Raw genomic sequence first — 112899 nt, forward strand, 5'->3', positions numbered from 1 at the left:
CTGGTCAAGCAGGAACGCTCCGGGACGTCACTGCTCTATTCGATTGAGATGAAGAACGTGCAGCACATGTTCGATTTCCTGCTCGTGGATTGCTGTCGCGGCCGACCCGATCTTTGCGTGCCCTTGGCGAAAGGACGCGAGCCCATGGCCGACCGAAAGTTCAATGTGTTGTTCATTTGCGTGGGTAATTCTGCCCGGTCGATCTTTGCCGAATCCCTTTTGCGGGATATCGGCGGGGATCGGTTCAATGTGTATTCGGCCGGCATACGACCGTTTTCCGAACTCAACCCGTTTGCAATTCGGGTTCTGCAAGACAAGGGGCACGATACTTCGGCGCTCCGCTCAAAGAATGTATCCGAGTTCTCGGGGTCGGGCGCGCCTGAAATGGATTTCGTTTTTACGGTCTGCAATCAGGCTGCAAACGAAGAATGTCCCGCCTGGGAAGGCCAGCCGATCAGCGGTCACTGGGGCATGGCGGATCCAGTCAAGACAGAAGGCTCCGATGCCGAGAAAAGCCTGGCCTTTCAAAACGCGTACGGCGCGCTGAAGCGTCGGATTCAAGCCTTTACATCGCTGCCGGTTGAAAGCCTGGACCGGATCGCACTGCAATCCGCCGTTGATGAAATCGCGCGATCGCCACTTGAGGATGCACCATGACGACTTACGCTTTGAACGGCCTTGGCCGAATGGGGAAACTGGCCCTGAAGCCACTCTTGGAACAGGGGGCAAAGATTGCCTGGATCAACGATGCCGTCGGCGACCCCCAGATGCACGCGCATCTGTTGGAGTTCGACACCGTGCATGGGCGATGGGATGCAGAATTCAGCTTTGATGCCGACAGCATCACTGTGAATGGAACCCACCTGCCGTTCATCGGCACGAAAGACCAGAACACCCTACCGCTGGACGGCGTCGACGTCGTGATCGACTGTACGGGCGTGTTCAAGACCGAGGCCAAGCTGGCCCCGTATTTTGATGCCGGGGTGAAGAAGGTCGTCGTCTCGGCCCCGGTCAAAGACGGCCCGACGGCCAATATCGTTGCCGGTGTGAATGACGGCACATACGACCCCGCGACCCATAAAATTGTGACAGCGGCCTCTTGCACAACGAATTGCCTGGCGCCGGTGGTCAAGGTGATCCACGAGAATCTGGGTATCCGCCATGGGTCGATGACCACGATCCATGACGTGACCAACACGCAAACGATCGTTGATCGGCCCGCAAAAGACTTGCGGCGCGCACGGTCGGCCCTCAACTCACTGATCCCGACCACGACCGGCTCGGCCACGGCCATCACTCTGATCTATCCCGAACTCAAGGGGCGTCTGAATGGTCACGCCGTCAGGGTGCCGCTTTTGAACGCCTCGCTGACCGATTGCGTATTCGAAGTTGAGCGGTCCACCACGGTTGATGAGGTCAACGCCCTCTTCAAAGCCGCGGCTGAGGGTGATCTGAAGGGTATTCTGGGTTATGAGACCCGCCCACTGGTATCCACCGATTACACCAATGACAAACGCTCCTCGATTGTCGATGCGCCTTCGACCATGGTGATAAACGGGACGCAGGTGAAAATCTATGCGTGGTACGACAATGAGATGGGCTATGCGCACCGCTTGGTGGATGTGGCGCTGATGGTTGGGTCCTCGCTGTGACCCAGCGGCCCGAAGGACTGTCGGCTTATATCGCGGTCACGGCGGCCTATTGGGCCTTCATGCTGACCGACGGGGCGCTCAGGATGCTGGTGCTGCTGCACTTTCACACCATGGGATTCTCACCTGTTCAGCTGGCCTATCTGTTTGTGCTTTACGAGATTGCTGGGATCGTCACCAACCTGGCCGCAGGCTGGATTGCCGCCCGGTTCGGGTTGACGTCCACCCTTTATGCAGGATTGGGGCTGCAGGTGGTGGCGTTGCTTGCCATGACGCAGCTTGATCCGCACTGGACCGTTACCGCCTCAGTCAGCTTTGTGATGATGGTGCAGGGGGCAAGCGGAGTGGCCAAGGATCTGGCCAAGATGTCGTCGAAATCATCAGTCAAATTACTGGCCCCGGCCGAGGGCGGAGGGCTGTTTCGGTGGGTCGCGGTGCTGACCGGATCAAAAAACGCCGTCAAAGGGCTGGGTTTCCTGTTGGGCGCGGCCATGCTGGCCAAGTTGGGATTCATGGCGGCAATCCTGGTCATGGCGGCGGTTTTGGCACTGATCCTGTTTGCAGTTATCCTATTCATGCCAGCTGGCCTGCCGAAGGGGCGAAAAGGGGCAAAGTTCTCGGAAGTATTGTCTAAATCCGCCAATGTGAACTGGTTATCCGCAGCGCGCGTCTTTCTGTTCGGTGCGCGCGATGTCTGGTTCGTGGTCGGCATTCCGATCTATTTCTACACCGTCCTGTCGGATGGCACCGACGACGGCAACCGTGCCGCGTTCTTCATGATCGGAACATTCATGGCGCTGTGGGTCATCCTCTATGGCGCAGTGCAGGCCTACGCGCCAAAGATCCTTCGTGCGGCGGATCGAATCGAAGGCGATTTGATCCGCGCGGCACGTAATTGGGCGATTGCCCTTTTCTGCGTTCCTGCGGCTCTAACATTGGCCGTATCGCTGTCAAATGGGCCTGAAACCTGGCTGACCAAAACGCTTGTGGTTGGGCTGCTGATCTTCGGAGCAATATTTGCGGTGAATTCATCGCTGCATTCCTATCTGATCCTGGCTTTCACCCGGTCCGAACGTGTGACAATGGATGTCGGATTTTATTACATGGCAAATGCAACAGGCCGGCTGATCGGCACGGTTCTGTCCGGCCTGACTTATCAGATCGGAGGATTGCCAATGGTCCTCGGCACCGCGTCCGTGATGTTGGCCCTTGCTGCGCTGACTTCAGGCCAACTGACGGACCAAACCTCCGACGCACTGATGTGACCGTTTTTGAACGATACCTCATTGACTGAATCGCCCTCGCCATGATTGGTGGCGATCTGATCGGCGGGGCTGCGCAAGGTTATAGAAAATCGAATGGCGCGAATTTTACATGTTTCGGCATATGCCTTCGCAATGTTCAGTAAACCGTGACGACACCGCTGGCCGCTGAATCCCGGTATCCGATATATTATCCTGTATTTTTGGTGACCCCGGCAGGATTCGAACCTGCAACCTGCCCCTTAGGAGGGATGCGTTCATAGCGCTATTCCTTTTGTGATTTCTTACTGTTGGGTGCTTGTACAGTGTCATCCTGTACGTGGTTTGTACGAAAACGGGCCCTAATGTCGGCCTCATCGGTCTCTGCGTGGGCATAAATCCGCATGGGCAAATTGGGGTCTGACCAACGTCCAGCCTTGGCTGCTGTGACGGGATCGACGCCCTGACGGACAACAAGCTCCGTGAAAAACCCGTGCCGCCCTGCCGGGTGGGCTGAAAGGTACGAGATGCCCGCGCGTTTGCAGATCGTCTTCCAGCGCGTGTTGTAACCGGTGGAGCTCCCATAGCCGAAGATGCGCGCCTTCATGAGCTTGCCGGTCTTGCGGTTCTTGGGACGTTTGGGAGGCAGTGCGAGTAGCTCGTCCATCATCTGAGGCGAAACGGTGATCCAGCTTTCCGGATGCCCCTTCTGAGCTTTCACGCGGACTTTGTTTTCGTGCGGCCTTAGGTCATCGGGCTCCAAGGACACGGCTTGATCAATCCTTGCAGCCGTCTCAAACATAAAACGCACCAGTGCGGCATTGTATGGGTCGGCGGCACGACAAAATGCCTCGATCCATTCCTTATCAGCTGGTGTGCGCTCGACGCGGCTGAGCTTCCCTCGCCGCTTGTCCTGAGCGATCCGCTCGAACTTGTCGTAGGGTTTCACGCGGATCAGCGGCGTGCCTTCCAGCTCATGCGCGTTGTTGATCACCGCACTCGCGGGCGTCACGATCTCGCGCCACCAGGTATCCGTCGACGCTTTGGGTTTCAGCTTCGGCCCAAGGCTTTTCAGTAACGCGCCAGATATCGCACCTAACGACAGGTCGCCGATCACTTCGACAATCGGGATCAACTGCTTCGCCGCCTTCGGGGACGCGTTGTAGAGCATGATTGCATCAGAGAACGTCTTGCTCGGTTCGTCGCCCACGACATAGCGACGGATCTGACGTTCGGTCTCATGGTTTATCCAGTCCCGTGCGCCCTCTTCTGTAGATGCCTTAGTGCTTCGCCGGTATGGGCCGGCGATTGGCCTGCCGTTGTATTCGATCCACCCCTTGGCCCAGTAGACACGGCCCCTCTTGTAAATTTGGAGCGGCATGACTGGCCTCCTTCAAAAATCGTATCAATCTGCGCGGGCGTGATCAGCATGGTTCGCCCAAGGCGATAAAATGCGCCCGTCTCATTGGCGCGTTCACGCAACGTGCGTTCTGAAATATCGATCCCCATCCCGGCCATAACTTCGACCCACTGCGCGGGTGTTTTCCCGAGCCCCAGGATCTGCGAGCTGTCTGAATAGTTGGTCTCTGCCATTTCAGTCGTCCTTGTCCGCATAAGTTGAATCAGCGACACGCATGGAATCGCTTGTTCTGCACCTTCTGACGTGGTCAGATGTGATTAACTGTAAATGTTCGTCATTTTTTGCAAAGCTCGCGAATTTCGACGAAGTAGTCAATTGGAAAATTCAGATGCCGCAGAAACATGCTGATCTTTTTGCTGCAATGGGTGCTCGTCTCACCATTGCTCGCAATGAAATCGGCTTCTCACAAGCGGCCATGGCGGAAGCTATCGGTGTCTCACCGCGCGCGTATCACAGCTACGAAAAGGGCCAGCGCGGAATGCCCGTAGAAGCCTTAGTCGCGATGGGTGAGCGGTTCGAGGTAGACGTACCCTGGCTACTTCTGGGCACCAAATCCATTCGGGCAGGACATGATTTCGAAGCCCTCAAACACATCGAAAGCTCGCTGGATAAGCACCTCACCGATGAGGGCATAAAAATCAAAAGTGAAAAGCGCGGGGCCATTGTCGCCCGTTGGTATCAATCGCATGTCGAAGGCCGCGAAGTGACGGATGATGACGTGCACACATGGATCGAGTTGGTAAGGGAGTAATCTGGTGAACAAGGCAAGCAAACGCTGGAACATGTTGCGGCATTCGGTCTTGGAGCGCACTCGCCGCGAGGTGATTGAACCCTTTGGGCCGCTTTACCTGATCTTCCTGGGAACCAGCGTGTTCTACTTGATTGGCTTGGGTCGACTATCATTGGCACAACAGTCTGCCGAATACTCGGTTTTGGCCGCCATCTTGATTCTTGCCATCGCCGCAGCTGGCTTGGCACTTCCATTTTTGACAGGTGCGGTGCTGACACTTCGCGCGGCCGATCGAAAACTGGAACGCCTGCAACGCGGGTGATCCGATGGCCTTCGGTATTTTCATCCATCGCAGCGACTCGATCTACGACGATATTCCCTCGGAGCGGTATCAGTTTCCCAAACAATACCTCTCGCGTGCCCAACAGTGCGAAGGGGATTGGATCGTCTACCTCGAGCCAAGCAAGGTCAAAGAGACCAAAGGCTATTTTGCTGTCGCTAAGGTCCAGGAGATCATTCCGGATCCTAGGAAACCGGAAATGTTCTTGGCGGTGATTGAGCCGGGGACCTATCTTGATTTCGGCGACCCTGTTTCATTCCGAGACGAGAATTCAGTCATCGAAAGCGGATTGCTGAACGATCAAGGCAAGATATCTGGACGCGCGCAAGCTGCGGTAAGAACCCTTTCAGCTGAAGACTTTGCCCGAATTGTCGAACGTGGTCTTGGACGGGACGAGGACATCCTGCCTCGCGTTGGTGACTCGATGCAGCTGCCAGGTTTTCAAGACGCGCAAACACCTTTCCGACACATGCCCGCACGGGAACGCGTCAACCAACTGACCAACCGGGCGGTTCGCGATCGTAATTTCAGAAAGAACGTCCTGCGCGCCTACGGCGAGCGCTGCGCCATCACTGGATTACGTCTGATAAATGGCGGTGGCCGAGCTGAAGTGGAAGCCGCTCATATCAGACCTGTAGAGCATGACGGACCCGACATCGTCAGCAACGGGCTCGCCCTGTCCGGAACTGCACATTGGATGTTTGATCGCGGTCTCGTTGGTTTAGCTGACGACCTGACTATTCTGGTTTCCCGTCAGAGCAACGACATCGAAGCCGTGACATCGATGATCAACGCGTCCGGCAAGATCTTGGTGCCGGACCGCCTCGCCAACCGGCCAAGGACCGAGTTTGTAACCTGGCACAGAGAGAACTGTTTCAAGCATTAACATACTCAGTGCGGACCTTGGTGCAAAACGCAGCTAACGGCCGGAAAGAGCCCGAAGCGGTCTTGGGCAGTGCGCGCGGAAGCCGTCGCAAAGGGCGTTAAGCGGCCGTTCCTTGAGGCTTTCGCCAGGTTCCAAGGTGCAAACACTACAGTCGCAATTTCTTGCAGCCAGAATGTCCGGTTGCCTTGGCAAATTAAGTTTTCTCGCTGCTCAAGTCGCGATTAGATTTTCGGAAATCCGTTGGTGTCAAACCATTCGCTCGGCGAAAGGCGCGGGTGAAGTTCGCCGGGTCCGAGAAGCCCAGCGAGGAGGCAATGTCCGCAATTGATCGTTCCGTGGCAGTAAGAGCTTCGCGCGCGTATTCCTGACGGACAACGTCGATCTCGCGGGTGATATCGGACCCAAACGCGGCCAAGCGCCGTTTCAGTTTCTGCTGGCTCATCGATGCGAGCTCAGCACATTCGGATGCCGTCAAGCCACCCCTTCCCATGTGGGCGCGCAACATCTGGCGAAAAGAGCGGACGAATTCCGGCGCATCCTTGTCCTTTTCCGCGTATTGAGCATCGTCGAAACTCGCGTTTTCGAAGGGCGCCGCCAGCCAGGAGGAGGGAAAACGGAGCCGAAAACCCATGCGGTCGCCCTTTATCGGCCGCATCAGGTCGAACTCGGGCGGGAGAGCTTTGGGATCGCTGACGATAACGGTCATCTGAGAGGGATCGAGGTGATTGTGCAATGCGCGACGCAAAATGGCCAAGCCGAGTCCGACCATGAAGGCGTCGTTTTGTGCCGGCACGACGGTCGGTTCGAAGGCGCGCCGCTCCCCCAAGGTTACAGTCGCGCCGTCGAGATGAAGAAATTCTTCGGCCGAGGAAGCAATTCTGTTCGCTGTTGCAACAAAGATCGACAGATAATCGCCAACGGTCGCGGCACGGGCCTCCGCATCCGCAAGCGTTGGCCAACCGTCAAGCTTTAGATGAGAAGCCACACGAGCGGCCAAATAGCAGTCCTGTGCCACTTCTGCTGCGTTCTCGACAAATTGCGTGATGACCATGACATGAACCGATGCCTCGGGATCAAGCGACATCTCCTCGCTCAATCCGACATTTTCGAACGCCGACGCAGGGTCAACACCACGCTTGCGAAGTTCCGACGCGAATGGCCGGAGAACGCTCAGTTTGACGAGTGGTAGGTCCTGTGGCATTGATTCTGTCTCCGGTCTATCGACGCTCTGAAGCGTACCCGCTGTCAGAAGCCTGGGCAGGAAAAAATGCCTAAATCAATCTCCATAGGTCAAAAAACTGGCTTGGGTGATCCGCCGGGACAGGTCCGCATCCGAGCCGTTCGCTATACTGCCTTCCCATACGAGCCCCTTTTCTGGTGCTGCGTCCAATGGGAGAATGAAATGCCACAACTCTTGAACTCGATTGCCGGCTTGGCGCTCGCGACAGCCATTGCCGGTTCGGTATACGCGCAGGAGAATGGGCCACCGCCCATACTGTTCACCAATGTTAATGTGTTTGACGGGTTCAGCCCGGACCTGATTATGGACGCGAATGTTCTGGTCGAGGGCAATGTCATCACACAGGTCTCGACCGACCCGATTGAGGTTGAAGGGGCTTTCGAAGTGGATGCGACCGGCAAAACGATGACTCCCGGGCTGATCGACATGCACCAGCACGTGATGCTGAATGCACCAGAGGGCACTGCCGCCTATCAAACGCGGTGGGACGAGGCGGCCGGCGGGGCCATCGCACAGCATCACCTGGTCAACAACATCCTGATGAAAGGCATTACGTCGGTTAGAGATATTGCCGGTGATCCTCTGGACATTGCAAAAGCCATTGACATGGGCCTGTTACCTGGTCCGCGTATTATCTCCTCTGGTGGCGCGATTTCCCAAACCGGCGGTCATGGTGACTTTGCCGGGCGAAACATCCCGCCTGGGGATCTTGCCGACCACGCTGACGTCGCGCAGGCCAGTCAGAACACCTGGGTCGTCGATGGCCCGGATGAGGTCACGAAAGCCGTGCGCCTGAACCTGCGGCGCGGCGCGGGGTTCATCAAGGTCATGGGAGGCGGCGGAGTCGCCAGCGAGTTCGATCCGCTCGATATCCTGGGTCTGTCCGAAGAAGAGGTCGCCAAGGCTGTCGAGATCGCGGCCGACAACGGCACTTACGTTGCGGTCCACGCCTATCACGACGAAAGCTATGATCGGCACCTGCGCCTTGGCACGCGCTCCTTCGAGCATGGTTTCCTCATATCCGAAGATATGGTCAAACGTATGGTGGCCAAATACGAAGAGTCTCAGGACATCGTCTGGAGCTTCCAGTGCTACATGAGCGTCAAATCGTTCGGCAGCTACGAGTCCATGCCTGCCTTCTTCACCCACGAACAGAAACTCAAGGGTGTCAGGGTCGGTGAAGGCGTTCGCGCGATGTCCAAGTGGATGAACGAATACGGGATGTTTATCGTTGGCGGCTCAGACATGTTCAGCCCGGGTCTTGTCGAGAAGATCAAGGAAGACATCACCTGTAATGTGGATGCGGGCTTTACACCCGCCCAAGCGCTAAAGCACTGGACCGGAAATGCCGGTATCGTGATGGGGTGGTCTGGTCCGAAGAATCCTTATCCGACTTACCACCTTGGCCGGATCGCGCCCGATAGCTATGCGGACATCCTGCTGTGGGACGGTAACCCGCTGGAGGACATCAACCTGATCCTAGACGAAAGCAAGCTGCAGTTTGTGATGAAGGACGGGCGGGCCTACAAGAACACGTTGGTCGATAGTGACAGCATCATGTACCGGCCAGCGGTTTCAGAACCGAAAGTTTATCCCTGATCCTATGATCTAGGCTCCGTCACTTAGCGGTGACACAGCGGGGCGGTTTCTTTACCTCGGCCGCCCTGCATCCATTCGAAATGAAGCTCAAGAAAACACAGGAAAACAACATGCAACGCATATTTTCTTTTGGTCTGATACTCGGCGCGCTAATGGCCGCGACGGCAACCTTTGCACAGGTGTCGGATGCCTCCAAGCTGGGCGCGAATGCGGGCGCCATGGAGTATTGCCGCGACAACTTCATGACGGATGACGACAACGGTCGGTACGCGCTTCTTGTCGCCGCCACGACCAAAGATTTTGCATCGCTCGATGGCGACAAAGCCAAGGCACTGGTGATGAAGAAGGCCGCTGAAGATGGCGAATATCTTGGAGACAAGCTGGACGCTGGTCGATGCGAGAGTATCCGGAAAATCCTTTTGACCCAATACGCTATCAAATGATTGGTAGCGAACCGACCAATTTTGAGCCATAGGCGGGGTTGTTTGTTCCCTCGGCCGCCCCGCACCTGCATCCACCAAGAGGCTGTTCGATGAATCTCATCCCTATCGTTCTGGCAACTCTGTCTCTGACCGTTGGAGCGTTCGGATGCACGGCTGCCGTCCTAGCACAAACGCTTCCCACCAGCGATGGCCCTGCCCCTTACACGCATGACCGGTTCGACAGCGACCCCGGCAAGTTCACCTTTGCGATTCATGCGGACCTGACCGGCGGCGAGCGTACCGGCGTGTTCGACGTGGCCATGGCGCAACTGGAACTGTTGCGCCCGGACTTCGTGATCAGTGTCGGCGATCTTATCGAAGGAGGCGAGATCGAACCGGCCGAGTTCGAGGCGGAATGGGATGTCTATGATGCGAAAGTGAACAACATTCCCGCGCCCGTCTTTTACGTCGGCGGCAACCACGACCTGTCCACCGACCTTTCCCGGCAGATCTGGGCAAAACGCTATGGCCCGACTTACTATCATTTCCGTTACAAGGACGTGCTGTTCCTGGTGCTTGACACCGAGGATACCCCGCCAGGCGACCGGGCAAACATAGCGCGTCTGCGGGCAGAGGCGGTGGAGACTTACAAATCCGACGGACGCGAAGCGTTTTCGAAAACGGCCTACGCGTCTCATCCCCATCGCAGCGCGGGGACGATCAGCGAAGCGCAGGTCGCGTATGTCCTGAAGGCGATATCCGACAACACCAATGTGCGCTGGACATTCCTGTTCACCCACAAGCCTGCCTGGAAGCTGGACGGAGACACTCCGTTTGCGCGGATCGAAGCCGCGCTGTCGGATCGCCCGTACACTGTTTTCAATGGCCATGTTCAGGCGATGGCATACGAGCACCGGAACGGGCGCGACTACATCCAGCTTGCGACGACGGGCGGGGAGCAGTTTCCGGATCTGGGTCTTTCCGAGGATCACATTGTTCTGGTCACCATGACGAAGGGTAAGCCTGCCATTGCCACGCTGATGATGCACGGCATCCGGGACATGACAGGAAACTTGCCGGGTGCTGGCAACACGCTGTGTTTCTCGACCAAGGACTGCGGAGAGACGAAATGAAGACTGCCTTGTGGACTCTCGCCGTCTGGTCCCTGACCGTGTTCTGTGGACCCGCCGCATATGCTCAGAGCAGTGGCCTTTCCGGCCCGTCTTCCACTGCCGCCGATCTGGAGCAAGGCGATGGTCTGACCGATCCGCAGTTCCGCAGCACCTTTCCCCGCAACATTGCCCCGGGCTGGTTTGCTTGGAAGGACCGGCTGGCCAAGCAAGGGTTCCGGTTCAACATCGACTATCTTACCCTCGGACAGAATTCCAGCTCGGACATCGGCGAGGGCGAAGCGGGCGGCGGCATTGCGCGTTTTTATGGATCATGGCAGGCCACGGAACTTGGTTCGCTGACCTTCAAGGTCGAGCATCGCCATGCCTACGGAGCGGTTGCTCCTCAGTTCTTGGGATTGGATGGCGGTGCTTTGTCGATCACCGGCACGGCGTTCAACGATAATGGTACCATGCTGACCAACCTGTTCTGGACCCAGCGCAGCGCAAACGGCAATTGGACTCTGCAGGTCGGCCAGATCGACGTGACCGATTTCGTCGATGTGTACGGTCTGGTCAGCCCCTATACCGGGTTTCAGAACCTGGCATTCAATACCAATCCGACGATCAATGCGCCCAATGCGGGCCTTGGCATTGCCGGTGGGCTGAGGCTGGGCTCGAACTTTTACGCGGTTGCAAGTGTCGCCGATGCCAATGCGGATCCGGCACAACCGGATTTTGATGTGTTCGACCACGGCAACCTCTTCAAAAGCCTTGAGATTGGTTACACCTCGGGCTTTGACCGGATTCACTTCGACAATGTTCACCTCACGCTCTGGCACGCGGATGCCGCCGATGATGGCAGCAGGGCCGAGGACTACGGTGCAGCCTTCTCCGCAGCCTGGTTCATCGACAACCATTGGATGCCTTTTGTTCGGGCGGGCTGGTCCAAGGGCACGGCGGCGCTTTACGAGAAATCCGTGTCTGCCGGGATCGGCTATTATGGCCGCAATACCGACCTTGCGGGGATCGGGCTGAACTGGGCCGAAGCGAACGGCATCCCCGGCAGCCAGACGACGCTGGAAGCCTTCTATCGCTTCTCGATTTCCCCGGGCTTACAGATCACCCCGTCAATCCAGTTCATCAACAATCCGCTACTCAATCCGGGGCAGTCCAGCATTACGCTCTTGGGTCTGCGTGCACGGGTTGTGTTCTGAGCGCCCAGGCGAAGAACAAGGAGATAGCGGACATTTGCACAGACTGTCACAACGTCGCTAGTGGAGATTGAACATCCAATCGTCACAATTTAGGTCAAAGTCGGTTCAGGGCCGTTCAGTGCCGTTTGATCCAAAGGATCTAATATCCGGAAGGTCCGCGTTGCAGACCTTGATGTGGCGTGCGGCGAAGGTCCGCTGAGCGGACATAGTGTGAATTCGCTGCGTTTGAACAGGATGCTACTTTCGTGCGCTTTGCGGACTTTCGTCTGCAATTGCACACGAGTTGCACAGTTCGAGAGGTTATGGCTTTGATCCAATGGGAGAGTCTGTCCCTTCCTCCATAAGTCGCGAAGCGTTCGACTCGCGGTCAATGGCTAATAGCCATCTCCGGAAGAGATGCAGGGTGAGTAGTATTGGCAAGGACAACGATTAAAAGTGTGGGGCGTTTGCCGCCCCGCACAATGTTTTTCACTATGCGTGATGTTTCGGCATTTTCTGAAACACCACATAAAGGCCCGCCAGAACCAGAGCCGTTCCGACGACGCCGGCATTCCAGGCGGTCATAGGTTCAGTGAATCCGAACAGCCAAGGCGCCGCTACCAAAATCAAACCGTAAGAAACTCCCAGGTAGGTCTGGACAAGGTAATGTTTGTTGTGGCCGTAACCCGCTACGGTCAATGCCAAAAGCCCCGAGAGAATGAGCAGTCCTGCATCACCAATGACGGCATTGCTAAGAGCTGATTGGCCACCAAGAAGTAAAAATGGCGACAAGATCAACCAGAGCCCTGACGCTGTGAAGGTCCATCTGAACAAATCACGATTTTGCATGGCGCATACTCCAAACTTTGGTTTCAGGCATCGGTTTCGGGATCCGCGAGGTTGCCAAGCTCGACGGCGATAGCCATTTCCTCGTCGTCGACGAGTCCATCACCATTTGTGTCGATGTCGCCGAACACTTCCTCGGAGAGTTCAGGATATGAAACCTGAAGTTCAGCGAAGGATGCCATGCCGTCGCCGTCAGTATCAATTTCGGCGGACATTGCATGGGCGGAGAATGCGACGGATGTCATGAGGGCAGCTACGAGAATTTCATTTTTCACGTTTTTTCCAATCAAGATAGGGCAATCCATCATAGATTGCGGTTCAGGTCCCGGCGCACTACATTCTGCATTTGCGCAAACTGGCCTGCTTTTTCACGCGGCCGTTATTTTTTACGCAAGGGCTTTCCTGGCAGCGTCGAGTTCGTATTTCGTCTTGATGTCGTCATTCGCTTTGTGCGCGGTCTCAGCAGCGTTGTAATGTCTCCAGGCCTGCGTTCTTTTTTCACCGAAGGGTGCGCCTCCACAGCTGGCTTTAACGGACTTCATCTTTTCCGAGATGGTATTGGGGTTGAGTTTCATTGTTGTGTCCTTTCCTAGGCACTTCGAGAAAGAGCGGCGCGCGAAAGAAGAATTTCTTTTTTAGGGAACTGCAACTTTCGCGCCGCTTTAAAACTCGAAAACACACTTCCTGCTGAATTTTCAGCGGGCATATTCTAGCTAGCTTACATTCCAGTTTTCGACGCTGACACAGATCAGCTTGGAGCGATTTAATGTCAGAAAGCGGAGCCTTCAGACATGGTCTACTTAGGGGGCAGAGCGACTATAAAAAGCCGGGTCGCTGGTGCGAGCCGTCTTCAGGAATATGCTGCTCGCGGCTCATAAAGATTGGTTCCAAGGCCGCGAGCAAAAGTTCGCTTCTACATCATGCCTTCCATACCCTCCATGTCGGGTATGCCGTGGCGGTTCGGCTTGGCGGGTTTGTCCGCCACCATCGCTTCAGTGGTGACCAGCAGGCCGGCAACCGATGCGGCATATTCCAGCGCGATCCGAACGACCTTTGTCGGATCAATGACACCGGCCTTCAACATATCGCCGTACCGGTCGAGCTGCGCATCATAGCCGAACGTCTTGCTGGCGTTCTCAAGTACTTTTCCAGCAACGACTGAGCCATCAACACCGGCGTTTTCCGCAATCTGGCGCAACGGTGCCTGAAGTGCTTTGCGGATGATCTTGATACCGGCATCTTGATCCGCGTTGTCTCCTTTTAGCCCTTCCAGAACCTTGCCGGCATGGACAAGTGCGACGCCTCCGCCTGGTACGACGCCCTCTTGGACCGCCGCACGAGTTGCGTTCAAGGCGTCATCAACCCGATCCTTGCGCTCTTTCACTTCGATCTCGGTCGCACCACCAACTTTTATCACCGCAACACCGCCCACCAGTTTGGCCAGCCGCTCCTGCAGCTTTTCCTTGTCGTAGTCAGAGGTGGTCTCTTCGATCTGGGCGCGGATTTGAGTGACACGCGAAGCGATAGCCTCTTTGTCGCCTGCGCCGTCGATCACAGTTGTCGTGTCCTTGGTGATTGTGATCTTTTTGGCATCGCCAAGCATGTCCATCGTGACATTTTCGAGCTTGATACCCATTTCCTCGGAGATCACCTGTCCACCGGTCAGGATGGCAAGATCCTCCAGCATCGCTTTGCGGCGATCCCCAAAACCAGGCGCTTTGACACCGGCCACTTTCAGGCCACCGCGCAGCTTGTTCACCACAAGGGTTGCGAGCGCTTCGCCGTCAATGTCTTCGGCCATCACCAAGAGCTGCTTGTTCGCCTGCATGACGGCTTCAAGCAAGGGCACCATAGGGGCCAGAGACGTCAGTTTCTTCTCGTGCAGGAGGATGACGCAGTCTTCCAGGGTCGCCGTCATCTTGGCGGTATCTGTGATGAAATACGGGCTGAGATAGCCACGATCAAACTGCATGCCCTCGACCACTTCGGTCTCGGTCTCCAACCCTTTGTTCTCTTCGACGGTGATGACACCTTCGTTGCCGACCTTGGCCATCGCGTCCGCGATCTGTTGACCGATAGCAGCTTCACCGTTTGCCGAAATGGTTCCGACCTTGGCGATCTCAGCCTTATCGCCCACTGGCCGCGACATTGCCTTGACCTCGGCAACAACGGCGGTGACCGCTTTGTCTATACCGCGTTTCAGGTCCATCGGGTTCATGCCCGCTGCGACTGATTTCATACCTTCCTTGACGATGGCTTGGGCCAGAACCGTGGCGGTGGTCGTGCCGTCCCCAGCCTCGTCATTTGTGCGCGATGCAACATCTTTGACGAGTTGTGCGCCCATTTTTTCGAACGCATCCGAGAGTTCGATTTCCTTGGCGACCGTAACACCGTCCTTGGTGATGCGCGGCGCGCCATAGGATTTGTCGAGGACCACGTTGCGGCCCTTGGGACCCAGCGTGACCTTGACGGCGTTGGCGAGCGTATTGATGCCCTTGAGCATGCGATCACGGGAGTCCGTGCCGAATTTGACGTCTTTTGCAGACATGACGGTATTCCTTAAAAAAATGGGTGAGGGTTCAGCGTTGTTCAGGCCATAGTGCCTAGGATGTCGCTCTCCTTCATGATCATCAGCTCTTCACTGTCGATCTTAATTTCAGTGTCCGACCATTTGTAGAACAGAATTTTGTCGCCGGCTTTGACGTCCATTGCGATACGTGCGCCTGCGTTGTCTTTTGCACCCGCGCCAACGGAAACGACTTCGCCTTCCTGCGGTTTTTCTTTTGCATTGTCAGGGATGATCAGGCCGCCCGAGGTCTTTTCATCGCCTTCAATACGGCGGACCAAGACACGGTCATGTAATGGGGTAAACTTCATGGAAATGCTCCTTTTCGAGATTTCCGGGTAGGGATGGCATGCGTAGGGACACATTGGCACTCGCCACACCTGAGTGCCAATTTATGAAAAATGGCTATCGCGGCAGATCTCTACAATAGGCTGTTGAACTATATTTCGCTCAAACCTGCTTTTCAGGAATCGCGCCCTGAACGGCTGTCTTGCTTTACCTTTCTCCCACCAATCGCCAGCGCAGGCCTTCCTGCGACGCAGTTGGCTGTGGCAGAGACCTTCGGCTTTTCTTGATTGGGTTTCTTGGGCGCAGGCGAATGATAGAGCTGCCCTTGTGATAGAGCCGTCTGCGTTTCCTGTGACGGTGGGGAAGTTCCCAGCCCCCTTCGCCCCATAAGACATCGGTCGGCGTGATGCGAGCGATGTCTAGACAGGCCGAATTGACGGGTCCAGTACGGTATTGGGAAGACGGCGCGGGCACCGATGGAAATCAGCGGCGGCGAGATGCACCCGGGCTGACGGCAACGGCGTTTCGCCAGGCTTTCAACCCCTTGCAGCGCCGACATATCCGTTCTCCAAAGCCCTCGCTCCAGAAGACAACATCGCATCTCAGGCAAGGGCGTTTTCGAGGTATGTCGCCCAAGGCCCTATCGGGCGCGATGTCCGGCGCTGCCACCTCGGCCATGGCCTTGTTCGCCGTCATATCTGTTCTGCTACGAGGCATGTCCGCGAGGGCGGCGACGTTTCCGGTCGCGAGGGCATGCCTTCGTTCTCGGCAGCCTGGATTGGCGCAATTTCGCGTGCTCCTTGGTACGCCGGCTTCGGGTCCAGCACATCCCTGTCAGACTGGGGCGTTCGGTGCCCAGAATAGAGATGTCGCAGATGCGCCTCGGAGACTCCGTCAGCCTTCATCACGAGGCGCACCATTGGATCTGCCAGCATTTCCTCGAGGAAGAAGTCAGATAGCGCCTTACCCGTAAGCTTATCTCTGGCGCGTGCGTGGTCGAGGTCGGTAAGAGAAACGGTCAGGGTTCGCGCAAGCCCGGGATACGATGTCCGCGGATGAAGCTTCACCAGGACGGTGGCCTTCCAGGCTGCGGGATCCTCTTGATCCGGGGGTGAAACCGACTCCGTTTCGATCTCGTACTCTCCTTCCGGGAGCGTCTCGTTGAAGCCGGGTAAAGTGAACGGTCGGGCGAACACCGCGACGGTCTTGCTCGTCAGATCTTCCATCGTCGTGATCCTCCATGTTGCTGCTGCGGGTGGCCCGCGCCCCCTTTGAGAATGGGGCGCGTGGCCTTTGCACGTCTCAAGATGTCTTGGATTTCGCTGGCACTTCCTTGACGACGGCCTTGGGCTCGTTCGCCTTGGCTGGTGCCTTTGCTGTTTCGGCAGGCTTCGGCTTCATTGCGGCCGCAGCCCTGGCGGTCAGGTCCTTGAAGGACATGTCATCGATCCTTTGATTGGCCGATGCTAAATTCCTCGTCCGTGCCGGACCGGGATACTTTGCATCGGTATTACCTATATGGGGACTGGCTACCCGATTTACGATGGTGCACCGCGAAGGAAACAAGGTCAGTCAGGCCAATTCATCGGTCCAGACATTGAATTCCGTCAAAGTGTTGTCGCCGAATGTCTGGGTCAAAGGCACATCGGCGGCATCGCGGCCGCGCGCGATCAGAATTCTCGCAATCCTCGGCTTGTTGTTGCGCGGGTCGAACATGTGCCATTCACCAGCGAGAAAGACCTCCATCCATGCGGCGAAGTCGCCAGGCGGATGCGGGAGAGGCTCACCAATGTCGCTCAGATATCCGGTGCAGTAACGTGCCGGAATATTCATGCAGCGACACAGCGCGATGGCGAGATGGGCAAAGTCGCGGCATACACCCTGTCGCTCGGCGAGGGTCTGCGTTGCGGTGCGCGTCGCCTTTGCCTGCATGTAGTCGAACGCCACGTGATTGTGCACGAAATCACAGATCGCCTGAACGCGGGACCAACCGGGTTCCGTGTTCTCGAAAAGTCGCCAGGCTTCCTCCGAGAGAAGATCGGTATCGCAATACCGGCTCCCCTGCAGGAACACGAGTGTCTCGAACGGCAGATCCTGAACCGCGTGCTGCTGCGCATCAGGAAAGACGGGATCGGGCTGGCCGGTATCGCGGAAGATGCCGTCTGTCGACAGGGTAAAGTCGCCCTCCGGAGCCAGCATGCGCGTACACCAGTTGCCGAAGCCATCCCGGTAGCTTTCGAGCGGCACGCTGGGGGAGGTCACGAGATAGTCCGCGCGCTCCAGGTCGCCGAAGCGCGAGTAGTGGACGTTCAGCATCGCGATCATGGGCGTCTGCTGTGGAATGCGGTAGCGCAGACGGCACCCGATGCTCACTCGCATGCCGGACGCACCGCGACGAGACACATCCGCATCACCGTGCAAGGATGCACGCCCCGTCGGAGAGCCGGAAGCCTCGGTTGCAGCTCCACCGGTTTCCGGGTTGGTCGAGATAGGCGTTCTCCGGCAAATTGATGGCGATGCAACCGTCACCATAGCTGGGCGGCTGAGCATCCTGCGGTATCTGCCCCGTGCCATCCTGCGCAAGCACAGGGAAGGCGAGAGACGCTATCACACCGGCTATAACTGCCATCCTCGCGATCAGCCTCGCAAGGGGATGTCTGATCGCCGCTTGCTCTTTGGCGGACCAGATTCCGCCGGTTGCTGCGGGTGTCTTCGATAGCCCAAGTGTGAGCGTTCCGGTCAGCCGTCGGGTGCGTGCAACCGGTGTTAAGGAGGCCTTTGAGTTCGGTATCGATGGCATGCCTTCGTTCTCGGCCACCTGGATCGAGAAGTCCCGTGGAACTGTCGGATGAGTGCTACCGGTCATCGGGGCGACAACTTGTGCAGGGCCGCAGCGGCAAGAGCATGTTCCTTCTGGTAGTAGTCGCCGCGGAACTTGCCATCGACCCGCACCTCCCAGATGCCGTTTCTTTCGTGTACCTGAACCCCGCCTCGCTGCTTTGGCCGGTTCATGGAAGACTCCTGTGCTCCTTTGCGTCTTGGCGGCTCGGGCTGCTTGTCGGACACATCCTGCTCCTTCGCGTTGCGCGCGCGCACTTCTCCGAGGAGCATCACCGCGCGAATGAACTCTTCTGCGTAGTCATCGGTTTCGCGGTGATCGTGTTCACGCCGCGCCATGCTCATCGGTTCGACGAACCGTGATTTCAAATGATCGATGAACCGCGGCTCCGTGCGGGCCATGTAGGCGATCAAGGCCTGCAGGATCCGCTCATGGGCCAGAACACGCCGTTCAAGATCGGTCGCTTGTGGTTTAATCTTTGAAAGACTACCGGCTGGTGCCATGGCTCTACCCTTTAAGTTGTTGGATTGCCCCTGGAGCGACCCGCGCTCGCGTCCGAACATGCAGGCATCATCGGTTCGTCGAGATGCCTGTCTTCGCATCTTCCTACCATCCGAGCGGATCGATTGTGCTGACGCAGGTTAGCTTGGGTGCAACCGTGCAGCCTGCTGACCGATTGCCCAGATAATTACGAGCGCGGAAATCGATAACAGAAGAATTGCCGCTGCTTCGATCAGGATGTTTACCGGCTCCATTTCCTTGCCCTGTAAGACCACCAGACGACCAACTGCGGTGATTGCAATGAATTTTGGATACGCGAACACGGAATTGCGTTTGGCTTAATACACCGCAACCATTCCGATCACTTCAAGGTAGAGAAACATCAGCAGAATATCGGCCAGCAGGATTGTACCAAGGCGAAAGATAGCCACGATTTCAAAGGTGACGGCGAGGAGCGTCATGGCCACGATCACAACCAGCAACAGACGCTCGATGAAATGGACCAAGCCCAGGGCAAACAGCCTTTCAGCGCCCCCCGCGTCATCGCCTTCTTGTGGGGGCACCGCCCTGTCGGCCGCTGCCGCTTCCGCTTGATGCACTCTATTCATGATTGCGTCCTTTGGCCACGAAACTATCGGCCCACGCCGACATCTGAGCGTGTCACGATCGGCGTCGCAAGGTCTTGCGCTGGTCAGTCCCTGCCGTTTGACGCCACGCCACCATCGCCCGGGTCGCTACCGGGGTCGCGGATTGGGTCTGCCTCGCCCTGCATACCGCGCAGGAACTGGAACAGATCGCTGTCCGTCGTCAGGACAAGCGTCGTGTCGTCGGAGATCATGTCGCCGTAGGCCTGCATTGTTCGGGTGAAATCGTAGAATTCCACAGAAACGGCATCGACATTGTAGGCGCCCGCATAGATTGCTGCTGCTGCGGCATCGGCGGCACCGCGGATTTCCTCGACGGCGCGATAGGCTTCGGACTGTATCTTGTTCAGATCCCGCACCCTGTTGCCTTGAATACGGGCCGCTTCGCCGTTGCCTTCAGACAGGAAGCGTTCGGCGATCTGCCGGCGCTCCGAGATCATGCGGTCATAGATCTTGGGTCGCACGCTTTCGTTGTAGTTTATGCGCTTGAAACGAATGTCGAGAAGCTCGATCCCGAAGACGCGCACCTTCTCTGCCGCCGCCTCGAAGATCTGCTGCTCGACCAGCGCCCGCCCCTTCGTGATGGGAACGAGAGCGCCAATGTCCTGCGCAAGCTCCTGGTCCGTCAGAAGCGTGTCCCGAAGCGGTGTCCGGCCCCTGGTCGTGCGCACAATCTCGATAAGTTCGTGCTTGGCGACGGCGTTCCGCGTCTCGCTACCGAGGATATCATCGAGGCGCGACTGGGCGCTGCGTTCGTCGCGCAGGCGCAAAAAGTACTGCAGAGGATCGGTGATCTTCCAGCGCGCGAAGAGATCGACCGAGATATAGAGCTTGTCTTTGGTGGGCATGTCCGATGGCGAGCCGTCCCACTCCAGAACCCGGCTGTCGATCCGGTTAACCTCCTGAACGAAGGGGAGTTTCAACTTGAGACCAGCCTCGGTGATCGGCGCGCCGACCGGCTTGCCGAACTGGGTGATGATGGCCTGTTCGACCTCGCCGACCGTGTAGACGGCGGATGACGCAGCGACGACCCCGGCAACCGCGATCCCCGAGGCAATAAGCGAAAGGGTCTTCATCGTTGCTCTCCTGTCTGTCGATCAAGGTTCAAAAGCGGGAGGATGCTTGCCGTGGACCCGTCAACGATGATCTTGGAACCAATTCCCGGCAGAACATCCTGAAGGGTTTCGATGTAGATCCGGCGCCTGGTCACTTCGGGCGCCAGACGGTATTCCGTCAGGAGGGCCGTGAATCGGGCCGCGTCGCCCTCGGCTTCGTTGATCCGCCTCAGGCGATAGCCATCGGCTTCGCGGATGCGCTGGTCCTTTTCGCCCTCGGCCAGAGGTATGACGCGGTTGTATTCGCGGCGGGCCTCGTTGATGATCCGCTCCTTCTCTTGTTGTGCCTGGTTGACCTCGTTGAACGAGGCTTGAACCGGCTGGGGCGGATTGATGTTTTTCAGCTGTACCTGATCGATGCTGATGCCCATCGCGTATTTGGTCGCGAGCGCCTGCATCTTCAGCAGGGCTTCGCTTTCGATTTCCTGGCGCCCGACGGTGATCACCTCGTCGACTGTGCGGTCTCCCACGACTTCGCGCATGACGGACTCCGAGACGTAACGCAGGGTCGCGCTTGGCTCGCGCACTTCAAACAAGAACTTCCGGGGTTCGGAAATCCGGTACTGCACCACCCACTCCACGAGCGCGGCGTTGAGATCGCCAGTCACCATCTCGGTCTCGCGGCGACCGTCCGTCGGGCTCTGATAGGGATCGGAGGCACCCGGAGTCGTGAACCCGAACTCCTGTTTCAGCTGGCGCTTGACCGGGACCAACGTGGTCACGTCGATCCCGAACGGGATCTTGAAGTGCAGCCCCGGAGGGACCTCGGCCGCGTACTTCCCGAACCTTTGGACAATCGCAACGGAGTCGCTCGGCACCGTGTAATATGAGGACCACGCCCCAAACGCCACAAGCGCAATGGCGGCCCCGATTGCAAGACGCTTCACCGGTGGCAGACCGTCCGGCAGGATGCCGTGCAGCCGATCCCGCCCCCGCCTGAGTATTGCGTCAACCTCAGGGGGAACGCTGGTCTGCTTGTTTTTCCAAGGTCCGCGATCTTCCGGTCCATTGTCATCAGAAGGCATCGCAAGCTCCTATTTCGGTTTTGGCACTCGGTGCGATGCCTGGCTCGCGCGTTTGACGGTGCGATCCGTTTTGCGTCATCACATCGTCGGCTCTGAACAGCATGACCTCAGAGTTCCAGTTCCTTCAGGCAGGCTTGCGCAATGTCTCGGTCTGGGGCATCGGTTCCTGGCATCGTCGCCCAGCCGGCTGTCATGAGAGCGTCGCGCCTCTGGTAGGTTGAGGCTGCCCGGATTGTTGCAAGCTTGTCTGCCCGCGCCGGGTCGGATCGCGCCATGTCGAGGCAGACCGGTACCATGGAGGCAACGACGTCGTCACGGGACATCGCCATCGCCCGGTCATTCGAAGTGCCGCCGGTTACCCAGCCGCCCCATGTGAATCCGACGACACCGACGAAGACCGCGCCGATCAGCGCGCCATAAATGCCGGGTTTGAGCCATTCGGGAGTTTTCATTTCAAGTCCTCCTACGGGGAAAGCGCCGCATCGCTGTGATTGTTCGTTTCGGTTGTGGCCGCATCCCGGCTCAGCGCCTCTTTCAGGTCTTTTTCAGAAATGGCCCTCAACTCGGAGCGTCCCGCATGACTGCCCCTGCCGCGCACTGTCAGGTACGTCGCCGTCCGTCGGTAAGCCTCGAAGCTCAGCCCATGGAGAAGCTCCTCTTCGACGAGAACTTCGTAGTCGCCCGGGGGTAAATCGCCCGGGTATCCCGGCAAGGTGAATGGGTTCGAAAACGTCACCGTCGATCTGGTCGACCGCATGGTCATCTCTGATCTCCGCGGTGTTGGCAGATTCGTCGCTCATCACTGTCGACGGCCCCTTTGAGTCCGGGACGGAACAGTCGAACGATTTAGTGTCTTGTACCTCAGGATCGTCCGACTGGCACTGACGCATGTTAGTCCCGGGCACCAAACCGGCTGCGACCTACCCGGGGGCAGTCGCGCGCACTGACCTGTGTAAGGGCGGGGAGACCGACCCACGCGTATCCTTTGGGAAACAGGGGCGATCTGCGTTCCTGCAACCAAGGAATGGAATGACAATGGCCGACCCCAATGTACTCAACCCGCACCCACCCGAGTTCGAGCGATTTCTCTATGCGTCCGTTGGCGAGGATCGAAACGGATATGTCGTGACGGTCCTCTCCACGCTCGCGCGGCTCGGCCTCGATCCATGGAAAGAAACCGCTGAGCTGGTCGCTCTGGGGCGCGATGCCGCGGGATCACGCTTGGGAAAGCTACTTGCTCGATTTCCGGATGTTCCCACGCTCGAAAGCGATCACGTCAGGATCGCACGAGACTTGAGCCAACTGCTCCCGGATGGCCCGACGCCAGGTACCCTGAAGCGAGCTTCCTCGACCGTTGCGGATGGCCGCCCGGGTACAAGCGGCGCGATCTGGGCCGTGCTCGCGATCATCTTTGTGCTGTTTCAAGTGCTGACGTTTGGCGGGTCTGGGTCAGGCGAATGACCATTTCCACTCAGACCACCAAGACAAAAGGTCATTCCGCGCACAAGGCCGGGACGCTATCGCCTGGCGAACAAGGCGTACTATGGGATATGGAGGAACACTTTTGGACCAGTGGCGCTGACAATGCGCGGGCGACGACAGCAACCAACGCTGTCATGATTTTCCCCTATCCTCCCGGCATCCTGCAGGGTGACCAGATCTGGACCCATCTAAAGCAGAGCACCGGCTGGCGCTCCGTCGTCATGGCCGAACGGCGCGTGATGCGGTGTCACGACATCGCCATTCTCACCTACCGGGTCTCGGCAGAGAAAGCCGACGTGTCGATCTACAAGGCACTCTGCGCCTCAACGTACCTCGACGATGACGGCACCTGGCTGAGGATCTCCCACCAGCAGACCATGGTGGCCTGAGTGCCGCGGTGTCATTCGACCTGTCGCACGCCGGGACTAACCTGCGTCAGTGCGGGCGACCTCTGGCAAGGCTAGGTCAGGCATGTCCGCCGAATATTTGGTGGCAGAGAAGATTTCCGAGTACCCGAGTTGCGCGTCGGCGTGCCGATCCCAAAAGGGTCGGCATGTCGGCACGCTTCATATTCTCGGAGCGTCCAGGAAAGGACAATTCCAATGACTCCCGAACAGAACAAGACTGCCGACAAGATGAAATCCGTCAAGGCCACGTGGGACAAGGCGCCCGCTGGTCCGAAGAAGGACGCCGCTCTGAAGCATTACCAGGCGGCCGAGAAGGCGCACACGGCGAAGAACGACGCCGAGACCAACAAGGAACTCGATGCGGCGACCCACGCCCTCGCGTGACCTCCGGCGTTTGACGTGATCACCGGGGCCGCCTGCCAAACAAGGGAGGGCGGCCCTCTTACTTTAGGAGCGGTCCGGTCTGGTCCAGATAGGCTGCATCAAACTCAGCCAGTTCCACCAATCCAGCATGGTCTTCAAAGGACACGCGACCGTCTCGAAAGGTCACCAGCCCTCTTTCGCGCAGCTGTCGCAGGACGCGATTCACATGAATGGCACTTAACCCCAGCACATCGGCCAAGTGATACTGGGTGAGTGGGCAGTCGTATCCTTCTCTGGATCCCATACCGACCAGTGCCAGCCTTGATCCCAGTTCCAACAGAAAATGTGCCATCCGGGCGTCCGCGTCGCGCCTGCCGATCCCTACAAGGTGTTCGACCACCATTGCCTCGTCCCGCGATGCCGCCCAAAGAATGGCTGTCGCAAGCCGCGGCGTATCCGAGAAGGCCGCCAGAAGGTCGCTCTTCAACACTTTGGCGGCCTCGATGTCCACGATGGGTTCGAAACTGTGGTCCGAGGTGCGCAACAGCACGCTGCGCAAGCCGAGGAAATCCCCGGGCACCTGAAAATCGACAATCTGGCGTGTCCCGTCAGGCTGGAGCTTGTAGGAACAGACCCAACCCGCGGACAGAATATAGGCGGCTTGATCGGATTGCCCCTGATGGACCATATCGCGCCCAGCGACGAAGGAGCGGCGGCGCTGGTGCAGGCGCTCGAGCACATCCAACTCCGCCTTTGACAAAGCGACAAAGGCCGAAAGCTTGCGGGTGAGCGGGCTGGTCACGAATGGTGTCATAGCTTCTCCCTGACAGGTCCGTCAGCCGCGTGGAAATCGTTTCTTCGACTGCTCTCGATCAGTCCAGCATAGCTCATTTCGTGCGAGAAGTACGGATAGGTCCGGCGCGAATTCGGGCCAGATCGCGAAACGAGATGGGAAACCCTAAGATGTCTACGTTGAACGAGTACTCAGGACAGGCCGCCCTTTCAATATGCGAGGCACTTCTGCTTGCCTTGAACGATGGCGGACTGCTGCCGGAGCACGAGATCGTAGGTGTTCTTCGCGACGCCGCAGCAACCCATGAGAACGCCAAGGGATCGGAGGCCGAAACGGAAACGCACCGATCTATTGCGGCCCTCATCAACCAGATCATCGCTGGTGGCAACTCCGTTCGGAGGCCGCAACTGTAAACACTCAATCACACAGGATTTCCATTGCCGATGAAGCTTTCGTCCTATTCAACCAACAGTCGTCGCCAAGAGCGAGATCGAGAAGAGATACCGGATCAAACCACCAACCGAGTCCGTAAAGCTCAGCCTCTGAGCGCGCCGCAGCCCCCAGTACAAGCGCGGGCCTCGTCCATTGCGGGTAAGGAGCCGGGCCCGCGAAATGCTGCCGGTCAGACTGATCTGATGCGGGAAGAGCCAAAATTGGCTCCGTCAGACTGGTCGCGGGCGATGGCGAAATACCGACAGCCAATCCATTCCCGCAGCATCTTCGAGCTGACTGTGACAGTGGCCCCGTTCGTGGCAATATGGGCGGTCGCCTGGTGGATGCTGTCGATCAGTACTGCGCTGGCAATGGCCCTGGCACTGGTGAATGCGGCGTTCCTCGTCCGACTGTTCATGATCCAGCACGATTGCGGTCACGGGTCCCTGTTTCGCAGTCGGCGCCTATGCGACTGGATCGGTCGCGTTATCGGCGTGATCACGCTGACGCCCTATGACGTCTGGCGCAAAACGCACGCAATCCATCATGCCACGACCGGAAACCTCGACCGGCGGGGTGTCGGAGATATGCCGATCCTCACAGTCACGGAGTACCGAGAAAAGGGGTGGCTCGGCCGGGCGCTCTATCGGCTTATCCGCAATCCAGTTTTCCTGTTCGGAGTGGTGCCGTTCTATACGTTCTTTTTGCAGAACCGACTGCCCGTTCACTTGATGCGGTCGGGCTGGCGATACTGGCTGAGCGCAATGGGAACAAACGCTGCCATTGGTTCGGCGCTGACCTTGATTGTCTGGCTGGGTGAATGGGACGTTGTTCTTTTCGTCTTCCTGCCAACCATGTTCTTGGGTGCAGTCGCCGGCATGTGGTTCTTCTATGTCCAGCATCAGTTCGAAGAAACCAGTTGGCAGCACGAAGAAAATTGGAACATCCACGAAGCAGCACTTTACGGAAGCTCACATTACGAGCTTCCGGGCGTTCTACGCTGGATCACTGGCAATATCGGTGTCCACCATGTTCATCATTTGGCCAGTCGAATTCCGTTTTATCGCCTGCCCGAGGTGATCGAGGATCACGAGATTCTGGCACAGACCAAACGCATCACGCTTCAGCAAAGCCTCCGCTGCGCGCACCTCCACCTCTGGGATGAGCATCGCCGCAGACTTGTGTCGTTCGCCGAGGCACGCGCTCCGTCTGACTGAGCCTTGCATGTATGATCTCTGGGACAAAGAGACGCGCGAAGGTGCCTACTGAGCTTTGAAGTGCGGGCAGCGCACCTTCCAATTGGAAATGGTATGCTCATCCCATGATCGACAATCCCCAGACTCTGCCCCACGAGGCCGCCGACAGAATAACAAAGCCATTTGCGCGCTTTTTGAAAATCGAAGCGGCGGCAGGCGGGCTCCTTCTTCTGGCGGTTCTACTGGCCTTGGTGCTGGCAAATTCACCTTGGCAAGAGGCCTTTCTGGGCTTTTGGGAGACGCCCATTGGCCTGACGTTCGGCTCGTTGGATTTCACCCGCTCGCTGCGACACTGGATCAATGACGGTTTAATGACGCTCTTCTTCTTTGTGCTTTCGTTGGAGCTCAAGCGGGAGATCGTGCTGGGCGAATTGCGAAACCCTCGACAGGCCGCCCTGCCGTTTGCAGGCGCAGTGGGTGGCATGGTTGTACCGGTCTCCCTGTTTCTTGCGATGATGTACGGGCAACCCGGGATGCACGGCTGGGGAACCGTGATGGCGACAGATACGGCGTTCGTGATCGGGTGCCTGGCCCTTTTCGGAAACCGGATCCCGCCCACCTTGCGTCTGTTCCTGCTTTCCCTCGCTATCTTTGATGATGTCGGTGCGATACTCGTGGTCGCCCTTGGATACGGGGAGGCGTTGACTTGGTCGGCGCTCGGGTTGGGCCTGCTGGGAATTGGTGTTGTAGCAACCGCTTCGCGCCTCGGGATCAGAAGCGTCCCGGTCTATTTCTTCATGGGGGCGGCAGTCTGGCTGTGCTTCGATGCCTCTGGCGTTCACGCGACCATAGCCGGTGTCATTCTGGGCCTCATGACGCCTACCCGAATTTGGGTGAGCGATATTCGCCTGCGTGCGATCCTCGGGCGCGTACTCGCCGCTCGGAACGGCGATCATCGGCAAGGGGATGTTGCAGGCCATCATGACCTTCGTCAGGCGGGCCGAGCGCTCACCGAATCGCTCTCGCCGGTCGAACGTCTTGAGATGATGCTGCACCCTTGGGTCGGCTTTGCAATCATGCCGATCTTCGCACTGGCAAATGCTGGCATCACGATTGGCGGTGCCGATTTCGGACAACCGGTCTCCGTGGCGATCATTGTCGGCCTGGTGCTGGGAAAACCGATTGGCGTCCTCGGGTTCAGCTGGCTTGCGGTCCGCTCAGGCCTCGCTGTGCTCGCGCCTGGGCTGTCGTGGCCATTCATCATCGCCGGCTCGTTTCTCACGGGAATCGGTTTCACGATGTCGCTGTTCATTGCGGGCCTCGCATTCGACTGGTCCGTCCTGAATGCGGCGAAGCTGGGCATTCTCAGCGGATCAGCGCTCTCCGCGATACTCGGAATCACACTGCTGATCTGGCTGACACTGCGAAGGACGTGACAACAACTCATCGCATTGCCACTACGTGCCGCAGGTCGCAACGGGCATGAGTATCGAGTTCGAGGGCATAGCATCGGTCTGATTCAAGGAGCTCAGTCCCCTGCTCCCGATCCGTGTCAGTGCAAGGAACAGCACGAAAAGGACAAATCCCGTCGCGACCAAGAGGTACATTCAGCCAACATCTGTCGCTGTCGCATGGAGGACTGCACGCTCGATCGCCGCAGGCGTGATCGCAGCGGCGAGCACGAAGATGGCAACGACCGCCACCGACACGGGAAAACGCCGACCTTCGTCTCACCATCTCTTTGATGGGCTCTACAAGGGACAAATGACTACGTGCCGTTGCAGAGTTGATGAGATCTCTAGGCCGTTCCAGGTCCAATGCGCTTCAATTGAATCTAATCCACACAACCGCCAAACGCCCGACAGAGTGCGCCAGAACGCGATTTCTTGTTGCACACACAGTGTACACAGAACAAATTAAGATATTGATTTTACTAACAAACCAGTCCAATCCATCACTGGACGGCCGCTAAGCGCGTCTTCTAATGCCCGCTTTTCGTGGGTTTTCAGCCATTGGTGCATTCTGCAGCATCAAACACTTTGGGCTCTTTCGAGCTCTTCGCTGCATTCTACATGAAGTTCCGGTTTATCCGCTACGCACCCAGCAAAGAAATCGCAGACGTGTGGTGAATTGCTGCAGAACGAATCTAAGATTCCCACTGCAGACCCTCGAACCACGCCAACATTTGCAGTTAGATCAAAGCGAATGTCCGGCGCTGCGGTGGCTATCTCTCGCGTCTAACTCTCTTTCAGTCGCTTCTCGGCGTCTTTCGCTAGTTTCCAGCTGGTCTCTAACCCCGCCTGCAGCGTCGCGTAATTCTGCTCCTCGCGCAGCAAGTCGGCCAATGTGGTGACGGACGTGAGATGTGATTTCATCAATAGCGCCACGCAATGCGCCAAGCCATTCACCTTGCTTTCGATCCTGCTGGTCGAGCGCTTCTCCAAGGCGTGCAATTCCTTGGCTGAACTCTTGCAGGCCGTCACCAACCGCTCGACGGATGCGAGCAATTCGCGTTCCAATGCTGTCAGGGTCTGTGTCATCTAGGGTTCCTTGATCTCGATACAGATGACCGGCGTCCCGGCCATGGTGCAGGTCATCAATTCGGTCCGGTCGGGGTCCAGCGTCACCCATGTCTGCCCAGCCTGTTCGATCCGTGTCAGGCCAAGCCTCGTCATCTCCGAGCGCGTGATCAAGCCCGCCCAAAACCAACTCGCGATCAGCACTGTCGCGATCCAGGATGAGACCATCACCACGATCACCCAGGGTGAGATCGTCAACCAGCGCCTGATCGTCTCGCTCCGCCTCTCCAACTCGCTCCTGCTGTCGCTCAGAAAGAACCTGATATCGGTCTCGATTGTATGCAGCGCGCTGGTCGCAATGCTGCTGAAATCGCTCCTGAAGCTCTCCAGTTGAGATGCCATCAAGGCGGCGTGGTCGCTGCGTACTGTCTCCAGGTCCGCGTTCAATTTCTCGGCGAGGCGGTTCGGCTTGCCAGTCGTCATGGAAAATCTCTCCTTTCAAACGCCAGCGCTCGCCGGTGTCGGGGTCTTTGGCGGTGATGTAATTCTTGCTGGCACGGGGGATATCAAAGCCTGCATCGGCCAAAGCATCGATCATGCTGGCGCGGTCGGTGATGGTGCCGACGCTGATCTGATCGAGGATCCAATCGTGCAGCGCTTCGCGACCTTGCGCGCGCGTCGGCGCTTCAATCGTCGCCCTCACTTCGCGAGCGCGATCTGGCTCCAAAGGGTCTGCCCAACCGTGCGTCTTGTTCATCAAATCACGCAGGCTGGAAAAGGCGTTTTCATGGCCTGGCGGTGCGATGTTCAACGTCTTGCCCGTGCTCAGCTCAAGGCGTGGCGTGCAGAAGTGCAGCTCGACATTGCCTTCATGCGAGTGGCGCACCCAGAGACAATCGTATTGATCCCTGTCCAGCCCAGCAAAGGCCAGAGCCTCAAATAGCTCAATGGCCTCTTGCTGGGCGGCGGGACTGGGATCGTCGCTGTCGGCAAAGCTGATCACACCTGCCGTGTAGCTCCATTTGTTGGGGCTCGCATCGATAAGGTCGCGGGTCTGATCAGGATTGCCGTGCAGCACCTCGGGCAGCGGGTCGCGGATCTTGGTTTGCGGCTGGCCGTTATCATCACGGATCAGATTGCGGTTCTCGTCATAGGCCAGAACTTCGCGCGCGGTCAGGTAGTCGATGGGGGCTGCACCGCCTCCCGTACCGGTGGAGAAGAACGACATGATCATTCGCCACCGCCCGTGTGTGCCGCCACGATCTGCGCCAATTGCCGCTCGATGGCCACAAGCTGCGTCGTGACCTTGAGCGCATCGATCTGGCTCGCGCAGCCGGATTTGACCGCGCCGTTGATCCAGCGGGAGAGCTGATTGAGGTTGCCGCCGACGCGGGCAATCGCAAAGGTCAGCTTCGGGTCAACTCGGGGGACGGGCTTGCGCCGACGTGCCTCGGTCAGCCCCAATGCCTCGCGCATCAGCGTGGCATTGGGCAGGCCAGCGGCGCGCGCCTTGGCCACAAGCGCGGCCTTTTCCGACGGGGTGCATCGAAAGATCACGCTCTCGGAAAGGCCCTCTTTGACGCCGCTTGCGTGCGTTTGGTTGGGGTTTGAAGGGGAGGCTGGCCGCCCCTCACAAGTCCCGCCGATGTAATCGGTGGGTAACCTTGCTCTCTGCTCTTTGTGGAGATCGATCGCACTCATGCGCTAAGCCCCGCCGCTTCGATTTCAGCTGAGCTGACTAGGTTCGCGGCTAGCAAAGCGGTCACTTGGCCGGGTGTTATGTGGCGGCAAAGGGGATGCTTGTCCGTGACCCAATCGGCCAAACCTTTCAGCAATTCAGCCTCTTTGGCTTTGCCCGCTTCTCGCGCCTCCTCAACCTCCTGAAGGTATTTCAACCAACGGCCAGAGGAGAACCAATTGTCGGAGAAGCACACCTTGGAGCGGGTGAAGCCTTCGCTCTCGGTCGCATAGGTCCGCACGGCGTCCTCGAGGTCTTTGGCGTCCACTCCGTCGGCCAGCGCTTGGCGGATTTGCGAGTTACAAACCGCTTTGCCGCGAACGCGATCCTCGGGGTAGGCGGACAAAATCTTTTCTGAAATCTCATCCTCCACCGCTACCTTCGCGTGCGAAGGATTTGGTTTTTGATATGGTTTATATCTGTTCTTATAGGATTTGCCCTCAGGGGCAGATGGCTTGCCCTCAGGGGCAAATGCATCATTTTCCCTTTCGGTCAGATCGATTTGCCCATTTGGGCAAATGGAGTTGCCCAAGGCATACCAACAGGTCCGATCATAACGATCATCGCTGAAATTGCCCTTGATGATCAGCTCTGCGCTGACCAGCTTTTCGAGCGCTGTTCGGATCTGCTTTTCGCTCAGATAGGGGAACAACTCACTAAAGGCCGAGATCGAATTGTAAGTCCAATACCGCCCGTCTCGAAGGTTGCGGCGATTGGCTTGGTTCTTCTCGATCCAGAAGGTGATGTTCTGGAAAATCACCGCCGCGTTCAGGCCAACACGTCCCGCGATTTCGGGATCAAAGCTATGGCGGCTCATGATTGGCCCCCGAAATACGCACAAACGTGCGAATTTTGTACAGGTCTTGTACGAGAAATCGGCCGTTTCAGTCGATTACGGCCCGAAAGCTGACGGGACTTTTTGCAGTCTTCCGCACAACGTCCTGTAAATAAGCCATATTTTTCAGGTGGTTTTGGCGACCCCGGCAGGATTCGAACCTGCAACCTGCCCCTTAGGAGGGGGCTGCTCTATCCAGTTGAGCCACGGGGCCGTGCCAGGCTCTCTGTAACCGGGATTTTCCGGGTTGTCATCGCCTTTGCACAATTGTTGTACACGCCGACCTGATCACGCTACCATCGGACAAAATAACAACGCAGGTGCCTCCCGTGAACAGTGAAACCAAACGCCCGCTTACCCTTCGTGATGTGTCCGAGGCTTCCGGAGTATCCGAGATGACGGTAAGCCGGGTTCTGCGTAACCGGGGGGATGTGTCTGACGCCACCCGCACCCGCGTTCTGGCCGCCGCCAAAGAGCTTGGCTATGTCCCCAACAAGATCGCGGGCGCATTGGCGTCCAGCCGGGTTAATCTGATCGCGGTGATCATCCCTTCACTTTCGAACATGGTCTTCCCCGAGGTGATGACAGGCATCAACCAGGTGTTGGAAGACACCGAATTGCAACCCGTGGTCGGGGTAACCGATTATCTGCCCGAGAAAGAGGAAAAAGTGCTGTACGAGATGCTCTCGTGGCGGCCCTCTGGCGTGATCATTGCGGGGCTTGAACATACCGAAGCCGCGCGCGCCATGCTGGATTCGGCGGGTATTCCGGTGGTCGAGATCATGGACACGGATGGCAAGCCGGTGGATGCGATGGTGGGGATTTCACACCGCCGCGCGGGGCGCGAGATGGCGCAGGCAATCCTGAAGGCCGGATATCAGCATATCGGTTTCATGGGCACCAAGATGCCACTGGATCACCGCGCACGGAAGCGGTTCGAAGGCTTTACCGAAGTTCTTGGCAAGCACGGGATCGAGATCGAGGATCGCGAGTTCTATTCCGGTGGATCAGCCCTGGCCAAAGGGCGCGAAATGACCCAGGCCATGCTGGAACGCTCGCCCGAGCTGGATTTTCTGTATTACTCGAACGATATGATCGGGGCCGGTGGTCTGCTGTACCTGTTGGAACAGGGTATCGATATTCCGGGACAGATTGGCCTAGCAGGCTTTAACAATGTCGAGCTTTTGCAGGGCCTGCCCCGAAAACTCGCTACGATGGATGCCTGTCGTCTGGAAATCGGCCGTCAAGCTGCCCAGATCATCGCCGAACGTCTGGAAAATCCTGATACCGAGATCGAGACACGCGTTACTCTGACCCCCACGATCAGTTATGGTGACACGCTGAAACGGCGATGAACACATCCCTGAAAAGGCTCGACAACCGGACGGCACGGGCCACCTTCATGGACCGACACGCGTTGGGTGAACAACCCTCGGGCTCGGCCAAAGGTTCCGCGCTTCTGGACCTGATCCACCGGCTTGGGTTCGTTCAGCTTGACAGCATCAACACCGTTGCCCGTGCCCATGACATGATCCTGTTCTCTCGCCGGCCCGCCTATCGCAGCGCCAATCTTAAAAGGCTCTATGAAAGGGACAATGCGCTATTCGAGCACTGGACGCATGACGCGGCGGTCATTCCGATGGAGTTCTATCAGCATTGGCATCTGCGCTTTCAGCGGGATGCGGATATGTTGAAGGCGCGGTGGAAGAACTGGCGGCGGGATGGGTTCGAACAGCAGTTTGACACAGTGCTGCAACACATCCGCGACCATGGGGCGGTGTCGTCCTCGGATGTTGGCAAGGATGAAAAGAAGGGCTCGGGCGGGTGGTGGGACTGGCACCCATCGAAAACCGCGTTGGAGTATCTGTGGCGCTCGGGTGCCCTCACTGTCGTCGGTCGGGATGGGTTCCAGAAACGCTATGATCTGACAGAGCGCGTGATTGAAACACATCTCTGCCCCGGCAACACGCCCTGTGATGCCGAAGCGACCGTGGATTGGCTGTGCAACGCCGCATTGGACCGGCTGGGATTTGCAACATCCGGAGAGTTGGCGGCTTTCTGGGACACCGTCAGCGCGGCTGAGGCAAAAGACTGGTGCGCAGCGGCACTGGAAAGTGGCGACATTGAAGAAATCGAGGTTACCTGTGCCGATGGGCGCTTGCGCAAGACATTCGCACGCCCAGATCTGACGACCGAAGTACCGCAGCCACCAGGCCGCATTCGCGTGCTCAGCCCGTTTGACCCCATGCTGCGCGACCGCAGCCGGGCCGAGCGGCTGTTCGGCTTTCACTACCGCATCGAGGTTTTCGTCCCCGAGGCCAAAAGAACTTATGGATACTACGTTTTTCCGCTGCTCGAAGGCGACCGTATGATTGGCCGTATCGATATGAAGGCCCACCGCGATCGTGATCTGCTGCACGTCAAAGCGCTCTGGCCCGAGCGCGGGTTGCGCTGGTCAGATGCCCGTACCCGACGCCTGACCGCCGAGCTGGACCGGGTGCGGCGACTGGCCGGTGTGGAACATGTGACGTTCGCCAAGGGCTGGCTGAAAGAGCCTATTTAGGGCCTATTCTGCGTCTGACAGGGTCAACTTGACCGGCTCCAGCCCATCAATCTTACCTGTCAGAACATCCCCCGCAACGACCGGACCAACACCAGCCGGTGTACCGGTCAGAATCAGGTCACCGGGGCGCAGGTGGTAAAAGCCGGACAGGTGCATGACAATCTCGTCGATCTTCCAGATCAGCTCCTCGAGGGTCGCGTTCTGGCGCAACTCTCCGTTTACGCTTAGCTGAATGCGTTTGTCATCCTCCGGGATCCAGTCGGCAGCTGGCGTCAACGGGGCAAAGACCGCTCCGTTTTCGACGTCCTTTCCCAGATCCCAGGGCCGCTGCTTGTTGCGCTCGCGGATTTGCAGATCACGACGCGTCATATCCAGGGCGCAGCCATAGGCATAAACGGCTTCCCACGCCTGCGCACTGGTGGCGCGAAACACGGGCTTTCCAATGGCCAATGCCAATTCCATCTCATGATGGTAATTTTCGGTCCCGGCAGGATAAGGAACCGTCGCACCCGAGAGTACGGAGTTCGGGGCGGATTTGGTGAAGTAGAAAGGTGCCTCGCGATCCACCTCATTCCCCATTTCGGCGGCATGGGCTGCATAGTTTCGACCGACGCAGAAAATCCGTCCAATGGGATATCCGGCCGCTGCGCCGACAACGGGGATGGTGATCGGGTCCGGAAGCGAAAACAGGCTGTTTGGCATGATAGTCCCTGAAGGTTGCGTAGCTGCCATATTACGTCTGCCAGACCCGCCAGCAAGACCGGAAAACACGCTGTATTTCGCCAATCTCGAAGTGGTGTTTCAGCGTGAAACGGCTCAATTCTGACCTGATTGACTGACGCCGTGTCAAAAATTGGTTTCATCAGTTTTTATGGTCTCACCAGTACACGAACAGGTCGAAACAACTCTTGGCTCAGCCAAAAGCCGGGCAAAATCCTCAGGTAGTCAGGCCCGCGCCGATTTCGGTGCGGTGTCAAAATTCAAAACAGCAGCTTTGGTAAAGCATTTCACCAAAGTGACGTCGGCAAACCATACGCTGACCCATTTACCGGTCGGCAACTGCCTAAACCAGTTTCGGAGAGTATAGGTGCAAGGCCCCTCCCCCAAGGGCCAAAAGACCCTGTTCAGAGCCACATCACAGGCTTTTCAGATACTCCGAAGCACAGGCCGGACCGTCAGGTTTGACGTAACCGGTCTTAGGCCAGGCACCAACGACCAGTCCGGGTCTGGCCGCCCCGTCGGAGACTCCCCCTACAGTTTCCGGCGGGGTCACTGCCGACGACACCGGATGCAGTGAGAATAATCAAGATTCGAGGTCCTTCAACTCGTTCAGCAGATCCAGCAGTAACTCATGCTTGTCCGGTCCAAGCTGAGATCGAATACGTTCCGCCTGGGCTGTGCTTGCAGCCAGATTGGCACGAATGATCTGAACCCCTTTTGAGCTGATCTCAACAACCTGGCGCCGTCGGTCTGCCGGATGGCTGCGCCGCGTGATCAGTCCGCGGTTCTCCAGCTTTTGCAGAATGCGCGTCAGGCTTGGCAGCAACAGGCAGGCGCGATCGGCGATGTGGGTCGGCTCTTGCGGGCCTTCTTCATTCAACACCCGCAACACCCGCCACTGCTGTTCCGTGACACCAGCGTCAGCCAGCATTGCTCGAATGGGTCCCATAACCTTTTCCCGCGCCCGCAAAAGCGCAATGGGCAAAGATCGCGACGTCAGAGGGAGATCGTCGGTCATAAGAAAATTATCACCGAAATCCGGGATATAAGCAAGCAACCCGACACGCAGCAGCAGCGCCCACTCCCGTATTCGCACGTTATGCGGGCCGATTTCAGGCTGGACAATTAGGAACGACCGTTGATGATGCGACCGAGGTCCATTTCATGTCCTTCTCACCTGCTCCGGCTCAAATATGAGGTTTCAGCATGTCAGCCCCAAAGAATATGTTCAAACAGGCTCTAATAAAGGGCGAACAGCAGATTGGTTGCTGGATGAGCTTTGCTGAATCCGTCACCGCCGAGATCATGGGAACCGCGGGTTTCGATTGGCTGGTGATCGATGGTGAACATGCGCCAAATGAGATCCGCTCGATCCGGGATCAACTGACAGCTTTGGCCGGTAGCGCATCTCATCCCGTTGTTCGGGTCCCTGTTGGAGAGACCTGGCTGATCAAGATGGTTCTGGATGCTGGTGCCCAAACAGTACTGGTTCCGATTGTCGAAAGCGCCGCGCAGGCGCAGGATCTGGTCCGTGCCTGCCGCTATCCACCGGACGGGGTGCGGGGTGTTGGCGCAGCGGCATCGCGCGCCACGATGTATGGGTCGACAAGCGACTATATCCAGACCGCAGATCAGGAAATCTGCCTGTTGTTGCAGGTAGAAACCCGCGCCGGAGTGGCCGCGTTGGATGACATTCTTCAAATCGAAGGTGTGGATGGCGTTTTCATTGGCCCCGCTGATCTGTCAACCGACATGGGGTACAAGGGCAACAGCGCCGCACCCGAGGTGCGTGCGGTCATCGCGGACGCCCTGGCCCGGATCAAGGCCGCAGGCAAAGCGCCGGGCATCCTTGCCACCAATGACGAAGCGCGTCAGGCCTATCTGGACATGGGCGCCCAATTTCTGGCGGTCGGTATAGATGTGATGCTGCTGGCACAGGCGGCACGCGCGCTGGCCGCGCAATGGAAACCTTCCTAGACACTCAAGTGCGCATGGCCGCAGCGGCCTGCGCATAGCCGCCCGAGGCTCCATCAACAAAATGCACATGGTCATCCCGTGTGGCCGAGGGGACGATACATGTCATCATCGCCTCGTCCTGTGCGTGCAAACCGTATCTGATTTTCCCACGGCGACGCGCCTCTTCAAGCAGGTGTTCGATTTGGCGCAATGTGTCCGGATCGCAGTCGAGCGTCATTTTCAGCCCGTCATCAAACTTTCGGTAATCGGCATTACTACTGACCATATGTCTGTAATGGTCCGGCTCAAAGCGTCCCATCCGCAGGCCAGTTTTGAACAATACCGCGATCAACAGGTTTTGAACCAGCAGGACGAGCTTGTGCAAAATCACATGACGCCCGTTGCGCGACACATGTGCGTCGATGTCAAGGCCGGGTGGAGGCCATGTCATGGGCGGACCCTTTTCCGACACCGGATGGCCAGCACGCTCAAGCGCTTCCGACGCGGACAAGACGGATTGCGCAAGATCGGCAAAGTCCCGTTCGGTTGCTGACGGTGTGGGCTGTACGACCAATGAAACGATTTGACCGTGACGGGCCGGGCTGTTGGACCACCTGCAAGAAAGGCCTGTCAGATCCGGCTGCGCACCTGGCCCTGCGGGTGTGACCATATTTTGCCCGGCTTTCATCCCGGCCTCGGCCCAGGCCAGACCACCGCCGGAAAACATGGCGTAGTCCACTCCGGTAGAGGGTGCATAGCGAGCAACGCGCAGATCCTTACCCGCTTTGCGAATATCAGCCACCGACACCAGCGCCGCCCGTAATGGCATGGAGAACTCTTCATCTGCCCAGCGCCGCAAATCCGCCAGCGTAGTCCGGGCGGTTTCAGCTTTTCCGGGCGGGACAGCAAATCCCGCCCCATCGCCGCCAAAGACATATGGAAACAGCGCACCGTCCATTGCATTGATCATGGCCGAAATTACCGCAGCGCCCACAGTATTGACTGTCTTGTACCGGCCCCGCGCGATTTCGCCTGTTGAATCGACAATGTCAGCAACACCCAGAACCCAATCATCGGGCAGTTTTGAAAACTGTGCGGGGTCTGCCAGGCGGGTAAAATCGCGCTGCAAGGGAAGGTTTTCGTAAAATGTGAACTGGAGGTCTTTCATGCTCCCCCTCGAAGTCAATGTTTTGACAAAGATAGCCGGAAGGCGAGCCATGTCCTGACTTTGAAACATAATACACAGGCTTGTGCGTTGCATCACGGCGTGCCAAGCATTTTCCTCGGACGAGCAGGAAAGGGCTGAAGATGCAGGCAGGTTTGGTGGTTTTATGCCTGGGCTATGTGCTCAGCCAATTTTTCCGCGCTTTCCTTGCGGTTCTCAGCCTGGATCTGGAACGTGACATAAGTGCCATGCCCGAAGATTTGGCCTTTGCTTCCGGTCTTTGGTTTATTGTATTCGCCGTCTTGCAGATCCCGGTCGGATGGGCGCTGGACAGGATTGGCCCACGCCTCACGTCCGCCGCGCTGCTTCTGGTCGGCGGGGCAGGTGGAGCGGCGGTTTTTGCAGCCGCAACAACGCCCCTGCACATCAGCATAGCCATGGGCCTGATCGGTGTCGGGTGCTCTCCGGTCCTAATGGCCTCCTACTATATCTTTGCGCGTGAATACCCCCCGGCGCGGTTTGCCACATTGGCCGCCGTGATGTTGGGCGCAGGGTCCGTTGGAAATCTGGTGGCTTCTTATCCAACCGCGCTTGCCGTGGAATGGATGGGGTGGCGTGCAACGATGGTCGGGTTGGCCACAGTGTCCGCCGCAATCGCATTGGGCCTGTGGCTGACTGTTCACGACCCGGCGAAGGTCGAAACAGAACACAAGGGATCCCTGCTGGATCTGCTGAAGGAGCCTGCCCTGTGGCTGATCCTGCCCCTGATGCTGGTTGCCTACGCCCCCTCTGCTGCGCTGCGAGGGCTTTGGGCCGGGCCGTACCTGAACGACGTCTTTGGCTTAAGTGCCACTCAGATCGGCACTGCAACGCTGATCATGGGTGCGGCTATGATTGCGGGCACTTTTGTTTACGGACCGCTGGACCGCGTTTTTGGTACCCGGAAATGGGTGGTTTTCGCTGGCAACGCACTGGGCGCAGCTGCGTTGGGCTTGCTCTGCTTGTGGATCGAGGATGCAACATGGCTGTCTGTCCTGCTGATGGCCGTGATCGGCTTTACCGGTGCCAGCTTTCCGGTCATCATGGCTCATGGCCGTGCCTTCGTGCCTCCGCATCTGGTGGGGCGTGGTGTGACATTGCTGAATCTTTTCGGCATCGGCGGCGTTGGCATTTCTCAATTCGTCACCGGACGTATTCACGCAGCCACAGTGCAAGACGGATCAACGGCACCCTACACCGCAATATTCGGGTTTTTTGCAGTCACCCTTGCCATTGGTTGCGTGATCTATCTATTCAGCCGGGATAGTGTGGATTGACGCAGCCATCAGGAGAGTCCGTTGAAAGACCCCGTTGTCATAGCCCCAAATCTAAAACGCAGACTTTCGGGCGTAACAGCGACCATCGCAAGGCTGGTTCCTCTGCAGGCGCAATGGATCGACATCGCCGCCACTGGACCGGGTCTGCCCGCCGACACGCCGCACATCCCGCTGGGTCGACTGCCCTTCCTGTCGCGTCGTAAAAGGCGGGTCTGGCACGCACGCCGCAACACCGAGATGTTGCTGGGGCTTATCCTGCGCGATGTGTTCCGGTTAAAGCTCAAAATGCTGTTCACAAGCGCGTCCCAAAGGCCGCACACAGGCTATACCAAATGGCTGATCGGAAAGATGGATGCGGTCGTTGCAACCTCGCGCAAAACCGCAGGGTATCTTGAGCGAGACTCGCAGGTGGTGATGCATGGCATCAACGTAGAAGACTTCGTTCCGCCTTCAGACAAGGCCGCCGTCCGTGCTCGGCTGGGGCTGCCGGATGGGGTACTGTTAGGGTGTTACGGCCGTATTCGACACCAAAAAGGCACGGATGCCTTTGTCGACGCCATGATTGACGTGTGCGGGCGGTTCGACACAGTGTCAGGCATCGTCATGGGCCGGGCAACCGAGAAACACACCGCATTTCTGGCCGAACTGAAGGATAAGGTCGCAAAGGCTGGCTTGTCGGATCGCATCCTTTTCAAGCCCGAGGTGACCGTAGATCAGATTGCTGAATGGTATCAGGTTCTGGACCTGTTTGTTGCGCCACAAAGGTGGGAGGGATTTGGTTTGACCCCACTCGAAGCAATGGCCTGCGGTGTTCCGGTTGTAGCCACAGATGTCGGTGCGTTCTCCGAGATCATAACTGATCTATCCTCTGGCAAGGTGGTGGCCCCCGATGATGTTCCCGCCTTGGTCGAGGCGATTGCCCAGATGTTGAAATGCAATGATTCCCTGTCACAAGCGGGTCAGGCATCCCGCACCCATGTCGAGCAGAATTTTGACATTCAGGGCGAAGCAAAGACGCTGGTTGCGCTATATGAACGACTTTTGAACGATTGAACCGCTTGAATTCAGCATCAGTCGTTGAAAACCCCGCTGATAGCCCTTTTTTCTTCGCCGCAACGCGGCTATGAACGCGCGTCCTTAACTTTGGAGACATGAAATGGGCTATCGCGTCGTAGTCGTCGGCGCCACGGGCAACGTGGGCCGCGAAATGCTGAACATTCTGGCTGAACGCCAGTTCCCGGTTGATGAACTTGCCGCCCTGGCAAGCCGTCGCTCGCTGGGTACCGAAGTAAGCTTTGGCGACAAGACCCTTACGACCAAAGATCTGGACACGTTCGATTTCACCGGCTGGGACATGGCGCTGTTTGCCGTGGGTTCCGAGGCGACCAAAGTCTACGCCCCCAAGGCAGCTGCGGCGGGTTGTGTGGTGATCGACAACTCGTCGCTCTATCGCTATGACCCGGACATTCCGCTGATCGTGCCGGAATGTAACCCGCAGGCGATCCACGACTACAAGAACAAGAACATCATCGCCAACCCCAACTGCTCGACAGCGCAGATGGTTGTCGCGCTGAAGCCGCTGCATGACCGCGCCAAGATCAAGCGCGTTGTTGTGTCGACATATCAGTCAGTTTCGGGTGCCGGCAAAGAGGGCATGGATGAGCTTTGGGATCAGACCAAGGCCGTCTACAACCCTACCACCGAGGTCGCCCCGAAGAAGTTCCAGAAGCAGATCGCCTTCAACGTCATTCCGCAGATCGACGTCTTCATGGAAGACGGCTCGACCAAGGAAGAGTGGAAGATGGTTGTCGAGACCAAGAAGATCGTCGATCCGTCGATCAAGGTCACTGCAACCTGCGTCCGCGTGCCGGTGTTTGTCGGCCATTCCGAAGCCGTGAATATCGAGTTCGAAGAGTTTCTGGACGAAGACGAAGCCCGCGATATCCTGCGCGAAGCGCCGGGCATCATGGTGATCGACAAGCGCGAAGCGGGTGGCTACGTCTCGCCCATCGAATGCGCAGGCGACTTTGCCACATTCATCAGCCGCATCCGCCAGGATTCGACTATCGAAAACGGTCTGAACCTGTGGTGCGTCAGCGACAACCTGCGCAAGGGTGCCGCCCTGAACGCGGTTCAGATCGCCGAACTGCTGGGCCGTGAGGTCCTGAAAAAGGGCTGAGGGCTTTCAACGCTGAAAACCCCTAAGGGTCGCCCTTTGCAGGCGGCCCTTTTTTGTGCTTGCAGTCGACCATCCGGGCTGCAACCCTTGCGGGAAGATAGCCCCTGATTTCCGTGAGTGATTATGAGACCCCTGATTTACCTTCTGGCCCTTGCGCCCACTGTCCTGAATGCTGAAACATTTTTGATCGACACCAAAGTCAGTGAGGTCACGGTTTACCCCAGAGGAGCCGACATTATCCGCACAGGGGCCTACGATATTCCTGCTGGCAACCATCGTTTGATCTTGCAGGGCATTCCCGCACGTGACGAAAATCAGTTGTTTTCAATTCAGGTTCTGACCGAAGGTCTGACACAAACCGCGTTGCTGCGGCGCTTTGAAAACCTTCCGGTACAGGACCGCAAAAGCGAAGCTGTAATGCAGGCCGAGGACCGGATCGAAGCCATCGAAGATCAGATCACTGCTGTCACTGACAAGGCAAAAGCCACCCGTTTACGCGCCGAGGCTGCACGCCAATCCTTATTGTTTCTTGGTCAATTGGGACAGAATGAAGGCCTGCCTGCCGACCCAAACACGCTGCGTGAGATCACCCGCATGATCGCCGAGGAATCTCTGCGCGCCGAGCAAGAAGCCCAATCGGCGGAAATCGAAGCCCGAGGTGTCGAGCGGCAACTGGAACAGCTGGAAGAAGATTTGTTGATTGCTCAGGCTGATCTGGCAGCACTGATCCCCGAAGCTGATGACCATGTATTCGTTGCCATCGACGTGACCTCCGACACGGCAACAAAGGGTGCTCTGACCGTGTCCTACATCGACTCCTATGCCGCAGAATGGTCTCCGGGATACGAGTTTCATTTGGCAACCGGCGATGCGCCCACAGTTCGGATCGACCGCAACATCCTGATCACGCAGGACACAGGTGAAAACTGGCGCGATGTTACGATGCATGTGTCGACTATTGCCCCCACAGGGCAGAGCGCTGCATCATGGCTGCCTTCAGTGCGACATTGGATACGCGAAACACCGCCACCGCAACCAGAACAGGGAAATTTCGGGAAATTGGCAGAAGCGGTTGTCGAGGCACCTGTTATAGTGGAAGAGACATCCATAGGCACGATGTTGACCTCGTCAGTAGAAGGCACCGGTATCACATATACTTTGCCAAATCTCATCTCGGTTTCCACTGGTTATGAGATTACCGAGGTCGCATTGGACTCAATCACCCAATCTGCCGAGGTTTTTGCGCTTGGCGTGCCCTGGCGCGATGACACAGCGTATCGGACCGCGCGGTTCACAAACCCAATGGATCAGAGGCTTCTGGAGTCGGCTGCCGCGCGGTGTTTGTAGACGATATTCTTGTTGCTGCCGGAGGGTCGCAGGAAATTGGCCCTCGGGAAGAAATCGAGATGGGATTTGGTCCCATCCATGGTCTGACACTTTCGCGACAGATCCTGAACCGCAGCAGCGGTGACACCGGGATCATTTCGCGGTCCAATCAACGGATCGAACAGGCTGAAATCAGCATTGAAAACCTGACGGACCAAACCTGGCCGCTGCGCCTTTTGGACCGGGTTCCATATTCCGAGCAGGACGATCTGGAAATCACGTGGAACGCCAATCCGCGCCCAAATGAAGAAAATGTGGACAACCAACGCGGAATTCTAGCTTGGGAAATGGATATTGCCCCCGATCAAAAGGCAAACATCACCTTGAACCTTGAACTGAACTGGCCCGAGGGGATGGACCTGAGGTAGCTTCCAAAGACGCTCGGATTTTGCCGTCTATTTCATCAGCCGCACCCATCAAGGCACCGACCGGACCCCAAGCATCGGCAGAGCGCTGACGGCAATCCAAATTGCCGACCAGTTGACAAATTCAGGCGTGCTTGCCAGCTAATCACCGACCTGAACGCGATGGATGGGACAGAACAGACAACAGGTGGTGCCCTGCACAGGGCATCAGGGGCAGAGCATGGGAAATTCGACCAAACGCAGAATTGGAAGATACCTGATCTTAGGATGTACAGGCATTCTGGTTGGGCTTATCCTCATCGGGTTTACCGGGCAGTTCCTGGCGGTCGGAGATTCCTTTGCGCTTTTCCGCCCACAAGCCGGCGTTCTGCTTTTGCCGTGTGCGGCGATCCTGCTGTATATGCGCGCCAGATACCTTGCTTTGGTCACCCTGGCCATTGCCGCTGTTGCAGTGGGATCAATCGCAACCAGTTTCGCCGCCCCGCCCAAGGACTGCAACGGTCCGTGTCTGACCCTGTATCAAAAGAACCTCATGAGCCGGGCGTGGCCCCGGTATTCGCTGGCCGACGACATCATTGCATCCGATGCTCAGATCGTGACGTTGCAGGAAGTCTCGAGTCACAACCGCGAATACATGAGCAACCTGTTCGAGCATTACCCCGAAAAGGTGATCTGTGAGTTTCGTCCCGAACAAAACGTTGCCATCCTGACAACTTTGCCGATTGTCGAAGGGTCCGGGCTCTGCCTGAAAGGTCATGGTCTTGTCGGAATACAAGTCGAAGCCCCGGACGGGTCTTTGGTCTGGATCGTATCGATCCACCTGAACTGGCCTTTTCCTTATGACCAATCAACCCAAAGCCGGATCATTGCGGAACGCATTGCGGATCTGGATGGCCCGGTTCTGATAGCCGGGGATTTCAACATGGTTCCTTGGGGTGCAAGCGTCCGGCGGATCGCGGCGGCAGCAGACAACCAGAGTTTTGGGGCCGTCCTGAACACTCATGATCTTGGCAGATGGCACCTACCGTTGCCAATCGACAACCTTTTGTTCCCGAAGGGAACAACCGGAACAGTCGAACTGCGCCCGTTCATGGGATCCGACCATTTCGGCAAATTCGCGCGGTTTCGCTTGGACTAATCCGCGAGGTCTCCGCCGCCTTGGTGGGCATACCAGAGCGCATGTTGCGATCTCAAGAAGGGTCTAGGTGTTATCTTCGATCAGCACTTTCAGATTATTCAACCCGCGCTCGTAATCGCCGCCAACCCATTTATCCATCATCAACTCCATCCAGCGGGACATGGGGTTGAGCCCTAGATCGGATTCAAACGTCATGTGTGGAGCATACGAAGTAACGGCTCTGAAACAGAGCCGTATTCCGCATCATTTTTTCACTATGAACTGTCGTCAGACCGGAACGAATTTCTTCTGTATGGGGTCGAAACTCTCTAACCCGCCAGCGCCGATATCGGTCCACAACCCGTGCAGGCTCAGGGTGCCCTGTTCGACCGCTGACGAGATGAACGGGAACGTCATCAGGTTTTCAAGCGACGCAACAACCGACTGGCGTTCCAGCTGCCGGGCTTGTTCGAGGCTGTCTTTGATATCAGCGACAAGTTCGAATTTTGGTTTCAGAATGTCCATCCAGCGACCGACAAAGCTTTCCTTTGCGTCCAGTTGCGGCGCCTGACCCTTGCACATGTCGATACAGCCCTGAACACCACCGCATTGCGAATGGCCAAGAACCATCAGATGCGCAACCTTGAGAGAAGTGACGGCGTACTCGATTGCTGCGCTGGTACCGTGATGATCGCCGTCCGGCGCATAGGGTGGCACCAGATTGGCGATATTGCGGTGGATAAAGAAATCGCCCTGATCGGCACCGAACATCGAGGTCACATGGACCCGGCTGTCGCAGCAGGAAATCACCATCGCCCGGGGCCGCTGCCCTTCATCTGCCAGCCGCTTGAACCAGACCTGGTTTTCCGAATACGTGGTCGCTTTCCAGCCGTGATACCGCGTGACCAGATAGCTCGGCAAAGGTTTGGCAAATTCCATTACGGTGTCCCCGTTCTTGTCGCTGACCGATCCTCTAAACCGAATTCTAGGAAAATTCGAGCAATTATCCGATTTCTCTGCAAGGTTTTGCAAAGGAATTTGTCACCAGTATCAAACCTGCGCCGTGGGGGCGTCAGAAATAGGGTGAATGTGGTGGAAAAAATAATCACGCTTGAACACAAGGAATCCGTCCGTCTGGATTCGGATCAACTAAGTGGCCTTTACCGTCAACTGGGCGACAAGAACGCGCTGGATGTGCTGTGCCGCACCATCGAAGAACTGGCAGTGCGCCTGTCGAACTGCGAACGCTTTTGGCGTCAGCGCGAATGGGCCGACCTGCGCAAATGCGCAAGGTCCCTGGTTGCGATTTCCGAACAGGTCGGGATGACGGTTCTGGCCAGGGTTGCAGGTGACGTGGCGCAGGCCGTCGATGTCGGTGACGCGGTAGCCGCAGGCGCGACGCTGGGACGTCTGATCCGCGTTGGTGAGCGGTCATTGACAGCCGTCTGGGATCAACAGGACCTTTCCGTCTGACAGGGGTTGCGGGCAGAATATGCGCGGCTAGTCTGTGCACAGAAACAATCTGTCGAGGCGCCCATGACACTGTCCTTCGCCCCATCCTCTGACCCTTCCGTACCGCTTCATGTGATCGCGCAGCCGGATTTGGACGGCTGGCTTCTGGATCAGCCCGAGCGCGTGCAGTCCTGGGTCGCAGCAAACGGGTTTTCCGGTGCGCTGGGGCAGGTCCTGCTTGTGCCAGCCACGAACGGCGCAATTGAATTCGCGCTGGCCGGTTACGGAACCGAAGAAAAACGTGTGCGCAAACGGTTCCCCCTTGCCGCGGCGGCCATGGCCCTGCCGGAACGCACCTACGGCATTGCTTCGGGCATTCCTGCGGATTTATTGGAGATGGAGTGTCTTGGCTGGCTGATGACCGGCTATGCTTTTGATCGATATGCGTCCCAGACCGGAGGGTCAGCGGCATTGATTGCACCTGACGGCATCAACGCCGCCCGTATCGAAGCCATGGCAAATGCCGAGGCTCTGACGCGCGATCTGGTCAACACGCCCACTTCGGACATGGGACCGGATCAGTTGCAGCAAGCGGTCGAGGTTCTGGCGGATGAATTCGGCGCGTCTTGCAACGTGATCACCGGCCATGCGCTGCTGGACCAGAATTTTCCCATGATTCACACAGTAGGGCGGGCCGCGGAACAGGCCCCCAGGCTGATCGAGCTGAACTGGGGCACTAGTGGCCCCAGACTGACACTGGTGGGCAAAGGTGTATGTTTCGATACCGGCGGGCTGAATTTGAAACCGGGCGCATCCATGGGCCTGATGAAAAAAGACATGGGTGGCGCGGCCAATGTGTTGGGACTGGCACGGATGATCATGGCGCTGGACCTTCCCCTGCAACTGCAGGTTCTGATCCCGGCCGTTGAAAACGCGGTATCAGGCAATGCCTTCCGCCCCGGTGATATCCTGACCTCACGCAAGGGTCTGACCGTCGAAATCAACAACACCGACGCCGAAGGGCGTCTGGTTCTGGCTGATGCGCTGACTTTGGCGGATGAAGGGAATCCCGATCTGGTGATCTCGATGGCAACGCTGACCGGTGCGGCGCGCGTGGCCGTGGGCCCTGATCTGGCACCGTTTTACACCGACGACGAAAGCTGCGCCGTGGCCTTGGCACAAGCGGCCAAAACGTCCGCTGATCCGGTCTGGAGAATGCCCTTTCACACACCCTACGAGGCGATGATCGAACCCGGCATTGCCGATCTGGACAATGCCCCCTCGGGCGGGTTTGCCGGGTCTATCACCGCCGCGCTGTTTCTGCGCCGGTTCGTAGGGTCCAGCCGCTATATCCATTTTGACATCTACGCGTGGCAACCCAGCAATGAACCCGGCCGCACAAAAGGCGGTCTGGGTCAGGGCTCACGCGCAGTGCTGTCGGCATTACCGGAGGTATTGGGATTATGACCAAGCGCCGCGTATCCAAACCGGTCGTCGACCTGCTGCGTGCCCCTGACGGGCCGCGTGACCGGCAATTGCTGCTGGGGGACGCGGTTCATGTCAAAGAAAACCACGGCGGGTGGAGCAGGATCGTCGCGGAAAAAGACGGATATGCTGGTTGGCTGGAAACAGACCACCTGTCCGAGGATATGCCTGCAACTCATTGGATCAATGCGCCTGCAACACATGCCTACGCGGCCCGCGATATAAAAAGCTGCGATCTCTTGTCTCTGAGTTTCGGAAGTAAAATCCATGCGACTGCCGAAACGGATCGGTTTGTGCAGACCGAGTTTGGTTTTGTCCCAAAGGTTCACACGGCCCCAATTGCAGAAAAACCGCGTGATCCGGTTGCCGTGGCCGAGTTGTTCCTGGGCACGCCCTATCTGTGGGGCGGCAACAGCCGGTTCGGCATCGATTGTTCAGGGCTTGTTCAAGCCGCGCTGCTGGCCTGCGGTATTCCCTGCCCCGGCAACAGCGGCGATCAGGAACAAGCCTTGGGCGCTGTCCTGTCAGCTGAATCACCTGCGCAGCGTGGGGATTTGCTGTTCTGGAAAGGGCACGTGGCCTGGGTTTCGGGCGACAACATGATTTTACATGCGAACGCCAGCCATATGGCGGTTGTGTACGAGCCAATGGACCGGGCGATTCAGCGCATTCAGGATCAGGGCGACGGACCTGTTACAGCGCGAAAAAGGCTCTAATCCGGGTTTACGGCCCGGATGAGCTTGCGTTCCAGCACCCGCAGTACCGCGCGCAGATCATGGCCGCGTTTCAGGATACGGCCATCCATACCTATGACTGAGTACATACCCTGCCGGGACTTCAGGCGCGGGTGCTTTTCGACGCGGTAGATCGGGTGCTCAGCGGTGCGCCGGAAGATCGAGAATACCGCCATGTCGCGCAGGTTTGAGATGCCATAGTCTCGCCACTCTCCGGCGGCGACCATCCGTCCATAAACGGACAGGATTTGCGACATCTCATGCCGGTCAAAGGCCACGGGCATCTGCGCTGCGTTTGCCGAAAACCGGTTGGGAGGCTGCATGTTCATACCACCAGCCTTGCCGGAAATCATGTTTGAATCAAGCCTGATGCGCTGTTGCTCAGCTTTTACAACACAAGTGTTACCGCCGACCAACCTGACGGCAGATCAGGATTACCGGCAGCAGGCCGACCGCCAGAATGACCAGCGACGGCACGGCGGCGCCCTCAAGCCTCTCATCCGAGGCAAGCCTGTACGCCTGTACGGCCAGTGTGTCGAAGTTGAACGGGCGCATGATCAGGGTGGCAGGCAATTCCTTCATCACGTCCACAAAGACGATCAACAGCGCGGTCAGCAGCGACGGCGTTAAAATGGGCAGGTGAACGCGCCGCAATGTCCCCAGCGGAGTTTGCCCCAACGACCGGGCCGCGGCATCCATATTGGCATGAACCGTGCTTTGACCCCCCTCATATGCGCTGAGCGCAGCGGCAAGGAATCGCACCATATAAGCGGCGACCAGCAGCCAGATTGAACCGGTAACCAACAACCCCGTGGACACATCGAATGTCTGCCGCATCCAGGCATCCAGCGCGTTGTCAAAGCTGGCGAAAGGTACAATCAAGCCGACTGCGATGACGCCACCGGGCACGGCATATCCCAGCCGCGCCATGTAGGCCGTCGCCGACGACGCGCGCCCGGGTCTCAGACGTTGAAAGAACCCGACACAGATCGCCGCAAAGACAGTGACGACCGCGGCCGTGCCAGCAAGGATCAGCGAGTTCTGGATGAAACCGATATAGCGCCGCGACAGCAGGTTCTGTTCCGATTCCAAACCCATCTCGACCAGTATGATAACGGGCAACAGAAACCCGAAGATAACGGGTATCGTACATAACAGGAATGCCGCGACAGCGCGAAGACCGGTCAGGTGTTCCGCCGGTTGGGAAGCATGTTTCTTTCCGGCCTGATAGTATTTTGCCTTACCGCGCTGGGTGCGTTCGGCCACAGCCATGATCAGTGCAAAGACAAGCAGGCACCAGGCCAGCTGCGCCGCCGCCGCACGGTCGGCCATTGAAAACCAGCTGGTGTAAATCCCGGTCGCAAAGGTCTGCACACCGAAATAAGACACGGTTCCGAAATCGGCGATGGTTTCCATGATGGCCAGTAGCACACCACCGGCGATTGCCGGGCGCGCCATCGGCAGCGAGACGCGCCGAAACGCAAGCCATGGATTGTTGCCTAGCGCCCGAGCAGCCAGAAACGCCGAAGCACTTTGTTGCAGGAACGCAGCCCTCGCCAGCAGGTAGACATAAGGGTACAGCACCAGAATCAGCATCACCGCAGCGCCCCCGGTCGAACGGATTTCAGGGAACCAATAGTCGCGCGGCCCCCAACCCGTTACATCCCGCAAAGTGCTTTGAACGATACCCGGATGATCCAGAATAAAGGTGTACGCATAGGCAAGCACATATGCCGGAAAAGCCAAGGGCAAGACCAGCGCGATCTCAAGGATCCTGACACCGGGAAAGCGGGTCATCGTCACCAGCCAGGCAGCGCCCGTGCCGATACTGAACGTACCCGCCGCGACCAGCACCACAAGGATCAGGGTCGTCACAGTATAGCTGGGCAGCACCGTGTCCATCAGGTGCGAGATCGTATCTGTCCCGCCCGTCACTGCCGCCAGAACCACGGCCACCATGGGCAACAGGCATGCGGCAGCCACAAGATAAGCAACTGCGGCCAACAGCCGTGTGCCGCGTACACCGCGATTGCGTGATCCGTTTTCTGAATAGTCGATCTGGGCCATTATCCCGGCTTTTGATTGGCAAAGGCTTAGGGTACGCCTTTAATCGACCAAAATGCTCGGAAACACCAGTGCGTCGGTCAACAAATCTGCGGCACAAACTGCCGCAGACCTGTTGTTCACCACTATTCGTAGACGCGCTGATCCTCGATCACCAACCCGTCTTTGGGCAGCGAGCCGGGGGCCACGACTTCGATTGCGCCTTTCAGTTTCAGCACTTCGGCCACCGATCTGGCATATGCCGTATCATCCCCGCCTGTGCTTTCGATCTGGACAGTCATCGAATCCATCTCGCCCTGGCGGGTGGCGATGACACGAGCCTTGACGATTTCCTCATGCTTGTCGACCAAAGCGGCAACCTGTTCCGGACGCACGAACATACCTTTGATCTTGGTCGTCTGATCTGCACGCCCCATCCAACCTTTGATCCGGGTGTTCGTGCGACCGCAGGGGGAAATCCCCGGCATCACGGCGGACAGGTCGCCTGTCGCAAAGCGGATCAGCGGGTAATCGGGGTTGAGAGAGGTCACCACGACCTCACCCACCTCACCCGGTGCCACCGGAGTTCCGGTTCCAGGTGTCACAATCTCGACAATCACGTGCTCGTCGATGATCATCCCGTCGATCGCGGCGCTTTCATAAGCAATATTGCCCAGATCCGCTGTCGCGTAACATTGAAGGCACGAGATACCCCGGTCGGCATAGTCCTGTCGCAGAGACGGGAACAAGGCACCACCGCCAACGGCGGCTTTCGAGAAATGCAGTGAAACGCCCATCTCGTCGGCTTTGTCCAGAATGACCTTCAGGTAATCCGGCGTGCCTGCATAGGCCGTACAGCCAACGTCGCGGGCGGCAGTCACCTGCAACTCGGTTTGTCCGGTTCCTGCGGGCAGAACAGCCGCGCCGACAGCCCTTGCGCCATTTTCAAAGATCATACCGGCTGGGGTTAGGTGATACCCAAAACAGTTCTGGACAATGTCCCCTGCGCCAACACCCGCGGCATTCAGGAAACGGCCCATGCGCCACCAGTCGTGATCAGTGCTGCCCGGCTCATAGATCGGTCCCGGCGACTGGAACACATGATGGAAATGCCGCGCCGGTTTCACTGTAAATCCACCAAACGGGGGGCGTTTGGCCTGTGCTCTGGTCAGGTCCGATTTCCGCAGAACCGGCAATGTCGGCAAATCTTCAACTGATTTTACCTTATTAGTGTCTGATTCTGACAGATGCGACGCAAATCCAGGGGCCGACATCGCGCGTTTGATCTGCTCCACTAGTGCCCTGGCCTGGTCCGAGGCGCGTTCGTCTGCCGAGCGTGTTTCGAGTGCGTCGAAATAGGTCATAGCCATATCCTCCATCCGCTCACAGCCACCTTTTGCGACGACGATAGGACCGCACATCGCGAAAGCTTTTGCGGCCTTCGTCGGACATGCCCAGGTAAAACTCTTTCACATCCGGGTTTTCGCGCAGGTCGGCTGCCGGGCCATCCATCACGACACGCCCGGATTCAAGAATGTAACCGTAATGTGCAAAGCGCAGGGCGACGTTGGTGTTCTGCTCTGCCAGCAGAAAGGACACGCCCTCTTTTTCGTTGAGGTCCTTCACGATACTGAAAATCTCTTCGACCAGCTGCGGAGCAAGACCCATTGAGGGTTCGTCCAGCAAAATCGTCTCGGGCCGCGACATCAAGGCCCGCCCCATGGCAACCATCTGTTGTTCCCCACCCGAAGTATAGCCTGCCTGCGACCGGCGGCGTTCCTTGAGCCGGGGAAAATATGCGTAAACCATCTCAAGATCCCGCTGGACCGCAGCCGCCCCGTCTTTGCGGGTGTAGGCGCCGGTCAGCAAGTTTTCTTCGACGGTCAGGTGCTCGAAACAGTGGCGGCCTTCCATCACCTGAATGACACCCTTTTCAACCAGATCGGCCGGATCGCTTTCATGCACGTTCTGACCGCGATACTTGATCGAACCTTTGGTGACTTCTCCGCGTTCGGAATGCAGCAGGTTCGATACGGCCTTGAGCGTGGTTGTCTTGCCCGCGCCATTGCCGCCCAGCAACGCTGTGATGCCGCCCTTTGGAACGCTCAGGCTGACGCCTTTCAACACGAGGATCACGTGGTTGTAGATCACCTCGATATTATTGACCTCAAGCAGGGTTTCCGCCTGCACGTCTGTGGTTTGTGCCGCATCCAGCATCAGCGCGTTTCCTCATGCCTGCCCGTTCCGGGGCTATTCGTGAGGAGCGGCAGGTGACCCGCCGCTCCGGTTGTCTGAACGCCCCGGATCACATCCGTGGCGCAACATGCCTTACTCGCAACGTGGCGAGATGCTGTTTTCGGTTGCGTAGGCACCGGAATCTTCTTCGATCAACGCTCCGATAACTTCGGCATCTGTCGGTTTGAAGTCCTGTACCGGGTTCCAGGCGCCAGTCGCCGCATCCCACTGCACAACACCGACAAGGCCGGGGCCGCCGTGGTTTTCGCAGGAGACCGAGAATTCAGGGCCGAACCCGGACATGCCAAGCGCTTCCATCTTGGCGTTGGTCATTTCCAGTGCTTCCATGCCGTCGCGCATCATCGACGCGTCGATATCAGCGGTTCCGTGCATCGCCTGCGCCGTTTTTACAGCCTCGGCTGCCAGCATGGCGGCGTAAAGACCACGGTTGTACTGAACTGTACCCAGCTGATCGCCGGCACCCGCAGCCTTGCCCGAGTCAACGACGTACTTTTTCAGGTCGTCATAGACAGGATAGTCCATGCCAAGGCCGGTAAAGGTCAGCGCCTTGTAACCGGTCGCTTTTTCACCAGCAGGCTGAACGTCGAATTCCGCGCCAGACCACCAGACACCGATGAAGTTTTCCATCGGGAAACGGATGTTGGCCGCTTCCTGAACCGCAACCTGGTTCATGACGCCCCAGCCCCACATGATAACATAGTCAGGCTTTTCGCGGCGAATTTGCAGCCATTGCGACTTCTGCTCCTGGCCTGGGTGATCTACCGGCAGCAAGGACAGCTCATACCCATGCTTTTCAGCCAGAGTTTCCAGCGTCCGGATCGGTTCCTTGCCATAGGCCGAGTTGTGATAGACCAGCGCAATCTTCTTGCCGCTCAGGTCACCGCCATTTTCATCCAGCAGATAGTTGATCGCACCGGACGCACCGTTCCAGTAGTTGGCCGGATAGTTGAACACGTGGCTGAACACTTTGCCGTTCGCAGCCGAGGTCCGGCCATACCCCATCGTGTGCAGAGGAATGCCGTCGGCGGTCACTTTGGGGATCAGCTGATAGGTGATACCGGTCGACAGCGGCTGATACACCAGCGCGCCTTCACCTTTGGTGGATTCATAGCATTCCACGCCTTTTTCGGTGTTATACCCAGTTTCGCATTCGATCACGTTTGCTGGTACACCGCCAATGCCACCGTCCCGCTCGTTCAGAAGCGTGAAATAGTCGGCGTAACCGTCCGCGAATGGAATACCACCAGCCGCATAGGGCCCGGTTCGATAGCTGAGCGACGGGAACACAAGATCCGCCATCGCAGGTCCTGCCGCCATCAGGGCGCTCAGCGCCACGGTTGCCAGTTTCTTGTTCATCGGGTGTCTCCTCCCTTGATTGATCCGATATTGAGTTCGGGCTTGATCACCCGTCTTTATGATTGGGCCAGCCCTCAGTGCGGGAACGGCCAGAGTCTGAGTTTCTCTTTCGCCACGCGCCACAACTGTGCAAGACCGTGGGGTTCCAGGATCAGGAACATGATGATCAGCGCGCCTACGATCACCAGCTGAAGATGGGCAACGATATCGGTCGGCCAACCCAGAAGATCGACGCCAACCAGTTTGAGCAGAACCGGCAGCAGCACGAGGAAGGCCGCCCCGGCAAAAGACCCGAAAATCGAGCCTAATCCGCCGATAATCACCATGAACAGCACCAGGAATGACTTCTGAATGCCGAATGCTTCGCCCACCTCGACCGCGCCGAGATAGACGGCAAAGAACAAGGCCCCTGCGATGCCCACAAAGAACGAGCTGACAGCGAAAGCGCTGATCTTGGCTTTCAACGGGTTCACCCCGATGATTTCGGCGGCGATATCCATGTCGCGGATCGCCATCCATGTCCGCCCGGTCGTGCCGCGGGTCAGGTTGCGCGCAATAATCGCGCTGAAGGTCAGGAAGATCAGGCAGAACAGGTAGGTCGCCCAGGCCGGGGCGTTCGGGCCCGAGATGATGATGCCGAACACGTCACGCTCGGGCGCGTTGATCTGACCCGAGGCCGAGTAGTTGTAAAACCACGGCACCCGGTTGAAGAGCCAGACCAGAAAGAACTGTGCCGCAAGCGTGGCCACCGCCAGATAGAACCCCTTGATCCGCAGGGAAGGCAGGCCGAACAAGACGCCTACAATCGCTGTGATACCACCAGCCAACAGGACATGAATGAACATGCTGACATCTGGAAATGCGGTCATCAACTTGTAGCAGGCATAAGCACCCACTGCCATGAAACCGCCTGTACCAAGGCTGACCTGCCCGCAATAGCCCACGAGTATGTTCAATCCGATCGCCGCGATGGCATAGATCAGAAAGGGCAGCAGCAGGGCGTTTGCCCAATAGTCGTTGATGATGAACGGAATGATCCCGAACGCCACCGCCAGAACGACATAGTACCGGTACCGGTCGAACTTGATCGGGAAAGTCTGGCTGTCATCCACGTAGGAGGTTTTGAAATCTCCGGCCTCACGATAGAACATCTGTTACTTTCCCCATTCTTCCTGCGCCCGGTTACGGGTCGCGGCGTCCAGCTGGCTGGACCCTTTGGCATATCCGCTCGCCTCAGAGGCGCGCACCAGTTTCAGGTAGGCCAGAACGCCCATGATCAGACCGGCAAAGGCCAGGATCGCGGCAATCGTCAGCTGGCTGTCAGTCAGGTCATTCGAGGTCAGCGCGATATAGCCAAAGGCCCAGAACCCCGCCCATGCGATCACGTTGATGATGGCGATCAGCTTGGTCATGCGTTACACCCTCTCGATGATCTTCTCGCCGAACAGACCCTGCGGTCTAAACACCAGGAAGATCAGCGCCAGCACATAGGCAAACCAGTTCTCGGTCGCGCCGCCGACCAGCGGGCCAACCGAGAATTCGAACAGCTTCTCGCCCACACCGATGATCAGACCGCCGACGATGGCACCGGGGATCGAGGTGAACCCGCCCAGCATCAGCACCGGCAGCGCCTTGAGTGCGATCAACGACAGCGAGAACTGCACGCCCGATTTGGTGCCCCACATGATTCCCGCGACCAGCGCTACGAACCCGGCCACCGACCAGACCATGACCCAGATGAAGTTAAGCGAGATCCCGACCGAAAGTGCCGCCTGATGGTCATCCGCCACAGCACGCATGGCCCGCCCCTGCTTTGTGTACTGGCTGAAGGCCACCAACGCCGCCACCAGAAGCGCCGCAATCACCGTTGCCACGATGTCGAGGTTGTCGATGAAGAAGCCATAGCCAAAGATGTTAAAGGTGACCTCGTCGATCCACAGGTTGATGCCCTGCGGCAGACCCACATCCAGCGTCTTGATCTCGGAGCCCCACATCAGGTCGGCCACGCCTTCAAGGAAATAGGCCAGACCGATCGTGGCCATGAACAGGATGATCGGCTCCTGCCCAACCAGATGCCGCATGACAAAGCGCTGCACACACCAGGCCAGCAGAACCATCACGCCCATTGTCAGGATGATCGCCAGCAGGGCGGGGATGTTCCAACCGAAGTTATAGACATGAGTACCGAAGGTCGCGTTGATCAAATGCGCGAAGGGCACCTGCCCGTTCATGATCCCGACCAATGTCATCGCCGCAAACAGGGCCATAACCCCTTGCGCGTAATTGAAAATTCCCGAGGCCTTGTAGATCAGCACAAAGCCCAGCGCGACCAGCGCATAAAGCACCCCGGCCATCAGACCGTTAAGGATGACCTCCGTGGCAAAGATTAACTGCTCAGGCATATGTGCCTCCCCGGATATCTGCTTTGGTCTCAGTCATGGCTGACCCCCAGATAGGCGTCGATGACTTCCTGATTGTTGCGCACCTCGTCGGGTGTACCGTCACCAATCTTCTTGCCGTAATCCATCACGACCACGCGGTCGCTCAGGTCCATCACCACGCCCATATCGTGTTCGATCAGGGCGATGGTGGTGCCGAATTCGTCATTCACATCGAGGATAAAGCGGCTCATGTCCTCTTTCTCTTCGACGTTCATGCCCGCCATCGGTTCATCCAGCAGCAAGAGCTTTGGTTCTGCTGCCAGTGCGCGGGCCAGTTCGACGCGTTTTTTCAGGCCATAAGGCAGGCGCGCTACGGGCGTCTTGCGGATATGCTGGATTTCAAGGAAATCGATGATCTTCTCGACCGCCTCACGGTTTTCAACCTCTTCCGCCTCGGCCTTTCCCTTCCACCAGGACTGCTGGAAGATGTTGGTCTGCATGAAATTCAAACGTCCGGTCATGACGTTGTCCAACACGCTCATCCCTTCGAACAGGGCGATGTTCTGGAACGTCCGCGCGATGCCCTGCTGCGCCACCTCAAAGGGCCGCATCGCTGGGCGTTTTGCTCCGTGGAACCAGACCTCGCCTTCCTGCGGGACATAGAACCCCGAGATAACGTTCAGCATGGATGATTTTCCGGCCCCGTTCGGCCCGATGATGGCGCGAATTTCGCCTTCGCGAATATCGAACGAGATGTCCTTGATCGCCACGACGCCGCCAAAGCGCAGGGTGATGTTCTTCATCTCCATCACCACGCCGCCGATCTTGCGACCGTCTTCGGTGACATATCCTTCGGCGTTATCCAGCATCAGTCACTCCCTGACTTGCGCAAAAACGGGATGGCGGGCGTGGCGATGGACGCAGGTCGCGCGTTGCTATGGCGGCCCTCATTCCGCTGCCACCTTGTGCTGCGCAACCGGTACAACCGGCGCATCCACGATTTTCAGCGTCGCGCTGATCGATCCCTTGCGCCCATCTTCATAGGTCACTTCGGTCGTGGTCGACACGCTTTCGGACCCGTCATAAAGCGCCGCAATGATGTCGTGGAACTTCTCTTCGACAAACCCGCGCCGCACTTTTCGGGTGCGCGTCATCTCACCATCATCAGCGTCCAGTTCCTTGTGCAGAACGACAAAGCGATGCACCTGGCAACCGGACAGCATTTCATCAGCTGCTACCGATTTGTTGACCTCTTCCACATGCGCCCTGATCGTCTCTAACACACGCGGATGGCCTGCCAGTTCCTGATAGGAGGCATAGGCCACGTTGTTGCGTTCCGCCCAGTTGCCGACCGCTGTCAGGTCGATATTGATGAAGGCCACGCAGCGATCCTTGCCGTTTCCGAACAGAACGACCTCGAGAATATCGGGATAGAATTTCAGTTTGTTCTCGACATATTTCGGCGCAAACATGGACCCGTCGGCCATTTTGCCCACGTCCTTGGCGCGGTCGATGATCCGCAGATGGCCGCTGCTTTCCTCGATGAACCCGGCATCACCCGTTGCCACCCAGCCTTCGGCATCTTTGGTCGATGCCGTGGAATCCGGGTTGTTGTAATATTCGACAAACACGCCGGGTGAGCGGTAATGGATCTCGCCCTTGTCGTCGATCTTGAGCTCGACATCCGGCGCGGGCACGCCAACCGTGTCGGCCCGAACCTCGCCATCCGGCTGTACGGTGATGAACACGGTTGCTTCGGTCTGGCCATAAAGCTGTTTCAGGTTGATGCCCAAAGATCTATAGAAATCAAAGATTTCCGGTCCGATCGCTTCACCCGCGGTATAGCCAACCCGGAACCGGCCATAGCCCAGGGTATCCTTGAGCGGCCCGTAGACCAGCAGGTTACCCAGCGCGTATTTCATCCGGTCGCCAAAGCCGACGGGTTTGCCATCCAGCAACTTGCCACCCACCTTTTTGGCATGCGCCATGAAGTGATGGAACATGCGCTGCTTCAGCTTGCTCGCATCCTCCATCCGGATCATTACATTGGTCAGCTGGCTTTCAAACACGCGCGGCGGGGCGAAGAAATAGGTCGGCCCGATTTCGCGCAGGTCGGTCATCATCGTGTCGGCGCTTTCCGGGCAGTTCACGCAGAACCCGCACCAATAGGCCTGACCGATGGAAAAGATGAAATCACCGACCCATGCCATCGGAAGATAGGAAAGGATATCTTCATCGCGGGTCAAATGGTCGAAAATCGCTGAATTCTTGGCGCTTTCGATCACGTTGCGGTTCGACAGAACCACCCCCTTGGGCTTGCCTGTTGTGCCCGAGGTATAAAGCATGACGCAGGTGTCGTTATAGGTGATCTCAGAGATGCGCTTGTCCAGCTCTGCATCAAACCGCTGATGTCCTGCCTGACCTTCGGCCATGAGGTCTTCCAGCGCGTTCATCTGGCTGTGGTCGTATTTCCGCATCCCCCGCTTGTCGGTGTAGAGGATGTGCTTGATCTGGTGCACTTTTTCCTGAATCTCGATGACCTTGTCGACCTGTTCCTGATCGCCGCAGACGACATATTTCGCGCCGCAATGTTCCATCACATAGGTCATCTCTTCGGCGACTGCGTCCTGATACAGAGGCACCGGAATTGCACCGACCATCTGTGCCGCGACCATGGTCCAGTAATGTGCTGGCCGGTTGCGTCCGATCACGGCAATGTGGTCACCGCGCTCAACGCCAATTTCAAGAAATCCAAGAGCGAGCGCACGAATCTCCTTGGCCGCTTCAGCCCAGGTCCAGCATTGCCAGATCCCAAATTCTTTTTCCCGATAGGCCGGGGCATCCCCGAACTGGGTCGCGTTGCGGTGTAGAAGCGCCGGAAGGGAATGCAACCCTTCGGCGCCCGACTGCGTCTGAGCCAATCTTTCTCTCCTCCCCATCCGGCCTCCTCAAAGCCGGAAATGGCGGATCCGGGAAAGCCCCCGGATGCCAGTGCCCCCGATTTGGGACACCCGCACGATCAGCGTCAACTTTTTCCTGATGTTTTCTCAATTCTTACGAATTGTAACAGGTGCGGAGGGGTGATGTTACGTTTTGTACAAGATGTACAAATGCAGACTGTCACGAGGAACCCGATAGTCCCAAGCTATTGCCGCACCAAACAGGTCCTGTGTGCAGCAAGAACGCCGGACCGGCAAACAGAATTCGACTTTCGGCAGGTTGGCGCGGCTACTGATACTTAGCTTTTAATGCTGCTTTTTTAAAACGACCAACAGATGTTGAGCGCAACGTGTACAGCAACCCCAAAAGTTTCGTGTTCAAGGGCATTGTCTTATCGCGGTAAATGAGGCTTGCCTCATAGGGCTTGTTGGCGTCGCAAAGTTCAATGATTTCGCCTGCGGCCAAAAGCATCTCTTCTATCAGGGCTTCGGCGGCTTCCGCCTTGCTAGCCTCATCCTCTGAAATTGTTTTGTCTCTTTGGGACTTTCGGCGGAAATCCACAATGGCAGCGGGCACGTATTCTGTGACCCGATTTCTGAACCGCGTCATGTCAGAGCCATTGGCCTGAGTGCCGTCCGATTTGGTGTAGGAGTTGTAATCACCGTATAGGGCCAGGATCGTACTTGTCTGGTGAAACAAAAGATCCTGCCGCGCAAAATCGAGTTCAACGTAGCGGTCAATACGGGCCTGTTCTTCGATCATGACCGTTATCGAAGCCTTCGCATCATCTGCTTTGGCACTATGAACCGCCAAAACAACAAAGGCGAAAATCAAAACAATACTGGACCCCCAAAGCTTTGCAACTCGACTTGCAATCATAACGAGGTACTCCTTCACCATTGAGAAAGCACTCGAACACTACCACAAATCGGCAAACAAATCCGCCAAGCTGAAATTCTGGCGCTGGCGCCCGGCGCCCCTTGAGCCCTTACAACCAATCCCGCAGGATCGGGATCAGGGGCACATCCGCGGCGGGCATGGGGTAGTTGCGCAGGTCATTTGCGCGGACCCATTTCAGCGCCTGCCCCTCTTTCGACTGCGGGATGCCCTGCCATTTGCGGCAGGCGAACAGCGGCATCAGCAGGTGGAAATCATCATAGCTGTGGCTGGCAAAGGTCAGAGGGGCGAGGCACGAGGCCCATGTGTCGATGCCCAGTTCCTCGTTCAATTCGCGGATCAGGGCGGCCTCGGGGGTTTCGCCGGGTTCGATCTTGCCGCCGGGAAATTCCCAAAGCCCGGCCATGGATTTACCCTCGGGGCGTTGGGCCAGCAGCACCCGGCCCTCGATGTCGATCAGGGCGACTGCAGAGACCAGCACGGTTTTCACGAGCGGTAATCCGCGTTGATCTCGATATATCCGTGGGTCAGATCGCAGGTCCAGACGGTGGATTTGCCCGCGCCCAGACCCAGATCTACGGCGATGACCAGATCGTGACCTTTCATATAAGCGGCGGCTGCGTCTTCGCTGTAATCGGGGCTGACCCAGCCTTTTTCGGCCACAAGAATGTCGCCGAACGAAATGCTCAGCAGGTCGCGATCCGCCGCAGCACCGGATTTACCGATGGCCATGACGATACGGCCCCAGTTCGGGTCTTCGCCCGCGATGGCGGTTTTGACCAGCGGAGAGTTGGCGATGGCAAGGCCGTGGATCTTGGCGTCAGCGTCTGTTGCGGCCCCTGTCACGCGGATCTCGACGAATTTCGTGGCACCTTCGCCATCGCGCACCACTTGCTGGGCCAGATCCAGCATCACAGCCTCCAGCGCCTCGGCGAAGGCCGCGTTGCCGGTGGCGTCCACACCCGAAGCGCCGGTGGCGCACAGCAGCAGGCTGTCCGAGGTGGATGTATCGCTGTCCACGGTGATGCAGTTGAACGTCCGGTCTGTCTGCGCGCCCAGCATCGCCTGCAACGCCGATTGTTCGATCCGGGCGTCGGTAAAGATATAGACCAGCATGGTCGCCATATCGGGCGCAATCATGCCGGAACCCTTAGAAATCCCCGCAATAGAGACTGTTTTGCCATCAATTTCGACCTGCGCCACGGCCCCTTTCGGGAAGGTGTCCGTGGTCATGATCGCGCGTGCGGCGTCTTCGATCGCGTGACGGCTGAGACCCGCCTTCAGCGTTTCAAGCTTGGCAATGATGCGGTCATGAGCCAGCGGTTCACCAATCACGCCGGTTGAGGAGGTAAAGACCCGCTCGACCGGAACACCTGTCGCCTTCGAGACGGCCTGCGTCACCTCGGCCACCGACGTCTGACCATAATGCCCGGTAAAGGCATTGGCATTGCCCGAGTTCACCAGGATCGCCGCCGGGCCATCGCTGGGCCCGCCGATCTTGTCCTGACAATCCAGAACCGGGGCGGCACGCGTGGCTGAACGGGTAAAGACCCCGGCCACAGATGTGCCCGGGTCCAGCACGGCCAGCATGACATCAGTGCGGCCCTGATATCGCACGCCCGCCGCGACGGTGGCGAACCGCACACCGTCAATTGCAGGCAAATCAGGGAAGGACGCTGGCGCCAGCGGCGAAACCTTGGTGATCTTGGCCACGGGGATTACTCCTGAATCAGGTCCAGCTGGCGCAGGACTTCGGGTCCGGCACCTTCCAGTGCGGGGCGGTCGATCTGGGCCTGCTGTGTCAGTTCATCGATGCGCGCCTGAATGGCGTCCTGCTGAACGGTTTGCGCAAGCTCTTCGCGCACGGCGTCCAGCGCGGGCGCTTCGGTTTTGCGCTTGTCGTTCAGCTTGACCACATGCCAGCCGAACTGCGTCTGAACCGGATCGGACACCTGCCCTTTTTCAAGCGCGACCACGGCTGTTTCGAATTCCGGTACCATCTGGCCCTTGCCGAACCAGCCCAGCGCACCGCCATTGGGGCCGGACGGACCGGTGGAATGCGCGCGCGCGAGTTCGGCGAAATCCGCCCCGTCATCAAGCTGCGCCTTGAGGTCGTTGGCCTGTTCTTCGGTCTCGACCAGAATGTGGCTGGCATCGAATTCGTCTTCACCCGCGAAATCGTTGTACTGCGCGTCGTAGGCTGCCTGAATGGCCTCGTCCGTGACAACAGTATCGGTCAGGGCTGTGACGGTCTGAACCGCCAGAAGTGAGCGTTCTTCATTTTTCAGCCGCAGCGTGTTCAGTTTGTTCAGCCCGTCCTGCTGTTGCCCCAGCAATTGCTGCTGGATCAGCTGTTCCAGCACGAAGTCGTACAATACATCATCTTCGGCTTGCTGGTATTGCGGCGGCAGGGCGGCAACGGTTGCGATCACGTGACCCAAAGTGATCTCATCCCCGTTCACACGCGCCACCACGGTGGATGCATCCGGCTGGGTTTCGGCGGCCAGCGGCAGGGCCATCATGGCGGTCAGAGCCAGCGATGGCAGAAAAGTGAGGCCTTTGGGCATTGAATCATCCTATTTCCTTGCCGCGGCAGGGCGCAGCGTTGACACTCTGGAACCTGCCGCTTACATCGCTTTGAAGCCTTGGACAGGGCCGCCTTTCACCCCCCGTATCTATGGGTTGCGCGCAAGGTGGGCAAGCCTGTCAAAAACCAAGACAAGAACAGATCCGCTGGAGTGAACATGCTGGGACTCGGAACGCTCGCCAAAAAGGTGTTCGGAACACCGAACGACCGCAAGATCAAGGCGACCCGCCCCCTGATCGAAAAGATCAACGCGCTGGAACCCGAGTTCGAGAAACTGTCCGATCAGGGCCTGATCGACAAGACAGAAGACCTGCGCAAACGCGCGCTGGATGGCGAAAGCCTTGACGATCTGCTGCCCGAAGCCTTTGCCAACGTGCGCGAAGGAGCCCGCCGCGCGCTGGGGCTGCGCGCCTTTGACGTGCAGCTGATGGGCGGTGTTTTCCTGCATCAGGGTAACATCTCGGAAATGAAGACGGGTGAGGGCAAGACACTGGTCGCGACCCTCCCTGCCTATCTGAACGCGCTGACCGGCAAGGGCGTGCATGTGGTCACGGTGAACGAATACCTGGCCAAGCGCGACGCGGAATGGATGGGCAAGGTGTTTGCTGCCGTAGGAATGACCACAGGCGTGATCTGGTCGGGCCAGCCTGACGCGGAAAAACTGGCCGCCTATTCCTGCGACATCACCTATGCCACCAACAACGAGCTGGGTTTTGACTATCTGCGCGACAACATGAAGGCCGATCTGGAGCAGGTTTACCAGAAACACCACAATTTCGCGATTGTGGACGAGGTCGATTCGATCCTGATCGACGAGGCGCGGACGCCGCTGATCATCTCGGGCCCGGCACAGGACCGCTCGGACCTGTATACCGCCATCGATGCGCTGATCCCGAGTCTGACCGACGAACACTACACGTTGGACGAAAAGGCCCGCAACGTGACCTTCACGGATGAGGGCAACGAGTTTCTGGAGCAGCAGCTGTTGGCTGCCGGCCTGATTCCTGAAGGCCATTCGCTGTATGACCCGGAAAGCACGACCGTGGTGCATCACGTGAATCAGGGTCTGCGCGCGCACAAGCTGTTCCAGCGCGACAAGGATTACATCGTGCGCGACGGCAATGTCGTTCTGATCGACGAATTCACGGGCCGCATGATGCCGGGCCGCCGCCTGTCCGAGGGCCTGCATCAGGCCATCGAAGCCAAGGAAAACGTGCAGATTCAGCCTGAGAACGTGACGCTGGCCAGTGTAACCTTCCAGAACTATTTCCGCCTTTACGACAAGCTGGGCGGCATGACCGGGACCGCCCTGACCGAGGCCGAGGAATTTGCCGAGATTTACGGCCTGGGCGTGGTCGAGGTTCCGACCAACAAGCCGATTGCCCGTGTGGACGAGGACGATCAGGTCTATCGCACCGCCATGGAAAAATATGGCGCGATGATCGAAGAGACCAAGAAAGCCCAGGAAAAGGGTCAGCCGGTTCTTCTGGGCACAACCTCGATCGAGAAATCGGAACTGCTGAGCCAGATGCTGACCAAGGAAGGCATCGCCCATAACGTTCTGAACGCCCGCCAGCACGAGCAGGAGGCGCAGATTGTCGCCGATGCCGGCCGTCTGGGCGCGGTAACCATCGCCACCAACATGGCCGGTCGCGGTACCGACATTCAGCTGGGCGGCAATGTCGAGATGAAGGTGCTGCAAGCGATTGCGGACAACCCGGAGGCCGATCCGTCGGAGCTGCGCGCCGCAGAAGAGGCGCGCCACGCGGAAGAAAAAGAAAAGGTTCTGGCCGCAGGGGGCCTTTATGTGATGGCGTCCGAACGCCATGAAAGCCGCCGCATCGACAACCAGCTGCGCGGCCGTTCGGGCCGTCAGGGCGATCCGGGCCGTACCGTATTCTACCTGAGCCTTGAAGACGACCTGATGCGCATCTTTGGCTCGGAACGGCTGGACAAGGTGCTGACCACGTTGGGCATGAAAGAAGGCGAGGCGATCATTCACCCGTGGGTGAACAAGTCGCTGGAACGTGCGCAGTCCAAGGTCGAGGGCCGCAACTTCGACATGCGCAAGAACGTACTGAAATTCGATGACGTGATGAACGATCAGCGCAAGGTGATCTTTAGCCAGCGCCGCGAGATCATGTCGGCCAATGACCTGTCCGAGATCGTCTCGGATATGCGCGAGCAGGTGATCGACGATCTGATTGACGAATACATGCCGCCGAAATCCTATGCGGATCAGTGGGATACCGACGGTCTGCATGCGGCGATCAAGGACAAGCTGACCATCGATGCACCGGTTCAGGACTGGGCTGCCGAAGAAGGCGTGGATGACGAGCAGGTGCGCGAGCGCCTGATCAAGGCCGCGGATGAGATGATGGCCCAGAAGGCGGTTGCCTTTGGTCCCGAAAACATGCGCAACATCGAAAAGCAGGTGCTGTTGCAAACCATCGACAGCAAATGGCGCGAGCATCTGCTGACGCTGGAACATCTGCGCTCGGTCGTGGGTTTCCGCGGCTATGCCCAGCGCGACCCGCTGAACGAATACAAAAACGAAAGCTTCCAGCTGTTCGAATCCATGCTGGACGGTTTGCGGGAAACCGTTACACAGCAATTGTCGCGCGTGCGTCCACTGACCGAAGAAGAGCAGAAGGAAATGCTGGCGCAGATGGCGGCGCAACAGGCGCAGGCACAGCAGGCCGTGGACAAGGCCGCAAGCCAGGCCGAGGCCAAGGCCGAAGCTGCGGCGTCAGGCGATGCGCTTCCGGGGTTTGACGAGAGTGATCCGTCGACCTGGGGTAACCCGTCGCGAAACGACCTGTGCCCCTGCGGATCCGGCAAGAAGTTCAAACACTGCCACGGCAGATTGACCTGACGTTAACACCCTTTAATCACAATGAGTCCGTCTCGCGGCCACAAATTGGCCGCGATTGGTGGCGAGAGTGCAAGCTGCTCCTTCAACTGGGGAGGGTGTCTTGTTTGTAGTTCGCAACTACGTAACCATGTGCGGAACGGTCGCTTGTGCCCTAGGCATAGGCTATCTGATGCAGAACGGACCGGCTGCGCAGCAGAACCGCGCGCAGGGCGGTGTCGATGTAGCCTCTGTTGCCGATCAGTCTTCGATTCTGTCGGGGCTGGACAGTATCGTTCTGACTTCGGCCACCGCATCAGATGCTGATCCGGTCACTGTTACACCGGCACCCCGCGCTGTGCCCACTGCCCCCAAGACATCGAACTGCCGGATCAGCGCGCACGCAAACGCAGCACCCGGTGCCTTGGCACACCTGTCGCTGAAAGCGCCGTGCCACAAGAACGAGCGGATTGAAATTCACCATAGCGGCCTGACTGTTAGCCAGATGACGGATGCCAGCGGCGCGCTGGACATGGCGATTCCGGCCCTTTCGGAATACGCGATCTTCCTGTTTTCCTTCGAAGATGAAACAGGCACCGTCGCCACCACTCACGTTCCCGAAATCGCCGGTTTTGATCGTGTTGTCTTGCAATGGCAGGGTGATACCGAGTTGCAGATTCACGCGCTGGAATTTGGTGCCAGCTATGGCGCGGATGGCCATGTCTGGGATGACGCATCTGCCGAAGGCGCCGGTAAGGTTATGCGTCTGGGTCAGTCCGGTTCCGGTATGACGCAGAATATCGAAGTGTATTCTTTCCCGGCCAGTACGTCGGATCAATCCGGCACGATTGACCTGACCGTCGAGGCCGAAGTGACCGATGCAAATTGCGGCCACACGCTGAACGTGCAGTCGCTGGAGTTGTTGTCGGACCGCCGCCTGCGGTCGCGCGACATGTCCGTGACTCTGCCGGATTGTTCGCGCGCAGGCGAGTTTCTGGTGTTGAATAATCTGCTCTCAGACCTGACAATCGCGGCAAAGTAATCCGCAGGCAGGCTTGAACCTCTTATGACATTTTTCCGTGTGGCGGTGGCTGCGCTGTTTTCCGTGACGGCGGCGACCGGTGCTTTTGGGCAGGACATCACACTGACCTCGCATGATGGCAAGGTCGAAGTGACCGGCAATCTGCTGAGCTTTGACGGTGAGTTCTATCGCGTCGATACGCAATTCGGGACGTTGACCGTGGATGGTTCGGGCGTCACATGCGAGGGGCCCGCCTGCCCCAACCTGATCGATTTCGTCGCCGAGGTGCAGTTTTCCGGATCATCGGTGATGGCCGAAACGGTGCTGCCCGCCCTGATCATCGGCTTTGCCCGTCAGGAAGACCTGACCGCGACCCCCGCCCGCGTGGATGAGGACACCTTTGTTTACGAGCTGCATCAGGCAGGCCGGCCGGCGCCGCTGGCACGGTTTTTCTTTGACGTGGGCACCACGGATCGCGGGTTTAGTGACCTGATCGCGGACCGGGCGGATATTGTGATGGCGCTGCGCGAGATGCGCGAGACCGAGCGGGAGGCTGCCGAAGCTGCGGGGTTGGGTGATCTGAAGCGCACCCGTCAGTCGCGGGTCATTGCACTGGATGCCATGGTCCCGGTCGTGGCCCCCGACAGCGTTATGCGGCAGATTTCTCTGGCGGATCTGGCCCGCATTCTGTCCGGAGAGATCAGCAACTGGGCGCAGCTAGGTGGGCCGGATGCCCCTATTGCACTGCATGTGCCAGAGGCCGGGTCGGGTCTGGCGCAGGCGGTCGAGGATCAGGTTCTGAAAACCGCCGGTGTGGACCTGACCGATACGGCGATCCGCCACAATCGCATACATGACCTGACCGCGGCCGTGGCTAAGGATCCGTTCTCCATCGGGGTCGCCAGCAAGGCATCGGCCCATGGCACCCGCGCTTTGCCGTTGACCGGCGGGTGCGGGCATCCGCTGGCCGCGACCCGCCAGTCGATCAAGACTGAAGATTACCCACTGAATATGCCCATGTTCCTGTATCTGCCGGAACGACGCCTGCCCCGGATTGCGCGGCAGTTTCTGGCCTATAGCCAAAGCCCCGATGCGCAGATGGCCATACGTGACGCAGGATATGTGGATCAATCTGCTGAAACCCTGCCGGTTGGCGTACAGGGGGACCGGCTTGCCAATGCGGTCGTCACTGGTGGAACTGAGGTCGGACTTGAGGAGTTGCAGCGCATGATCAAGACCCTGCGCCCCTTGTCGCGCCTGTCCCTGTCGGTTCGGTTCGAACCCGGATCGTCCCGTCCGGACGCGCAGTCACGCGCCAATATTCAGCAACTGGCGCAAATGCTGGACGCGGGTACGTTGCAGGCACGCAAGGTGGTGTTTGCAGGCTTCAGCGATGGGGACGGGGGTGCCGTTTCAAATGCCCGCATCGCCCTGAGGCGCGCGCAAACCGTGCGGAACGCGGTTATCGCCGCGCTTGAAGCCCCGATCCCTGACAGTATCGCGGTTACCGCCGAAGGGTTTGGCGAGGCGATGCCCATGGCCTGCGACGACACCGAATGGGGCCGCAAGGTCAACCGGCGGGTCGAGATTTGGGTGCAGTAGCCGCTAGAGATACCCTTCGGAACGAAAGCTGAGCTCGGTCGATTTGCCGATGATCAGGTGGTCATGCAGCGTCAGCCCCAGGGCGGAACAGGCATCCTGTATGCGGTTGGTCATGTCGATGTCCGACTGTGACGGCGTTGGGTCGCCCGAAGGATGGTTGTGCACCAGGATCAAGGCCGAGGCATTCAGCTCCAGCGCCCTTTTGGCCACTTCGCGCGGATAGACGGGCACGTGATCCACGGTGCCTTTGGCCTGTTCCTCATCCGCGATCAGGACGTTCTTGCGATCCAGATAGAAAACGCGAAATTGCTCGGTCTCGCGATGCGCCATTGTTGTATGGCAGTAATCCAGCAGCGCGTCCCAGCTGGATATCACGTGCCGTTGCATCACCCGCGCCCGTGCCATCCGATGCGCGCAGGCTTCGAGGATTTTCAGATCGGTGATGACCGTATCACCAACGCCCTTGATCTGGCGCAGCCGTTCTTCGGGCGCTGTCAACACGCGGTTGAAATCGCCAAAGGCATTCATCAATGCGCGCGCCAGTGGTTTCACATCCTGCCGCGGGATGGACCGGAATAAAACCAGCTCCAGCAACTCATAATCCGGGATCGCCGCCGACCCGCCCGCCATGAACCGTTCACGCAGCCGCTTGCGATGGTCTTTGATGTAGGAGGGTAACCGACCATTCGGCAGCGGCTGCGCTGGCGCTTCGTCCGTATCAAACAGCATGGGGGCTTCGGCAAAGGCGTCCTGTGTCATGCGTTTACCCTGTCGCAGAATCACTTTCCGAAAGGTTAACGCGCCTCTCCTGCCATACGCGCGGTGGCGCGGCGTACAATCATGTGCAGAAGGATCGAAAACACGCCCAGCGTCAGCATCGCCGCAAACATCAGGTCCGTCTTGGCGCGGCCATTGGCCAGCAGCATCAGATATCCCAGACCTTGCGATGAACCGACCCATTCGCCGATCACGGCACCGATCGGCGCATACACCGCCGCCAGCCGCATCCCCGAGGCCAAAGACGGCAACGCCGCAGGGATACGGATGTGCCACAACACAGCGCGCTTGCCCGCCTGCATCGTGCGCGCAAGGTCCAGATACCCCTGCGGTGTCCGCATCAAACCGTCAAAAAAGGACGACGTGATCGGGAAATAGATGATCAGCACCGCCATCGCGACCTTGGACAACAGGCCATAGCCCAGCCACAGGGTCAGCAACGGGGCCAGCGCAAAGACCGGCAGGGCCTGAGTGAACACCAGCATTGGCTGTACCAGAACCCGTGCGGCGCGGGAATTGGCCAGCTGCAATGCGGTGACAACGCCCAGCAGCGTGCCGCAGGCAAGGCCGATAATGACCTCGATGGCTGTGATCCAGGTGTGTTCTGCAATCAGCCAGCGGTTCTGCCACCAGGTCTCGGCAACCACTGCGGGACCGGGCAGGATGAATTTTGGCAATCCGGTCAGGGTCACGATCCCCTGCCAGATGGCAAGGGCAAACAGGGTTGCAGCCAGAACAGAGAGGGACTTCATACACCGCCCCCTCGCAACAGCCGCAAAAGCGCGCCTTGTGTTTCCAGCGTCTGCAGATCATCCACGCTGCGCGGGGCTGGAGCAACCGGCGGGTCGCAGGGCGTCAGCCCGTGCTGTGTCATGACGACGATGGATTGCCCCAGACGCGCGGCCTCGCCCGGATCGTGGGTCACCAGAAGGACAGTGCGGCCTCTTAGCGCCTCGGCGGCCAGATCCTGCATATCGGCACGGGTTCGGGCATCAAGGGCGGAAAAGGGTTCATCCAGCAACACAATCGGCCGGTCTTCCATCAGGGTGCGGGCCAGTGCCACGCGCTGACGCTGCCCGCCCGAAAGCTCGGGCGGTTTTTTGGTCATATGGTCCTGCAACCGCATCCGTTCAATCAGGCGGTCGCGCCGGTCAACGTCAACTTTCTCGCCCCGCAGCCGCGCGCCCAACGAGACGTTCTGCGCAACACTCGCCCAAGGCAGCAACAGGTCGTCCTGCGCCATATAGGCAACCCGGTCCGAAACCGGCTGGCCATCGTTGGCGGTGATCCGGCCCGAGAATTCAGCTCCGGTTTCCAGCCCGGCAATCAGCCGCAAGACCGTGGTTTTTCCAACACCCGATCCACCCAGCAGACAGGTCCACGCCCCGGCGTCAAGCGTCAGGGTCAGCGGCGCGAACAGAGTCGTGCCGTCGATCGTGGCTGTGCCGTTGATGGTCAGATCGGGTGCCGGAGTCATGGGGTCAGACCCATCTGCCAGAAATTGATTTCCAATTCCGTCGCTGTACGGAACGTCCGGCACAGACGATCCCAGCGAGGTGACGATTGAAAATCCGCCCCAATCCTTCGTGTTAGAGCCGAATCCAGCAATTCGCCCACGGCCGCGCAGGCGTTCTGATAGCCTTCATCCGCGTAGGTATCGATCCAGCCACGATAGGATGTGGATGTTGCTTCCGCAGACAGGCGGGTGCCAATCTCACCATATCCCATGACGCACGGTACAAGTGCGGCCAGAAGATCCAGCAGATCACCGCTATAGCCCGCCTCGAGAACAAAGCGGGTATAGGCCAGATTCTCGGGCCGTTCAGGCGTTGCAAACAGATCGGACTGCGAAATGCCTTCTGCTTCGCAAATACCGATATGCAGCTTCATCTCTTCGCTGATCAGGCCGTTCACGGTACGCGACGCCGCCAGCATTTCAGCATGTGTTTCCGATTTCACCACGGCCAGCGCCCAGGCGCGCGAGAAGTGGATCAGGAACACGTAATCCTGACGCAAATAGTGCAGGAACGCCGGACGTGGCAGGGTGCCGTCTTTCAGGGCTTCGACAAAAGCGTGGCGGGTGTAATCCCGCCACGGCCCCTGCGCCGCATCGCGCATCAGCGCAAAGGCTTTGCCATAATCGCTCATTGCGCGGTGACGTCTATGGCAATGTCGCTGACGGGCAGGACAGTGTCGATCATGCCGCTGTCGTTCAGGAATGCTTCGAACCGGGCATATCGGCCAGCGTCAAACCCGGCGGGACGCAGGGCAAAGCGCGGCAGCGTGTCGACCCATGCGCGCGCGTTCAGCTCGTCCTGCAACTCGGGTGAGGTGGCCGAGAAGACCTCCCAGCTTTTTTCCGGGTTGTTGACGATGTACTGAGTCGCTTTTTCTGTCGCGGCCAGGAAACGGGCGATCTTGTCTTTGTCCATCGTATCGGGGTTGGCGACATAGATCAGTTCGTCATAAGACGGCACACCTTCTTCCTCGATATAGAAACAGGTGCCGGGGCGGCCTTCGATATCCATCTGGTTCAGCTCGAAGTTGCGATAGGCGCCAATCACCGCGTCCACCTGACCGGTCATCAGCGAGGGTGAGAGCGAGAAATTCACGTTGATCATCTCAACATCATCCAGCGCGACGTCGTATTTGCCAAGCACGGTGCTGAGGATGGCCTCTTCCACACCGGCGACGGAAAAGCCGATTTTCTTTCCCTTGAGGTCAGCGGGCGATTTGATCGGGCCGTCCTTCAGAACCAGCAGGCAGTTCAGGGGCGTTGCGACCAGCGTGCCGACCCGTTTCAGCGGCAGCCCTTCGTGAATCTGCAAATGCAGTTGCGGCTGATAGGATACTGCCAAATCCGCTTGACCAGCGGCCACCAGACGTGGCGGTGCGGATGGGTCGGCGGGGGCAACGACTTCGACCTGCAACCCCTGCTCGGCAAAGTAGCCGTTTTCCTGCGCCACGATGATGGGCCCATGGTCGGGGTTGATAAACCAGTCCAGCAGGACGGTCATCTTGTCTTCGGCCCAGGCTGGCGCGGCGGCCAGAAGGGCAAAGGCTGTCATCAGCTTTTTCATATCTCACGTTTCCTTTTCTCAGGAGGTTGAGGCCGCGACGAGGACAATCTCGCCCGGCCAAATCGGTTGGATTTTCTCGGCAGCGCGCCATGCGCGCAGCCCGGTGGCACAGCAAAGAGCAAGGCGTTGCCCTTTTTTAGAGTCTATTATTTGAATTTCTTCGGGTGAAATGCGCGTCGCATTCGGGTGAGCTGGAACCGGCGCTTCGTCCGGGTCACGCAGTTCGACAATCTGGTCTGTCTCCTTCAACTGACTGGCAGAGAGAAAGCGGAAACAGCTGTTCGGTTCCGGCGCGTCATCAAAACGAAACCCGGTACTGCGCAGGGTTCGCGCATCATATTGCACCATCTGCCCAAGCGGGGAAGGGTCAAGCCGCAAGATCAGGTTCAGCGCCATCTGCGCCTGCATGGACCCGATCACACCGACAACGGGGCCTAGAACACCCGCCGTGGCGCAACTTGCGCCGCTATCCGGCGCATAGGGGAAAACGGCTCGCAGAGAAGGCGCGCTGCCGCAGAAGCCGCCCACATAACCCGAAAGCCCCAGTACCGAGGCGCTGATCAGTGGCTTGCCTTGTGCCAGACAGGTATCCGACAGCAAATAACTGACCGCATAGCTGTCGGCACAATCCAGAATGATATCTGCCTGCGACACCAGATCGGGCGCATTTTCCCCTGTTAGAGCCATTTTCTTGGCAACCACATCGATTTCGGCATTCAACGCACGGCATCGGTCAGCGGCGCGTTCGGCCTTTGACAGCCCGCAATCTTCTTCTGAAAACAATGTCTGGCGATGCAGGTTCGACAGATCGACGATGTCACCATCGACAATTGTGATATGCCCCACCCCGGCCCCGGCCAATAGCGGCAGCAGCGGCGCGGCCAGACCACCTGCGCCGACCACCAGAACACGGGCCGCAGTCAGGCGGGCCTGTCCTTCGGTCCCAACCTCGGGCAGCAGCGTCTGGCGGGCGTGGCGGTTCATCTCGTGACCTCGATCCAAGCACGTACCCGCGCTTCGGGGTCGGCGTTCAACGTGATGTCCGTGACGGCCGAGACGATGTCGGCCCCGGCTGCCAGCACCCCCGCTGCGCGCTCGACGCTCATGCCGCCAATGCCGACCAGAGGAATGTCGCCAACCCGCGCCTTCCATTCGGTCACGCGGGGCAGGCCCTGCTGATGCCATTTCATCTTTTTCAAAATGGTCGGATAGACGGGACCCAGCGCCACGTAATCGGGATCCATGGCCAGAACCCGCTCAAGCTCATCATCGTCATGAGTGGAAACGCCCAGCTTTAGACCCGCTTTTCGGATGGCTTTCAGGTCGGCATCATCCAGATCTTCTTGCCCCAGATGAACCCAGTCACAACCCAGATCGATGGCCTGCTGCCAGTAATCGTTGATCACCAGAACCGCGCCGTAGTCGCGGCACAGATCGCGCGAGGCGGCAATCTGATCGCGCACCACTCCAACCGGCTGATCCTTGATACGCAGCTGCACCAGTTTGACACCCAGGGGCAGCATCTGCCGCAGCCAGTCCGAGTGATCGAAGATCGGATAGAAACGGTCCAGCGTCATGACAGGAAGGCCTTTCCAACAACAGGGGTCGAAGGTTCGGCCATATCGCGTGCCTCGATCGGGTCTGCCTGATGGGCCAGTTGTCCGGCATGGATTGCCTGCGCCATCGCCTTGGCCATCAGAACGGGGTCACCGGCACGGGCCACAGCGGTGTTCAGCAGAACGGCATCATAACCCAGTTCCATCGCATGGGCCGCGTGGCTGGGCAGGCCGATCCCGGCATCCACCACCAGCGGCGTGTCAGGGAACTCGGCCCGCATCGACCGCAGGGCGTATTCGTTGTTCAGCCCGCGCCCGGACCCGATAGGCGCCCCCCACGGCATCAGCACTTCGCACCCCGCTTCGAGCAGGCGTTCGCCCACGATCAGATCATCGGTGGTGTAGGGAAACACCTCAAACCCGTCTTCGGTCAGGATGCGCGCGGCCTCGACCAGCTGGAACACATCCGGCTGCAAACTGTCGGTGTGGCCAATCAGTTCCAGCTTGATCCATTTGGTATCAAACACTTCGCGCGCCATATGGGCTGTGGTCACCGCCTCTTTCACCGTATGACAGCCAGCCGTATTTGGCAGGATCAGAACACCCAGTTCACGGATCATCTGCCAGAATGTCTGCCCCGCGCCGGATTCCCGCCGCAGCGATACCGTTGCAACCGCCGCACCGCTTTCGCGAAAGGCCTGTTCCAGAATGGCGGGGCTGGGATATTGGGCGGTGCCCAGCATCAAGGGGTTCGGCAGTTCGATGCCGTAGAACGTTCGCATCCTCAGCCCCCCTGCATCGGCGCGACAACTTCGATCCGGTCGCCATCGGTCAGTTTGTGCCCAATACGTAGGCTTGACGGCACGAAATCTTCGTTCACGGCGGTGGCCACACGACCCGAGAAGCCGCATTCCAGCAACAGATCCGACAGGGTTTCCGCGCGCACATCGCGCGTCTCGCCGTTAAGCACGATCTTCATCGACCATCTCCGAATGTGTGTTGTCCAATGCCAGATCAGCGACCCCCCGCGCCAGTGCAGGGGCCAGCAGATAGCCATGGCGATAAAGCCCGTTGGCATAAATTGTCCGGCCCAATCGCCGGATACGCGGCAGGTTGTCCGGGAAAGCGGGGCGCAGGTCGACGCCGATCTCCAGCACCTCAGCCTCGCCAAAGGCCGGGTTCACGGCATAGGCCGCGCTGAGCAGTTCAAGCATCGAACGCGCGGTGATGCGGCTGCTGTCCTCAGATTCGATCATGGTTGCGCCCAGCATGTAGACGCCATCGCCGCGCGGAACGATGTAGAGCGGCATCCGCGGATGCAACAGCCGCACCGGGCGCGAAAGGGTCACATCGGGGCAACGAAGAACCAGCATCTCACCCTTCACGCCGCGCAGGTCGTGCAGATATTCGCGCGCGTGCAAACCCCGGCAGTCTATGGCGTTGTCCAGTTGCGCCGGAGCCAGCTTTCGGTGGAATTCCACGCCTGCGACTTGCAGGTGACGATGCAGATCGCGCAACGCCTGACGAGGATCAAGGTGCGCTTCGTTTTCAAAATACAGAGCTTTGCCAAACTTGCTCAGATCAGGCTCTAATTCGAGTATTTCCGTGCGATCAACCTCGCTGAACCCTTCGGTCCGGCGTGCAAACCGGCGCAGGTCGGGCAGGTCGCGCGCGTTGGCAACCACAAGGGTTCCACTTCTGTTTACCTGTGTTCGCTGTGCCCACCATTCGATTGCTTCCTGCCCCAGCCGCAGCACCGGTTCTTCCGCGTTTTCATATTCACACCAGGGGGCCAGCATCCCACCGGCCCACCAGGAACACCCATGCGGGCCGGGCGGGCCGCCCGGATCGAAAACCTGCACCCTTGCGCCGCGTGACACAAGCTCGCTGGCCACGGCCAGGCCCGCAACGCCCGCACCTATGACCGACCAGAGAGTCATGCGGGCCAGATCCGGTGGAAGTGGTGCACAGGACCGTGCCCGGCACCAATCTTCAGCTCATCCGCCCGCGCAATGGCCCCTTGCAGATAATTATGCGCCTGCGCGATCGCATCCCTCAGCGGCAGGCCCCTGGCCAGACCGGCGGCGATCGAAGACGACAGGGTGCATCCGGTTCCGTGGGTGTTTCTCGTGTTCTGACGCGGGGCCTGAAATGCGGCCACGACGCCTGAGGGGTCGACCAACAGATCGTGGCAGACATCGCCCGACCCATGCCCGCCCTTCATCAAAACCGCACCCGCGCCCAGAGCGCACAGGGCCTCGCCTTGTGCAGCCATCTCGTCCGGTGATTGCGCCGGTTTCGCATCCAGCAAACATGCCGCTTCGGGCAGATTGGGTGTCAGCACAGTCGCTGCTGGCACCATCACTTCGCGCAGAGTCCGGACCGCTTCCTGCGCCAACAACGCATCTCCGGATTTTGCGATCATGACAGGATCAAGAACGACGGGACCTTTGAACGCTTCCAGGCATCGGGCCACTGTATGAATGATCTCCGGCGTCGCAAGCATTCCGATCTTGATGGCCGTCACATCCAGATCGCTGAGTACCGTGTCGATTTGAGCGGCAATGACATCCAGCGGAACCCCATGCACCGCAGTGACGGCTTGCGTGTTCTGCGCCGTAACAGCGGTAATGACACTAGCGCCGAAAACACCCAACGCAGACATCGCTTTCAGATCGGCCTGAATCCCGGCGCCTCCGCCGCTGTCAGACCCTGCAATGGTCAGGGCAATTGCCGCCATGTCGTTGCTCCATCTTCTTTGGGCAACGAGGTAGGGAAAACGTCTGTGTTCATAAGACCGTTCCCTACGCCGGAATTGCCCGGATCAGGTTCGATGGGTTAGCGCGGTTGCACCTCTCAGCCCTGATACGGGCACCCCAACGGTTGTCGCGGACAATTTCAGGGTCAGCGGTTGGAATCAAGACCCAATTTGGCAAATGCATTGCCACTTTTGGTCATCTGATAAGGCCAATTGAATGTCTTTAGGGAGTATTTTGCGAGGCTCTGCCTCGCGCTCCGGGATATTTAGAGCCAGATGAATAAAGGATCCCTGCTTCATCTGGCCGGAAATATCCCGGGGGAGGCGCCTGGAACGGGCGGCGGGGGCAGAGCCCCCGTAACCCTGGTTGTCAGCTTTTCATGCCGTCCCAGAAGGATTTGACGGATGAGAAAAAGCTTTTTGATTCCGGGTGGTTGTCTTCGCCCAGGTCATCAAACTCGCGCAGCAGTTCTTTTTGGCGGCTGGTCAGGTTGACCGGGGTTTCGACGGCCAGTTCGATGAACATGTCCCCAACACCGCCGCCACGCAGCGCGGGCATGCCTTTGCCGCGCAGGCGCATTTGCCGGCCCGACTGGCTGCCAGCCGGAATCTGCACCCGCCCACGCCCGCCATCGATTGTCGGAACCTCGATCGATCCACCCAGCGCGGCCTTGGCCATGCTGACCGGTACGCGGCAATAGAGGTTCACGCTGTCGCGTTCGAACAATTTGTGATCAGACACTTCCACAAAGATGTAGAGGTCGCCCGGAGGGCCACCGCGCATTCCGGCCTCGCCTTCACCTGCCAGACGAATACGGGTACCGGTTTCGACACCAGCGGGGATGTTGACCGACAAGGCGCGATCTTTTTCGACGCGGCCTGCGCCCTTACAGGATTTGCAGGGGTTCTTGATGATCTGACCCAGACCCGAGCAGGTGGGGCAGGTTCGTTCGACCGTAAAGAAGCCCTGTTGCGTCCGTACCTTGCCCATGCCGGAACAGGTGGGGCAGGTTGTCGGCTCGACCCCGCCTTCTGCACCGGTTCCTTCGCAGGAAGAACATGCCACGGCTGTCGGTACATTGATGGTTTTCTGCTGGCCCGAGAACGCCTCTTCCAGCGATACGCGCAGGTTATAGCGCAGGTCCGAGCCGCGCGCAGCGCGTCGACCGCCACCGCCACGTTGCCCACCCATGAAATCGCCGAACAGGTCATCGAACACATCCGAGAACGCGCTGGAGAAATCGCCCTGTCCAAAGCCGCCACCAGGCCGACCACCACCACCCATGCCGTTTTCGAAGGCGGCGTGGCCAAAGCGGTCATAGGCCGCCTTTTTGTCGGCATCGCGCAGCACGTCATAAGCCTCGTTGGCTTCCTTGAACTGCGCCTCGGCATCCGGGTTATCCTTGTTGCGGTCCGGATGCAGCTCTTTGGCTTTCGTGCGAAAGCCTTTCTTGATCTCATCCGCCGAAGCGCCCTTGGACACGCCGAGCACTTCGTAATAGTCGCGTTTTGACATCAGTATTTCCTTCTGCCTCAACGTAAATAGGCCGGCCCGGTATCCGGACCGGCCTACATTGGCACGGTCACCCGTTAGTTACGCTTGTCGTCGTCCAGATCTTCGAACTCGGCATCGACGATATCGTCTTCACCTGGTGCGGCATCTGCTGCGGCAGGCTCGTCCTCGGCCTCTTCGGACTGCGCCTTGTAAATGGCCTCACCCAGCTTCATCGCTGCTTCGGTGACGTTCTGGATGCCAGACTTGATCTTGTCGGCATTGTCGGTTTCCAGCTCGTCCTTGAGTGCGGCGATGGCCAGCTCGATGGCTTCGATCGTGGTCGGGTCGACCTTGTCGGCATGCTCTTCCATCGACTTTTCGGTCGAGTGGATGAGGCTTTCCGCCTGGTTCTTGGCGTCGACCAGCTCGCGGCGTTCCTTGTCGGCTTCCGCGTTCTCTTCGGCGTCCTTGACCATCTTTTCGATGTCTTCGTCGGACAGACCGCCTGATGCCTGGATGGTGATCTTCTGTTCCTTGCCGGTACCTTTGTCCTTGGCCGAAACCGAGACAATGCCGTTGGCGTCGATGTCGAAGGTCACCTCGATCTGGGGCATGCCACGCGGTGCGGGCGGGATGTCTTCGAGGTTGAACTGACCGAGGATTTTGTTGTCCGCAGCCATTTCACGCTCGCCCTGGAACACGCGGATGGTCACGGCGTTCTGGTTGTCCTCGGCGGTCGAGAAGACCTGAGACTTTTTCGTCGGGATCGTGGTGTTGCGGTCGATCAGGCGGGTGAACACGCCACCCAGCGTCTCGATGCCCAGCGACAGCGGGGTCACGTCCAGCAGAACCACATCCTTGACATCGCCCTGCAGAACACCGGCCTGAATGGCGGCACCCATGGCAACCACTTCGTCCGGGTTCACACCCTTGTGCGGCTCTTTGCCGAAGAACTTCGTGACCTCTTCGATCACTTTCGGCATCCGGGTCATACCACCGACCAGAACAACCTCGTCCACGTCAGCAGCCGACAGACCGGCGTCTTTCAGAGCAGCCTGGCACGGCTTCATCGACTTCTTGATCAGATCACCGACCAGGGATTCCAGCTTGGCACGGGTCAGTTTCATGACCATGTGCAGTGGCTGACCGTTGGAACCCATCGAGATGAACGGCTGGTTGATCTCGGTCTGCGAGGTCGAGCTGAGTTCGATCTTGGCTTTTTCGGCGGCTTCTTTCAGACGCTGCAAGGCCATCTTGTCAGCAGACAGATCGACACCGTGTTCCTTTTTGAACTCATCCGCCAGGTAGTTGACGATGCGCATGTCAAAGTCTTCACCACCCAGGAAGGTGTCGCCGTTGGTCGATTTGACCTCGAACAGGCCGTCGTCAATTTCCAGAATGGTCACGTCGAAGGTACCGCCACCAAGGTCATAGACTGCGATGGTTTGGGTTTCCTGCTTGTCCAGACCATAGGCCAGAGCGGCAGCTGTCGGTTCGTTGATGATCCGCAGCACTTCCAGACCGGCGATTTTACCGGCGTCTTTGGTGGCCTGACGCTGTGCGTCGTTGAAGTATGCGGGAACGGTGATGACCGCCTGCGTGACTTCCTCACCCAGATAGCTTTCCGCAGTTTCCTTCATCTTACCCAGAGTGAAGGCCGAAATCTGGCTTGGGGAGTATTTTTCACCGCGGGCCTGAACCCACGCGTCGCCATTGCCGCCATCGACGATAGCGTACGGCACCATTTTCTTGTCTTTTTCGACTTCGGCATCATCCACACGGCGACCGATCAGACGCTTGACGCCAAAGATCGTGTTGTCGGGGTTGGTGACCGCCTGACGCTTTGCAGGCTGACCGACCAGTCGCTCATCTTCAGTGAAGGCGACGATCGAGGGCGTGGTCCGCGCCCCTTCGGCGTTTTCAATAACCTTCGGCTGCGAACCGTCCATGATGGCCACGCAAGAGTTGGTGGTCCCGAGGTCAATCCCGATTACTTTTCCCATTTTTGCAATCCCTTTCTCTTCAAGGCGATGTCTCGACGACCGGACCCGTTACGGCATCCCGCCCCCGACCTGATGTGCGCGACAGCACTACCATCGCGCGTCCCGGCGTATATAAGGGCGAGACCAGAGGCCTGCAAGCACCGTAGAACGCAGGTTTTAGGGATTCTGATGCCTTTTTTGGCAAGGAATTGGAAAGGATTGGGGTTTCCGGAATGGCGCGATTGGTTTTGCGGGGGTTCGATATCAGGAAAGGTTATCTTGATCCTGCGGCCCAGTCGCGGGTGATCGCGGATTTGCGCCCGATTCTGAAAGCTGCGCCCCTGTTCCGACCGGTTACTCCTTCGGGCAAGGAGATGTCAGTTCGGATGACCTCGGCAGGCGATCTGGGTTGGGTGACCGACAAGGCGGGGTACCGGTATCAGGATCAGCACCCCAAAGGTGGTGACTGGCCGGAAATCCCCGCCGCCATTCTGGATATCTGGCGCGATCTGGTCAGCACCGAGCGAGCGCCCGATTGCTGTTTGATCAACTACTACGGTGAAGGCGCAAAGATGGGCCTGCACCAGGACAAGGACGAGGCAGATTTTTCATGGCCCGTCCTGTCGGTTTCGCTGGGCGACGATGCCTTGTTTCGGATTGGCAGCACGACGCGCGGCGGCAAGACCGAGTCGATCTGGCTGAGCTCGGGGGATGTGGTCGTCATGGGCGGTCCGGCGCGGCTGGCATATCACGGTGTGGATCGGATCAGGTTCGGATCCTCGCGCCTGCTGCCCAAAAGCGGGCGCATAAATCTTACGCTGCGGGTGGCGCGTTAGCGGCGCGCATTCCAGCTTTTCGACACGTGCTGACGGGTAAAGAACTCACCCATAAGACCGATCATCAACAGGGCGATTCCAACCCAGGCCGCGTATTCCCAGCTGGTGTTTCTTGGATAATAGTTGCGGAACACGAACCCGCGGGTCTGGTCGATGATGTGAAACAGCGGGTTCCAGGCAAACATCATCAACAGCCCGCCACCCAATGCGTTCGCAATGAACATCTTGCCGGAAAACACCATGTTCAGACGGCGATATATATTGGTTAGCATCGAAACGGTCGTCGGGGCCCACGGTTTCAACGCCATGAACACAAGCCCCACCGCGCAGCCGGTAAACCAGGCCAGCACCAGCATTGCGAAGGCGCCGCCGGGGTTCTGCACCTCAAGCGGAGCAACCGCGACACTGTAGACGAACAGGATGATGAACATGGCCAGCAGGAACTTATAGAAAGTGCTGAAGGCCGCAGCGAGAATCGTGACCATTACGTTCATCGGTGAATGCAGCATCATCGGGTTATTGGAGGATCCAACCCCGGAAATCGCGCCAATCGATTGTATGTGCAACATGAACGGGAACACACCCGACAGAACATACAGCAGAAATTCGCCCCTGATTCTGGCGACCCCGCCCCGGCCCATCAGCGACATGAGCAGATAGAAGGTAACCATCATCACCAGCAATTGCACAACGTTAAGCAGGATCGCGATCACCGCATTCGGATGCTGCGCGCGCACGTTGCGCACCACCGCGTGGAACACCAGTTCCGCAGTCGTCAGTGCACCGCCCAGCAGCGTTTGATTGCGCTTGTAATAGAACACTTAAAGGGTCTTTCCTGCCTCGTCGTCCCTAACCTGGCATGAATATCTTGCCGTTCGGTAACCGTCGCATCATAAGTCGGTCACGAGTTTGGATCAACAAACCACAGGAACGGAGCATTTTTGTGACCTACGACGCGCTTATTCCCGTCATCCGGCGTCTGGCCCTTGAGGCAGGCGACAGGATCATGGAAATCTATGAGGCAGACGATTTCGACGTCAAAGTCAAATCAGACTCCAGCCCTGTGACCGAAGCGGATGAGGCAGCCGATGCGCTGATTTCAGCCGGGTTGCGTCAGGCCTTCCCCGATATCCTGCTGGTCACCGAAGAACAGGCCGCCTCGCATTCCGAGAAGGGGGATACCTTTTTGATTGTCGATCCGCTGGATGGCACCAAGGAATTCATCAACCGCCGTGGCGATTTCACCGTCAACATCGCACTGGTCGAGAACGGAACGCCGACACGGGGCGTGGTCTATGCCCCGGCGCGGGGTCGCATGTTCTATACGCAGCCCGATGGTCAGGCGGTCGAGGAAACGGGCGCGTTTGACAAGGATGCACCCGGCACCCTGACCCCAATATCAGTCTCTAACCCGGACAATTCCGCGCTTTTGGTCGTGGCGTCAAAGTCGCACCGGGATCAGGCCACCGAGGATTACATCAACAAGTATCAGGTCAAGGACAGCAAAAGCGCGGGATCGTCTCTCAAGTTCTGTTTGGTTGCGACGGGCGAGGCGGATCTTTATCCGCGGGTCGGGCGCACGATGGAGTGGGACACGGCGGCAGGGCACGCAGTACTGGCCGGGGCCGGAGGCCAGGTTGTGCGATTTGACGATCACGCGCCGCTTCTCTATGGCAAAGAGGGCTATGCGAACCCGTTTTTTATCGCGTACGCTCCGGGTGTTAAGCTGAAGGAGGCCTGATGTCAGTTCTGATCGCCATCCCCGCCCGCTATGCCTCGACCCGCTATCCGGGCAAGCCATTGGTGCCGCTGACCGGCGCGACCGGCGTTTCGATGACACTGATCGAACGGTCCTGGCGGGCAGCCACTTCAGTCGCGGGTGTGGACCGGGTTGTGGTCGCAACCGATGACGACCGCATCCGCGAACTGTCCGAAGGCTTTGGTGCCGAGGTGGTGATGACCTCGGAAAATTGCCAAAACGGCACCGAACGCTGCGCTGAGGCGCACAAGGTTCTGGGCAGCGGATATGACATCGTGGTCAACCTTCAGGGCGATGCACCCCTGACACCGCATTGGTTTGTCGAGGACCTGATCACAGGGCTGCGCGCGGCACCCGACGCTGGCGTGGCCACACCCGTCCTGCGTTGCGACGGTGACGCTTTGAACAGCCTGCTGAATGACCGCAAACATGGCCGTGTTGGCGGAACAACCGCCGTGTTCGGGCGCGACAACAGCGCGATGTATTTCACGAAAGAGGTCGTGCCTTTCACCTCAGAAACCTATGGCGGGGATGAACCCACGCCGGTGTTTCACCATGTCGGCGTCTATGCCTATCGGCCTGATGCGTTGGCGGCCTATCCGGGCTGGCCAACAGGCCCTCTGGAAAAGCTGGAAGGTCTTGAACAGCTCAGGTTCATGGAAAATGGCCGCAGGGTTCTGTGCGTCGAGGTTGACGCCAAGGGCCGTCAGTTCTGGGAGCTGAACAACCCGCAGGACGTGCCCAAGATCGAAGAGATGATGGCGGCGATGGGGCTGGAGTAGCCGGTTTTGCCCATGACGCCCCGCGGTTCCCATATCTCGATGACAGGCAATCTGGTTCCAAAGGACGCTTCATGAAACCAATCCTCGTGACCGGTGGTGCCGGATATATCGGGTCGCATGCCTGCAAGGCGCTTGCGCAGGTGGGCTATGTTCCCGTGACCTACGACAATCTAGTCACCGGTTGGCAGGATGCGGTGAAATACGGGCCGTTTGAACAGGGCGACCTGTTGGACCGGGCACGTCTGGACGAGGTATTTGCCAAACACAAGCCGGTTGCGGTGATGCATTTTGCGGCGCTCAGCCAAGTGGGCGACGCGATGCGGCAGCCCGGTTTGTACTGGTCGAACAATGTGACCGGATCGCTGACGCTGGTCGAGGCTGCGGTTGCGGCGGGCTGTCTGGATTTCGTGTTCTCGTCCACATGCGCCACCTATGGCGAGCATGACAATGTGGTTCTGGACGAAGCCACCGCCCAACACCCGCTGAACGCCTATGGTGCATCAAAGCGCGCGATCGAGGACATCCTGAGGGATTTCGAAGCGGCCCATGGGCTGCGCCATGTCATTTTCCGGTACTTCAACGTTGCTGGTGCCGATCCCGAAGGCGAAGTGGGCGAATTTCACCGGCCTGAAACCCACCTGATCCCCCTGATGCTGGACGCGATTGATGGCAAGCGCGAGGGTTTGACCGTTTTTGGCACCGATTACGATACGCCGGACGGCACATGTATTCGCGACTACGTCCATGTCTGTGATCTGGTCGACGCGCATGTTCTGGGGCTGGGCTGGCTGGAACAGGGTAAAGAAAGCCGTGTTTTCAATCTGGGCACCGGCTCGGGGTTTTCCGTGCTTGAGGTGATTGAGCATTCCAAATCCGTCACCAACCGCCCTGTGCCATATTCGGTCGGCGCCCGACGGGCGGGCGATTGCACCAAGCTGGTGTCCGGTTCCGTCCGCGCCCAAACCGAACTGGGATGGAAGCCGAAAAGGTCAACGTTAGAGACGATGATTGCGGATGCCTGGCGCTGGCATCAGAACGGCCACTACGAGAAATGAGGCCCCGGTGACGTCCAATACGGTTCAGACACTTCCTGATATCGGTTGGCGACAGGAATACCGGTTGCGCTGGAAACGGCGACGCCTTCTTTGGCGCTCGATGCGCAGCCGACATCAACTGACCTGCCTGAAAGATCAGACAAGCAGGATACGGGGCGGCGACGTGCTGGCCTTTACCACCTTGCGCAATGAGATTACCCGCCTGCCGTGGTTCTTCCGTCACTATCGCCGGCTGGGTGTGAACCATTTTCTGATCGTCGACAACGGCAGCGAAGACGGCTCGGCTGAATTTCTGCAGGATCAACCGGATGTGTCCCTTTGGCAGACCCGGTCCAGCTATCGCGGATCACGCTTTGGGCTGGACTGGCTCAGCTGGCTACAGATACGTTACGGCCATGGCCACTGGTGCCTGATGGTCGATGCGGATGAGTTGCTGGTTTATGCCCGGCACGACCGCCATTCCCTGCATGAGCTCACAGAATGGCTGGACCGGCAGGGACGGGCCGGGTTTGGCGCTTTGATGCTGGATCTGTATCCAAAAGGGTCGTTGGGCGAACAAACCTATGACCCGGACACGGACCCGATCGAGGTGCTGAACTGGTTTGACGCAGGCCCGTATCGCGCGCAGCGGCAAAGCCCGATGGGAAACCTGTGGGTTCAGGGCGGCGCACGCGAGCGGGTGTTTTTTGCCCAAACGCAGCAGCGATCCCCCACACTGAACAAGATCCCGTTGATGCGCTGGTCGCGGCGCTATACCTATGTAAACTCGTGCCATTCCGCCCTGCCCCGTCGTCTGAACGCAGTGTATGACGGGCCAAGCGGCGACACCCCTTCCGGCGTGCTGCTGCATACGAAATTTCTGCCGGACATTATTGAAAAATCCAAAACTGAAAAGCTGCGCCGCCAGCATTTTCATGACCCGAACCAGTTCGGCTCGTATTACGATCAGATACTCAGTCAACCAGACATGTGGGCCCCGCACTCAGTGCGCTATACCGGCTGGTCGCAGTTGCTGGAGATGGGGCTGATGCGTGACGGCGGCTGGTCTTGAAAACAAATCGGGGGGGATCAACGGCACCTTTACCATTTCCGGGGTTTAAAAAAGTTGCCTCAGAAGAGGTAGAAGTGGCATAAACCGACAATGCCCTGTCGCAACCAACGGTCGCGGCGGGTTCGGGGAAAGCTCGCGTTATAATAAAGGTTGGGCAGTCGCGTGAGCCTGTTTGAATCATACAAGATGAGATTGCGGCGCAAGCGCCGTATTCTGCGCTGCCTCAGACGTCGGCGCGAACTTAAGCCCGCCAGCAACAACACGTCTGCCATCCGCCGTGACGGTATCCTGTTGATGAGCGTTGTGCGAAACGAGAAAATTCGCCTGCCGTACTTTCTGGAGTATTACCGCAAACTGGGCATCGACCATTTTCTGTTCATCGATAATGACAGCGATGACGGCAGTTTCGAATTCCTGAAACAGCAGTCCGATGTATCGGTCTGGCGGACGACAAGCGGCTATAAACGTGCAAGCTATGGTCTGGACTGGTCGAATTACATTCTGCGCAAATACGCGCATGGACATTGGGTTCTGAGCGTCGACCCGGATGAGTTTTTCATCTACCCCTTCTGCGACACCCGCCCGATCCGCGCCTTGACAGACTGGCTGGACGGAAGTGCCGTGCGCAGCTTTGGCACCATGCTGATCGACATGTACCCCGAAGGGTCTGTGGATGCCGAAACCTATCGCGAGGGGCAGGATCCCTTTGAAATCGCGCGGTGGTTCGACCCGGGGAATTACACGATCACCAAGAACCCCGATTACAAGAACCTGTGGATTCAGGGGGGAGCGCGGGCGCGCGTGTTCTTTCGCGACAAGCCATCCAAAGCCCCGGCACTGAACAAGATCCCCCTGGTCAAATGGGATCGGCGGTATGTCTATGTCAGCTCGACCCACTCGCTTTTGCCCCGCGGGCTGAATCAGGTTTACGACGAATGGGGTGGGGAAAAAGCCAGCGGCTCGTTGCTTCATGCCAAGCTGATCGACACCCTTGGCGACAAGGCGCGTGAAGAATTGCAACGCCGCCAGCATTATAGCGGTTCGGGCGAATACAAAGCCTATGCCGCACAGCTTGAAGACAAGCCCGTATTCTGGTGCGAGTGGTCCGAGGCCTATATCAACTGGCGGCAGCTTGAGATTCTGGGCCTGATGTCAAAGGGAAACTGGGCATGAGCGGTCTGGGCGTCGTCATGCTGGTTCATACCTCGCTGGACCGGGCCGAACAGGTCGCGCGCCATTGGACCGCTGCCGGATGCCCGGTTGTGATCCATGTGGATCGCAAAGTACCGGGTGAAGAATATGCGCGATGTGTTGCGTCCTGTTCGGACAATCCCCGGATCGCATTTTCCGACCGGCATCAATGCGACTGGGGCGGGTGGGGCATCGTTGCCGCCTCACAAACTGCGTCCGAACTGATGCTGGAAGAATTTCCGGAAACGCGCCACATCTTCCTGTCGTCGGGGGCCTGCCTGCCGCTGCGCCCGGTTCAGGAGTTGATTGACTACCTAGCCGACCGGCCCCGTGTCGATTTCATCGAAAGCGCGACAACGTCTGATGTCAGCTGGACAATCGGCGGGTTGGATCATGAACGGTTTACGCTGCGGTTCCCGTTTTCCTGGCGAAAACAGCGCGGATTATTCGACGCATATGTAAAGCTTCAGCGCGCGGTCGGGTTTCGCCGGAAAATCCCCGACGGTTTAGTCCCGCATATGGGCAGCCAGTGGTGGTGCCTGACCCGTCAAACACTGTCTGCCATTTTGCAAGATCCCAAGCGCAAACAATATGACAGCTACTTCCGCCATGTGTGGATCCCGGATGAAAGCTATTTCCAGACATTGGCGCGGCTGTATTCCACACATATCGAGAGCCGATCCCTGACCCTGTCCAAGTTCGACTATCAGGGCCGCCCGCACATCTTCTACGACGATCATCTGCAATTGCTGCGGCGGTCAGACTGTTTTGTTGCCCGCAAGATCTGGCCCCGTGCGGAACGGCTGTATCAGGCGTTTCTGACCGATCAGGCCAGTGCGATGAAACCGGCAGAACCCAACCCCGGCAAGATTGACCGCGTGTTTTCCAAGGCGGTCGAGCGGCGGACGCGGGGGCGTGACGGGCTGTACATGCAAAGCCGGTTTCCCCGGCACGGCAGTGAAAACGGCCTTACCTCGTCACCCTATTCCGTATTTCAGGGCTTTTCCGAACTGTTTGAAGATTTCGAAGAATGGCTGGCTGCGGCCACTGGCACACGCGTGCACGGGCACCTGTTCGGACCCGAGCGTGCAGAATTTGCAAAGGGTGAAACCATTACAAACGGTGCGCTCAGCGATTGTGCTTTGCTGCGGGATTACAATCCAACGGCCTTTCTGTCGAACCTGATCTGGAATACACGCGGCGAACGCCAGTGTTTCCAGTTCAGCCCCCGCGACACACAGGACATCAACTGGTTTCTGGCGCGGGACAAGAATGCGCAAATCTCGGTCATCACCGGGGCCTGGGCGATTCCGCTGTTCCGGTCGAACCTGAATTTTTCGGACATCCGGAGCGAGGCCGCGCGTCTGCAACAGATCGAAACCAAACAGCTTGAGGTTTTGACCTCGGTCTGGACCAAGGCGCGGATGCGCAGCTGGTCGCTGGCCGATTTCCTTGAAGCGCCGATGGAGCCCCTGCAGACAATCCTGGATGAGATTGGCGCGCATCAGTCCAGCCACCTGACAGAAGCGCCCACAATGGTCGACCTGTCCGGCTTCGGGAAGTTCCTGCAAAACCTCAAGAACCAGGGTATGCACCCTTACCTGATGGGCGATTTTCCTTCGGACGATGTGTTCGGCCGTCAGACGAAACCCTATCACAAACCCTATCTGGTGCAGTAATCACCCATGCCAGCCAATTTTGACTACTTCGTTGTTCTGGCTGCCATGCGCACAGGGTCGAACCTGCTTGAGGCCAATCTGAACGCGCTGGAAGGGGTTTCCTGCCATGGCGAAGCCTTCAACCCGCATTTTGCCGGCAACCTGAAGTCCGATACCCTTCTGGGTCTGTCGCTGGAAGACCGCGACGCAGATCCGATGCGGCTGTTGAAGGCAATCAGGTCGGCACCGGGCGACTTGAACGGTTTTCGGTATTTCCAGGACCATGACCCACGCATTCTGAAGCCAGTGCTAAATGATCCGCGCTGTGCCAAGATCATTCTCACACGCAATCCGCTGGACAGTTTTCTGTCCCTGAAGATCGCACGCGCCACGCAGCAATGGCTGCTGAAGAACGTGAAGCGCCGCATCGATGCCCAGGTTGCATTCGACGGCGCTGAGTTTTCTGAGTATCTCGATCAGGTCCACAGCCATCAAAATATGTTGCGGCAGCATTTACAGAAGACCGGTCAGACTGCCTTTTTCATCACCTATGACGACCTGGCCGAGTTGGACGTTCTGAACGGTCTGGCCGCATGGCTGGGGGTTGAGGCGCGGCTGAGCAAGCTGGACGATACTCTGAAACCGCAAAACCCGGCACCTGCCGTATCGAAGGTCACCAACCCCGATGAGATGCAAGACGCTCTGTCCAGGCTGGACAGGTTCGGATTGCACCAGCCCACCCGTTTCGAGCCAAACCGAGGGGCGGCGGTACCGCAATATATTGCCGCAGCCATATCAAATTTGATGTATTTGCCCATTCGCGGCGGAATAGAGCCTGTTATCGCGCAATGGATGGCCGAGCTGGATGGCTGTTCTACGGACGATCTGGTCACAAACCGGAACCGCAAGGAAATCCGCGCCTGGATGCAAGACCACCCCGGGCACCGGAAGTTCACCGTGTTGCGCCACCCGCTGGCACGGGCGCATTCGGCGTTTTGCCAGTATATTCTGGATACCGGGCCGGGCAGTTACAAGATGGTTCGCAATTATCTGCGCAACCGCCTTGACCTGCCGATCCCCGGGCAGGTGCGCGACACCAATTACTCGGTCGAACAGCATCGAGATGCATTTCTGGCTTTCCTTGGATTCCTGCGCATGAATCTCAACGGTCAGACGCCGATCCGCGTTGACGGGACGTGGTGCAGCCAGTCCCGCACGCTGGATGGCATTGCCAGCTTTCTGATGCCGGACCTGATTCTGCGGGAAGAAGAGCTGACCACGGCTCTGCCGGATCTGGCCCGCTCAACAGGCCACTCCAATCCGCCTGCCCCCGGCCGGTGCGTGCCGGATGTACCGTTTTCGCTGGGTCAGATCTATGACGAACAGCTTGAAGCGCTGGCATCCGAGACCTACCAGCGCGACTATGAAATTTTCGGGTTTGGAGCGTGGACGCCTGTGCCCCCTAAGGGCGCAGGGTGATCAGCGTCCCCTGGTTGACCATCGCATAGATTTCTTCGATCTCGTCATTTTTGACCGCGATGCATCCCGCTGTCCAATCCGGTGTTTTCTTGGCGCGTTTGAACTCGGATCTCAGATTTGGCTGCCCGTGAATGAAGATGTCCCCACCCGGATCAACTCCCGCAGCCTTGGCCTTGGCGATATCCTGAGAGTTGGGATACGAAATGCCCAGCGACAGGTGATAGCGGCTGTTGGGGTTGTGGCGATCGATCAGGTAACTTCCTTCGGGCGTGCGGCCGTCTCCGCGTTTGGTTTTTGTACCGTTTGGCGCAAACCCCAGATCCACATCATATTCCTTGAGGACTTTTTCATGGTGCAACAAATAAAGTTTACGCGCGCCCTTGTTGACCACCAGCGAGGTGACCTCGGGCCCATTATAAGTCAGAAAATTTGGACGGGCTGATGCACAAGCCGATAGGCCCAGCGTTGCTACCGCCCCCAATCCGAATGCTCGACGATCCATGTTTCACTGCCTGCTTTGTTTTTTGGGGCTTATTATGCCAAAAAATGCGAAAACTGAAATCACTTTTTGATGTTCAAGTTTCCTGTCAGGTGACGCTCGATGCTCTCCAACCGTTCCAGAACCTCATCACGATACGCGTCTGTTTTGACCTCATCCTCGGCATGATGCGCGTCCTGCATGGAATTCACGATCAGACCCACCAATAGGTTAACCACGGCAAAGGTTGTGACCATGATGAAGGGGACGAAGAACAGCCAGGCATAGGGATAAACCTCCATCACCGGGCGGACGATCCCCATAGACCAGCTTTCCAGCGTCATGATCTGAAACAGTGTATAGGCTGACCGGCCAAGATCGCCGAACCAATCCGGGAAGGTTGCCGAGAACAGCTTGGTCGAGATCACTGCCCCGATATAGAACAGAATTGCCATCAGCAGGAACACACTGGCCATTCCCGGCAGGGCCGAGATGAACCCTTCAACCACCCGGCGCAATCTTGGCGCAACGGAAATCACGCGCAATACCCGCAGGATTCGCAGGGCCCGCAGAACCGAAAGACCTCCGGCGCTGGGAACAAGCGCAATGCCGACGATCAGGAAATCGAAATTGTTCCAGCCATTTGTGAAAAACCTGCGTCCGGTCGCGATCAGTTTCACGGTGATTTCCGCCACAAAGATCGCAAGGCACAGCTTGTCCAGCATCACGATCAGCGGCCCGGCTGATTCCATCAGGGTCGGCGACGTCTCCATCCCCAAAAGCACTGCGTTAAAAATGATGACAGCCGTTATGAATTGCCCGAACACGGGCGCTTCGATGATGTTCAGCAAACACTGTCTGAAACCCATGGGTCGCTTTCTCCTGTTTGATCAAGATGCGGCGTTCAGGGTAAACCGCGCAGCAAGTTCCGTATGTGACGACCATCGAAACTGGTCAACGACCTGCACCCATTCAAGGGTATAGCCAGCGTTAACCAATATTTTTGCATCGCGCGCGAAGGTGACGGGGTTGCACGAGACATAGGCAATCACCGGGCGCCTGGCCTGTGCCAGCTCGGCCACCTGCGCCTCGGCACCGGCACGGGGCGGGTCCAGAACGATTGCGTCAAACGATTTCAGTTCATCCGGCATCAATGGACGACGGAACAGGTCGCGGGCCTCGGTCGTCACGCGTTTCAGACCTTGCGCCCTGCGCCAGCCCTGATCCAGTGCCTGCACCATGTCTGCTGCACCTTCGACCGCGTGAACCTCGGCTTTTTCTGCCAGAGGCAATGAGAATGTGCCGCTGCCCGCAAACAGGTCAACAATCCGTTTCGAACCCCGTGTTGCGTCGGAAACGGCCCGTAATAGAGCCTGTTCTCCGTCCTTGGTCGCCTGAAGGAAGGCACCGGGTGGTGGCGTGACGGCGGCGGCCCCAAAGCGCTGAACTGGAGCGTGGCGCATAGCGATCACTTCACCATCCCAGCTGAGCCGCGCCAGACCATGTTTTTCGGTTTCCTGCGCGAGTGCCAGTTCCAGCGGCCCATCCAAGGGCTTGCCGCCCTTGACGGCCACATCCAGCCCGCCTTCGGACAGGGTGAGCGTGACGGCCAAGACGCCCTTGCGGCTGCCGCCCAGAACCGCCAGCGCCTCGGCTACGGGAATGGCGGAGATCAGGGCCGGGTCAAGCAAACGGCAATCCGGGATTTCGGTGATCGTATCCGATGCACGTCCATGGAACCCGGCCAATGTGCCTTTCTTGGTCCGCCTGACGGCAATCGTGGCGCGTCGGCGTGAGTGTTCGGGAGATGTGTGTATCGGACGCATCGGCGCCTCAACCCCCTGCGCGGACAGGGCGTTGCGGACAATGCTCAGCTTCCAGTCGGCGACAAACGCGTCGGAGGCGTGTTGCAGCTGACAGCCACCGCAGGCTTTGTAATGGCGGCACGGGGCTTTCACCCGGACATCAGACGGTACTTCGACGCGGATATCGGTCAGCACCTGATCAACAAGGGTGCCGCTGACAACCTCACCCGGAAGGGTGCGCGGAGCGTAAACGGGCCCATCAGCGATGCCGTCGCCCTGATGGCCGAGCCGGGTGATTGTGTATTTCTGCGTCATGAGGGGCCTGATAGCCGGGCTTTGGGTTCAACAAAACCCTTATTCGGCAGCTTCCGCCTGAATGAAACCACCAGATTGCCGATGCCAGAACCGGGCATAAAGCCCGCCCTGATCCAAAAGATCCTCGTGCGTTCCGGTTTCCACGATTTGCCCCTGATCCAGAACGATGATCCGGTCCATCTCGCTGAGCGTCGACAATCTGTGGGCGATGGCCAGAACGGTTTTGCCCTGCATCACCCGATGAAGCGCCGATTGAATCGACGCCTCGACCTCGGAATCAAGGGCTGAGGTTGCTTCGTCCAGAACCAGAATTGGCGCATCCTTGAGAATGGCGCGTGCAAGGGCGATCCGTTGCCTTTGGCCACCGCTGAGCTTTACGCCACGCTCGCCCAGATGAGCATCATAGCCGGTACGGCCCTGGCCGTCCTTGAGGCTCAGGATAAAGTCATGCGCTTCGGCCTTGATTGCTGCTTCGATCAACTCGGCCTCGGACGCGTCCGGGCGACCATAGAGGATGTTTTCGCGGGCAGACCGGTTGAACATCGCCGTTTCCTGCGTGACCATGCCGATCTGGCGGCGCAAACTGTCCTGCGTGACCTGCGACACGTCCTGCCCGTCGATGCAAATAGCGCCGTTTTCCCTGTCATAGAGCCGAAGAAGCAGCGAAACGAGCGTTGATTTACCCGCCCCTGAGGCGCCGACAATTCCCAGCTTCTCGCCCGGTTTCACAGTCAGCGTCAGATCCGTAACACCGCCCACATCCCGGCCGTATGCAAAACTGACATCTTCAAACGTGATGGACCCTTCGGTCACATCAAGATCCTTCGCGCTGCGCGCATCTTCGACCCTGTCCCGTCTGGCCAGCGTCTTCATCCCGTTTTCAATCTCGCCCACATTGGCATAGAGGCCCATCAACGTGAAGCTAACCCATCCGGTCATCTGCGAAATGCGAACCGACACCGCGCCCGCAGCAACGATGTCACCTGCGGTTGCCATTCCGAACTGCCATAACCACAGCGTCGCCCCCAGCAGGAGAACAGGCAGAATGCCGGCAAGCGCCATCAGGACGAACCGGAAACTGGCCGACAGCTTGCCGAACGCCAGTGATTTTTTCCGCAGCTCGACCATTGAATGCCGCGCGGCCTGATCTTCGAAATCCGAGTGTGCAAAAAGCTTGACGGTTTTGATGTTGGTGATCGTGTCAACCACCTGCCCCGAAACCATCGCCCGCGCCCCGGCGCGTGCGGCCGAGCGCATGCGAATACGCGGCAGGTACCAACGCACAAGCAGGAAATAGACCACCAACCAGGCCGCAAAAGGCAGCATCACAAAAGGATGAATAGACCCTAACAAAAGCAAAGAGCCCACCAGCGACGCCAATGCAAACACTATCGCACTGATCGTTTCGGACACGACCGAGGCCATGGCGTTCGACGTCTGCATCTGTTTCTGGGCGATGCGCCCGGCGAAATCATCGTCGAAATAGGTGACAGACTGGCCCAGCGTCCAGCGGTTCAGCTTGGCCAGCACCAAAGGCGTGATGTTGGGCATCACGATATAGTTGTTCGAAATTGAAGACAGCCCAAACAGGATCGGGCGCAGCAGCATGAAGAACACCACCGCCCCAAAGATCATCCACATATTCCCGGCGGTCATGAAATGCTCGGGCCCGCTGGATGTTGCCACATCGATCACACGCCCCAGAATCCACGCTGTTCCAGCCTCCATCGCGCCAGCCAGCGCCGAAAAGAACGCGGCGACAAACAGCATGGGCCAGGCGCCCGAAAGGCTCCAGCGAATGAACGCCCCCAATGTCTGCGGCGGGGGCGTTTCAGTGGTCCTGAACGGATAGATGAGATCGGCAATCTTCATTCAGCGGCCTCCGGGTTCATGAAGCCGCCAGATTGCCGCGCCCAGAACTGCGCGTAAAGACCACCCTGCGCCAACAGATCAGAATGCGCGCCCTCTTCGACGATGCGGCCCCCGTCCATCACCAGAATGCGATCCATCTGCGCAATGGTGCTGAGCCGGTGGGCGATGGCGATCACGGTTTTGCCCTGCATCATGCCGTAGAGCGTTTCCTGAATTGACGCTTCGACCTCGGAATCCAGTGCCGATGTCGCCTCGTCCAGCAAAAGGATTGGTGCGTCCTTCAGGATCACCCGGGCCAGCGTTACCCGCTGCCGCTGACCACCAGACAGCTTTACGCCCCGCTCACCCACATGCGCGTCATACCCGATGCGCCCCTGCGGGTCCTGCAGGTCAAGGATGAACGCGTGCGCTTCGGCCTGTTTGGCTGCGGCAATCATCTGCGCCTCGGTCGCGTCCGGGCGGCCGTAAAGGATGTTGTCGCGCACAGACCGGTGCAGCAGCGCACTGTCTTGCTGGACCATGCCGATATGGCTGCGAAGGCTGTCCTGTGTGACACCCGCAATGTTCTGATCATCGATCAGAATGGCACCGCGTTCGACGTCATAGAACCGCAAAAGCAGCTTTACCAGGGTCGATTTCCCGGCACCCGACCGCCCAATGAGACCGACCTTTTCGCCGGGCTGAATGGTCAGGTTGATGTGGTCAAGCCCACCGGCCTCGCGCCCGTAATGGTACGAGAGATCGCGGATCCGGATCTCACCCCTGGTCAAGCGCAGGGGTTTGGCTTCGCGCGCGTCAAGCAGGTCGATGGGTTGCGCGATGGTCTCCATCCCCTCGGCCACGATACCAAGCTGGCGGAAAAAGCTGGTCAGCGCCCACATGATCCATCCGGTCATGGCGTTCAGACGCAGGGTCAGCGCGGTTGCTGCCGCAACGACGCCAACCGAAGCGGAACCCTGCATCCACAGGGCAATTGCCCAGCCCACGACACCTACGATCAGCACCCCGTTCAGGGTAACCAGAACCGCATCCATGATGGTGAAAATCCGCATCTCGATCTGGAATGTCCGGCGGGTTTCCTCGATCGCTTCACGGGCATAGTCCAGCTCTTGCGGGCCATGGGCGAACATCTTGACGGAATGAATGTTGGTATAGCTGTCCACGACGCGGCCCGTGACGGTTGACCGCGCATCGGATGCCGCCTTGGACGCCGGCCCGACACGGTGAACAGTCCAGCGCACCAGCATCGCGTAGAACGCAAACCAGACCAGCAGCGGGATCAGCAGGCGCGCATCCGCAGCATAAAGCAGGATCGCCGCCCCGATCAGGTAGGCAAGTGAAAAGGAAATCGCGTCAAAGACCTGAAAGATCACTTCACCCGCCGCGGGCGGTGTCTGCATGATCCGGTTGGCAATCCGTCCGGCAAAATCATTCTCGAACCAGCCAACCGACTGACGCAGAACGTGCTTATGGGCGCGCCATCGGATCAGAGTGCCAAAGTTCGGCAGGATCGTGTTGTTCAGGATCAGTACGTCGACCAGATGCAACAAAGGGCGCAGAAACAGGACAAAGGCCGCGATCAACAGCAGCTCGGTCCCATGGTTCTGCCACACCTCGGTTGGTGTGCCACCCAACAGGTCGACGACACGACCCATATAATAGATCAACCCAATCTCGACACCGGCGACGATAATGGAAATCAGCGCAGCCCAGACAAACACCCGATAGAACGGGCGCGAATAGTCCAGCAGAAACGGCCACAGCCGGGTCGGCGGCGCGTCAGCCTCATGATAGGCGACAAAAGGGTCAACAAGGTTTTCGAAATAGCGAAACATGGAGTGTGCTCCGATTGAGCAGAGATAAAGACATGCGAAGACAGATGGCGACTGAACACCACCCTTTACGGGGCAAGTGTCCCGGCTTTAGCCGAACCAGATCCCGTAATACATTCGCATTCCTCCATCCATGTGACGGGCGCACCTAACCACAATGGACCAAAGTTGTCATCCCCTTTTGAGACTAAACATTAACTTGCAAGCAAGTCCTCGCGCGACAGCGCAAAACCCGACGCGATCCACCGGCTTTCAAGCTCGGCCAGCTTTTGGCCCAGCGCCGGTCCGGTAAACCCGGGGATCAGGTCTTTGGCTTGTATCGGGAAACGCGCGGCTGCGCCTGCGTGCAGGTCCTGTCTGAAGCTTTCGGACCAGGGCTGTTCAAAAAAAGCGCACCGCAAAAGGGTTTTGTTCAAACCGCCTTCGTCACCATACCGATAGCCCAGTTCAGCCACGCTGGTGGTTGACTGCGCTTCGCTCCGCATTCCGGTCAGGCGTTGCAGTTGCGAACGGCTCAGGCGCAGGGTTGCGGCGTCTTCGGGTGTCGCGATGGCCGCCAGACGGCGCACGGGGTTCGGTTCGGCACCTGCCGCATGTTCCAAAGCGACCAGAGGAGCCAGTGACCGGTCATCCGCACCCGACAGCAATTTTGCCAATACGCCCGTGCTGCGCATCGTCGCAATGGCTGGGGCCGGATCAGGCGCGCCCAGCAGCTTCAGCAGTTCCGCCCCGACGCGTTCCCGCGACAACGAGGTCAGCCCGTCAAGATTGGCACCAATGGCAGCCAGCGCGTCCGGGTCGAAACCGGCATCCGGGTCACCATACCAGGCGTGAAACCGGAAATAGCGCAGTGACCGCAGATAGTCTTCGCGAATGCGGTCCTCAGGCTCACCGATGAACCGCACCCGCCGGGCCTGAAGGTCGGGAAGCCCGCCAAGCGGGTCTAACACAGTGCCATCGGGCCTTGCATAAAGTGCATTCATGGTAAAATCGCGCCGCGCAGCATCTTCTTCGACGTGATCGGAAAAGGCGATGACGGCGCGGCGGCCATCGGTTTCGACGTCACGCCGGAAAGTGGTGATCTCGTGCGGGATACCGGCGCTGACCACTGTAATCGTGCCATGGTCGATACCGGTGGGGATGGCCTTGAGGCCCGCAGCCTGCGCCATCTCGACAACCCGTTCAGGCCGGGCATCAGTGGCAATGTCGATATCCGACACCGGCGCGCCCAGCAGCGCATTGCGCACGCACCCTCCGACAAAAAGCGCCTGCGCCCCGGATGAGGTCAGGGCGGCGCATACCTTTTGGGTCGCCGGTTCGCTGACCCAAAGCTCCTCAATCTGCATCATTCATTCACCCGTGCTGCAAGCCCGCGCAATATGCGGGCCGTCGCACCCCATATGTAATAAGGGCCGTACGGAACTGTGTAATATCTGCGTTTCTGGCCGCGCCAACGGCGCGATTCAACCAGATAATTCTTGGGATTCAAGAGATGCGCAAGGGGGGTCGAAAAAACTTCGTCGACTTCGCCGGGTTCCGGAACAGGTTGAAATCCCTTTCGAAGAACGGCCACCACAGGTGTGACCGTGAATGAGGTGACAGTTTCATGCGTCGGCAAGTAACCCAGGATTTCGGGAAGGTCCGCGGGAAGGCCAATCTCTTCCTGTGCTTCGCGCAGGGCCGTTGCCGTGACATCCGCATCCCCTTCGTCCTGTTTGCCGCCGGGAAACGCGATCTGACCCGGATGATGCTTGAGGGCCGAGGACCGTTTCGTCAGGATCACCCGAGGGGTTTCATCTGCAAGCGAGATTGCAACCAGAACCCCCGCCGGGCGCAGGCGGCGGCCGGGTGGCAGGACTGTATCCGGGTTCAGGTCAAAGTCGCTTGACCCGTGACCGGGACGGCGCAGCGCCGTCCGGATCTGTTCAATCGGGTCAAGCACCCTTTCGGTCTTCGGCTTCAAAGCCAACCGTTGACGGGTCAAGCACATAGTGTGCGCCGCAGAACTGGCAATCGGCGGTGACCTGATCTTCGGGCGTCGTCATCTTTTCGAGGTCCTTTGCCGAATAGATCGACAGGCTCTGCCGTACCCGATCTTCGGAGCAGGTGCAGCCAAACTGCACGGACTGCGCATCATAGACCCGTGGCTGTTCTTCGTGGAACAACCGAACCAACAAATCAGTCGGCGCAATCGAAGGACCGATCAGCTCAAGATCCTCGACTGTGTCCAGCAGGATATTGACCCGGCCCCAGTTCTCGCCCTCTTCGCCGTCAACCAGATCGCTGGCGGTCAGGATCTCGCCATTGCCCTCACCCGAGGCGGCAAATGGCGAGGCTTTGGGCATATGCTGCAACATGATGCCGCCGGCACGCCAATGTTCATCCACGCCGGGCTCGGTCGATTTGCCAAAGCTCAGCGAGAACCGGGTTGGCAGCTGCTCGGACTGTGCAAAATAGGCCTCGGCGCAGGCGCTGAGAGAGGCCCTGGTCAGCGGCGTGATACCCTGATAGGGTTGCGTGCCTTTGCCCTGGTCTATCATGATGGCAAAATACCCTTCGCCCACCTGATCGAAGGGGGCCGTATCGGTGAGCCGGTCACGGTCAAAGCTGGCATAGGCCCGGATCTGCGCAGGCTGACCTTCGGCCTTGGGTGCGTAATAGTCGGTCGCAATCATGCGCACCGGCCCCTTGGACTGCACCTGCAACGACAGCTTCCAGCGCAGCGCAACCGTCTGCCCGATCAATGCGGTCAGCAAGGCCATCTCGGCCACCAACGCCTCGACCTGTTCGGGGTAGTCATGCTGCTTCAGGATACCATCCAGCACACCATCCAGGCGGGCCACTCGGCCACGCATATCCGATACATCGAGTTGAAAGGGCAGGACGGTATCGTCCCACGCGATTTTCGTTCCAAGAGACATGGGGTTTCCTTACGCGCCACAGGTTGGCATACCGGCACCATATAGGTCGAACAGATTAGGTTGTAAGGGGCCATACATGATCAGGCGGTTCGGTGAAACCCCAGAGCCGGGGCGGAAATACACGCGACGGGTCGGTGTGTACGCACTTTTGCCCCGCAGAAGTCACCTTTTGCTGACCTGCCAGACAGAACCCGGTCCCGACCTGCAATTGCCCGGCGGGGGTATTGATCCGGGCGAATCACCCGTTACCGCCCTGCATCGCGAAGTCATTGAAGAAACCGGGTGGCTTATTGCGGCCCCCCGGCGGATTGGTGCCTTTCGGCGCTTCACCTATATGCCGGAATATGACCTGTGGGCCGAGAAGGTCTGCCTGATCTATCGCGCCCGCCCCGTGCGACGCATAGGCCCGCCGACCGAGGCGTTTCACGAAGCGCTGTGGATGGAAACTGCTGACGCCGTCGGTTTACTGGGAAATGACGGTGACCGGCACTTTGCTGAATTGCATCTCGGGTCGCTTTAAGGTCCGTTATATTCAAAAAAGACGGCCGAGACATCATCGCCGATGCCGTCTTTGGGTGACATCACTTGCGTCAAACGCCAGAACATGTCGTCCAGAAACTCTGACCCGCCCCTTTCCGACATGCTCTGTTGGGCCATCTGACGCAAACCGTCTTCTTCCAGCAAGCCACCACCAGCCAGTTGGCATTCGGTAAACCCGTCCGAGTACAACAGCAGCTTGTCGCCGGGCAGCATCTGCGTCTCGATTTGTTGAAAGCGCGCATCTTCGATCAATCCTATGGGCAAGCCTCCGTCACCAAGAAACTCGGCGCGGCCACCCTGCCGCAGCAGCAGGGGGTGCGGATGCCCGGCCTGCACCATTTTCAGATGCCCGTTGCGCAGGTCAACGATGGCGTAAACCATGGTAAAATACTCTTCGATGCCTTCATCGGCCATCAGGCGGGAATTGAGCGTTTCAGCCACGTATTTCGGTGGAAGAAGCGCATAAAACTTGTCGAACCTCCGCTCCATCGCGACGTTCTGATCGAAATGCTTGCTGGACAGGTACCCCCCCAATCGCGCCGTCATCATGGCCGAGGTGATACCATGGCCGGATACGTCGATGCTGTAGAACCCAAGCCGGTTCACCCTGGGCGAGAACATCCCCACCAGATCACCGCCGATATGACCACAGGGTTTCAGCAACAGACTGACTTGTGACTTCCCGAATGTCCGGGTCAGTTCGGGAACCAGCGATTCCTGAATTTTTCGCGCCTGCATCAGGTCCTTGTCAATCGCGTCATGCGCCAGCCTGAGTTCCTCGAGCGCAGATTCGATCAGGCGGTTTTTCTGTGAGAGCTCGCGCTGCATGTCCAGAATGCGCGCACCAGCTGAAATTCGGGCGCGCAGTTCGTCCGCCTCAAGCGGCTTGATCAGAAAATCGTCGGCCCCGGCATCCAGACCGCGCGCGACCTCCTGCTTTTCGCTTTTGGATGTCAGAAGGATGAAATAGCTGTATTGATCCGTTTCCAAAGCCCGAAAGGCACAGCAGAATTCAAGGCCGCTCATCCCCGGCATGACCCAGTCGCTTAGCACAAGATCGGGCGGATTATCGACGCAAAGCGCCAAAGCGGCATGGCCTGTATCGGCCTCGATCACCTCGAACCCCCACTTCCTGAGAGATGCCACCAGAATGCGCCGTTGCAGGCGGCTGTCATCCACCACCAGCACCGTGCGGATCGCGCCGAAATCCAGATCAGCTCTGGTTTCCTCAAGACTCGCCCCCGGCACCATTTACCCTCTGCTCTGATGAGTTTCGCCACTGATGGCGACCCTATCGCCGACTGATTTAACATCCGGTGAAGAGTGACGATTGCGGAAGCATGGCCGCGTTAACCTGCTTTTTACCGGGCGCGTCTATTCAGAACCATGACCATTCATTAGCTGGTGAATATTATGATCCACTGGGCCAGAGTCAGGCAGTTGCGGGATGAAGTCGGCCCCGAGGAATTCGATGAGGTGGTCGAGATATTTCTGGAAGAAGTGCAGGACGTGATCATCCGCCTGCGCCGCGACACCAACCGGGCCGAGCTGGAACAGAACCTGCATTTCCTGAAAGGCAGCGCGTTGAGCCTGGGGTTCGATCAATTCTCGAAACTCTGCCAGGATGGGGAACGGCAGGCGGCGGCAGGGCAAGGGGCCGAGGTTGATCTGCCGGCGCTTTTGGCCGTTTTCGACAGCTCGAAAACCATGTTTGAAGCTGAGCTGAATGAGAACCTGACCTAGATCACGAACTGTGCCAGCGTCTCGTCCTCGGTGATGTCGGTATAGGTGAACCCTGCATCGTCCAGATGGGCAAACAGGCGCATGAAGTTTTCCGGCTTGCGGGTTTCGATCCCGATCAGAACCGAACCGAAATTGCGCGCCGATTTCTTCATGTATTCGAACCGGGCGATATCATCCTCGGGGCCGAGAATATTCAGGAACTCTTTCAGGGCGCCGGGTCGCTGCGGCAGGCGCAGGATGAAGTACTTCTTCACACCGGAGTACCGCTGCGCACGTTCCTTGACCTCGGGAAGGCGTTCGAAATCGAAATTGCCGCCGGATGTCAGGCAGACCACGGTCTTTCCGCGCACAAAGCTTTGGATATCACCTAATGCCTCGATCGCCAGCGCCCCCGCAGGTTCCAGCACGATGCCTTCGACATTCAGCATCTCGATCATGGTGGTGCAGATACGGTCCTCGGACAGGACCAGAACGTCCGACAGGTGACGTGATTTCAACAACTCGAACGGCTTTTCACCGATCCGCCCGACCGCCGCGCCATCGACAAAGGTATCCACATGATCCAGCGAAACAGGATGCCCCGCCGCCAGGGCTGCGCGCAGACAGGCCCCTCCGGCCGGTTCGACGAACAGGCAATGGGTGCGGTCCCCGAACCATGTGGCGACACCGGCGGACATGCCGCCTCCACCCACGGGAAGCACAACGTGATCGGGCGCACCGCCCATCTGCCTTTCGATTTCAACCGCCAGCGAGGCTTGCCCTTCGATCACATCGGCATCGTCAAAAGGCGACAGGAAATACCCGCCCTGCTGTACGCACCACGTCTGAGCGGCGGCGAGCGTGTCATCGAAATAGTCACCGATCAGATGAATCTCGACGTTGTCCCCGCCAAAGATACGCGTTTTCTGGATCTTCTGCTGAGGCGTCGTGACCGGCATGAAGATCACGCCCCGGACGCCCATATGCTGGCACATATAGGCCACGCCCTGCGCGTGATTGCCCGCGCTGGCGCAGACGAACAGGTCCTGTCCCTGTTGCTTGCGCATGGCGTTAAAGGCACCGCGAATCTTGTAGGAGCGCACCGGGCTCAGGTCTTCGCGCTTGAGCCAGATATCCGCCCCATAACGGTCGGACAGGTGGGCATTGCGCTGCAACGGCGTTGCCGGGAAGACAGAGCGCATCGCCTCTTCGGCGGCGCGGGCGCGGGTCATGAAATCAGTCATGACCGCTTCCCTGCCCCATCGGCGTGATAAGGGCAAGGAATACATATGTGTACGCCGCTCAGGAGAGTTGGCGTTTTTCGATAAAGACGCCGTACATCGTGGTCAGAATGCTGACGTTGATCAGTGGAACGATCAGCATACTTGCGAAGAATACGATCAAGGCACCGATGATCGGGACGAATAGAAGCAGCGATGCCAACAGTTGCAGCGCGATCTGAAACAGTACGGACACTACCAGCAGAACAGTAATTGCCCCGTTTGCACCCGATGTTGCCTTCCATGCTTCGGCAAGGGTCAACGGCCTTCCAATAGCTGCTCCCGGCAGGATCGGTGTCAAACGGTAGAAAACGATGGAAAGAAAGAAAACCATTGCAGCCCAAACCACGAAACTGACCAGCGAAGAAATCTGAGACAATACACCAAAGACGAGTCCAGCAGGAATAAACGCAACCACCAGCAACACAATCAGCATCAAGAGGTGACCGAAATACGACAAAATGCGATCAACTCTAAGCGGTGGGATAATCCCGGACGGGTATTCTTCAAGCAGCACGAACCGGTGCCACGACACAACGATCCAAAGCATGACGCCGAACATGCATATCAATGCCGAAATGAGAAAACCTAATACTGCACCGACCGACGCTGCATCTGATGCTCCGTTTGGTTCGGTGGAGATGTCTTCGAAAGAAATTTCAAAAACAAGGACTAATCCGATTAGGATAACACCGCCAATGAAGGCAGGCACGACGGAAATCTGCATCGCCTGTTTCAAATTCCTCAGAACCATCTTCACCGAATGTATAAAAATCTCGAATCCCAACATCGAAAAAGCTGCCCTCTCAACCAATACTTGTTCTCTTTCCCAACGTTTCACCCCATTTCCCGGCCTTCGTCAACGCGCACCAACTTGCCCCCGCGTCCAAAACCCGCTAGGGGCCAATCGTTCTACGCATAAAGGGAAGTCAGATGTCCGCGCCCAAGAAAGTTGTTCTGGCCTATTCCGGTGGCCTTGATACCTCGATCATTCTAAAATGGCTGCAGACCGAGTATGGTTGTGAGGTCGTGACCTTCACCGCCGATCTGGGTCAGGGCGAGGAGCTGGAGCCCGCACGCCAAAAAGCCGAACTGCTGGGGATCAAGCCCGAGAACATCTATATCGAGGATATCCGCGAGGAGTTTGTCCGCGATTTCGTCTTCCCGATGTTCCGTGCCAATGCGCAATATGAAGGTCTGTACCTGCTGGGCACCTCGATCGCACGGCCGCTGATCTCGAAACGCCTGATTGAGATCGCTGCCGAAACCGGCGCTGATGCCGTCGCCCATGGTGCAACCGGCAAGGGCAACGATCAGGTGCGGTTCGAACTGGCGGCTTACGCGCTCAACCCCGACATCAAGGTCATTGCACCGTGGCGCGAGTGGGATCTGACCAGCCGCACCAAGCTGCTGGAATTCGCCGAGCAGAACCAAATTCCGATTGCCAAGGACAAACGCGGTGAGGCACCGTTCTCGGTCGATGCGAACCTGCTGCACACTTCTTCCGAGGGCAAGGTTCTGGAAGACCCCGCCGATATGGCCCCCGACTATGTCTACCAGCGCACCGTCCACCCCGAAGACGCCCCGAATGAGCCTGAGTTCATCGAAATCGGTTTTGAAAAAGGCGACGCGGTCAGCATCAATGGTGAGGCGATGAGCCCGGCCACGATCCTGACCAAGCTGAACGAATATGGCGGCAAGCACGGTATTGGCCGTCTGGACCTGGTCGAAGGCCGGTTCGTGGGCATGAAGTCGCGCGGCATCTACGAGACACCCGGCGGCACCATCCTGTTGGAAGCGCACCGTGGTATTGAATCCATCACAATGGACCGTGGCGCGATGCATCTGAAAGACCAGCTGATGCCGCAATATGCGGAACTCATCTACAACGGTTTCTGGTACAGCCCCGAGCGTGAGATGCTGCAAGCCGCCATCGACAGATCGCAAGAGCATGTCACCGGCACCGTCCGCGTGAAGCTGTACAAAGGTCTGGCCTCGACCGTGGGCCGCTGGTCGGATCATTCGCTGTACTCTGAGGCACATGTGACCTTCGAAGAGGACGCAGGTGCGTACGATCAGAAAGATGCGGCAGGCTTTATCCAGCTGAATGCGTTGCGTCTGAAACTGCTGGCTGCTCGGAACAAGCGCCTGTCCAAGTGATCGACGAAGACGATACCGACGACGAACTCGACATGTTCATCGAGGCGCAGGACACGGTTTGGGCCGATGTCCTGCGCGAACTTGAACAGGGGCAGAAAACCAGCCACTGGATGTGGTTCGTGTTTCCGCAACTGGTCGAGCTGGGCCAGTCCCATATGGCGCAGCTTTACGGCATTGAAGGTCTGGACGAGGCGACACGCTATCTGAACCACCCGGTACTACGCGACCGGCTTAGGCAGGCGGCCTCGTTGATGCTGCTGCACACGGGGCGCGATGCCCGCGACATTCTGGGCGGAATTGACGCGAAAAAGCTGCGGTCTTCGATGACATTGTTTTCATCTGTGGCAGATGCTCCGCCCGAGTTTCGTGCTGTTTTGGACGCCTTCTATGGCGGTAAGCCTTGTGACCGGACGGTTCAGATTCTCGGGGCATCGTGATCAGAAGTTCCAGTTGGGTCAGCCTTGCCTGTTCGGCACCTGACGCATTACGCATTCGGAAACCGTGAAAGGACCCAGCATGCTTCAGGACATCGCCGATGGAATTCAAAAAGGGCTGAACGGCAAAAGCTTTGATGGCTCGCTCAAATTCGATTGCGGCGCGGACGGTGTGATTGTTCTGGCAGAAAACCAGGCAACGACACAGGATCGGGACACGGATTGCACAATCCGCATCTCGCAGGAGAACCTGACCAAGCTGTTGACCGGAAAGCTGAACCCGATGACCGGCGTTGCTTTGGGCAAGCTCAAGATCTCGGGCAATATGGGTGTTGCGATGAGGCTGGGGCAATTGCTGGGCTGATTTCGGCGCAAAGCTGGCCTTTGTCCCAGGCCAGCCAGACCGGTGGTCCCACCCGCGGTGTACCGCCGTTCCCCATCGGGATACCTATCGCGCATGATCCGTCGCAAATGAAAGGTGGTTTCGCCCACCCTTCAAGTGGCCGTTTACACATGATCGCAGACGATAAACTCGTCTCACCAGCGCGTGACATTGCATGACAGGCAATTGCAAGGGGGTCGAACCCGCGTCAATCTCATCTTAAAAGGAGACCTGACATGATGCGGACTGCTTATTTCGAAACCGTCAGACCAGCCCTTCTATTTACACTGATTGCATTGGCTGCACTGTTGCGCGCGCTGCCTGCCCCGGCTGCGGGAACCGAAACGCTGACGGTGGCTGGCGGGTGTTTCTGGTGCGTGGAATCCGATTTCGAATCCGTGCCCGGCGTAATCGGGGCAGTGTCCGGATATACCGGCGGCACATCTGCGGATCCGACATATGATCAGGTTTCAAAAGGGGGAACCGGCCACTACGAGGCGGTTCAGATCACGTTCGATCCGGCGCGCGTCTCTCGCGCGTCACTTCTGAACATGTTTTTCCGCTCGGTTGATCCGACAGACGCAGGTGGCCAGTTCTGCGATCGGGGCGACAGCTATCGAACTGCGATATTCGTCTCTAACACAGGCGAAAAGGCGTTGGCAGAACAAGCCATAGCAGACGCACAGCAAGCGCTGGGCCAGACCATTGTCACCCCGGTTCTGAGCGCAGGACCCTTTTACCCCGCCGAGGCGTATCATCAGGATTATTACAAAGGCAACAAACTGGTTCTTACCCGCTTTGGACCAAAGCGCCAGCACAACGCCTACAAAGCCTATCGCAAAGCCTGTGGTCGTGACGCGCGCGTCAAGCAGCTTTGGGGCGGTGATGCGCCATTTGCAGGGTCCTAGTCAAAGGATGCGTCACGCACTTCTTTCAGATCAGGAATGACATCCGCCGTTCCGTGCCGCATCACCATCAGGGCTGCGGCGCGGTTTGCCTGCAAAATGGCCTGCTCCATTGGCATTCCGCGATCCATGCCCGCCAGCACATAGCCGGTGAAGGTGTCGCCTGCACCTGTGGTATCCACCGCCCGCACCTTATGCGCGGGAAACTCGACCGGATCGTTGCCCTGCTGCAAATACCTTGCGCCTTTTGAGCCGAGGGTAACGATGACATGCCGAACGGGCAGATCGGCGATGCTCAGACCGGTTTCCTGACGCAGTTGTTCAGCCTCCACCTCATTCAGGATCAGGAAATCCAGAAAAGGCAGAACGCCCTGAACGGCCTGAGCCTGAAACGGGGCCGCGGCATAACAGACGGTCAGGCCAAGCTTGCGCCCCAGCTGCGCCGCTTCGACCTGGGCATTGGTTTCATTCTGCAAGATCAGCAGATCACCGGTGTTTGCCGAGGCCAGCGCCTGCCCCAGATGGGCGGCTTCCAATGCGTGATTGGCCCCGGGATACAGGATAATCAGGTTCTCACCCTCGGCATCCACCGCAATGATGGCGTGGCCTGTGGGAACATCCACCTCAGAGATATGGCGCGTATCCACACCATATTCTGTCAGTCGATCCTTGGCCCAGCGCCCATCGGACCCCACGGCACCTATATGGCTGACGCGTGATCCCGCACGCGCCGCGGCCACCGACATGTTGGCCCCCTTGCCGCCCAGGAACCGATCCAGCCTACGGGCAGCCAGAGTTTCCCCCGGTGCAGGCAGATGCGGCAGGTCATAGACCATATCCGCGTTGATCGAGCCGAGATTCCAGATCGTCATGATTTATCCGATGTCGCAAGAGGCCAGAATGGCCATGTTCAGTATATCGTTCGCGGTCGAGACGGTCGAACAGATCTGGATCGGCTTGTCGATGCCTGACAGGATCGGGCCGATCACGGTCGCTCCGCCCATTTCCTGCATCAGCTTGGTCGAGATTGATGCCGAATGCCGGGCCGGAACGATCAGGATATTCGCCGGACCGGTCAGGCGCGAGAACGGATAGGCCGCTTGCTGTTCGATGTTCAGGGCGACGTCCACCGTCATTTCACCCTCGTATTCAAAGTCGACGCCGCGCCGATCCAGAACAGCCGGGGCGCGGTGCATCTTTTCGGCACGTTCTGACACCGGATAGCCAAAGGTCGAGAAGCTGACAAAAGCCACGCGCGGCTCCAGCCCCATATGCCGGGCAACTGCGGCCGAACGCTCGGCAATATTCGCCAGATCGTTTTCGTCGGGCCATTCATGTACCAACGTGTCGCCAATCAGAACAATCCGGCCTTTATGCAGCAAAGCTGTCACACCGGCGGCACCGTTGGCGGCATCGGCATCAAACACATGGTTGATCCGGTCAAGCACATGCGCGGACTTGCGGGTTGCGCCAGTGACCAGACCATCACCGTGCCCATGGGCCAGCATCAGCGAGGAAAACACGTGCCTGTCCCGTGCGGCCAGACGGTGAATATCTTTACGGTCAAACCCCTTACGTTGCAGGCGCTGATACAGGAAGTTCGAATAGGTTTCGAGATGCGTGGTATTGGCCGCATTTACGACCTCGATTTCACGCACAGCGTCGCCCAGGCCCGTTGCTTCCAGTTTGGTCTTCACATCGTCCGGCCGACCCACCACAAGCGCCTTGCCGAAACCAGACCGCTGATACATGACCGCTGCGCGCAATACCCGGGGATCGTCGCCCTCGGCGAAAATCATGCGGCTTTGCGCCTGACGCGCTCGGGCGTTCAGACCGCGCAGGATGCTGGCGGTCGGGTCCATCCGGGATTTCAGACTCAGCTCATACGCGTCCATGTCGATGATCGGACGGCGCGCGGCACCGGTGTCCATCCCCGCCCTGGCAACAGCCGGTGGAATACGGTGGATCAAACGCGGGTCGAACGGGGTGGGGATGATATAGTCACGCCCAAAGGTCAGCGACTTGCCATAGGCCATTGCGACCTCATCCGGCACATCCTCGCGCGCCAGATTTGCAAGTGCGTGGGCACAGGCGATCTTCATCTCATCATTGATGGCGCGGGCGTGAATGTCCAACGCACCGCGGAACAGGTAGGGGAAACCCAAAACGTTATTCACCTGGTTTGGATAGTCGCTGCGCCCGGTGGCAACGATCGCATCCACGCGAACCTCGTGCGCTTCTTCCGGAGTGATCTCGGGGTCGGGGTTGGCCATCGCAAAGATGACAGGATTGTCGGCCATGCTGGCGACCATATCCTGCGTGACCGCGCCTTTCACCGAAACGCCCAGGAACACATCCGCCCCCTTCATCGCGTCTTCCAATGTGCGCAAGTCGGTTGTGATCGCGTGGGCCGATTTCCACTGGTTCATGCCCTCGGTCCGGCCCTGATAGATCACGCCTTTGGTATCGCAGACAATGCAGTTTTCGTGCCGCGCGCCCATTGCCTTGAGCAGTTCGATACAGGCAATCCCAGCCGCACCTGCGCCATTCAGAACGATTTTCACGTCCTCGATCTTCTTGCCCGAGATGTGCAGCGCGTTCAGCAGGCCCGCAGCACAGATCACGGCTGTGCCGTGCTGGTCATCGTGAAAGACGGGGATGTCCATCTCTTCCTTCAGGCGCTGTTCGATGATGAAACACTCGGGCGCTTTGATGTCTTCCAGATTGATGCCGCCAAAGGTTGGCCCCATCAGACGCACTGCACGGCAGAATTCATCCGGGTCTTCGGTGTCCAGCTCGATATCGATCGAGTTCACGTCGGCGAACCGTTTGAACAGGACCGATTTGCCTTCCATGACCGGTTTCGAGCCCAGCGCGCCAAGGTTACCAAGGCCCAGCACCGCCGTCCCGTTCGAGATTACGGCCACCAAGTTGCCCTTGTTGGTATAGTCATAGGCCGTTTCCGGGTTTTCAGCGATGGCCTCGCAGGGAACGGCCACGCCCGGGCTGTAGGCCAGCGACAGGTCACGCTGCGTTGTCATGGGGACGGTGGCCTGCACCTCCCACTTGCCGGGGGTGGGGTCCAGGTGAAAGGCCAATGCCTCTTCTTTGGTGATCTTCGCTTTGGGCATCTTAAATGTCGTTTCCATGACTTCAGGGCTGACGCCTCATAGCGCAGGAGAACGCCCGCCTCAACGAGAATGAGTTTTCGGCTTTTACAGAAGATGCGGGATTTGTAAGGTCGCGCCCGGAATACGCCAAAAGGGGACCGATTTTGTCCACAGTCACGCCAATGATGGCGCAATACCTCGAAATCAAACAGGCCCACGCGGATGCCCTGCTGTTTTATCGCATGGGTGATTTCTATGAGATGTTCTTCGAGGATGCCGTCAACGCTGCCGAAGCGCTGGATATCGCGCTGACCAAGCGTGGCAAGCACAATGACGAAGACATCCCGATGTGCGGCGTGCCGGTGCATTCGGCCGAAGGATACCTTCTGACACTGATCCGCAAGGGCTTTCGCGTTGCGGTCTGCGAACAGATGGAAAGCCCGGCCGAAGCGAAGAAAAGAGGCTCTAAATCGGTCGTGAAGCGTGATGTCGTGCGACTGGTCACACCCGGAACACTGACCGAAGATGCGTTGCTTGAGGCGCGCCAGCACAACTTTCTGGCTGCCTATGCCGAGGTCCGGGACGAGGCCGCGCTCGCCTGGGCCGATATTTCGACGGGCGCGTTTCACGTGATGCCCCTGACCTCGGTCCGGCTCAGCCCCGAGCTTGCCCGGCTTGCGCCCTCTGAACTGATCGTGGCCGATGGGGCGCAGGAAAAGCTGAACGAAACGCTGGTTGATTTGGGAATTTCACTGACCCCGGTCGGGCGCGCCAGTTTCGACAGCACGGCGGCGGAAAAGCGCATCTGCGGGCTGTTTCACGTGGGCGCCTTGGACGCGTTCGGAAATTTCGGCCGCGCCGAAGTGTCCGCGATGGGCGCGCTGATCGACTATCTCGAGATTACGCAAAAGGGCAAACTGCCCCTGTTGCAAACGCCGCTGAAAGAATCTGAGGATCGAGTCGTTCAGATCGACGCTGCAACGCGCCGCAATCTGGAACTGACCCGCTCGCTGTCCGGCGGGCGCGCAGGATCGCTTCTTTCTGTCGTTGACCGAACCGTTACCCCCGGTGGAGCGCGATTGCTGGAACAGCGGCTTTCCAGCCCTTCTCGAAATCTGGATGTGATCCATGCCCGGCTTGACGCAGTCAGTTTCGCCGCTGGTGACAGCCTGATCGCGTCTGATCTGCGCGAAGCCTTGCGCAAAACCCCGGATCTGGACCGCGCCCTGTCGCGTTTGTCATTAGAACGCGGCGGGCCTCGTGACCTGACAGCCATTCGCAATGGCCTGACCCAGGCGGCCACGATTGCCGAAATCTGCACCGGTCAGGATTTACCGGTGTTGCTGGCAACCGCGCTTCAGAACCTTGTTGGCTTCGATGACTTGCTGACCTTGCTGGACGAGGCGTTGGTGGCCGAGCCCCCGCTTCTGACCCGCGACGGAGGCTTTATCGCACCAGGTTTTGACGCTGAACTGGACGAGGCCCGCACCCTGCGTGACGAAGGCCGGTCCGTCATCGCCGGGTTTCAACGAAATTACGTCGAACACACCGGCATCACCACGCTGAAAATCAAGCACAACAACGTGCTGGGCTATTTCATCGAAACCACGGCCACCCATGCCGAAAAGATGCTGAACCCACCCTTTAGCGAAACCTACATCCATCGCCAGACGACAGCCAATCAGGTGCGGTTTACAACCGTCGAACTGTCCGAGATTGAAACGCGTATCCTGAACGCCGGGAATCTGGCGCTGGAGATCGAAAAGCGGCTCTATCAAAGGCTCTCTGGCGCTATCTTGGACCTTGCTTCCCGATTGAATCAAGCCGCCCGCGGGCTTGCCGAACTGGACCTGACGACCGCTCTGGCTGATCTTGCGCGGGGTGAAAACTGGTGCCGTCCAAAGGTTGATGCCTCTCGCGCATTCAATGTGCAGGGCGGTCGACACCCGGTTGTGGAACACGCCCTCCGGCAGCAAAGCGGCGATGCATTCATTTCCAATGATTGCGATCTGACCGTCGAAAACGGCGCAGCGATATGGTTACTGACGGGTCCGAACATGGCCGGTAAGTCAACCTTTCTGCGCCAGAACGCCCTGATCGCACTGCTTGCCCAAATGGGCAGCTACGTTCCGGCCGAAGAGGCGCATATTGGCGTCGTCAGTCAGCTGTTCAGCCGCGTCGGAGCCTCCGACGATCTGGCACGGGGGCGGTCGACCTTCATGGTCGAAATGGTGGAAACCGCCGCCATCCTGAATCAGGCCGATGACCGTGCATTGGTGATCCTGGACGAAATCGGTCGTGGCACCGCCACCTATGATGGCCTGTCCATCGCCTGGGCCACATTGGAACACCTGCACGCGGCCAACAAGTGTCGCGCATTGTTTGCCACGCATTATCATGAGCTTACGGCTTTGGCCGGTAAACTCGAAGGTGTCGATAACGCCACCGTAGCGGTCAAAGAGTGGGATGGCGAAGTCATCTTCCTGCACGAGGTTCACAAGGGCGCGGCTGATCGGTCTTATGGGGTGCAGGTTGCGCAGCTGGCCGGTTTACCCGCTTCTGTCGTCGAACGTGCCCGGGTGGTTCTGGACCAGCTTGAAAAAACCGAACGCGAAGGCGGTAAGCAAAAGGCGCTGATTGACGACCTGCCGCTGTTCTCGGCAGCCGCGCCGCCACCCCCGCCCGCACCGAAAACCTCGCCGGTGACCGAGATGCTGGAGGGTGTCCTGCCCGACGAACTGACCCCGCGCGAGGCGCTGGATCTGATCTACAAATTGAAAGAGGTGGCCAGATCCTGACCGCCCTTCATCTTTTCAAAGATACTCTCGCCGAAGGCTTGGCTTTTAAAAGCCAATCAGCTTGCTGGCGTTGAAGAGACCCCGACCTGAGCCGGACGCAACAGGCGGTCGTACAGCATGAAACCCTCGGCAGACACCTGAATGATGTCCCCTGCCCGCGTGCCCGGGACCGGGGCCTCGAACATTGCTTCGTGCACATTCGGATCAAACCGGTCGCCAACCTGGGGTGTAATCACTTCGATCCCGTGTTTCTGGAACACATCCTTCAGGGCACGCATGGTCAGCTCGACGCCTTCCAGCAGTCCGGCGGCAACCTCTTTCTGCTCGTCGGTCGCGGCCTCAAGCGCGCGCTTCATGTTGTCGTAAACAGGCAGCATATCGCGGGCCAGCTTGGAACCGCCATACTGTTCGGCATCGCGGCGCGCCTTGTCACCGCGTTTGCGCGCGTTCTCGGCGTCGGCAAGCGCGCGCATGAATTTGTCTTTATACTCATCCCGCTCAGCGCGCAGCTCGTCCAGCTCCAACGCCTCGTCACTGATCTCAGCAAACTCCTCGGCCAGCTCTTCCGCTTCTGCCGCCATGATATCGTCCAGAAAATCTTCGTTCTTGGGCTCTGCCATCTCTTACCCTCTAGCTCCGGTCGGATATCAGCTTGCCGACCAGTTGCGCCGTATAATCCACGATCGGCACGATCCGTCCATAATTCAGACGCGTGGGTCCGATGACCCCGACCGCACCGATTATCTTTCGATCAGCGTTCATATATGGAGACACCACCAAAGAGGAACCCGAAAGTGAGAAAAGTTTGTTCTCAGACCCAATAAAAATGCGCACACCCTCGCCGCCTTCCGTCAATTCGAGGAAATCCGCGATGTCGCGCTTGCGCTCCAAATCATCGAACAGGCTGCGAATACGCTCCAACTCTCCGGCCTGACCGGGTTCGTTCAACAGATTCGCCCGCCCCCGCACGATCAAACGGGCCGAGTCGGCTCCGTCTCCGTCCCAGGCCGCCAGCCCACTTTCCACCAGATCGCGCGCCAGCGCATCTATTTCCTGCTTGCGCGCCTGAATCTGTTTCTGCATTTGACGGCGC

The 112899-nt window shown here is 58.3% G+C and carries 116 protein-coding genes, 1 tRNA gene and 1 riboswitch (2 of these 118 cut by a window edge); of the genes, 46 read left to right on the forward strand and 71 right to left on the reverse strand.

The features are described from left to right. The 3 genes in view from AC2FLO_RS07035 to arsJ are tightly spaced (each overlapping or abutting the next) and all read left to right on the forward strand, a layout consistent with a single transcriptional unit that may run on beyond the window. Positions 1-657, forward strand: the 3' portion of a protein-coding gene (locus AC2FLO_RS07035; RefSeq protein ID WP_496753182.1) for an arsenate reductase/protein-tyrosine-phosphatase family protein. The gene continues 177 nt to the left of window position 1, outside the view; the window shows 657 of its 834 coding nt (coding positions 178-834); its start codon lies beyond the left edge, outside the window; its stop codon occupies positions 655-657. Next, positions 654-1652 (forward strand): ArsJ-associated glyceraldehyde-3-phosphate dehydrogenase, encoded by a 999-nt coding sequence (locus tag AC2FLO_RS07040; protein WP_496753183.1) that lies wholly within the window; start codon positions 654-656, stop codon positions 1650-1652. Before AC2FLO_RS07035 ends, AC2FLO_RS07040 begins: the two co-directional genes overlap by 4 nt. Further along, positions 1649-2914: an organoarsenical effux MFS transporter ArsJ gene (gene arsJ / locus AC2FLO_RS07045; protein WP_480586885.1), complete on the forward strand. Its 1266-nt coding sequence runs from the start codon at positions 1649-1651 to the stop codon at positions 2912-2914. Before AC2FLO_RS07040 ends, arsJ begins: the two co-directional genes overlap by 4 nt. A 262-nt stretch (positions 2915-3176) precedes the next feature. Here arsJ and AC2FLO_RS07050 read toward each other — a convergent pair whose 3' ends face one another. Then, positions 3177-4271, reverse strand: a complete 1095-nt coding sequence (locus AC2FLO_RS07050) for a tyrosine-type recombinase/integrase (RefSeq protein WP_170361263.1) — start codon at positions 4269-4271, stop codon at positions 3177-3179. Positions 4272-4524: 253 nt separating this feature from the next. Here AC2FLO_RS07050 and AC2FLO_RS07055 point away from each other — a divergent pair, with 253 nt between their 5' ends. The 3 genes from AC2FLO_RS07055 to AC2FLO_RS07065 are packed head-to-tail and all read left to right on the forward strand — an operon-like array spanning position 4525 to position 6266. Beyond that, on the forward strand, positions 4525-5061 hold the full coding sequence (locus AC2FLO_RS07055) for a helix-turn-helix domain-containing protein (protein WP_496753184.1): 537 nt from the start codon (positions 4525-4527) through the stop codon (positions 5059-5061). A 4-nt stretch (positions 5062-5065) separates the two neighbouring features. Further along, positions 5066-5362: a hypothetical protein gene (locus AC2FLO_RS07060; RefSeq protein WP_480748583.1), complete on the forward strand. Its 297-nt coding sequence runs from the start codon at positions 5066-5068 to the stop codon at positions 5360-5362. A 4-nt stretch (positions 5363-5366) separates the two neighbouring features. After that, on the forward strand, positions 5367-6266 hold the full coding sequence (locus tag AC2FLO_RS07065; protein ID WP_480748582.1) for an HNH endonuclease: 900 nt from the start codon (positions 5367-5369) through the stop codon (positions 6264-6266). A 193-nt stretch (positions 6267-6459) separates the two neighbouring features. Here AC2FLO_RS07065 and AC2FLO_RS07070 read toward each other — a convergent pair whose 3' ends face one another. Next, positions 6460-7467, reverse strand: a complete 1008-nt coding sequence (locus tag AC2FLO_RS07070; RefSeq protein ID WP_496753185.1) for a helix-turn-helix domain-containing protein — start codon at positions 7465-7467, stop codon at positions 6460-6462. A gap of 201 nt (positions 7468-7668) precedes the next feature. Between AC2FLO_RS07070 and AC2FLO_RS07075 the strand changes: the two genes are divergently transcribed. The 4 genes from AC2FLO_RS07075 to AC2FLO_RS07090 all read left to right on the forward strand — a co-directional run bounded on the left by AC2FLO_RS07075 (position 7669) and on the right by AC2FLO_RS07090 (position 11853). Next, on the forward strand, positions 7669-9105 hold the full coding sequence (locus AC2FLO_RS07075; protein WP_496753186.1) for a metal-dependent hydrolase family protein: 1437 nt from the start codon (positions 7669-7671) through the stop codon (positions 9103-9105). 110 nt (positions 9106-9215) lie between these two features. After that, a complete protein-coding gene (locus tag AC2FLO_RS07080) occupies positions 9216-9548 on the forward strand; it encodes a hypothetical protein (protein WP_496753187.1) in 333 nt (110 codons plus the stop codon). A gap of 89 nt (positions 9549-9637) precedes the next feature. Then, positions 9638-10660: a metallophosphoesterase family protein gene (locus AC2FLO_RS07085; RefSeq protein WP_496753188.1), complete on the forward strand. Its 1023-nt coding sequence runs from the start codon at positions 9638-9640 to the stop codon at positions 10658-10660. Then, entirely contained in the window at positions 10657-11853 is a 1197-nt protein-coding gene (locus tag AC2FLO_RS07090) for a carbohydrate porin (protein ID WP_496753189.1), read from the forward strand. Before AC2FLO_RS07085 ends, AC2FLO_RS07090 begins: the two co-directional genes overlap by 4 nt. Before the next feature lie 471 nt (positions 11854-12324). On the opposite strand, the gene AC2FLO_RS07095 is transcribed toward AC2FLO_RS07090, so the two are convergent. The 16 genes from AC2FLO_RS07095 to AC2FLO_RS07170 form a co-directional block, all read right to left on the reverse strand. Next, a complete protein-coding gene (locus tag AC2FLO_RS07095) occupies positions 12325-12681 on the reverse strand; it encodes an SPW repeat domain-containing protein (RefSeq protein WP_496753190.1) in 357 nt (118 codons plus the stop codon). A gap of 23 nt (positions 12682-12704) precedes the next feature. Then, positions 12705-12953 (reverse strand): EF-hand domain-containing protein, encoded by a 249-nt coding sequence (locus AC2FLO_RS07100; protein WP_496753191.1) that lies wholly within the window; start codon positions 12951-12953, stop codon positions 12705-12707. Positions 12954-13064: 111 nt separating this feature from the next. Then, positions 13065-13253: a hypothetical protein gene (locus AC2FLO_RS07105; RefSeq protein ID WP_496753192.1), complete on the reverse strand. Its 189-nt coding sequence runs from the start codon at positions 13251-13253 to the stop codon at positions 13065-13067. Positions 13254-13591: 338 nt separating this feature from the next. Next, the gene (groL, locus tag AC2FLO_RS07110; RefSeq protein WP_496753193.1) at positions 13592-15226 is read right to left on the reverse strand and encodes a chaperonin GroEL; all 1635 of its coding nucleotides are present in this window, start codon (positions 15224-15226) and stop codon (positions 13592-13594) included. 41 nt (positions 15227-15267) lie between these two features. Further along, the gene (locus AC2FLO_RS07115; protein ID WP_496753194.1) at positions 15268-15555 is read right to left on the reverse strand and encodes a co-chaperone GroES; all 288 of its coding nucleotides are present in this window, start codon (positions 15553-15555) and stop codon (positions 15268-15270) included. 669 nt (positions 15556-16224) lie between these two features. Beyond that, positions 16225-16758, reverse strand: coding sequence for a hypothetical protein (locus AC2FLO_RS07120; protein WP_496753195.1), 534 nt, complete (start codon positions 16756-16758; stop codon positions 16225-16227). A gap of 76 nt (positions 16759-16834) precedes the next feature. Further along, positions 16835-16972, reverse strand: a complete 138-nt coding sequence (locus AC2FLO_RS07125; RefSeq protein ID WP_496753196.1) for a hypothetical protein — start codon at positions 16970-16972, stop codon at positions 16835-16837. A gap of 132 nt (positions 16973-17104) precedes the next feature. Beyond that, positions 17105-17857, reverse strand: coding sequence for a transglutaminase-like domain-containing protein (locus AC2FLO_RS07130; protein WP_496753197.1), 753 nt, complete (start codon positions 17855-17857; stop codon positions 17105-17107). A gap of 85 nt (positions 17858-17942) precedes the next feature. Then, complete coding sequence (locus AC2FLO_RS07135) at positions 17943-18398, reverse strand: hypothetical protein (protein ID WP_496753198.1); 456 nt, start codon at positions 18396-18398, stop codon at positions 17943-17945. Beyond that, positions 18395-18874, reverse strand: a complete 480-nt coding sequence (locus AC2FLO_RS07140) for a hypothetical protein (RefSeq protein WP_496753199.1) — start codon at positions 18872-18874, stop codon at positions 18395-18397. Before AC2FLO_RS07140 ends, AC2FLO_RS07135 begins: the two co-directional genes overlap by 4 nt. A 138-nt stretch (positions 18875-19012) precedes the next feature. Continuing rightward, a complete protein-coding gene (locus AC2FLO_RS07145) occupies positions 19013-19195 on the reverse strand; it encodes a phosphate-starvation-inducible PsiE family protein (RefSeq protein ID WP_496753200.1) in 183 nt (60 codons plus the stop codon). Between the two features lie 15 nt (positions 19196-19210). Next, entirely contained in the window at positions 19211-19480 is a 270-nt protein-coding gene (locus tag AC2FLO_RS07150; protein WP_496753201.1) for a hypothetical protein, read from the reverse strand. 83 nt (positions 19481-19563) lie between these two features. Next, positions 19564-20592 (reverse strand): protease modulator HflC, encoded by a 1029-nt coding sequence (gene hflC / locus AC2FLO_RS07155; protein ID WP_496753202.1) that lies wholly within the window; start codon positions 20590-20592, stop codon positions 19564-19566. Beyond that, a complete protein-coding gene (hflK, locus tag AC2FLO_RS07160; RefSeq protein ID WP_496753203.1) occupies positions 20589-21656 on the reverse strand; it encodes an FtsH protease activity modulator HflK in 1068 nt (355 codons plus the stop codon). Before hflK ends, hflC begins: the two co-directional genes overlap by 4 nt. A 107-nt stretch (positions 21657-21763) precedes the next feature. Next, positions 21764-22108, reverse strand: coding sequence for a hypothetical protein (locus AC2FLO_RS07165; RefSeq protein ID WP_496753204.1), 345 nt, complete (start codon positions 22106-22108; stop codon positions 21764-21766). An 11-nt stretch (positions 22109-22119) separates the two neighbouring features. Continuing rightward, positions 22120-22413: a hypothetical protein gene (locus AC2FLO_RS07170; RefSeq protein WP_496811665.1), complete on the reverse strand. Its 294-nt coding sequence runs from the start codon at positions 22411-22413 to the stop codon at positions 22120-22122. A 278-nt stretch (positions 22414-22691) separates the two neighbouring features. Between AC2FLO_RS07170 and AC2FLO_RS07175 the strand changes: the two genes are divergently transcribed. The 3 genes from AC2FLO_RS07175 to AC2FLO_RS07185 all read left to right on the forward strand — a co-directional run bounded on the left by AC2FLO_RS07175 (position 22692) and on the right by AC2FLO_RS07185 (position 23929). Continuing rightward, positions 22692-23117, forward strand: a complete 426-nt coding sequence (locus AC2FLO_RS07175; RefSeq protein WP_496753206.1) for a hypothetical protein — start codon at positions 22692-22694, stop codon at positions 23115-23117. Further along, complete coding sequence (locus AC2FLO_RS07180) at positions 23114-23527, forward strand: hypothetical protein (RefSeq protein WP_496753207.1); 414 nt, start codon at positions 23114-23116, stop codon at positions 23525-23527. Before AC2FLO_RS07175 ends, AC2FLO_RS07180 begins: the two co-directional genes overlap by 4 nt. A gap of 213 nt (positions 23528-23740) precedes the next feature. Further along, positions 23741-23929 (forward strand): hypothetical protein, encoded by a 189-nt coding sequence (locus AC2FLO_RS07185; protein WP_496753208.1) that lies wholly within the window; start codon positions 23741-23743, stop codon positions 23927-23929. A 58-nt stretch (positions 23930-23987) separates the two neighbouring features. Here AC2FLO_RS07185 and AC2FLO_RS07190 read toward each other — a convergent pair whose 3' ends face one another. After that, positions 23988-24722, reverse strand: coding sequence for a Crp/Fnr family transcriptional regulator (locus AC2FLO_RS07190; protein WP_496753209.1), 735 nt, complete (start codon positions 24720-24722; stop codon positions 23988-23990). 149 nt (positions 24723-24871) lie between these two features. Between AC2FLO_RS07190 and AC2FLO_RS07195 the strand changes: the two genes are divergently transcribed. The 3 genes from AC2FLO_RS07195 (at position 24872) to nhaA (ending at position 27765) form a co-directional block, all read left to right on the forward strand. Continuing rightward, positions 24872-25114, forward strand: coding sequence for a hypothetical protein (locus tag AC2FLO_RS07195; RefSeq protein WP_496753210.1), 243 nt, complete (start codon positions 24872-24874; stop codon positions 25112-25114). Positions 25115-25336: 222 nt separating this feature from the next. Further along, positions 25337-26350: a fatty acid desaturase gene (locus AC2FLO_RS07200; protein ID WP_496804301.1), complete on the forward strand. Its 1014-nt coding sequence runs from the start codon at positions 25337-25339 to the stop codon at positions 26348-26350. Positions 26351-26454: 104 nt separating this feature from the next. Next, complete coding sequence (nhaA, locus tag AC2FLO_RS07205; protein WP_496753212.1) at positions 26455-27765, forward strand: Na+/H+ antiporter NhaA; 1311 nt, start codon at positions 26455-26457, stop codon at positions 27763-27765. A gap of 760 nt (positions 27766-28525) precedes the next feature. Here nhaA and AC2FLO_RS07210 read toward each other — a convergent pair. The 4 genes from AC2FLO_RS07210 to AC2FLO_RS07225 form a co-directional block, all read right to left on the reverse strand. After that, positions 28526-30076 (reverse strand): relaxase family protein, encoded by a 1551-nt coding sequence (locus AC2FLO_RS07210; RefSeq protein WP_496753213.1) that lies wholly within the window; start codon positions 30074-30076, stop codon positions 28526-28528. Positions 30077-30078: 2 nt separating this feature from the next. Next, positions 30079-30549 (reverse strand): plasmid mobilization protein, encoded by a 471-nt coding sequence (locus AC2FLO_RS07215; protein WP_480748532.1) that lies wholly within the window; start codon positions 30547-30549, stop codon positions 30079-30081. Continuing rightward, positions 30546-31403, reverse strand: a complete 858-nt coding sequence (locus AC2FLO_RS07220) for a hypothetical protein (RefSeq protein WP_496753214.1) — start codon at positions 31401-31403, stop codon at positions 30546-30548. Before AC2FLO_RS07220 ends, AC2FLO_RS07215 begins: the two co-directional genes overlap by 4 nt. Before the next feature lie 155 nt (positions 31404-31558). Continuing rightward, positions 31559-31635: transfer RNA gene (locus tag AC2FLO_RS07225), tRNA-Arg, on the reverse strand. A gap of 115 nt (positions 31636-31750) precedes the next feature. Between AC2FLO_RS07225 and AC2FLO_RS07230 the strand changes: the two genes are divergently transcribed. Both AC2FLO_RS07230 and AC2FLO_RS07235 read left to right on the forward strand, forming a co-directional pair. Next, positions 31751-32776 carry a LacI family DNA-binding transcriptional regulator gene (locus AC2FLO_RS07230; RefSeq protein ID WP_267366879.1) on the forward strand — a complete coding sequence of 342 codons (1026 nt, stop codon included), beginning with the start codon at positions 31751-31753 and terminating at the stop codon, positions 32774-32776. Continuing rightward, the gene (locus AC2FLO_RS07235; protein WP_496753215.1) at positions 32773-33984 is read left to right on the forward strand and encodes a winged helix-turn-helix domain-containing protein; all 1212 of its coding nucleotides are present in this window, start codon (positions 32773-32775) and stop codon (positions 33982-33984) included. The genes AC2FLO_RS07230 and AC2FLO_RS07235 overlap by 4 nt, the downstream gene beginning before the upstream one ends. Before the next feature lie 3 nt (positions 33985-33987). Here AC2FLO_RS07235 and AC2FLO_RS07240 read toward each other — a convergent pair whose 3' ends face one another. Together AC2FLO_RS07240 and hpaR are read right to left on the reverse strand one after the other, a co-directional pair. Continuing rightward, positions 33988-34686, reverse strand: a complete 699-nt coding sequence (locus AC2FLO_RS07240) for a fumarylacetoacetate hydrolase family protein (protein ID WP_496753216.1) — start codon at positions 34684-34686, stop codon at positions 33988-33990. 601 nt (positions 34687-35287) lie between these two features. Next, a complete protein-coding gene (gene hpaR, locus AC2FLO_RS07245) occupies positions 35288-35722 on the reverse strand; it encodes a homoprotocatechuate degradation operon regulator HpaR (protein WP_480586891.1) in 435 nt (144 codons plus the stop codon). A gap of 188 nt (positions 35723-35910) precedes the next feature. Between hpaR and AC2FLO_RS07250 the strand changes: the two genes are divergently transcribed. Next, on the forward strand, positions 35911-36681 hold the full coding sequence (locus tag AC2FLO_RS07250) for an HpcH/HpaI aldolase family protein (protein WP_480898599.1): 771 nt from the start codon (positions 35911-35913) through the stop codon (positions 36679-36681). A gap of 4 nt (positions 36682-36685) precedes the next feature. Here the strand turns inward: AC2FLO_RS07250 and AC2FLO_RS07255 are convergent, their stop codons facing one another. Further along, positions 36686-37828: a DUF3095 domain-containing protein gene (locus AC2FLO_RS07255; RefSeq protein ID WP_496753217.1), complete on the reverse strand. Its 1143-nt coding sequence runs from the start codon at positions 37826-37828 to the stop codon at positions 36686-36688. 140 nt (positions 37829-37968) lie between these two features. Between AC2FLO_RS07255 and AC2FLO_RS07260 the strand changes: the two genes are divergently transcribed. The 6 genes from AC2FLO_RS07260 (at position 37969) to AC2FLO_RS07285 (ending at position 44209) form a co-directional block, all read left to right on the forward strand. After that, positions 37969-39141, forward strand: coding sequence for an MFS transporter (locus AC2FLO_RS07260; protein WP_496753218.1), 1173 nt, complete (start codon positions 37969-37971; stop codon positions 39139-39141). 21 nt (positions 39142-39162) lie between these two features. After that, positions 39163-40194: a glycosyltransferase family 4 protein gene (locus AC2FLO_RS07265; protein ID WP_496753219.1), complete on the forward strand. Its 1032-nt coding sequence runs from the start codon at positions 39163-39165 to the stop codon at positions 40192-40194. A gap of 103 nt (positions 40195-40297) precedes the next feature. After that, a complete protein-coding gene (locus tag AC2FLO_RS07270) occupies positions 40298-41320 on the forward strand; it encodes an aspartate-semialdehyde dehydrogenase (RefSeq protein ID WP_267367255.1) in 1023 nt (340 codons plus the stop codon). Between the two features lie 123 nt (positions 41321-41443). Then, positions 41444-42667 (forward strand): DUF4139 domain-containing protein, encoded by a 1224-nt coding sequence (locus AC2FLO_RS07275; protein ID WP_496753220.1) that lies wholly within the window; start codon positions 41444-41446, stop codon positions 42665-42667. Then, positions 42658-43074: a DUF4139 domain-containing protein gene (locus AC2FLO_RS07280; RefSeq protein WP_496753221.1), complete on the forward strand. Its 417-nt coding sequence runs from the start codon at positions 42658-42660 to the stop codon at positions 43072-43074. The genes AC2FLO_RS07275 and AC2FLO_RS07280 overlap by 10 nt, the downstream gene beginning before the upstream one ends. A 217-nt stretch (positions 43075-43291) precedes the next feature. Continuing rightward, the gene (locus tag AC2FLO_RS07285) at positions 43292-44209 is read left to right on the forward strand and encodes an endonuclease/exonuclease/phosphatase family protein (protein WP_496753222.1); all 918 of its coding nucleotides are present in this window, start codon (positions 43292-43294) and stop codon (positions 44207-44209) included. A 63-nt stretch (positions 44210-44272) separates the two neighbouring features. On the opposite strand, the gene AC2FLO_RS07290 is transcribed toward AC2FLO_RS07285, so the two are convergent. Both AC2FLO_RS07290 and AC2FLO_RS07295 read right to left on the reverse strand, forming a co-directional pair. Then, positions 44273-44404 (reverse strand): hypothetical protein, encoded by a 132-nt coding sequence (locus AC2FLO_RS07290; RefSeq protein WP_496753223.1) that lies wholly within the window; start codon positions 44402-44404, stop codon positions 44273-44275. A gap of 72 nt (positions 44405-44476) precedes the next feature. Continuing rightward, positions 44477-45127: a carbonic anhydrase gene (locus tag AC2FLO_RS07295; protein ID WP_496753224.1), complete on the reverse strand. Its 651-nt coding sequence runs from the start codon at positions 45125-45127 to the stop codon at positions 44477-44479. Positions 45128-45271: 144 nt separating this feature from the next. On the opposite strand from AC2FLO_RS07295, the gene AC2FLO_RS07300 reads away from it, so the two are divergent. From AC2FLO_RS07300 to AC2FLO_RS07310, 3 genes are all read left to right on the forward strand, one after another. Further along, positions 45272-45661 (forward strand): hypothetical protein, encoded by a 390-nt coding sequence (locus tag AC2FLO_RS07300; protein WP_496753283.1) that lies wholly within the window; start codon positions 45272-45274, stop codon positions 45659-45661. A 63-nt stretch (positions 45662-45724) separates the two neighbouring features. After that, on the forward strand, positions 45725-47107 hold the full coding sequence (locus AC2FLO_RS07305) for a leucyl aminopeptidase family protein (RefSeq protein ID WP_496804284.1): 1383 nt from the start codon (positions 45725-45727) through the stop codon (positions 47105-47107). Next, complete coding sequence (locus AC2FLO_RS07310) at positions 47104-47841, forward strand: C40 family peptidase (RefSeq protein WP_496753226.1); 738 nt, start codon at positions 47104-47106, stop codon at positions 47839-47841. The genes AC2FLO_RS07305 and AC2FLO_RS07310 overlap by 4 nt, the downstream gene beginning before the upstream one ends. Here AC2FLO_RS07310 and AC2FLO_RS07315 read toward each other — a convergent pair. The 14 genes from AC2FLO_RS07315 to AC2FLO_RS07380 form a co-directional block, all read right to left on the reverse strand. Beyond that, entirely contained in the window at positions 47838-48188 is a 351-nt protein-coding gene (locus tag AC2FLO_RS07315) for a DUF2794 domain-containing protein (RefSeq protein WP_209598949.1), read from the reverse strand. The genes AC2FLO_RS07310 and AC2FLO_RS07315 overlap by 4 nt on opposite strands. A gap of 73 nt (positions 48189-48261) precedes the next feature. After that, positions 48262-49926, reverse strand: coding sequence for an ABC transporter permease (locus AC2FLO_RS07320; protein WP_496753227.1), 1665 nt, complete (start codon positions 49924-49926; stop codon positions 48262-48264). Positions 49927-50048: 122 nt separating this feature from the next. Beyond that, entirely contained in the window at positions 50049-51266 is a 1218-nt protein-coding gene (locus tag AC2FLO_RS07325; protein ID WP_496753228.1) for a phenylacetate--CoA ligase family protein, read from the reverse strand. A gap of 19 nt (positions 51267-51285) precedes the next feature. After that, the gene (locus AC2FLO_RS07330) at positions 51286-52119 is read right to left on the reverse strand and encodes an ABC transporter ATP-binding protein (protein WP_480482435.1); all 834 of its coding nucleotides are present in this window, start codon (positions 52117-52119) and stop codon (positions 51286-51288) included. 111 nt (positions 52120-52230) lie between these two features. Beyond that, positions 52231-53514, reverse strand: coding sequence for an ABC transporter substrate-binding protein (locus AC2FLO_RS07335; protein ID WP_267363927.1), 1284 nt, complete (start codon positions 53512-53514; stop codon positions 52231-52233). A gap of 74 nt (positions 53515-53588) precedes the next feature. Further along, the gene (locus tag AC2FLO_RS07340; protein WP_480482437.1) at positions 53589-54665 is read right to left on the reverse strand and encodes a branched-chain amino acid ABC transporter permease; all 1077 of its coding nucleotides are present in this window, start codon (positions 54663-54665) and stop codon (positions 53589-53591) included. A 3-nt stretch (positions 54666-54668) separates the two neighbouring features. After that, on the reverse strand, positions 54669-54926 hold the full coding sequence (locus AC2FLO_RS07345) for a hypothetical protein (RefSeq protein WP_209506939.1): 258 nt from the start codon (positions 54924-54926) through the stop codon (positions 54669-54671). A gap of 3 nt (positions 54927-54929) precedes the next feature. Beyond that, entirely contained in the window at positions 54930-55916 is a 987-nt protein-coding gene (locus AC2FLO_RS07350; protein ID WP_267363929.1) for a branched-chain amino acid ABC transporter permease, read from the reverse strand. A 29-nt stretch (positions 55917-55945) separates the two neighbouring features. Then, positions 55946-56764: an ABC transporter ATP-binding protein gene (locus tag AC2FLO_RS07355; RefSeq protein WP_496753229.1), complete on the reverse strand. Its 819-nt coding sequence runs from the start codon at positions 56762-56764 to the stop codon at positions 55946-55948. Positions 56765-56842: 78 nt separating this feature from the next. After that, positions 56843-58816, reverse strand: coding sequence for an AMP-binding protein (locus AC2FLO_RS07360; RefSeq protein WP_480586922.1), 1974 nt, complete (start codon positions 58814-58816; stop codon positions 56843-56845). Positions 58817-59123: 307 nt separating this feature from the next. Next, a complete protein-coding gene (locus tag AC2FLO_RS07365) occupies positions 59124-59714 on the reverse strand; it encodes a hypothetical protein (protein ID WP_496806684.1) in 591 nt (196 codons plus the stop codon). Positions 59715-59823: 109 nt separating this feature from the next. Further along, positions 59824-60222 carry an 8-oxo-dGTP diphosphatase MutT gene (gene mutT, locus AC2FLO_RS07370; protein ID WP_496753231.1) on the reverse strand — a complete coding sequence of 133 codons (399 nt, stop codon included), beginning with the start codon at positions 60220-60222 and terminating at the stop codon, positions 59824-59826. Continuing rightward, positions 60219-61445 (reverse strand): bifunctional glutamate N-acetyltransferase/amino-acid acetyltransferase ArgJ, encoded by a 1227-nt coding sequence (gene argJ, locus AC2FLO_RS07375; protein ID WP_496753232.1) that lies wholly within the window; start codon positions 61443-61445, stop codon positions 60219-60221. The genes mutT and argJ overlap by 4 nt, the downstream gene beginning before the upstream one ends. A gap of 5 nt (positions 61446-61450) precedes the next feature. Next, positions 61451-62299, reverse strand: coding sequence for a peptidylprolyl isomerase (locus AC2FLO_RS07380; RefSeq protein ID WP_480482443.1), 849 nt, complete (start codon positions 62297-62299; stop codon positions 61451-61453). 177 nt (positions 62300-62476) lie between these two features. Here AC2FLO_RS07380 and secA point away from each other — a divergent pair, with 177 nt between their 5' ends. The 3 genes from secA (at position 62477) to AC2FLO_RS07395 (ending at position 67793) form a co-directional block, all read left to right on the forward strand. Next, entirely contained in the window at positions 62477-65194 is a 2718-nt protein-coding gene (gene secA / locus AC2FLO_RS07385; RefSeq protein ID WP_496753233.1) for a preprotein translocase subunit SecA, read from the forward strand. Between the two features lie 100 nt (positions 65195-65294). Next, entirely contained in the window at positions 65295-66212 is a 918-nt protein-coding gene (locus AC2FLO_RS07390) for a hypothetical protein (protein ID WP_496753234.1), read from the forward strand. Positions 66213-66236: 24 nt separating this feature from the next. Further along, entirely contained in the window at positions 66237-67793 is a 1557-nt protein-coding gene (locus AC2FLO_RS07395; protein ID WP_496753235.1) for a phosphate ABC transporter substrate-binding/OmpA family protein, read from the forward strand. Positions 67794-67796: 3 nt separating this feature from the next. Here the strand turns inward: AC2FLO_RS07395 and radC are convergent, their stop codons facing one another. The 13 genes from radC to dnaK all read right to left on the reverse strand — a co-directional run bounded on the left by radC (position 67797) and on the right by dnaK (position 79462). Then, the gene (gene radC, locus AC2FLO_RS07400) at positions 67797-68552 is read right to left on the reverse strand and encodes a RadC family protein (RefSeq protein ID WP_209506928.1); all 756 of its coding nucleotides are present in this window, start codon (positions 68550-68552) and stop codon (positions 67797-67799) included. A 35-nt stretch (positions 68553-68587) separates the two neighbouring features. Next, on the reverse strand, positions 68588-69322 hold the full coding sequence (locus AC2FLO_RS07405) for an ABC transporter permease (protein ID WP_480538346.1): 735 nt from the start codon (positions 69320-69322) through the stop codon (positions 68588-68590). Beyond that, the gene (locus AC2FLO_RS07410; protein WP_496753236.1) at positions 69319-70047 is read right to left on the reverse strand and encodes an ABC transporter ATP-binding protein; all 729 of its coding nucleotides are present in this window, start codon (positions 70045-70047) and stop codon (positions 69319-69321) included. The genes AC2FLO_RS07405 and AC2FLO_RS07410 overlap by 4 nt, the downstream gene beginning before the upstream one ends. Next, positions 70044-70718, reverse strand: a complete 675-nt coding sequence (gene tenA, locus AC2FLO_RS07415; RefSeq protein ID WP_496753237.1) for a thiaminase II — start codon at positions 70716-70718, stop codon at positions 70044-70046. Before tenA ends, AC2FLO_RS07410 begins: the two co-directional genes overlap by 4 nt. After that, positions 70715-71650, reverse strand: coding sequence for an ABC transporter substrate-binding protein (locus tag AC2FLO_RS07420; protein WP_209598962.1), 936 nt, complete (start codon positions 71648-71650; stop codon positions 70715-70717). Before AC2FLO_RS07420 ends, tenA begins: the two co-directional genes overlap by 4 nt. A gap of 18 nt (positions 71651-71668) precedes the next feature. Continuing rightward, on the reverse strand, positions 71669-72634 hold the full coding sequence (locus tag AC2FLO_RS07425; protein ID WP_496753238.1) for a HesA/MoeB/ThiF family protein: 966 nt from the start codon (positions 72632-72634) through the stop codon (positions 71669-71671). Beyond that, positions 72631-73227 (reverse strand): thiamine phosphate synthase, encoded by a 597-nt coding sequence (locus AC2FLO_RS07430; RefSeq protein WP_480586952.1) that lies wholly within the window; start codon positions 73225-73227, stop codon positions 72631-72633. Before AC2FLO_RS07430 ends, AC2FLO_RS07425 begins: the two co-directional genes overlap by 4 nt. Further along, complete coding sequence (locus AC2FLO_RS07435) at positions 73224-73988, reverse strand: thiazole synthase (protein WP_480474355.1); 765 nt, start codon at positions 73986-73988, stop codon at positions 73224-73226. The genes AC2FLO_RS07430 and AC2FLO_RS07435 overlap by 4 nt, the downstream gene beginning before the upstream one ends. Positions 73989-73990: 2 nt before the next feature. Continuing rightward, the gene (gene thiS, locus AC2FLO_RS07440) at positions 73991-74185 is read right to left on the reverse strand and encodes a sulfur carrier protein ThiS (protein ID WP_480494004.1); all 195 of its coding nucleotides are present in this window, start codon (positions 74183-74185) and stop codon (positions 73991-73993) included. Beyond that, the gene (gene thiO, locus AC2FLO_RS07445; protein WP_496753239.1) at positions 74169-75146 is read right to left on the reverse strand and encodes a glycine oxidase ThiO; all 978 of its coding nucleotides are present in this window, start codon (positions 75144-75146) and stop codon (positions 74169-74171) included. The genes thiS and thiO overlap by 17 nt, the downstream gene beginning before the upstream one ends. Continuing rightward, entirely contained in the window at positions 75143-75946 is an 804-nt protein-coding gene (thiD, locus tag AC2FLO_RS07450) for a bifunctional hydroxymethylpyrimidine kinase/phosphomethylpyrimidine kinase (protein ID WP_496753240.1), read from the reverse strand. Before thiD ends, thiO begins: the two co-directional genes overlap by 4 nt. A gap of 44 nt (positions 75947-75990) precedes the next feature. After that, positions 75991-76095: riboswitch (TPP riboswitch) on the reverse strand. Positions 76096-76334: 239 nt separating this feature from the next. Further along, positions 76335-77480 carry a molecular chaperone DnaJ gene (dnaJ, locus tag AC2FLO_RS07455; RefSeq protein WP_496753241.1) on the reverse strand — a complete coding sequence of 382 codons (1146 nt, stop codon included), beginning with the start codon at positions 77478-77480 and terminating at the stop codon, positions 76335-76337. Between the two features lie 74 nt (positions 77481-77554). Further along, a complete protein-coding gene (gene dnaK, locus AC2FLO_RS07460) occupies positions 77555-79462 on the reverse strand; it encodes a molecular chaperone DnaK (RefSeq protein ID WP_496753242.1) in 1908 nt (635 codons plus the stop codon). A gap of 212 nt (positions 79463-79674) precedes the next feature. On the opposite strand from dnaK, the gene AC2FLO_RS07465 reads away from it, so the two are divergent. Next, complete coding sequence (locus tag AC2FLO_RS07465; RefSeq protein WP_496753243.1) at positions 79675-80277, forward strand: alpha-ketoglutarate-dependent dioxygenase AlkB family protein; 603 nt, start codon at positions 79675-79677, stop codon at positions 80275-80277. On the opposite strand, the gene AC2FLO_RS07470 is transcribed toward AC2FLO_RS07465, so the two are convergent. Next, positions 80274-81098, reverse strand: coding sequence for an ABC transporter permease (locus AC2FLO_RS07470; RefSeq protein WP_267364436.1), 825 nt, complete (start codon positions 81096-81098; stop codon positions 80274-80276). The two genes, AC2FLO_RS07465 and AC2FLO_RS07470, sit on opposite strands and share 4 nt — an antisense overlap. A 122-nt stretch (positions 81099-81220) precedes the next feature. On the opposite strand from AC2FLO_RS07470, the gene cysQ reads away from it, so the two are divergent. The 7 genes from cysQ (at position 81221) to AC2FLO_RS07505 (ending at position 89252) form a co-directional block, all read left to right on the forward strand. Beyond that, a complete protein-coding gene (gene cysQ / locus AC2FLO_RS07475) occupies positions 81221-82018 on the forward strand; it encodes a 3'(2'),5'-bisphosphate nucleotidase CysQ (RefSeq protein WP_496753244.1) in 798 nt (265 codons plus the stop codon). Continuing rightward, positions 82018-82818, forward strand: coding sequence for a 3-deoxy-manno-octulosonate cytidylyltransferase family protein (locus AC2FLO_RS07480; RefSeq protein ID WP_496753245.1), 801 nt, complete (start codon positions 82018-82020; stop codon positions 82816-82818). Before cysQ ends, AC2FLO_RS07480 begins: the two co-directional genes overlap by 1 nt. 71 nt (positions 82819-82889) lie before the next feature. Beyond that, on the forward strand, positions 82890-83873 hold the full coding sequence (gene galE, locus AC2FLO_RS07485; RefSeq protein WP_480586975.1) for a UDP-glucose 4-epimerase GalE: 984 nt from the start codon (positions 82890-82892) through the stop codon (positions 83871-83873). A 7-nt stretch (positions 83874-83880) separates the two neighbouring features. Beyond that, positions 83881-84924, forward strand: a complete 1044-nt coding sequence (locus AC2FLO_RS07490; RefSeq protein ID WP_496804281.1) for a glycosyltransferase family 2 protein — start codon at positions 83881-83883, stop codon at positions 84922-84924. Positions 84925-85110: 186 nt separating this feature from the next. After that, on the forward strand, positions 85111-86097 hold the full coding sequence (locus AC2FLO_RS07495) for a glycosyltransferase family 2 protein (RefSeq protein ID WP_496753247.1): 987 nt from the start codon (positions 85111-85113) through the stop codon (positions 86095-86097). Next, positions 86094-87794 carry a DUF5927 domain-containing protein gene (locus AC2FLO_RS07500; RefSeq protein WP_496753248.1) on the forward strand — a complete coding sequence of 567 codons (1701 nt, stop codon included), beginning with the start codon at positions 86094-86096 and terminating at the stop codon, positions 87792-87794. Before AC2FLO_RS07495 ends, AC2FLO_RS07500 begins: the two co-directional genes overlap by 4 nt. 6 nt (positions 87795-87800) lie before the next feature. Beyond that, a complete protein-coding gene (locus tag AC2FLO_RS07505) occupies positions 87801-89252 on the forward strand; it encodes a nodulation protein NodH (RefSeq protein WP_480586983.1) in 1452 nt (483 codons plus the stop codon). Here AC2FLO_RS07505 and AC2FLO_RS07510 read toward each other — a convergent pair. From AC2FLO_RS07510 to hslO, 8 genes are all read right to left on the reverse strand, one after another. Next, on the reverse strand, positions 89236-89754 hold the full coding sequence (locus AC2FLO_RS07510; protein ID WP_496753249.1) for a L,D-transpeptidase family protein: 519 nt from the start codon (positions 89752-89754) through the stop codon (positions 89236-89238). The two genes, AC2FLO_RS07505 and AC2FLO_RS07510, sit on opposite strands and share 17 nt — an antisense overlap. Positions 89755-89813: 59 nt before the next feature. Further along, positions 89814-90599, reverse strand: coding sequence for an ion transporter (locus tag AC2FLO_RS07515; protein ID WP_496753250.1), 786 nt, complete (start codon positions 90597-90599; stop codon positions 89814-89816). Between the two features lie 21 nt (positions 90600-90620). Further along, positions 90621-91850, reverse strand: a complete 1230-nt coding sequence (locus tag AC2FLO_RS07520; protein ID WP_496753251.1) for a class I SAM-dependent RNA methyltransferase — start codon at positions 91848-91850, stop codon at positions 90621-90623. A gap of 39 nt (positions 91851-91889) precedes the next feature. Beyond that, positions 91890-93722, reverse strand: coding sequence for an ABC transporter ATP-binding protein (locus AC2FLO_RS07525; protein ID WP_496753252.1), 1833 nt, complete (start codon positions 93720-93722; stop codon positions 91890-91892). Beyond that, positions 93719-95557 (reverse strand): ABC transporter ATP-binding protein, encoded by a 1839-nt coding sequence (locus tag AC2FLO_RS07530; RefSeq protein WP_496811666.1) that lies wholly within the window; start codon positions 95555-95557, stop codon positions 93719-93721. The genes AC2FLO_RS07525 and AC2FLO_RS07530 overlap by 4 nt, the downstream gene beginning before the upstream one ends. Positions 95558-95748: 191 nt before the next feature. After that, on the reverse strand, positions 95749-96903 hold the full coding sequence (locus tag AC2FLO_RS07535; protein ID WP_496753254.1) for a CCA tRNA nucleotidyltransferase: 1155 nt from the start codon (positions 96901-96903) through the stop codon (positions 95749-95751). Then, positions 96900-97496 carry a CoA pyrophosphatase gene (locus AC2FLO_RS07540; RefSeq protein WP_496753255.1) on the reverse strand — a complete coding sequence of 199 codons (597 nt, stop codon included), beginning with the start codon at positions 97494-97496 and terminating at the stop codon, positions 96900-96902. Before AC2FLO_RS07540 ends, AC2FLO_RS07535 begins: the two co-directional genes overlap by 4 nt. After that, positions 97489-98475, reverse strand: a complete 987-nt coding sequence (gene hslO / locus AC2FLO_RS07545; RefSeq protein ID WP_496753256.1) for an Hsp33 family molecular chaperone HslO — start codon at positions 98473-98475, stop codon at positions 97489-97491. The genes AC2FLO_RS07540 and hslO overlap by 8 nt, the downstream gene beginning before the upstream one ends. 76 nt (positions 98476-98551) lie before the next feature. Here hslO and AC2FLO_RS07550 point away from each other — a divergent pair, with 76 nt between their 5' ends. Then, on the forward strand, positions 98552-98995 hold the full coding sequence (locus AC2FLO_RS07550; RefSeq protein WP_496753257.1) for an NUDIX hydrolase: 444 nt from the start codon (positions 98552-98554) through the stop codon (positions 98993-98995). Here AC2FLO_RS07550 and AC2FLO_RS07555 read toward each other — a convergent pair. Continuing rightward, positions 98992-100266, reverse strand: coding sequence for a PP2C family protein-serine/threonine phosphatase (locus AC2FLO_RS07555; protein ID WP_496753258.1), 1275 nt, complete (start codon positions 100264-100266; stop codon positions 98992-98994). The two genes, AC2FLO_RS07550 and AC2FLO_RS07555, sit on opposite strands and share 4 nt — an antisense overlap. 162 nt (positions 100267-100428) lie before the next feature. On the opposite strand from AC2FLO_RS07555, the gene AC2FLO_RS07560 reads away from it, so the two are divergent. Then, a complete protein-coding gene (locus AC2FLO_RS07560) occupies positions 100429-100758 on the forward strand; it encodes an Hpt domain-containing protein (RefSeq protein ID WP_496753259.1) in 330 nt (109 codons plus the stop codon). On the opposite strand, the gene ilvA is transcribed toward AC2FLO_RS07560, so the two are convergent. Next, positions 100755-101981 (reverse strand): threonine ammonia-lyase IlvA, encoded by a 1227-nt coding sequence (gene ilvA / locus AC2FLO_RS07565; protein ID WP_496753260.1) that lies wholly within the window; start codon positions 101979-101981, stop codon positions 100755-100757. The two genes, AC2FLO_RS07560 and ilvA, sit on opposite strands and share 4 nt — an antisense overlap. Before the next feature lie 58 nt (positions 101982-102039). Beyond that, positions 102040-102858 (reverse strand): hypothetical protein, encoded by an 819-nt coding sequence (locus AC2FLO_RS07570; RefSeq protein ID WP_496753261.1) that lies wholly within the window; start codon positions 102856-102858, stop codon positions 102040-102042. Positions 102859-102950: 92 nt separating this feature from the next. Here AC2FLO_RS07570 and AC2FLO_RS07575 point away from each other — a divergent pair, with 92 nt between their 5' ends. The 4 genes from AC2FLO_RS07575 to msrA all read left to right on the forward strand — a co-directional run bounded on the left by AC2FLO_RS07575 (position 102951) and on the right by msrA (position 105901). Next, positions 102951-104177, forward strand: a complete 1227-nt coding sequence (locus AC2FLO_RS07575; RefSeq protein WP_209506894.1) for an argininosuccinate synthase — start codon at positions 102951-102953, stop codon at positions 104175-104177. A gap of 32 nt (positions 104178-104209) precedes the next feature. Continuing rightward, positions 104210-104614: a DUF1810 domain-containing protein gene (locus tag AC2FLO_RS07580; RefSeq protein WP_496753284.1), complete on the forward strand. Its 405-nt coding sequence runs from the start codon at positions 104210-104212 to the stop codon at positions 104612-104614. Between the two features lie 79 nt (positions 104615-104693). After that, a complete protein-coding gene (locus AC2FLO_RS07585; RefSeq protein ID WP_496753285.1) occupies positions 104694-104975 on the forward strand; it encodes an SCP2 sterol-binding domain-containing protein in 282 nt (93 codons plus the stop codon). A gap of 254 nt (positions 104976-105229) precedes the next feature. After that, on the forward strand, positions 105230-105901 hold the full coding sequence (gene msrA, locus AC2FLO_RS07590; protein ID WP_480587018.1) for a peptide-methionine (S)-S-oxide reductase MsrA: 672 nt from the start codon (positions 105230-105232) through the stop codon (positions 105899-105901). Here msrA and AC2FLO_RS07595 read toward each other — a convergent pair. Both AC2FLO_RS07595 and AC2FLO_RS07600 read right to left on the reverse strand, forming a co-directional pair. Then, a complete protein-coding gene (locus AC2FLO_RS07595; protein WP_496753262.1) occupies positions 105898-106770 on the reverse strand; it encodes a ribokinase in 873 nt (290 codons plus the stop codon). The two genes, msrA and AC2FLO_RS07595, sit on opposite strands and share 4 nt — an antisense overlap. A 3-nt stretch (positions 106771-106773) precedes the next feature. Further along, positions 106774-109029, reverse strand: coding sequence for an NADP-dependent malic enzyme (locus AC2FLO_RS07600; RefSeq protein WP_267363735.1), 2256 nt, complete (start codon positions 109027-109029; stop codon positions 106774-106776). 161 nt (positions 109030-109190) lie between these two features. Here AC2FLO_RS07600 and mutS point away from each other — a divergent pair, with 161 nt between their 5' ends. After that, positions 109191-111806, forward strand: a complete 2616-nt coding sequence (gene mutS / locus AC2FLO_RS07605; protein ID WP_496753286.1) for a DNA mismatch repair protein MutS — start codon at positions 109191-109193, stop codon at positions 111804-111806. 56 nt (positions 111807-111862) lie between these two features. On the opposite strand, the gene AC2FLO_RS07610 is transcribed toward mutS, so the two are convergent. Beyond that, positions 111863-112426: a nucleotide exchange factor GrpE gene (locus AC2FLO_RS07610; protein WP_267363733.1), complete on the reverse strand. Its 564-nt coding sequence runs from the start codon at positions 112424-112426 to the stop codon at positions 111863-111865. A 10-nt stretch (positions 112427-112436) separates the two neighbouring features. Beyond that, positions 112437-112899 carry the 3' end of a heat-inducible transcriptional repressor HrcA gene (gene hrcA / locus AC2FLO_RS07615; RefSeq protein ID WP_267363731.1) on the reverse strand. Its footprint extends 602 nt past the window's final position, so 463 of the gene's 1065 nt are visible here — the last part of the coding sequence; its start codon lies beyond the right edge, outside the window — the gene reads right to left on this strand; it ends in the stop codon at positions 112437-112439.

The organism is Ruegeria sp. TASC047, assembly GCF_059612445.1.

Bases quoted from the DNA above. Each gene is read 5' to 3' on its own strand.
- AC2FLO_RS07200 (WP_496804301.1), top strand. From the start codon at position 25,337: ATGCGGGAAGAGCCAAAATTGGCTCCGTCAGACTGGTCGCGGGCGATG.
- AC2FLO_RS07070 (WP_496753185.1), bottom strand. From the start codon at position 7,467: ATGCCACAGGACCTACCACTCGTCAAACTGAGCGTTCTCCGGCCATTC.
- dnaK (WP_496753242.1), bottom strand. From the start codon at position 79,462: ATGGGAAAAGTAATCGGGATTGACCTCGGGACCACCAACTCTTGCGTG.
- AC2FLO_RS07285 (WP_496753222.1), top strand. From the start codon at position 43,292: ATGGGAAATTCGACCAAACGCAGAATTGGAAGATACCTGATCTTAGGA.
- AC2FLO_RS07260 (WP_496753218.1), top strand. From the start codon at position 37,969: ATGCAGGCAGGTTTGGTGGTTTTATGCCTGGGCTATGTGCTCAGCCAA.
- secA (WP_496753233.1), top strand. From the start codon at position 62,477: ATGCTGGGACTCGGAACGCTCGCCAAAAAGGTGTTCGGAACACCGAAC.
- AC2FLO_RS07600 (WP_267363735.1), bottom strand. From the start codon at position 109,029: ATGCCCAAAGCGAAGATCACCAAAGAAGAGGCATTGGCCTTTCACCTG.
- hslO (WP_496753256.1), bottom strand. From the start codon at position 98,475: ATGTCTCTTGGAACGAAAATCGCGTGGGACGATACCGTCCTGCCCTTT.
- mutS (WP_496753286.1), top strand. From the start codon at position 109,191: ATGATGGCGCAATACCTCGAAATCAAACAGGCCCACGCGGATGCCCTG.
- AC2FLO_RS07255 (WP_496753217.1), bottom strand. From the start codon at position 37,828: ATGAAAGACCTCCAGTTCACATTTTACGAAAACCTTCCCTTGCAGCGC.
- AC2FLO_RS07120 (WP_496753195.1), bottom strand. From the start codon at position 16,758: ATGGAAGATCTGACGAGCAAGACCGTCGCGGTGTTCGCCCGACCGTTC.
- AC2FLO_RS07580 (WP_496753284.1), top strand. From the start codon at position 104,210: ATGTTCATCGAGGCGCAGGACACGGTTTGGGCCGATGTCCTGCGCGAA.
- AC2FLO_RS07170 (WP_496811665.1), bottom strand. From the start codon at position 22,413: ATGCGGTCGACCAGATCGACGGTGACGTTTTCGAACCCATTCACCTTG.
- thiS (WP_480494004.1), bottom strand. From the start codon at position 74,185: ATGAAGATCGTGCTTAACGGCGAGACGCGCGATGTGCGCGCGGAAACC.
- AC2FLO_RS07180 (WP_496753207.1), top strand. From the start codon at position 23,114: ATGACCATTTCCACTCAGACCACCAAGACAAAAGGTCATTCCGCGCAC.
- nhaA (WP_496753212.1), top strand. From the start codon at position 26,455: ATGATCGACAATCCCCAGACTCTGCCCCACGAGGCCGCCGACAGAATA.
- hpaR (WP_480586891.1), bottom strand. From the start codon at position 35,722: ATGACCGACGATCTCCCTCTGACGTCGCGATCTTTGCCCATTGCGCTT.
- AC2FLO_RS07075 (WP_496753186.1), top strand. From the start codon at position 7,669: ATGCCACAACTCTTGAACTCGATTGCCGGCTTGGCGCTCGCGACAGCC.
- AC2FLO_RS07295 (WP_496753224.1), bottom strand. From the start codon at position 45,127: ATGGAATTTGCCAAACCTTTGCCGAGCTATCTGGTCACGCGGTATCAC.
- AC2FLO_RS07130 (WP_496753197.1), bottom strand. From the start codon at position 17,857: ATGATCGCGATGCTGAACGTCCACTACTCGCGCTTCGGCGACCTGGAG.
- groL (WP_496753193.1), bottom strand. From the start codon at position 15,226: ATGTCTGCAAAAGACGTCAAATTCGGCACGGACTCCCGTGATCGCATG.
- AC2FLO_RS07330 (WP_480482435.1), bottom strand. From the start codon at position 52,119: ATGCTGGATGCGGCACAAACCACAGACGTGCAGGCGGAAACCCTGCTT.
- AC2FLO_RS07270 (WP_267367255.1), top strand. From the start codon at position 40,298: ATGGGCTATCGCGTCGTAGTCGTCGGCGCCACGGGCAACGTGGGCCGC.
- AC2FLO_RS07125 (WP_496753196.1), bottom strand. From the start codon at position 16,972: ATGTCCTTCAAGGACCTGACCGCCAGGGCTGCGGCCGCAATGAAGCCG.
- AC2FLO_RS07340 (WP_480482437.1), bottom strand. From the start codon at position 54,665: ATGTTCTATCGTGAGGCCGGAGATTTCAAAACCTCCTACGTGGATGAC.
- AC2FLO_RS07220 (WP_496753214.1), bottom strand. From the start codon at position 31,403: ATGAGCCGCCATAGCTTTGATCCCGAAATCGCGGGACGTGTTGGCCTG.
- AC2FLO_RS07150 (WP_496753201.1), bottom strand. From the start codon at position 19,480: ATGAATAGAGTGCATCAAGCGGAAGCGGCAGCGGCCGACAGGGCGGTG.
- AC2FLO_RS07185 (WP_496753208.1), top strand. From the start codon at position 23,741: ATGACTCCCGAACAGAACAAGACTGCCGACAAGATGAAATCCGTCAAG.
- galE (WP_480586975.1), top strand. From the start codon at position 82,890: ATGAAACCAATCCTCGTGACCGGTGGTGCCGGATATATCGGGTCGCAT.
- AC2FLO_RS07135 (WP_496753198.1), bottom strand. From the start codon at position 18,398: ATGACCGGTAGCACTCATCCGACAGTTCCACGGGACTTCTCGATCCAG.
- dnaJ (WP_496753241.1), bottom strand. From the start codon at position 77,480: ATGTCAAAACGCGACTATTACGAAGTGCTCGGCGTGTCCAAGGGCGCT.
- tenA (WP_496753237.1), bottom strand. From the start codon at position 70,718: ATGAGCGATTATGGCAAAGCCTTTGCGCTGATGCGCGATGCGGCGCAG.
- AC2FLO_RS07555 (WP_496753258.1), bottom strand. From the start codon at position 100,266: ATGGTGCCGGGGGCGAGTCTTGAGGAAACCAGAGCTGATCTGGATTTC.
- thiD (WP_496753240.1), bottom strand. From the start codon at position 75,946: ATGGCGGCAATTGCCCTGACCATTGCAGGGTCTGACAGCGGCGGAGGC.
- AC2FLO_RS07275 (WP_496753220.1), top strand. From the start codon at position 41,444: ATGAGACCCCTGATTTACCTTCTGGCCCTTGCGCCCACTGTCCTGAAT.
- AC2FLO_RS07290 (WP_496753223.1), bottom strand. From the start codon at position 44,404: ATGACGTTTGAATCCGATCTAGGGCTCAACCCCATGTCCCGCTGGATG.
- AC2FLO_RS07355 (WP_496753229.1), bottom strand. From the start codon at position 56,764: ATGCTGGATAACGCCGAAGGATATGTCACCGAAGACGGTCGCAAGATC.
- AC2FLO_RS07310 (WP_496753226.1), top strand. From the start codon at position 47,104: ATGACCAAGCGCCGCGTATCCAAACCGGTCGTCGACCTGCTGCGTGCC.
- AC2FLO_RS07395 (WP_496753235.1), top strand. From the start codon at position 66,237: ATGACATTTTTCCGTGTGGCGGTGGCTGCGCTGTTTTCCGTGACGGCG.
- AC2FLO_RS07195 (WP_496753210.1), top strand. From the start codon at position 24,872: ATGTCTACGTTGAACGAGTACTCAGGACAGGCCGCCCTTTCAATATGC.
- AC2FLO_RS07325 (WP_496753228.1), bottom strand. From the start codon at position 51,266: ATGACCTATTTCGACGCACTCGAAACACGCTCGGCAGACGAACGCGCC.
- AC2FLO_RS07350 (WP_267363929.1), bottom strand. From the start codon at position 55,916: ATGCCTGAGCAGTTAATCTTTGCCACGGAGGTCATCCTTAACGGTCTG.
- msrA (WP_480587018.1), top strand. From the start codon at position 105,230: ATGATGCGGACTGCTTATTTCGAAACCGTCAGACCAGCCCTTCTATTT.
- AC2FLO_RS07095 (WP_496753190.1), bottom strand. From the start codon at position 12,681: ATGCAAAATCGTGATTTGTTCAGATGGACCTTCACAGCGTCAGGGCTC.
- AC2FLO_RS07215 (WP_480748532.1), bottom strand. From the start codon at position 30,549: ATGAGTGCGATCGATCTCCACAAAGAGCAGAGAGCAAGGTTACCCACC.
- AC2FLO_RS07530 (WP_496811666.1), bottom strand. From the start codon at position 95,557: ATGTTTCGCTATTTCGAAAACCTTGTTGACCCTTTTGTCGCCTATCAT.
- AC2FLO_RS07520 (WP_496753251.1), bottom strand. From the start codon at position 91,850: ATGACGCAGAAATACACAATCACCCGGCTCGGCCATCAGGGCGACGGC.
- AC2FLO_RS07380 (WP_480482443.1), bottom strand. From the start codon at position 62,299: ATGCCCAAAGGCCTCACTTTTCTGCCATCGCTGGCTCTGACCGCCATG.
- AC2FLO_RS07495 (WP_496753247.1), top strand. From the start codon at position 85,111: ATGAGATTGCGGCGCAAGCGCCGTATTCTGCGCTGCCTCAGACGTCGG.
- AC2FLO_RS07235 (WP_496753215.1), top strand. From the start codon at position 32,773: ATGAACACATCCCTGAAAAGGCTCGACAACCGGACGGCACGGGCCACC.
- thiO (WP_496753239.1), bottom strand. From the start codon at position 75,146: ATGACTCTCTGGTCGGTCATAGGTGCGGGCGTTGCGGGCCTGGCCGTG.
- AC2FLO_RS07505 (WP_480586983.1), top strand. From the start codon at position 87,801: ATGCCAGCCAATTTTGACTACTTCGTTGTTCTGGCTGCCATGCGCACA.
- hflC (WP_496753202.1), bottom strand. From the start codon at position 20,592: ATGAAGACCCTTTCGCTTATTGCCTCGGGGATCGCGGTTGCCGGGGTC.
- AC2FLO_RS07610 (WP_267363733.1), bottom strand. From the start codon at position 112,426: ATGGCAGAGCCCAAGAACGAAGATTTTCTGGACGATATCATGGCGGCA.
- AC2FLO_RS07525 (WP_496753252.1), bottom strand. From the start codon at position 93,722: ATGAAGATTGCCGATCTCATCTATCCGTTCAGGACCACTGAAACGCCC.
- AC2FLO_RS07435 (WP_480474355.1), bottom strand. From the start codon at position 73,988: ATGCGAACGTTCTACGGCATCGAACTGCCGAACCCCTTGATGCTGGGC.
- AC2FLO_RS07480 (WP_496753245.1), top strand. From the start codon at position 82,018: ATGTCAGTTCTGATCGCCATCCCCGCCCGCTATGCCTCGACCCGCTAT.
- AC2FLO_RS07240 (WP_496753216.1), bottom strand. From the start codon at position 34,686: ATGCCAAACAGCCTGTTTTCGCTTCCGGACCCGATCACCATCCCCGTT.
- AC2FLO_RS07065 (WP_480748582.1), top strand. From the start codon at position 5,367: ATGGCCTTCGGTATTTTCATCCATCGCAGCGACTCGATCTACGACGAT.
- AC2FLO_RS07345 (WP_209506939.1), bottom strand. From the start codon at position 54,926: ATGACCAAGCTGATCGCCATCATCAACGTGATCGCATGGGCGGGGTTC.
- AC2FLO_RS07420 (WP_209598962.1), bottom strand. From the start codon at position 71,650: ATGAAAAAGCTGATGACAGCCTTTGCCCTTCTGGCCGCCGCGCCAGCC.
- AC2FLO_RS07575 (WP_209506894.1), top strand. From the start codon at position 102,951: ATGTCCGCGCCCAAGAAAGTTGTTCTGGCCTATTCCGGTGGCCTTGAT.
- AC2FLO_RS07585 (WP_496753285.1), top strand. From the start codon at position 104,694: ATGCTTCAGGACATCGCCGATGGAATTCAAAAAGGGCTGAACGGCAAA.
- AC2FLO_RS07535 (WP_496753254.1), bottom strand. From the start codon at position 96,903: ATGATGCAGATTGAGGAGCTTTGGGTCAGCGAACCGGCGACCCAAAAG.
- AC2FLO_RS07425 (WP_496753238.1), bottom strand. From the start codon at position 72,634: ATGAACCGCCACGCCCGCCAGACGCTGCTGCCCGAGGTTGGGACCGAA.
- radC (WP_209506928.1), bottom strand. From the start codon at position 68,552: ATGACACAGGACGCCTTTGCCGAAGCCCCCATGCTGTTTGATACGGAC.
- AC2FLO_RS07210 (WP_496753213.1), bottom strand. From the start codon at position 30,076: ATGTCGTTCTTCTCCACCGGTACGGGAGGCGGTGCAGCCCCCATCGAC.
- AC2FLO_RS07560 (WP_496753259.1), top strand. From the start codon at position 100,429: ATGATCCACTGGGCCAGAGTCAGGCAGTTGCGGGATGAAGTCGGCCCC.
- ilvA (WP_496753260.1), bottom strand. From the start codon at position 101,981: ATGACTGATTTCATGACCCGCGCCCGCGCCGCCGAAGAGGCGATGCGC.
- AC2FLO_RS07405 (WP_480538346.1), bottom strand. From the start codon at position 69,322: ATGAAGTCCCTCTCTGTTCTGGCTGCAACCCTGTTTGCCCTTGCCATC.
- AC2FLO_RS07410 (WP_496753236.1), bottom strand. From the start codon at position 70,047: ATGACTCCGGCACCCGATCTGACCATCAACGGCACAGCCACGATCGAC.
- AC2FLO_RS07500 (WP_496753248.1), top strand. From the start codon at position 86,094: ATGAGCGGTCTGGGCGTCGTCATGCTGGTTCATACCTCGCTGGACCGG.
- AC2FLO_RS07430 (WP_480586952.1), bottom strand. From the start codon at position 73,227: ATGACGCTGGACCGTTTCTATCCGATCTTCGATCACTCGGACTGGCTG.
- AC2FLO_RS07465 (WP_496753243.1), top strand. From the start codon at position 79,675: ATGGCGCGATTGGTTTTGCGGGGGTTCGATATCAGGAAAGGTTATCTT.
- AC2FLO_RS07190 (WP_496753209.1), bottom strand. From the start codon at position 24,722: ATGACACCATTCGTGACCAGCCCGCTCACCCGCAAGCTTTCGGCCTTT.
- AC2FLO_RS07040 (WP_496753183.1), top strand. From the start codon at position 654: ATGACGACTTACGCTTTGAACGGCCTTGGCCGAATGGGGAAACTGGCC.
- AC2FLO_RS07365 (WP_496806684.1), bottom strand. From the start codon at position 59,714: ATGATTGCAAGTCGAGTTGCAAAGCTTTGGGGGTCCAGTATTGTTTTG.
- AC2FLO_RS07510 (WP_496753249.1), bottom strand. From the start codon at position 89,754: ATGGATCGTCGAGCATTCGGATTGGGGGCGGTAGCAACGCTGGGCCTA.
- AC2FLO_RS07305 (WP_496804284.1), top strand. From the start codon at position 45,725: ATGACACTGTCCTTCGCCCCATCCTCTGACCCTTCCGTACCGCTTCAT.
- AC2FLO_RS07105 (WP_496753192.1), bottom strand. From the start codon at position 13,253: ATGAAACTCAACCCCAATACCATCTCGGAAAAGATGAAGTCCGTTAAA.
- AC2FLO_RS07595 (WP_496753262.1), bottom strand. From the start codon at position 106,770: ATGACGATCTGGAATCTCGGCTCGATCAACGCGGATATGGTCTATGAC.
- hflK (WP_496753203.1), bottom strand. From the start codon at position 21,656: ATGCCTTCTGATGACAATGGACCGGAAGATCGCGGACCTTGGAAAAAC.
- AC2FLO_RS07050 (WP_170361263.1), bottom strand. From the start codon at position 4,271: ATGCCGCTCCAAATTTACAAGAGGGGCCGTGTCTACTGGGCCAAGGGG.
- AC2FLO_RS07315 (WP_209598949.1), bottom strand. From the start codon at position 48,188: ATGAACATGCAGCCTCCCAACCGGTTTTCGGCAAACGCAGCGCAGATG.
- AC2FLO_RS07085 (WP_496753188.1), top strand. From the start codon at position 9,638: ATGAATCTCATCCCTATCGTTCTGGCAACTCTGTCTCTGACCGTTGGA.
- AC2FLO_RS07090 (WP_496753189.1), top strand. From the start codon at position 10,657: ATGAAGACTGCCTTGTGGACTCTCGCCGTCTGGTCCCTGACCGTGTTC.
- AC2FLO_RS07115 (WP_496753194.1), bottom strand. From the start codon at position 15,555: ATGAAGTTTACCCCATTACATGACCGTGTCTTGGTCCGCCGTATTGAA.
- AC2FLO_RS07320 (WP_496753227.1), bottom strand. From the start codon at position 49,926: ATGGCCCAGATCGACTATTCAGAAAACGGATCACGCAATCGCGGTGTA.
- AC2FLO_RS07080 (WP_496753187.1), top strand. From the start codon at position 9,216: ATGCAACGCATATTTTCTTTTGGTCTGATACTCGGCGCGCTAATGGCC.
- AC2FLO_RS07550 (WP_496753257.1), top strand. From the start codon at position 98,552: ATGATCAGGCGGTTCGGTGAAACCCCAGAGCCGGGGCGGAAATACACG.
- AC2FLO_RS07250 (WP_480898599.1), top strand. From the start codon at position 35,911: ATGTCAGCCCCAAAGAATATGTTCAAACAGGCTCTAATAAAGGGCGAA.
- AC2FLO_RS07515 (WP_496753250.1), bottom strand. From the start codon at position 90,599: ATGGGTTTCAGACAGTGTTTGCTGAACATCATCGAAGCGCCCGTGTTC.
- AC2FLO_RS07165 (WP_496753204.1), bottom strand. From the start codon at position 22,108: ATGAAAACTCCCGAATGGCTCAAACCCGGCATTTATGGCGCGCTGATC.
- AC2FLO_RS07055 (WP_496753184.1), top strand. From the start codon at position 4,525: ATGGAATCGCTTGTTCTGCACCTTCTGACGTGGTCAGATGTGATTAAC.
- AC2FLO_RS07140 (WP_496753199.1), bottom strand. From the start codon at position 18,874: ATGGCACCAGCCGGTAGTCTTTCAAAGATTAAACCACAAGCGACCGAT.
- AC2FLO_RS07335 (WP_267363927.1), bottom strand. From the start codon at position 53,514: ATGAACAAGAAACTGGCAACCGTGGCGCTGAGCGCCCTGATGGCGGCA.
- AC2FLO_RS07175 (WP_496753206.1), top strand. From the start codon at position 22,692: ATGGCCGACCCCAATGTACTCAACCCGCACCCACCCGAGTTCGAGCGA.